Source organism: Ruegeria sp. K7 (assembly GCF_056531785.1).
Map to the genome: position 1 here is coordinate 1 of NZ_JBQFMJ010000012.1, position 115,343 is coordinate 115,343.

The 115,343-nt window shown below is 56.6% G+C and carries 83 protein-coding genes and 1 tRNA gene (1 of these 84 running past the window's edge); 38 read left to right on the plus strand and 46 right to left on the minus strand.

Annotation, left to right across the window (positions count from 1 at the left end; all coding sequences use genetic code 11):
* Positions 1–308 precede the first annotated feature (308 nt).
* From ACR0FE_RS17385 to ACR0FE_RS17450, 14 genes are all read right to left on the minus strand, one after another.
* A complete protein-coding gene (locus ACR0FE_RS17385; RefSeq protein WP_480914238.1) occupies positions 309–2,213 on the minus strand; it encodes a DUF3604 domain-containing protein in 1,905 nt (634 codons plus the stop codon).
* Between the two features lie 315 nt (positions 2,214–2,528).
* Entirely contained in the window at positions 2,529–2,828 is a 300-nt protein-coding gene (locus ACR0FE_RS17390; protein ID WP_480914241.1) for a hypothetical protein, read from the minus strand.
* Between the two features lie 148 nt (positions 2,829–2,976).
* A complete protein-coding gene (locus ACR0FE_RS17395; RefSeq protein ID WP_480914243.1) occupies positions 2,977–4,758 on the minus strand; it encodes a thiamine pyrophosphate-binding protein in 1,782 nt (593 codons plus the stop codon).
* Positions 4,758–6,167, minus strand: coding sequence for an aldehyde dehydrogenase family protein (locus ACR0FE_RS17400; RefSeq protein ID WP_480914246.1), 1,410 nt, complete (start codon positions 6,165–6,167; stop codon positions 4,758–4,760). Before ACR0FE_RS17400 ends, ACR0FE_RS17395 begins: the two co-directional genes overlap by 1 nt.
* Positions 6,148–7,062 (minus strand): sugar phosphate isomerase/epimerase family protein, encoded by a 915-nt coding sequence (locus ACR0FE_RS17405; RefSeq protein ID WP_170353936.1) that lies wholly within the window; start codon positions 7,060–7,062, stop codon positions 6,148–6,150. The genes ACR0FE_RS17400 and ACR0FE_RS17405 overlap by 20 nt, the downstream gene beginning before the upstream one ends.
* Before the next feature lie 154 nt (positions 7,063–7,216).
* Positions 7,217–8,407: a Gfo/Idh/MocA family protein gene (locus ACR0FE_RS17410; protein ID WP_170353333.1), complete on the minus strand. Its 1,191-nt coding sequence runs from the start codon at positions 8,405–8,407 to the stop codon at positions 7,217–7,219.
* The gene (locus ACR0FE_RS17415) at positions 8,400–9,074 is read right to left on the minus strand and encodes a hypothetical protein (RefSeq protein ID WP_170353334.1); all 675 of its coding nucleotides are present in this window, start codon (positions 9,072–9,074) and stop codon (positions 8,400–8,402) included. Before ACR0FE_RS17415 ends, ACR0FE_RS17410 begins: the two co-directional genes overlap by 8 nt.
* A complete protein-coding gene (locus tag ACR0FE_RS17420) occupies positions 9,064–10,254 on the minus strand; it encodes a Gfo/Idh/MocA family protein (protein ID WP_480914249.1) in 1,191 nt (396 codons plus the stop codon). Before ACR0FE_RS17420 ends, ACR0FE_RS17415 begins: the two co-directional genes overlap by 11 nt.
* A complete protein-coding gene (locus ACR0FE_RS17425; protein ID WP_480914252.1) occupies positions 10,241–11,068 on the minus strand; it encodes a citryl-CoA lyase in 828 nt (275 codons plus the stop codon). Before ACR0FE_RS17425 ends, ACR0FE_RS17420 begins: the two co-directional genes overlap by 14 nt.
* A complete protein-coding gene (locus ACR0FE_RS17430) occupies positions 11,065–12,957 on the minus strand; it encodes a bifunctional sugar phosphate isomerase/epimerase/4-hydroxyphenylpyruvate dioxygenase family protein (protein WP_480914254.1) in 1,893 nt (630 codons plus the stop codon). The genes ACR0FE_RS17425 and ACR0FE_RS17430 overlap by 4 nt, the downstream gene beginning before the upstream one ends.
* Positions 12,957–14,252: a TRAP transporter large permease gene (locus ACR0FE_RS17435; RefSeq protein ID WP_170328647.1), complete on the minus strand. Its 1,296-nt coding sequence runs from the start codon at positions 14,250–14,252 to the stop codon at positions 12,957–12,959. The genes ACR0FE_RS17430 and ACR0FE_RS17435 overlap by 1 nt, the downstream gene beginning before the upstream one ends.
* On the minus strand, positions 14,249–14,824 hold the full coding sequence (locus ACR0FE_RS17440; protein WP_480914257.1) for a TRAP transporter small permease: 576 nt from the start codon (positions 14,822–14,824) through the stop codon (positions 14,249–14,251). The genes ACR0FE_RS17435 and ACR0FE_RS17440 overlap by 4 nt, the downstream gene beginning before the upstream one ends.
* A gap of 30 nt (positions 14,825–14,854) precedes the next feature.
* Positions 14,855–15,865 carry a TRAP transporter substrate-binding protein DctP gene (gene dctP / locus ACR0FE_RS17445; RefSeq protein ID WP_170773895.1) on the minus strand — a complete coding sequence of 337 codons (1,011 nt, stop codon included), beginning with the start codon at positions 15,863–15,865 and terminating at the stop codon, positions 14,855–14,857.
* Positions 15,866–15,966: 101 nt separating this feature from the next.
* Positions 15,967–17,049, minus strand: coding sequence for a Gfo/Idh/MocA family protein (locus tag ACR0FE_RS17450; RefSeq protein ID WP_480563115.1), 1,083 nt, complete (start codon positions 17,047–17,049; stop codon positions 15,967–15,969).
* A gap of 208 nt (positions 17,050–17,257) precedes the next feature.
* Between ACR0FE_RS17450 and ACR0FE_RS17455 the strand changes: the two genes are divergently transcribed.
* The gene (locus ACR0FE_RS17455; protein ID WP_170353340.1) at positions 17,258–17,911 is read left to right on the plus strand and encodes a GntR family transcriptional regulator; all 654 of its coding nucleotides are present in this window, start codon (positions 17,258–17,260) and stop codon (positions 17,909–17,911) included.
* A 336-nt stretch (positions 17,912–18,247) separates the two neighbouring features.
* On the opposite strand, the gene ACR0FE_RS17460 is transcribed toward ACR0FE_RS17455, so the two are convergent.
* Positions 18,248–18,370: a hypothetical protein gene (locus tag ACR0FE_RS17460; protein ID WP_480914259.1), complete on the minus strand. Its 123-nt coding sequence runs from the start codon at positions 18,368–18,370 to the stop codon at positions 18,248–18,250.
* A 449-nt stretch (positions 18,371–18,819) separates the two neighbouring features.
* Here ACR0FE_RS17460 and ACR0FE_RS17465 point away from each other — a divergent pair, with 449 nt between their 5' ends.
* From ACR0FE_RS17465 to ACR0FE_RS17490, 6 genes are all read left to right on the plus strand, one after another.
* Positions 18,820–19,575 (plus strand): DeoR/GlpR family DNA-binding transcription regulator, encoded by a 756-nt coding sequence (locus ACR0FE_RS17465; protein WP_170612105.1) that lies wholly within the window; start codon positions 18,820–18,822, stop codon positions 19,573–19,575.
* A gap of 86 nt (positions 19,576–19,661) precedes the next feature.
* Entirely contained in the window at positions 19,662–22,124 is a 2,463-nt protein-coding gene (locus tag ACR0FE_RS17470) for a GcvT family protein (RefSeq protein ID WP_480914261.1), read from the plus strand.
* 267 nt (positions 22,125–22,391) lie between these two features.
* The gene (locus ACR0FE_RS17475; protein WP_480914263.1) at positions 22,392–23,231 is read left to right on the plus strand and encodes a hypothetical protein; all 840 of its coding nucleotides are present in this window, start codon (positions 22,392–22,394) and stop codon (positions 23,229–23,231) included.
* A gap of 399 nt (positions 23,232–23,630) precedes the next feature.
* A complete protein-coding gene (locus ACR0FE_RS17480) occupies positions 23,631–24,650 on the plus strand; it encodes a putative 2-aminoethylphosphonate ABC transporter substrate-binding protein (protein ID WP_170612111.1) in 1,020 nt (339 codons plus the stop codon).
* Between the two features lie 132 nt (positions 24,651–24,782).
* Positions 24,783–25,916: a putative 2-aminoethylphosphonate ABC transporter ATP-binding protein gene (locus tag ACR0FE_RS17485; RefSeq protein WP_480914266.1), complete on the plus strand. Its 1,134-nt coding sequence runs from the start codon at positions 24,783–24,785 to the stop codon at positions 25,914–25,916.
* Entirely contained in the window at positions 25,913–27,934 is a 2,022-nt protein-coding gene (locus ACR0FE_RS17490) for a putative 2-aminoethylphosphonate ABC transporter permease subunit (RefSeq protein WP_480914269.1), read from the plus strand. Before ACR0FE_RS17485 ends, ACR0FE_RS17490 begins: the two co-directional genes overlap by 4 nt.
* A gap of 28 nt (positions 27,935–27,962) precedes the next feature.
* On the opposite strand, the gene ACR0FE_RS17495 is transcribed toward ACR0FE_RS17490, so the two are convergent.
* Positions 27,963–28,847 carry a LysR substrate-binding domain-containing protein gene (locus tag ACR0FE_RS17495; protein ID WP_170612114.1) on the minus strand — a complete coding sequence of 295 codons (885 nt, stop codon included), beginning with the start codon at positions 28,845–28,847 and terminating at the stop codon, positions 27,963–27,965.
* Positions 28,848–28,967: 120 nt separating this feature from the next.
* Between ACR0FE_RS17495 and ACR0FE_RS17500 the strand changes: the two genes are divergently transcribed.
* The 5 genes from ACR0FE_RS17500 (at position 28,968) to ACR0FE_RS17520 (ending at position 36,221) form a co-directional block, all read left to right on the plus strand.
* Positions 28,968–30,155: a 2-aminoethylphosphonate--pyruvate transaminase gene (locus ACR0FE_RS17500; RefSeq protein ID WP_480903814.1), complete on the plus strand. Its 1,188-nt coding sequence runs from the start codon at positions 28,968–28,970 to the stop codon at positions 30,153–30,155.
* Between the two features lie 20 nt (positions 30,156–30,175).
* A complete protein-coding gene (gene phnA, locus ACR0FE_RS17505) occupies positions 30,176–31,420 on the plus strand; it encodes a phosphonoacetate hydrolase (protein WP_480812437.1) in 1,245 nt (414 codons plus the stop codon).
* A gap of 3 nt (positions 31,421–31,423) precedes the next feature.
* On the plus strand, positions 31,424–32,887 hold the full coding sequence (gene phnY, locus ACR0FE_RS17510) for a phosphonoacetaldehyde dehydrogenase (RefSeq protein WP_480914274.1): 1,464 nt from the start codon (positions 31,424–31,426) through the stop codon (positions 32,885–32,887).
* A 106-nt stretch (positions 32,888–32,993) separates the two neighbouring features.
* A complete protein-coding gene (pbfA, locus tag ACR0FE_RS17515) occupies positions 32,994–34,346 on the plus strand; it encodes a (R)-1-hydroxy-2-aminoethylphosphonate ammonia-lyase (protein ID WP_480914276.1) in 1,353 nt (450 codons plus the stop codon).
* A gap of 195 nt (positions 34,347–34,541) precedes the next feature.
* On the plus strand, positions 34,542–36,221 hold the full coding sequence (locus tag ACR0FE_RS17520; protein WP_480914279.1) for a Na/Pi cotransporter family protein: 1,680 nt from the start codon (positions 34,542–34,544) through the stop codon (positions 36,219–36,221).
* Positions 36,222–36,447: 226 nt separating this feature from the next.
* Here the strand turns inward: ACR0FE_RS17520 and ACR0FE_RS17525 are convergent, their stop codons facing one another.
* The 3 genes from ACR0FE_RS17525 to ACR0FE_RS17535 are packed head-to-tail and all read right to left on the minus strand — an operon-like array spanning position 36,448 to position 42,511.
* On the minus strand, positions 36,448–37,773 hold the full coding sequence (locus ACR0FE_RS17525; protein WP_480914281.1) for an aspartate aminotransferase family protein: 1,326 nt from the start codon (positions 37,771–37,773) through the stop codon (positions 36,448–36,450).
* Positions 37,770–40,148, minus strand: coding sequence for a GcvT family protein (locus ACR0FE_RS17530; protein WP_480914283.1), 2,379 nt, complete (start codon positions 40,146–40,148; stop codon positions 37,770–37,772). The genes ACR0FE_RS17525 and ACR0FE_RS17530 overlap by 4 nt, the downstream gene beginning before the upstream one ends.
* Positions 40,145–42,511 carry a GcvT family protein gene (locus tag ACR0FE_RS17535; protein WP_480914285.1) on the minus strand — a complete coding sequence of 789 codons (2,367 nt, stop codon included), beginning with the start codon at positions 42,509–42,511 and terminating at the stop codon, positions 40,145–40,147. The genes ACR0FE_RS17530 and ACR0FE_RS17535 overlap by 4 nt, the downstream gene beginning before the upstream one ends.
* A 47-nt stretch (positions 42,512–42,558) precedes the next feature.
* Here ACR0FE_RS17535 and ACR0FE_RS17540 point away from each other — a divergent pair, with 47 nt between their 5' ends.
* Entirely contained in the window at positions 42,559–43,305 is a 747-nt protein-coding gene (locus ACR0FE_RS17540) for a sulfotransferase-like domain-containing protein (protein WP_480914287.1), read from the plus strand.
* Here the strand turns inward: ACR0FE_RS17540 and ACR0FE_RS17545 are convergent.
* Entirely contained in the window at positions 43,296–44,825 is a 1,530-nt protein-coding gene (locus tag ACR0FE_RS17545; protein WP_480914288.1) for a trimethylamine methyltransferase family protein, read from the minus strand. The genes ACR0FE_RS17540 and ACR0FE_RS17545 overlap by 10 nt on opposite strands.
* An 80-nt stretch (positions 44,826–44,905) precedes the next feature.
* Between ACR0FE_RS17545 and ACR0FE_RS17550 the strand changes: the two genes are divergently transcribed.
* The 3 genes from ACR0FE_RS17550 to ACR0FE_RS17560 all read left to right on the plus strand — a co-directional run bounded on the left by ACR0FE_RS17550 (position 44,906) and on the right by ACR0FE_RS17560 (position 48,360).
* Positions 44,906–45,892, plus strand: coding sequence for a LysR family transcriptional regulator (locus ACR0FE_RS17550; protein ID WP_480440550.1), 987 nt, complete (start codon positions 44,906–44,908; stop codon positions 45,890–45,892).
* A gap of 338 nt (positions 45,893–46,230) precedes the next feature.
* Complete coding sequence (locus ACR0FE_RS17555; protein WP_480914289.1) at positions 46,231–47,901, plus strand: peroxidase family protein; 1,671 nt, start codon at positions 46,231–46,233, stop codon at positions 47,899–47,901.
* Between the two features lie 15 nt (positions 47,902–47,916).
* Positions 47,917–48,360 carry a hypothetical protein gene (locus ACR0FE_RS17560; protein ID WP_480914291.1) on the plus strand — a complete coding sequence of 148 codons (444 nt, stop codon included), beginning with the start codon at positions 47,917–47,919 and terminating at the stop codon, positions 48,358–48,360.
* On the opposite strand, the gene ACR0FE_RS17565 is transcribed toward ACR0FE_RS17560, so the two are convergent.
* Positions 48,354–50,855, minus strand: coding sequence for an adenylate/guanylate cyclase domain-containing protein (locus ACR0FE_RS17565; RefSeq protein ID WP_480914293.1), 2,502 nt, complete (start codon positions 50,853–50,855; stop codon positions 48,354–48,356). The genes ACR0FE_RS17560 and ACR0FE_RS17565 overlap by 7 nt on opposite strands.
* Before the next feature lie 38 nt (positions 50,856–50,893).
* Between ACR0FE_RS17565 and ACR0FE_RS17570 the strand changes: the two genes are divergently transcribed.
* The 3 genes from ACR0FE_RS17570 (at position 50,894) to ACR0FE_RS17580 (ending at position 56,538) form a co-directional block, all read left to right on the plus strand.
* Positions 50,894–52,081 carry a YcaO-like family protein gene (locus ACR0FE_RS17570; RefSeq protein ID WP_480914295.1) on the plus strand — a complete coding sequence of 396 codons (1,188 nt, stop codon included), beginning with the start codon at positions 50,894–50,896 and terminating at the stop codon, positions 52,079–52,081.
* Between the two features lie 195 nt (positions 52,082–52,276).
* Complete coding sequence (locus ACR0FE_RS17575) at positions 52,277–53,200, plus strand: SMP-30/gluconolactonase/LRE family protein (RefSeq protein WP_480914297.1); 924 nt, start codon at positions 52,277–52,279, stop codon at positions 53,198–53,200.
* Positions 53,201–53,352: 152 nt separating this feature from the next.
* Positions 53,353–56,538 (plus strand): ATP-binding protein, encoded by a 3,186-nt coding sequence (locus ACR0FE_RS17580; protein ID WP_480914298.1) that lies wholly within the window; start codon positions 53,353–53,355, stop codon positions 56,536–56,538.
* 6 nt (positions 56,539–56,544) lie between these two features.
* On the opposite strand, the gene ACR0FE_RS17585 is transcribed toward ACR0FE_RS17580, so the two are convergent.
* From ACR0FE_RS17585 to ACR0FE_RS17610, 6 genes are all read right to left on the minus strand, one after another.
* Positions 56,545–57,942 carry a Dyp-type peroxidase gene (locus ACR0FE_RS17585; protein ID WP_480914300.1) on the minus strand — a complete coding sequence of 466 codons (1,398 nt, stop codon included), beginning with the start codon at positions 57,940–57,942 and terminating at the stop codon, positions 56,545–56,547.
* Positions 57,939–58,655 (minus strand): hypothetical protein, encoded by a 717-nt coding sequence (locus ACR0FE_RS17590; RefSeq protein ID WP_170681703.1) that lies wholly within the window; start codon positions 58,653–58,655, stop codon positions 57,939–57,941. The genes ACR0FE_RS17585 and ACR0FE_RS17590 overlap by 4 nt, the downstream gene beginning before the upstream one ends.
* Positions 58,645–59,673: a catalase gene (locus ACR0FE_RS17595; RefSeq protein WP_480914302.1), complete on the minus strand. Its 1,029-nt coding sequence runs from the start codon at positions 59,671–59,673 to the stop codon at positions 58,645–58,647. Before ACR0FE_RS17595 ends, ACR0FE_RS17590 begins: the two co-directional genes overlap by 11 nt.
* Before the next feature lie 138 nt (positions 59,674–59,811).
* Entirely contained in the window at positions 59,812–60,861 is a 1,050-nt protein-coding gene (locus tag ACR0FE_RS17600) for a patatin-like phospholipase family protein (protein WP_480914304.1), read from the minus strand.
* Positions 60,862–61,023: 162 nt separating this feature from the next.
* Positions 61,024–63,243 (minus strand): CHASE2 domain-containing protein, encoded by a 2,220-nt coding sequence (locus ACR0FE_RS17605; RefSeq protein ID WP_480914305.1) that lies wholly within the window; start codon positions 63,241–63,243, stop codon positions 61,024–61,026.
* 69 nt (positions 63,244–63,312) lie between these two features.
* Positions 63,313–64,146 (minus strand): FecR family protein, encoded by an 834-nt coding sequence (locus ACR0FE_RS17610; protein ID WP_480914307.1) that lies wholly within the window; start codon positions 64,144–64,146, stop codon positions 63,313–63,315.
* Positions 64,147–64,611: 465 nt separating this feature from the next.
* Between ACR0FE_RS17610 and ACR0FE_RS17615 the strand changes: the two genes are divergently transcribed.
* The 4 genes from ACR0FE_RS17615 to ACR0FE_RS17630 all read left to right on the plus strand — a co-directional run bounded on the left by ACR0FE_RS17615 (position 64,612) and on the right by ACR0FE_RS17630 (position 73,609).
* A tRNA-Ser gene (locus ACR0FE_RS17615) sits at positions 64,612–64,701 on the plus strand.
* A 473-nt stretch (positions 64,702–65,174) separates the two neighbouring features.
* Positions 65,175–68,732: an NACHT domain-containing protein gene (locus tag ACR0FE_RS17620; protein WP_480914309.1), complete on the plus strand. Its 3,558-nt coding sequence runs from the start codon at positions 65,175–65,177 to the stop codon at positions 68,730–68,732.
* Complete coding sequence (locus tag ACR0FE_RS17625) at positions 68,719–73,098, plus strand: NACHT domain-containing protein (RefSeq protein ID WP_480914311.1); 4,380 nt, start codon at positions 68,719–68,721, stop codon at positions 73,096–73,098. Before ACR0FE_RS17620 ends, ACR0FE_RS17625 begins: the two co-directional genes overlap by 14 nt.
* 61 nt (positions 73,099–73,159) lie before the next feature.
* Positions 73,160–73,609: an alpha/beta family hydrolase gene (locus ACR0FE_RS17630; RefSeq protein ID WP_480914313.1), complete on the plus strand. Its 450-nt coding sequence runs from the start codon at positions 73,160–73,162 to the stop codon at positions 73,607–73,609.
* A 138-nt stretch (positions 73,610–73,747) separates the two neighbouring features.
* On the opposite strand, the gene ACR0FE_RS17635 is transcribed toward ACR0FE_RS17630, so the two are convergent.
* The 7 genes from ACR0FE_RS17635 to ACR0FE_RS17665 all read right to left on the minus strand — a co-directional run bounded on the left by ACR0FE_RS17635 (position 73,748) and on the right by ACR0FE_RS17665 (position 79,789).
* Complete coding sequence (locus ACR0FE_RS17635) at positions 73,748–75,466, minus strand: SulP family inorganic anion transporter (protein ID WP_480914315.1); 1,719 nt, start codon at positions 75,464–75,466, stop codon at positions 73,748–73,750.
* A 12-nt stretch (positions 75,467–75,478) separates the two neighbouring features.
* The gene (locus tag ACR0FE_RS17640) at positions 75,479–75,817 is read right to left on the minus strand and encodes a protein tyrosine phosphatase family protein (protein ID WP_480914317.1); all 339 of its coding nucleotides are present in this window, start codon (positions 75,815–75,817) and stop codon (positions 75,479–75,481) included.
* A 19-nt stretch (positions 75,818–75,836) separates the two neighbouring features.
* Positions 75,837–76,718, minus strand: coding sequence for an MBL fold metallo-hydrolase (locus ACR0FE_RS17645; protein ID WP_480914319.1), 882 nt, complete (start codon positions 76,716–76,718; stop codon positions 75,837–75,839).
* Between the two features lie 36 nt (positions 76,719–76,754).
* The gene (locus tag ACR0FE_RS17650) at positions 76,755–77,183 is read right to left on the minus strand and encodes a DUF6691 family protein (protein ID WP_480914321.1); all 429 of its coding nucleotides are present in this window, start codon (positions 77,181–77,183) and stop codon (positions 76,755–76,757) included.
* A gap of 4 nt (positions 77,184–77,187) precedes the next feature.
* Positions 77,188–77,619 (minus strand): YeeE/YedE family protein, encoded by a 432-nt coding sequence (locus ACR0FE_RS17655; RefSeq protein ID WP_170514316.1) that lies wholly within the window; start codon positions 77,617–77,619, stop codon positions 77,188–77,190.
* A gap of 84 nt (positions 77,620–77,703) precedes the next feature.
* Positions 77,704–78,375 (minus strand): Crp/Fnr family transcriptional regulator, encoded by a 672-nt coding sequence (locus tag ACR0FE_RS17660; RefSeq protein ID WP_170612194.1) that lies wholly within the window; start codon positions 78,373–78,375, stop codon positions 77,704–77,706.
* Between the two features lie 238 nt (positions 78,376–78,613).
* Positions 78,614–79,789, minus strand: coding sequence for a S41 family peptidase (locus ACR0FE_RS17665; RefSeq protein WP_480914323.1), 1,176 nt, complete (start codon positions 79,787–79,789; stop codon positions 78,614–78,616).
* Positions 79,790–80,177: 388 nt separating this feature from the next.
* Here ACR0FE_RS17665 and ACR0FE_RS17670 point away from each other — a divergent pair, with 388 nt between their 5' ends.
* From ACR0FE_RS17670 to urtE, 6 genes are all read left to right on the plus strand, one after another.
* Positions 80,178–80,618, plus strand: coding sequence for a hypothetical protein (locus ACR0FE_RS17670; RefSeq protein WP_170612196.1), 441 nt, complete (start codon positions 80,178–80,180; stop codon positions 80,616–80,618).
* Between the two features lie 288 nt (positions 80,619–80,906).
* Complete coding sequence (urtA, locus tag ACR0FE_RS17675) at positions 80,907–82,181, plus strand: urea ABC transporter substrate-binding protein (RefSeq protein ID WP_170612198.1); 1,275 nt, start codon at positions 80,907–80,909, stop codon at positions 82,179–82,181.
* Positions 82,182–82,248: 67 nt separating this feature from the next.
* Positions 82,249–84,204, plus strand: coding sequence for an urea ABC transporter permease subunit UrtB (gene urtB / locus ACR0FE_RS17680; protein ID WP_480914325.1), 1,956 nt, complete (start codon positions 82,249–82,251; stop codon positions 84,202–84,204).
* 10 nt (positions 84,205–84,214) lie between these two features.
* A complete protein-coding gene (gene urtC, locus ACR0FE_RS17685; RefSeq protein WP_480491775.1) occupies positions 84,215–85,468 on the plus strand; it encodes an urea ABC transporter permease subunit UrtC in 1,254 nt (417 codons plus the stop codon).
* A complete protein-coding gene (urtD, locus tag ACR0FE_RS17690; protein WP_170612202.1) occupies positions 85,465–86,205 on the plus strand; it encodes an urea ABC transporter ATP-binding protein UrtD in 741 nt (246 codons plus the stop codon). The genes urtC and urtD overlap by 4 nt, the downstream gene beginning before the upstream one ends.
* A complete protein-coding gene (gene urtE, locus ACR0FE_RS17695; protein WP_170612204.1) occupies positions 86,195–86,902 on the plus strand; it encodes an urea ABC transporter ATP-binding subunit UrtE in 708 nt (235 codons plus the stop codon). Before urtD ends, urtE begins: the two co-directional genes overlap by 11 nt.
* A gap of 807 nt (positions 86,903–87,709) precedes the next feature.
* Here urtE and ACR0FE_RS17700 read toward each other — a convergent pair.
* A complete protein-coding gene (locus ACR0FE_RS17700; RefSeq protein WP_170612206.1) occupies positions 87,710–88,603 on the minus strand; it encodes an NAD(P)-dependent oxidoreductase in 894 nt (297 codons plus the stop codon).
* A 950-nt stretch (positions 88,604–89,553) separates the two neighbouring features.
* Here ACR0FE_RS17700 and ACR0FE_RS17705 point away from each other — a divergent pair.
* From ACR0FE_RS17705 to ACR0FE_RS17720, 4 genes are all read left to right on the plus strand, one after another.
* A complete protein-coding gene (locus ACR0FE_RS17705; protein ID WP_321250731.1) occupies positions 89,554–89,823 on the plus strand; it encodes a potassium channel family protein in 270 nt (89 codons plus the stop codon).
* A gap of 167 nt (positions 89,824–89,990) precedes the next feature.
* Positions 89,991–91,070, plus strand: a complete 1,080-nt coding sequence (locus ACR0FE_RS17710) for an AI-2E family transporter (RefSeq protein ID WP_480914328.1) — start codon at positions 89,991–89,993, stop codon at positions 91,068–91,070.
* Positions 91,067–92,131 carry an HlyD family secretion protein gene (locus ACR0FE_RS17715; RefSeq protein ID WP_170612212.1) on the plus strand — a complete coding sequence of 355 codons (1,065 nt, stop codon included), beginning with the start codon at positions 91,067–91,069 and terminating at the stop codon, positions 92,129–92,131. The genes ACR0FE_RS17710 and ACR0FE_RS17715 overlap by 4 nt, the downstream gene beginning before the upstream one ends.
* Positions 92,121–93,143, plus strand: a complete 1,023-nt coding sequence (locus ACR0FE_RS17720) for a DUF2955 domain-containing protein (RefSeq protein WP_480914330.1) — start codon at positions 92,121–92,123, stop codon at positions 93,141–93,143. Before ACR0FE_RS17715 ends, ACR0FE_RS17720 begins: the two co-directional genes overlap by 11 nt.
* 272 nt (positions 93,144–93,415) lie before the next feature.
* Here ACR0FE_RS17720 and ACR0FE_RS17725 read toward each other — a convergent pair whose 3' ends face one another.
* Complete coding sequence (locus tag ACR0FE_RS17725) at positions 93,416–94,900, minus strand: BCCT family transporter (protein ID WP_480914332.1); 1,485 nt, start codon at positions 94,898–94,900, stop codon at positions 93,416–93,418.
* 304 nt (positions 94,901–95,204) lie between these two features.
* Here ACR0FE_RS17725 and ACR0FE_RS17730 point away from each other — a divergent pair, with 304 nt between their 5' ends.
* On the plus strand, positions 95,205–96,056 hold the full coding sequence (locus ACR0FE_RS17730) for a Hint domain-containing protein (RefSeq protein WP_480914334.1): 852 nt from the start codon (positions 95,205–95,207) through the stop codon (positions 96,054–96,056).
* A 184-nt stretch (positions 96,057–96,240) separates the two neighbouring features.
* On the opposite strand, the gene ACR0FE_RS17735 is transcribed toward ACR0FE_RS17730, so the two are convergent.
* The 7 genes from ACR0FE_RS17735 to ACR0FE_RS17765 all read right to left on the minus strand — a co-directional run bounded on the left by ACR0FE_RS17735 (position 96,241) and on the right by ACR0FE_RS17765 (position 106,728).
* Positions 96,241–97,230 (minus strand): HupE/UreJ family protein, encoded by a 990-nt coding sequence (locus tag ACR0FE_RS17735; protein WP_480914336.1) that lies wholly within the window; start codon positions 97,228–97,230, stop codon positions 96,241–96,243.
* Positions 97,227–98,057, minus strand: coding sequence for a peptidyl-prolyl cis-trans isomerase (locus ACR0FE_RS17740; RefSeq protein WP_480914338.1), 831 nt, complete (start codon positions 98,055–98,057; stop codon positions 97,227–97,229). Before ACR0FE_RS17740 ends, ACR0FE_RS17735 begins: the two co-directional genes overlap by 4 nt.
* Before the next feature lie 162 nt (positions 98,058–98,219).
* Positions 98,220–100,142 carry a DUF3604 domain-containing protein gene (locus tag ACR0FE_RS17745; RefSeq protein ID WP_480914340.1) on the minus strand — a complete coding sequence of 641 codons (1,923 nt, stop codon included), beginning with the start codon at positions 100,140–100,142 and terminating at the stop codon, positions 98,220–98,222.
* A gap of 228 nt (positions 100,143–100,370) precedes the next feature.
* The gene (locus ACR0FE_RS17750) at positions 100,371–102,779 is read right to left on the minus strand and encodes a GcvT family protein (RefSeq protein ID WP_480914342.1); all 2,409 of its coding nucleotides are present in this window, start codon (positions 102,777–102,779) and stop codon (positions 100,371–100,373) included.
* Positions 102,780–103,484, minus strand: coding sequence for a maleate cis-trans isomerase family protein (locus tag ACR0FE_RS17755; RefSeq protein WP_480490396.1), 705 nt, complete (start codon positions 103,482–103,484; stop codon positions 102,780–102,782). It abuts the gene before it with no gap.
* Positions 103,477–103,902, minus strand: coding sequence for an SRPBCC family protein (locus ACR0FE_RS17760; RefSeq protein WP_170815977.1), 426 nt, complete (start codon positions 103,900–103,902; stop codon positions 103,477–103,479). Before ACR0FE_RS17760 ends, ACR0FE_RS17755 begins: the two co-directional genes overlap by 8 nt.
* A gap of 357 nt (positions 103,903–104,259) precedes the next feature.
* On the minus strand, positions 104,260–106,728 hold the full coding sequence (locus tag ACR0FE_RS17765; RefSeq protein WP_480914344.1) for a CoA transferase: 2,469 nt from the start codon (positions 106,726–106,728) through the stop codon (positions 104,260–104,262).
* 117 nt (positions 106,729–106,845) lie between these two features.
* Between ACR0FE_RS17765 and ACR0FE_RS17770 the strand changes: the two genes are divergently transcribed.
* Positions 106,846–107,784 carry a GlxA family transcriptional regulator gene (locus ACR0FE_RS17770; protein ID WP_480490399.1) on the plus strand — a complete coding sequence of 313 codons (939 nt, stop codon included), beginning with the start codon at positions 106,846–106,848 and terminating at the stop codon, positions 107,782–107,784.
* A gap of 19 nt (positions 107,785–107,803) precedes the next feature.
* On the opposite strand, the gene ACR0FE_RS17775 is transcribed toward ACR0FE_RS17770, so the two are convergent.
* Both ACR0FE_RS17775 and ACR0FE_RS17780 read right to left on the minus strand, forming a co-directional pair.
* The gene (locus tag ACR0FE_RS17775; protein WP_480914346.1) at positions 107,804–109,279 is read right to left on the minus strand and encodes an aspartate aminotransferase family protein; all 1,476 of its coding nucleotides are present in this window, start codon (positions 109,277–109,279) and stop codon (positions 107,804–107,806) included.
* Positions 109,280–109,466: 187 nt separating this feature from the next.
* The gene (locus tag ACR0FE_RS17780) at positions 109,467–109,922 is read right to left on the minus strand and encodes an Lrp/AsnC family transcriptional regulator (RefSeq protein ID WP_170805871.1); all 456 of its coding nucleotides are present in this window, start codon (positions 109,920–109,922) and stop codon (positions 109,467–109,469) included.
* 116 nt (positions 109,923–110,038) lie between these two features.
* Here ACR0FE_RS17780 and ACR0FE_RS17785 point away from each other — a divergent pair, with 116 nt between their 5' ends.
* Complete coding sequence (locus tag ACR0FE_RS17785; RefSeq protein ID WP_480914348.1) at positions 110,039–111,238, plus strand: methionine gamma-lyase; 1,200 nt, start codon at positions 110,039–110,041, stop codon at positions 111,236–111,238.
* Between the two features lie 14 nt (positions 111,239–111,252).
* On the plus strand, positions 111,253–113,646 hold the full coding sequence (locus tag ACR0FE_RS17790; protein ID WP_480914349.1) for a 1-deoxy-D-xylulose-5-phosphate synthase N-terminal domain-containing protein: 2,394 nt from the start codon (positions 111,253–111,255) through the stop codon (positions 113,644–113,646).
* A gap of 240 nt (positions 113,647–113,886) precedes the next feature.
* Here ACR0FE_RS17790 and ACR0FE_RS17795 read toward each other — a convergent pair whose 3' ends face one another.
* Positions 113,887–114,792, minus strand: coding sequence for a LysR family transcriptional regulator (locus ACR0FE_RS17795; RefSeq protein ID WP_480914350.1), 906 nt, complete (start codon positions 114,790–114,792; stop codon positions 113,887–113,889).
* A 101-nt stretch (positions 114,793–114,893) separates the two neighbouring features.
* On the opposite strand from ACR0FE_RS17795, the gene ACR0FE_RS17800 reads away from it, so the two are divergent.
* Positions 114,894–115,343 carry the 5' portion of an NADH:flavin oxidoreductase/NADH oxidase family protein gene (locus tag ACR0FE_RS17800; protein ID WP_480914352.1) on the plus strand. Its footprint extends 741 nt past the window's final position, so only the first 450 of its 1,191 coding nucleotides appear in the window; it begins with the start codon at positions 114,894–114,896; its stop codon lies beyond the right edge, outside the window.

Sequence of the window (115,343 nt, forward strand, 5' to 3'; positions counted from 1 at the left end):
TCCTCACTAACATCTTTCGGACCAGAATATATGCCACCTATACCGCTGTTTGCGCCTTATCGCAGTCAACAAGCTTAGTCATTCAGATCCGAAATGCTGGCATAGGCAAGACGGTTGAAGGCGGTCATGCCGCGCCTAAGTGCCCAAAAAGTCCAGCCAAGTCTCTCTGTGAGGTTGTCCGTAGGCGTCGGCAGGGATTTCTAAATTTTGAGTTTTGATCTTGCTTAGCTTAACAAAGCGGACATTCACTCGGCTCACATCGAACTTCTGCTCCGCGGACGTAGCTGACATTGCTGCCAGCTTCCGAGTTAGTTTTCAGGCGTGTACCAGATGGGCGATGTATAGGCGCGCTCCTGATGGACCATCACGGCATCGTCCCGAAGGTCGAGGTTGCCGTAGAACGCCTCGTCATAGGCCAGCCACGTCGGCGTCGGGATTTCGAGCACGCGGATGTAGTAATAAGCCCTCTGCGCCGGGTCGAACTCCGGGTCCACCCAATGTGCGCCCAAACCCGCTGTCCCGATCGTGTTGGTATAATCGGCGCCGCTCACGGTGCTGCCGACCGGGGGTAGTTTTCCGTCCGCATCCGGCGTCCGATCGCCGGCCCATGCGGCATCGAAGACCTTGGTCTGCGGGTCGCCGTTTGCATCGACCCAACCCTTGACGATCTGAATTCGGTCAAGGTTCGCACCATCCGGATCGCGGAGCGCACGAACCATGAAGCTCGGCGCAGCGCCCTCGGGACCAGCGAAGAGATCAGCACCCATCGGCACGCCCCTTGCATAGCCCTCGGCGGCGAAGTCGGGGCGGTGCACTTCGTCGGGGTCAAAATCCCACCCGGCAAACACGCGGACCGTCATGCGCGGGCCGGTCGTGGCATAGACCTCCTTGCGCTTGAAGGCGTCCCAGATCGCCTCGCGGGTGTTCTCCCGCGCCCATGCGGCGGCGAGACCGGCGGCAAGGGTCTCGTAAGTGCGGATCGCGACGTCTTCACCCAAAAAATCAGGCTGAATGATGAACTCGTCGTAGCGGTGGTCGCCGCCGCCGGGTTCTGCGAGGCTCGCCTTGCCAAAGAAGTTGTCGTCTCGGGCAGTTGCCAGTGACGTATGGCTGTCGGTCGAGCCGATCATCCCGAACTTGTAGGGGTTCGCGCCGATCTCCCCTTCGTATTTCAGACCGCGTGCAAGCGCCTCGCGAGCGTATTCGCGCGGCAACATGTCCGGTGTCTTGAGCTCGCTGCCAAAATTCCCGCGATCCCATCGGTAATAGTCCGCAAACTCGTCATTCGGGGACAGCATAGGGTGGGTTTCCCCGTCGCCCTTAATCTGGGTGACCTCATAAAGCGGCTCCCACCGCATCCGCCGCTCAGCATAGGCCTGATCGATTGCCTCCCCGTTCTGCCGGACATCATCGAACATCGTGCCGTTCGACAGGTTGCCGTTATGGGCGAAAGCCATGACCTTGCCGCTGGTCCGGGTTTCATAAGCTTCCATCCAGTCCCAAAGGTCCTCCGGATCGGAGCTGTCGAAGTTCGAGAATGGTACGAGATCCTCGACACGGTCTGCGTTGTCCCGGAACATGACGATCCTGTGCAGGTTGTTCAGATCGCGGGCTGAGGTCCATTCAAACCCATGCAGAGTGGTGAAGACACCGGGCTCATAATTGCGCTCCGCGCTTTCTACAATCCGGTTCCAGAACGTGCGCGTCAGCTCATCGTCGTCAATAGGATCGGTGTTGATGGCCATGGCCTCGCCCCACTTGACGAACGCGCCAAGTGGGTCGCCGCCGCGCACGAGATCGTGGATCTCGCGCCCCCAGGAATTGGACAAGAGCTGTGGATTCGACTCTTCGATCATGGGCGCAAGGCCAAGGTTTTCGGCGTGGTCGGCGACGACCAGAAAATCGAGCGGACGCACAAGTTGCGCGAATTCGCCAAGCGACGCGCGCACCTTCTCTCCGCGCGCGAACCGGAAAGCCTCGTCGGGATCGAGCACATTGCCAATCATCCCGGCGTCAGTCGAGTAGGAGGTGTGCAGGTGGGTATCACCCCAGAACACCCGGTTCGGAAAGGACTGGTCGACAAAGGGCGAATAGCCGCGCTGACCAAGTCGGACATCTTCGGGGTTTATCGCGAGTTCGCCAGAGTAGTCTTGCGCCAATGCCGCGCCCGTCAATAACGCACTCAAACTCACGCCCATAAAAAATGGCTTCATGACCTTCCTCCCGTCAGTCAACAACGTGGGATGATAATAGCCCATGCTCGATACGCTGACTTGATCTGGATCAGCCCCCATTTTCTAGGCGAGGATGAACGTCCGTTTTGGGCTCGAAGCGGTCATTCGCTGCGGTATGCATGAACGTCCGCTTTCGGGACTGGGTAGCGTATGGGTGACACATACCTCTGTGGTTGAATGTGGCGGCGTGTGGTCCGATGTGGCGGCCTGCACACCTTAATCCTAACAAAGCCAAATAGTTAATGTGGTTGGCTGGGGCAGCTTGTGGCGTGGTGTGGGGCAAGCCGGACTGAATCATAATCCGCGTGTCGGGGGTTCAAGTCCCTCCTCCGCTACCACCAAACCCCCCAGCTTTTTGGAACGATTTGATACCAAGGCGCTAAGGCGGCCCTTCACCTCGACTGGCACGCCGTCTTTCTCGGTTGGAGACACAACGATCTCCGAAATCAAGCCGCGCACCGCGTCACGCGCTTTTGGGTTCGGATTGCCGTCATGTGCCTGCATGGAAGAGATCATTTCATCCAGTGCAGTGACATACCTGGATGCTGTCGCTGGATTGAATTCGAGCGCCTTCGATTGCTCAAGCTTCTGCACGAACGTATCTCACGCGACTCAGATCGAGAGCTGTTAGGGCTGTAAACCCAGTTAGATCTTCTTGAGCCACTGCACGCTCTCAGAAGGGTTGGTTGACTTGGGCCTATTGAAAGAAAAAAACTGGCGCGGCTTACCGCGCTCAGTATCGTCAGGTCGCGACGTGAGAAACATCCTTGTCCGGCGAATAAATGTCCAGGATGTTCCAATGACCGGTCGTTGGTGTCGGGTTGTTGATCATTGGCACATCCAGCACGGTTGGTTTGCCGCTGGCGATTGCCGCTTCCAATGCAGGCAACAACTCGTCAGCAGCGCTGAGTCTGTGCCCTTCCGCGCCGTAGGCTCGCGCTATGTCGGCATAGCCCGGTCCGTTTGCGGGTGCGGCGGCTGATCCGGGGAACGTGGTTCCATAGGTCAGACCGTAATGCGCCTTTTGCAGACCTGCTATTGTTCCGAAGGCATTGTTGTTCATGACCAGCCAGATAATGCCCAGATCGAGTTCGACGGCCGTTGCCAGCATCGACGGGTTTTGGCCGAAACCACCATCGCCAACAAGGCTGATCACCACACGATCAGGTGCCGCCAGTTTCGCGCCGATCGCGCCCGGAGGGCCGAATCCCATCGTCGCGAACCCGCCCGGGGTCAGGATTGAACCCGGCGTCAAAATGTCGAACTGTTGCCCGACACCGTTCTTGTTCCACCCAACGTCCGTGGTGATGATGGCATCCTCGGGCAGTGCCTTGCGGGTATCTGCCAGAATACGCTCGGGCATCATTGGAAAGGCCGATGAGGTCGCCATTTCCGCGTTGCGCGCTTTAAAGTCTGTCCGGAAGTCTGCGATCTTATGCTCCAGCGCGGGGCGCTTGAAGCCGTCCGGATACATCTCGCGGGCGACCCGGTTGAGGACGCGCAATGCGGCCTTGGCTTCAGCAACGACACCGATCTCGGTGGGATAGTTCCGACCGATCTCCTGCGGCTCAATGTCGATATGAATGACCTTCGATCCGGGAATGTTGAACGTGTAGCCAGGGTACCAACTTGAACAATCAGCCTCTTTGAACCGTGTTCCCACGGCAAAGATGTAGTCCGCATTCAAGCAGGACTGGTTGACCAATTCGGTGCCCCAAAACCCGGTCATTCCCAGCACAAGCGGGTGGTCGTCCCGCAACGCGCCTTTACCCATCAGGGAATGCGCGACTGGCAACCCCATATGTTCAACAAATTCTCGCAACTCCTCGCTGGCCTGTGCCAGAAGAATACCACCTCCGACATAAGCGACTGGGTTTTCGGCTTTAGCCAACGCTTCGACAATCTCTCGCGCTGTCTCGTCGTCAATCGACGGTTTCTTGAGCGCGCGCGTGTTGTCGCGAATACGGTCGAAACTGTCCGAGGGGATCACCTCTGAAAAGATGTCCATGGGGACATTGACCAGTACCGGCCCGGGCTGGCCGCTTTCAGCCAGATGGAACGCCTTTTCAAGAATCTCGGCCATTAAATCTGCGCGGTCGACCCGCCAGGCGCGTTTTACGAAAGGTCGATATATCTCCCATTGGGCTGCGTCCGCGTGCAGGTTCACCTCCTGATGCGGGTGTTTACCGTAGTAATGCGTGGGAATGTCACCCGCGATCACGACCATCGGGATACAGTCCAGTGCGGCGTTGGCGACCCCGGTGGCGCAATTGGTCAGCCCCGGGGAGAGATGGGACAGCACCACCGAGGCCTTGCCCGTCACGCGGGCATATGCATCCGCCGCGTGGCTGGCGATTTGTTCGTGTCTTACTGTGACGAAATCGATGGGACTTTCCGCCAGCGCAGCCAGAACCGCAATGTTCGTGTGCCCGCACAGGCCGAAAACGTGCTTGACCTCACGGCGTTCGAGAAAGTCAACGATATGTTCGGCAACGGTTTTGCCGTCCAGTTTCGCTCCGTCCATCACGCGACCTCCTGTCCGTAGAACTCACCGAACAGGTCCGGCTCCGAGGGGCGATCCTCAGGGATCGGACGACTGACCCAGGTGTAGTTCATCATGTGTTTCATGGTGACGTTTTCGTTGGTGATGTTGCCGCCCCAGATGCCGCAGCCCAGGCTGCTGGTCATAGGCATGCCATTTGTCCAGGCACCCGCATTGGCCTTGGATTGAGGCTGTCGCACCATCATACGGCTGACCGGAGCCAGACGCGCCAACCGGTCGATGTGATCGTCATTGTGGCTGTAGATGCCGCAGGAATGGCCCTTGCCCCCGGTGTTGTAGATCTGGCTGACCGTTTCCAGCGCATCATCGAACGTTTCGAAGTGATAAAGCGCCATCAGCGTGGTCAGTTTTTCCTTGGAGAACTTGTGCTGCGGCCCGATTTGCCCCTGATTTTCAACCATCAGAAACTTGCGATCTTCGGGGATGCTAAAACCGGCGACCTTGGCCGTTTGCTGCGGCGGACAGGCAATGGTCGGAAACGTACGGTTTCCCTTTTCATCCCACATGGCCGCTTCGAGCATGGCCTTCTCTTCATCCGAACACAGGTAGCCTCCCTCGGCTTGAAGCGCCTTGACCATATCGTCGTAAACTGAGCGCTGGATGATGATGTTGCCGTCGGCCGAGCAGCCCGACCCAAAGTCGGAGGTCTTTGAAATACGGGTATTCTGCGCAGCGACATCCAGATCGGCAGTCTCATCAATGACAATGGATGAATTGCCTGCGCCGACACCATAGGCTGGACGCCCTGAACTGTACGCCGCTTTGACCATGGGTTTGCCGCCCGTCGCCAAAGTCAAGTCGCAGATCTCCATCAGATGTTGCGTCAATGGGATCGAGGGTTTGCGAATGGATTGAAACAAGTCCTCGGGGGCACCGGCAGCACGACAAGCTGCACGCATAACCTCGACCATTTCGAAGGTCGTATGAGCGGTTCGCGGGTGCGGGCTGAAAATGACGGCATTCCGGGCGTTGGCGGCGGAAACGCCGGTCACCGGTGGTGTCATCGCTGGGTTAGTCATTGGGATCAGGGATGCGATGACGCCAGCAGGTTTGGCATATTTCACCAGACCTTTTTCCTCATCAACCTCGACGATGCCGGTCGAGGGTGTGCGCAAGACATCTCGCAGCACCATGTGAATCTTGAAGCGCTTCGCTGGGCGGCCTTCGCGATCTCCGATACCGCTCTCATCCACGCCTTGTTGAGCCAGACGCGTGAAGGTTTTCTCATTACCTGCATACCACGCGATGGCCTGAGACAGGCGGTCCAGCCTGTCCTGATCCCAATCCTCGATCTCGGCCATGGCAGCGCGGGCGCGTGCCAGCATATCTGCCGCCATGTTGCGGTCGTTTTCAGTGAGCTCTTTGCCCATGATGATCCTCTTGGTGTTTTGGAATTGTAGCATCGGGCATACGACGCTGTGACCGCGCCTCGCCAAATGTTCGCTTGGCGTGGCTGAGACAGCGACGCGCGTGTTCTTCATATCCCAACTCGGCAACGCGGCTTTGGTTGGGCAGTTCGATGGAATAGTCGACGGGCGGCATCCGTTCGATGATGCCGGTGAAATCGATCCATCCCTCACCGGGATATAGCCGCGCATCGCGGGCCAGTTGGATCATGCCCTCACGCGTATCGGCGATGCCGGGCAGGCAATCAGAGATATGCAGGAAGTGAAACAGGTCCGAGGGGACGTGTAGCAACTCTCCCAAATCCACGCGGCTGAGATGCAGATAAAGCGTATCAACCAGAATACCGCCATTCGGCTGATCGGAGGCGCGGACAATGTCAAGCGCCTCATCCAGAGTACGAAGGCGGGAAAAGCTTGGGAACTCCAGGTCCACTGTTAGCCCGTAGGGTGCCGCCAGTTCGCAGGTTTCCGAATAGACGTCGATCAGGAAGTCACGATCATCGCGGGTATTGGTCCACGCGCTCATGATCATGCGCTTGGCACCCAATTCCCCACCGATCTCAAGAGAAGGCTCAAAACTGCGCGGATCGACATCTTCTGTGATGCGCGCAAGTTCGACATCGAGGACTTTCAAGCCAGTGGTAGAGAGAGCAGTTTTGGTGGCATGCACCTGTGCCTTGTCGATTGGAGATTGAGTGAATTCCCCGGGCACATGCATCGGAATGAAGCGGGGGCTGACGGCATCGTAACCGGCCCGCGCTGCGATATAGACCAACTCGGGCGGCGTACAGCCAATCAGCGTCAGATGCGCCAAGGAATAGAGAGAGGGGCTTGCGCCAGCCTCTTCGGGTTTCACCATGAACGGCAGCTCCACGTGTCTGCGAATCTCAAATTCATCACACGTAATAAAAAATATCTGATATTTTTTAAAATATCAACTTTAAATACTGAGCAGGAAATGAAAGCGCCCGGGCAACTGCCCGGGCGTGTTTTTCATTCTTGTTGGCAGCGCCTTAGAGAGTGACCCAGTCACCTCCGGACTGGTGAGAGCGCACGGAGGCTTCAATAAACCGGACGCCATCTGCACCTTGTTCGACACTGGGATAAGTAAGCCAATCATCCGGAACGGTAACGCCATCCCGACGCGCGGCTACGGCCATGGCAAATTCCGTATAGAGGTTGGCCCAGGCTTCGATAATCCCTTCTGGGAAGCCGCGCGCGGTCCGGATTAGACGTTCTGCGCCGGGGCCGATGCCATGCCCGTGACCTCGGCTGATGATACGATCCGGCTCACCGAACCGATTGAACTTCAGCTGTTCCGAATTCTCCAGGTCCCACTCGAGACCTCCTTCGTTCCCGAATATGCGCAACCGCAACCCTCCCCGATTCCCGGGGGCAAGGCGTGTCGCCATCAGGGTTCCCGGAACCTCGTTTTGATAGCGGGTGAACATGAATGCTGTGTCTTCCAAAGGCTTTGGCGCGCCGCAGACATGAAACTCAGCCCGTAGGTCGGTCAAGGGCAGGCCCGAGACAAAACTGGCGAGATGCGCGGCATGGGTGCCGATATCGCCGACACAGCTGGTCGGACCAGAAATCTTTGGGTCCAGCCGCCATTTGACGTGGGGCGCATCAGCCACATCATCGGGCGTCATCCAGTCTTGCATGAACTCGACGTGGATTTGGTTGATTTTACCGATGCCGCCTTCCGCCACGATTTGTTTGGCCTGACGGATTACTGGAAAACATGACATCGCATAGCCGACAGCAAAGATGTGTCCCGTGCGCGCGGTAATCTCCTCAATCCCTTCGGCCTCCGCGACTTCGTTGGTCAGGGGCTTATCGCACAGCACGTCAATGCCCGCCTCCAGAAAGGCTTTGGCCGCTTCGAAATGAACGTGGTTCGGGGTGGTGATCATGACGGCATCTACGCCATCCGGGCGTGCCGCCTCGGCCTTTGCCATCTCGTCGAAGGACGCATAGCACCGGTCGGCCGGCAGGAACCACTCGGCCCCGCGCGCCTTGCTTCGCATGGCGTCAGAACTGAGCGCCCCTGCGACGACCTCCCACCGGTCGGTCATCCGCGCGGCCGTTGCCTGCGTGACAGAGATACGTCCGCCGCCAACAACACCCAGCCGCAAACGGCGAGACAATCGGGGGAAAGGTCCGTCAAAGTTCAGGTCTTCGGAAAAAAGTCTCTCAGCCATTCTGAATCTCCATTTCCGGGACCCGTACGCCTTCCGGCAGCATTTCCACCGCCATGAAAATGCTGGGGGTAATCGTCTCGTACTGATGCCAGGGATAGTTGCCTTCGGCGTCATACATCGGTTTGTGCGTCGTGCCGGGGGCCATGAATTCTTCGAGGTAAAGGGATTCAACATCCCGCTCACGGCATTGCTGCATTTTCCCAAAGCCTACGATTTGTGTATGCACTTCGCGAAACCCCGGTACCGGGCAGAACGGATGATCCTTGTGCAATCCGACATTCAGCGGCACCGAGCCGGAATGGTACATGGTCAGCCCAACGTTACCCACAAAGACCTTTGGCGACATGTAGTGGCTGACACCGCGTAAACGCTCCTCTTGGCGAACATCAAAAGCAGATGGCCATGTATCTTTCACCCATGCGAACAACTCGTTGTCATCGGCATGGGCGTCGAAATCGTGGACAATGACTGCACGTTCCACGCCGCTAAGCGTGCTGTCTTGCACGATCACAGAGGAAAGCGGTGCAATGGTCTGATCCTCGACAGAGAGATTTCGCCCCCCAAGGTTAAGGACGATGGCGCGACCCTCGATAGAAATTCTGCGCTCGTCAGTTATGTGCTGGACGCGAAAGAATGGCTGAGCAAAGTCGAGTGTCTCAATCGGCATGAACCAATTCCTTCCTCTCATCGTTAAGGAAATCGACCGGCAAAGGCTCCGGAGCCGCGCAACGGCTTTCTATCGTCTGATAGGCGCCAAATTTTGGTGCCCGTTCGATCGCGTCCATGACCTCGAAAACGTGGTAGGCGAGCGCTCCACTTGCACGGGGTTGGCGTCCTTCTTGCGCCGCCAGAGCCAGATCCAAAAGGCCGAGACCACGGCTGTCCTCATTGAACCCGTGTTTGTTGACGACCACCTGCCAGCCTTCGCGACCGGATGGGCGCGGCTGATGAGACCAGCGCGAGGTCTCCCGCGTTTTCAGCCAGACATCCCCCTGAAAGATGTTGGCACCATGTACCGGGTCAGGGTCTGGGATGCTGATGGTGCCTTTTTCACCGTAGATCTCGAACCGCGGCGTTTCGCTATCCCAGACGTCAAAGCTCATGGTCATCGACCCTATAGCCCCGGAAGAGAACTGCAGCAGGCTTAGGGAATGCGTGTCGACCTCGACATCCATCCATTCACCGTTGCGAGGGCCGTTTTCGATCATCCTTTTGTCGAACGTGCGCCGAGCCATTCCGGCGACCCGGTCAACCGGACCAAGGCAGCAAACCATGGCGGTCAGGTAATATGGCCCAAGGTCCAGCAAGGGCCCGCCACCGGCCTGGTAGTAGAAATCCGGGTTGGGATGGTGGCGTTCCGTCCCGTGGGTACCGACATGGGCAAAAACCCCTGTCGGTTTGCCAATGGCACCCTCATCGATCAAGCGCCCAACGGTTTGCCAACGACCGCCCAGAAATGTGTCGGGTGCGCAACCGACCAGTAGCCCCTTTTCAGAGGCCATGTGCAGAATCGTCTTACCATCCGTTCGATCCATAACCAGCGGCTTCTCGGAATAGACGTGCTTGCCCGCCTCCAACGCACGCAGGCTGATTTCGGCATGCGCCGCCGGAATTGTCAGATTCAGAACGCAGTCAATCGTCGGATCGTCAAACACCCCATCTGGCGCACAGGCCTTGGCGATACCGTATTGATCTGCCTTGGTGCGGCTTTCCGAAGGGTCAAGGCTTGCGCAAGCCACGACCTCAACGTTTGAGAATTTGGATAGTGTTTTTAGATAAATATCGCTGATACGACCACAGCCGATAAGGCCGACCCGGAAGGATTTCGATGTCTCACGTTTCATCATTCCTGTCTTCGTAGAGGGGTAAGTAATTAGGGGGAATCGGCCCTTTGTTGCGGCCACCCTGGTTCATCTGTTCCCAAGCGTGGGCGAGTATTCCGACCGAGCGGGACAGGCAGAACAGCCCTCGCGACAAGGGCGCAGGAAAGCCAAGTTCGCAGAAGATCACAGCTGTCGCGCCGTCAATATTCATGGCAATTGGCCGACCGCCTCGTTGACGACCGAGTTCGGCTTGAACCTCTTCTCCGATATCGGCAAACCGGCCAGAAACTGTGCCTTCTGCCGCCGCATCTCGAACAAGTTGCATCAATCGGGGTGCGCGTGGATCGACAGGTTTGTGAAACCTGTGACCAAAGCCCGAGACGATCTTGCCATAGGTCTCGCGCCAGCTGTCCAGACCGTCCTTCACTGCGTCATTCAACGATGCTCCGAAATCCATGCGAGCTGCGATATCATAGTACAGCTCTGCACACTGCTCTCCTGCCCCGCCGTGCACGTCGCCCAGCATGTTCACCGCAGTCGCCATCGCGTTATTGAGACCTACCCCGCAGGTGGCGGCCATACGCGCAGCCGCGATTGAGGGAGCCTGTGGGCCGTGATCCACGCCTGCGACCAAAGCGGCTTCGAACAGGCGCGCTTGCGCGTCGCTGGGTAGATCGCCCCGCACCATAAGCCAGATCATCTGCGGGAAAGATACGTTTCCGATCAGGTCCTCTATGGCGTTGCCACGAAAAGAGATCTGTCCAGGTTTCATGTCGATGATGGAGGTACGCCACCATTGGCGAACGGCGCGCTCATCGTCTGTCGTCTGCGCGGTCATTGCGTCTGCACCTCTTTCACCGGCTGGGTTTTGCTTTGCGCGGCGAGGCGAATGGGTGCATTGCGCGCGCCATAACCGGCATAGCCCATATGGCGTTCAACAATTTCGAAGAAGAAGCCGTTAAAGATGGGGCGGCTGTATATCTGAAAATACTCAGCACCCGCCGCCCGATCGTAGAGAATACTCCCCCTGCGCAATTGGGCGACCAAATCATCATCCAATCCGAATGTCGCTTGCAGATCAGCGTAGTAGTTCTCCGGGATGGACAGGCTGGGAAAGCCAGACTTGAGCAACTGGGCTGAAGTTTCAAAAATATCATCCGACTGGAAGGCAATGTGCTGAACACCAGCCCCAAAGCCATCTTCAAGGAATGACGCCGCCAGTGTTCGACGCCCAACTGCCCCATTCAGGTTTAAGCGCACTTCGCCTTCGGGACTTTCGATAGCCTGGCTTTGCACGACACCAGACGGGTCGGCGACGTTCACGATAGGGGATTTTGCCATCTCGAAAGTCGAAATGTAGTAGAGTAGCCAGCTTTGCATCTCATCGTGACGCATCGTCTGGGCCAGATGGTCGATACGACGCAGACCGGCAGGTTGGGTGGCTTTGGTTTTCGCAACCGGCTCGAACTCAATGTCCCATACCCGATGGAGATCGGATTTCTCATCGATGAAATGAACGACGTTGCCACCAACGCCCCGAATGGCCGGGATATCCAGTTCCCCTGTTCCCACCGGTTGTGAGAAATTCGGCGCGCCCAACGCGGTCGCCCGCTGAACCGTCTGATCCGCATCTTTGACACGCAACCCCATGTCACAAACGGAGGGGCCGTGACCCAGGAACGCCGAATGGGCAAATCCTTCCTTTTCGGTATTCACAACGATGTTTATCGCGCCCTGCCGCCACAGCTCGACGGACTTGGATACGTGTTTTCGCTCCATTCGAAAACACATTGCTGACAACATATCTGCCAGCTGCGCGCCGCTTGTTTCGTCGGCTGTAAATTCGACAAATTCGAAGCCTGACGCATAGACGCGTTCCGGCAGGTCCGGGATGCCGAAATCGGTTCCCGGCTCGGTCCGGGATACCTCATCCAGGAGGTTCACCAGCGACCTGTAGCTGTCTCGGGCCAGTGTTCGGCCACCGGGTTGAGGAGCTGCTTCGTTGACGCGTGCAACCGACCAAGGCCCTTTGTATCCGGCGCGAGACAACACGCGAACGAAGCCCGCAAGGTTCAGCGACCCAAGCCCCGGCAGAAGCCCAAAGTGCCGCTTGAGCCGACGTATATCCATCTCAAGCCGGGGTGCATCGGACAGTTGCACATGGAACAGCCGCTCTCCGGGAATGTCCCGAAGGCGGGCTGGTTTGGATCCGTCGGCAAGCGAGAAGAAGGAATTCAAAGCCAACCCCAGATTAGGGCTGTCGACAGCATCAACGACGCCTAACGCCTGTTCATCCGAGTGAATAAGATCCGACCATGGCAAGCCCATATAGGCCAGACGCATCCCCATTTCTTTAGCGATTTGGGCCGCCTCGCCAAGATCTGCGATTACCTGTTCTTCGGTCGCAGCGACATCGACCTCGAAGGCAGACCCGATAAGCAGCAATTCCGTTCCCAGCTCGCTCATCAGGTCGAGTTTGCGCTTCAGTCGATCAAAGGCGCGCTCACGTCCGGCTTCGGGCTGGCCTTCAAGATTATGGAAGGGTTGTAACAGGCATATCTTCAGGCAGAGGTCCGATGCAATCTTGCGGACTTGCGATGGCGGTCCGTCAAAAGCGGTCAAATCCGGTTCGTGTAATTCGACACCCCCGAATCCCGCGTCAGCGATAGCACTCAGCTTTTCAGCCAGATCACCGGGGATCGACGTTGTCGAAACCGACAGGCACATTATCCCTGATATCCAAACATACGCGGCAACCACAGGACCAGATCCGGCATCAGCATCATTATCACCAAGGCGAAGATGAGAACCGCGAGGAAGGCCCAGATTTCGGAGATGATTTCGCGCAGCGGAATGTCCGTCACGGCGTTGATCACAAAGAGTAGAATGCCATAGGGCGGCGTGATCAAACCGATCATTGAGTTCACGACGACCAGCACTCCGAAATGCACCAGATCAATCCCGAGCGCTTCGCAGGTTGGAATGAACAGGGGCACGATCACCAGGATGATCGTTGTTGCGTCTAACACGCATCCCAGCGCGAGGATCAGCAGGTTTACGAGGATCAGGAATACAATCGGGCTAACATCCGAACCCTCCAGCAGTGCCGAGATCGACTGTGGAATCTGTTCCTGAATGACGATGAAGTTCAGAATGAACGCGCCACCAATGACCACCCCGACGGCGGCGGAGGAGCGCGCGCTGTCGACGAACACTTGATAAAGGCCACGGAAGGTCAGCGCGCGGTAGAACAACGCTGCCAGTAGCAGAGCGTAGAATGCAGCAACTGCGGCGGCTTCGGTCGGAGTGGTGACGCCGCCATATATACCGTACAGCAGGATTGCAGGCATCAGCAGTGCCGGAAACGCGTTGGCGGTTTTAGCCGGCAATTCGCGCAGAGGAACAGGTTCTTCCAATGCAAAGTTCCGCTTTCCGGCCAGGTAATAGTTCATTGCCATGAGGACGACGCCCATGATCAGGCCCGGCAGAATACCGGCTAAGAACAGAGATCCGATGGAGGCCTTGGAAACGAGCGCGTACAAAACCATTGGGATCGAGGGCGGAATGATCGGGCCAATCGTCGCCGACGCCGCGGTAATAGCAGCAGCATAACCTCGGCTGTAGCGGCCATCCTTGGTCATCATCTCAATGATGATTTTGCCGATCCCCGCGGCATCCGCGACAGCCGAGCCGGACATACCGGAAAAGATCAGGGACGCTACCACGTTGACGTGCCCGAGGCCGCCCTTGAAACGACCGACAGCGGCTACGCAGAAGTTCAGCAAGCGGTCGGTGATCGACCCCGCGTTCATGATATTGGCGGCGACGATGAACAAAGGCACGGCAAGCAGGATCGTGCTTTTGTAGAAGCCTTGCAGGATTTTCTCGCCCGCGAGTGCGACGTCCAATCCGGCCGTGCCCAGATAAACCAATGAGGCCAAAAGGATGGAATAGCCGATAGGTGTCCCGATGCCTGCCAGAAGAAAGAGCGCGAGCAGGCAGGAAAGAAGTTCAAAGCTCATTTGCCTGCTTCCTCGTCGTCTTCACCGTCGACACGGGGATGATCGTCAACCACGTTGTACCCAACGACCAGTTCCAGCTCGGTTTTTGGTGGGCCATTTCGCAGGATGTCAAAGAACAACCACCCATACCGCGCAGCTACGACCAGCATGAACACCGCATAGATTGAGAACACGGTGCGCAGTGGTATCTTCTCACCCGAGAACGGATTGCGCACAGTCGAGGTTTTGCGGATTTTCATCCAGTCGATGTAGTCCCACGTCGGCAGGAAACTGTAGAGCATCCCGACCACAATCGCCGCGGCCGCCAGCATCGCAAAGACCTGACGAACGCGCATCGGCACCGAAAGGTAGATGATGTCGAACTTCACGTGATCTCTCTCGCGCACGATGAACGAGCAGCTAAAAAAGATCACCCAGACCCAGAGGATGCCGATCAGTTCAAGCGTCCAACCGGCGGGGGTAAAGAAATACCGCAAGAGAATTTGCAGAAGGAAGATTAGGAAGATTGCCGCCAGCATCCCGCCGGCAATCGCTTCGGTCAGTCGGGAGAACCCCTTTGTGAAGCCTTTCATTGTGGTTCTCCCTCCCTTGTGTAGATGGGCTTAGTTGCCCAGAGCGTTGATCTGCTCGAGAACACCGTCCGGCCATGATCCGGCAAATTCGCTTTCGAGATACATCGACTGCACCTGATCACGGAACGCCGCGAGGTCGGGCTCGTAGACCTCCATGCCCTGCTCCTTGAGGAAGCTGACAAGGTCCTCTTCTTTCTGAAGCTGCTTCTGGCGACCGGATTCAGCCGCTGCATCCGCAGCTTCCTGAACCTTGGCTTGCTGTTCCGGTGTCAGCCCGTCCCAAACCTCTTTGCCGATGGCGATATAGTTCAGGTCGACCAGATGCGATGTCAGGATGATCTGATTGGTCACTTCGTAGAATTTGGCATCAACCACAGTCGGCAATGGGTTATCCTGACCGTCAACGGCACCGGTCGACAGCGCGGTATAGACTTCGGAGAAGGCCATTGGTGTCGGGGCGGCACCCAGCGCTTTGCCAAGGAACTGCCACGCATCCGTGCCCGGCATCCGCAGGTTCACACCTTCCAAATCTGCTGGCGTCGTGACCGTCAATTCATCCTTGGGCTGGCGCAGGTTCACCTGGCGACGGCCCAGATACATGACCGACAGCAGTTTGACGCCCAGCTCCTCTTCGGCCTTTTGTTTGAACGCGTCCATCAAGGGATCGTTGAAGACGGCAACCTGATGCGCGGCGTCCTGATGGACATAGCCGGCGGTAAAGATCGAAAACTCGGGGAAGAACTGTGCCAGTTCCTGCGCCGAGGTGATCGACATTTCCAGGTTGCCCCGGCTGATGGCGTCCAGCTCGGTGCCTTGGGCGAAGATCGTGCCATTATAGCTGGGCTCATAGCTTGCGAAATCAGCGACCATAGGCGCGAAAACCTCGGCCATAGCGACCGAGCGCTGGTCGGTCTCCGATCCTGATGTTGCGAGGCGAAGTTGCACTTTGTCTTCCGCCAGCACACCACTTGTTGCGCTAAACAGAACACCGGTTGCAACCAGGGCTGATACAGCAGCCCGGCGGGTAAGTTTGGTAATCACTTTGCTCCTCCCTGAGACATCATGATGCTTCTTTTTTGCGATTCAGAGTTTTGACCTATTTTTGACGTTTTGCAAGATTTTTTATAAAATATCTGATATTTTTATGCAGCCGTCATATCTACCTTTGGTGTTTTTTGTAGGTTTTTGATCCTGACCGTCTCACCTGTTCTGCAGGAATTCTGAATAGCTTCAATAACTTGAAGCGTTCTGAAACCTTCCCATCCAGACACAATCGGCTCTGCTTTGTGCAAAGCTACTTCAACAAAATGCCTAAGCTGATTGACCAGAGGATCAGACGCACCCTTCTTCAGCGCGGTTGATGAGATAGGCGTCCACCAGTCCCTTTGCTCACTCTGGTAACTCCACAATCGAAGATCAGGAACGGACAACGAACCATGAGATCCACCTATCATGTAGCTACTCTCAGTGGTTGAAGGATAGATTGGATATTCCTGAGACGTCATCTCCCAGCTCCATGGAGCTACGATGCTGTCGGACACACTTATCGTCCCTATCGCCCCGCTTTCGAACGTCAACAGAGCACCGGCAACATCTTCGTTGTCGTATCCCCGCTGCGATGCAGCCGACTGAGCCTGTACGGTCATGACTTCTCCGGCCAGGTACCGCAGCAGATCCACATCGTGGACAAGATTGACCGAGATGGGCCCTGCACCGGGTTTCTTTCTCCAGGGCGCAGCATCAAAATACTCGTCAGGCTTATAGAACCAGCAATTCGCATGGACAGCGCGCACATCTCCAATCTTCCCATCGACAATGGCTTCCTTAGCCGACCGGATCAGAGGATTGTGCCGACGATGATGTCCGACCATCAGAGGCACATTGGCCTTCTCCGCTGCTTGAACAAGCTCAAGTGCAGCGGTGGCTTCTACGGCGATCGGTTTTTCGACAAGAACGGGACAGCCATGTCGAACACAGGTTAGGCCTTGATCAACATGAAGCGTAGTGGGCGTCGCAAGCACAGCTCCGTCCGGCGTCTGGTTTGCAAACATTTCCTCCAACGTCTCGTAACACGCGACCCCGTGCTCAACGGCGTAGGCACGACCTCCGTCACTGGGGTCGACCACCGCTACAAGATCAACATGGCGCAACGCTCGGATAGCGTCCGCATGGCGGCGCCCAACAAGACCAATGCCGACAATGGCAATGCGAAAGTTCTTAGACACTTTGCTTCCTTCCGGAGGGTCCGGAAAATCCCGAAACCGATGATAGCGATCGAGCTGCTTTGCCCAACTTGGCCACGACCGTATTGGGGTTTTCGCGATTCCGCAATAATGTATGATATTTTTATTTTTACCATATATCAGTTTGGATTGTTGATGTCTCCGAAAAATGCTAAGTGAACGAGGAAACTGATAATATCGGGTGAAACGCATGGCGAAACAGCCGTCTACGATAGGTGCAAGCACCTATCAGCGCATCAAGCGGGATATCATCTTCGGGGAGCTGCAACCCGGCTCCAAACTGAAGCTGGACGCCTTGAAGGAACGCTACTCGGCAAGCCTTTCGACACTTCGTGAAACGCTGAACAGGCTCGCCAGCGACGGATTTGTCGAAGCTCCCGAGCAACGGGGTTTCCTGGTCACACCAGTTTCACGAGAAGACCTGACCGAGATTTCAGAGCTACGGGTCCTGTTGGAATGCCACGCGTTGGAATTGTCCATTGCGAATGGCGACACGGATTGGGAAGGCAACCTCGTTGCCGCACACCACAAACTGCACCTGATGGAACAGCAGCTTCTCAAGGGCGACGAGTCGGAGAAAGAAACCTGGAAACGATATGATTGGGAGTTTCACCAAGCGATGATCGCGGCCTGCAACTCCAAAAACCTTCTGTCTCTGCACTCCATCATCTACGACAAGTACTTGCGGTATCAGATGCTTGTGCTGACTTATCGCGGCGAAGAGGCGGTCAAGGAGCACAAGGGCATGTTCGATGCCGCGCTGGCCAGAGACGCCGACACGGCGAAGAGGCTGTTGGAAGATCACATTCGAAATGGCCTCCAGCATACCTTGGAGGCTATGTAAGACGTTCCCCTTGCCGCAATAGCGACAGCCTTCAACGCAGAGCACCCCGGTGAAGGCCAATTTCTTTTGATCGAATTCGCCAGTCAGGGCACCGCTACGACAATTGACCATTCGGCTTACCCCTTGAAGGTCACGGCACCCATATTTTACAGAGTGTTAATGTGTGGGGTTTGTGTCCAAGACGGACCTCCGCTACCATTAAAATCAATCACTTGAATCAAGGTTGAGCCAGCCCGTCGCTCCGGACCATGATTCCAGGGGGCAAATTGCGTCACAAAACTACGCCGGAATCGGTCAACTCGGGCGCACGGCCGTGCCGCGCGCGCCACCTAGAAATCAAGCTTCTGACACCCGCGCGGTATCCGATCTGAACGACCAAAACTCACTGCTGAGCGAAAACACGCCGCGCTTGTAGCAGCATTCCGCCACGTCAATCACGGCCCTCTTTTTGAAACTCATGAGATGCTTTAAGTCGAGCGGGGCATTTGGGCAGGGCAGAAAAATGAAACTCAGCGCATTAGAAGTTTTTTGTATTGTACTCGCAAGCGTCGTGGCCGGCGCTGGATTTGTTGGAGCAGCGAGCGCATTGATTTCGGGTATTTGAAACACCTGAACAGCACGCTTTCCCTGAATTGAGGAAAGTCAGACCGCCCAATTGCGCACGAAACGTATTGGCGGGGACCGTCCGCTCTTGCGGCCGCGCGGCTGGCTGGGCACTGCTTTGACAGCGAAAGAACGTTTGGCTTATCGCGACACGTTTCGATGAACAGCAGAGAGCTATCCGGGATCCACGAACGCCGCGCCCCGAAGCCCTTTAACAAATCGCGCAGTCGCTTTTGCAACTCCCGGCTGGATTTTTTTGCGAAATTTGGCATTCTGTAGCCCCATGCGATCATTGAGGGTCTCTCGTGCTGCCATCCGAACGTCATGCAATCATTCTCGAAGAAGTTTCGCGCCAGCCTGCGGTTTCTATTCGTTCTCTGACTGAACGGCTTGGCGTATCACGGGAAACCGTGCGCAAGGATATCGAGCAGTTGGCCCAGGAAAACAAGCTCAACCAGGTGCGTGGCGGGGCAACCAGAGTGCACAGGCATGAACCTCCTATGACTGACCGCACCCAAACCAACCGTGCGGGCAAGGAGCGTATTGGTGCCTATGTCGCCAGCGCGATCCCGGACGGGGCCAGCGTGATCATTGACAATGGGTCGACGACGCTTGCCGCAGCTCAGGCTTTAGCGGCCACCCGCCGTGAATTAACGATATACACAAATGACTTAACAATTGCCTCGGTTCTGACACCTGCAGCGGCGGAGATCACATTGCTGGGCGGACGGCTGGATTTTTCCGAGAATGCAACAATGAGTCTGGATACGCTGGAACACCTTTCCAGATATAACGCGGAATACGCACTGGTCGGGGTTGGCGGGATCAGCGCGCGGGCCTTGCTCACCTATTTCTCGCTGGAAGGCGCCAACTTGCGCCACATGATGATGGAACGGGCACAGCACCCTTTCCTTTTGGCGGACAGCAGCAAGTTCGGGGTGGTTGGGCAGATCGCCATGAAAGCTTTGCCCTTTGACGTGACCCTTGTTGTTGACGGTGAACTGCCCAAGGACATTTCCGAAGCGCTGGAAACCCACCCAATGGATATTGTGCGGGTATAACGCAAATAAAAGAAAATATTTGCAAAGTTTTGCAAAACATCGATAAGGTGAGTGCTGACCCGATTCCTTCTGCACGGAGCAAGGCAATGGCCAGCACCCAACTTCCGCACAGCGCGCAAACTGTCATTGTGGGAGGTGGTATTGTTGGCTGCTCGGTCGCGTATCACCTGACGAAGATGGGGCATCGTGATGTGGTGCTGTTGGAACAGGGACAGCTGAGCTGCGGCACCACCTGGCACGCGGCGGGTCTGGTCGGTCAGTTGCGCAGCCAGCCTGCCATGACCAATTTGATCCGCTATTCGACCGAGCTGTATTCTCAACTTGAGGCCGAGACCGGGCTGGCCACGGGTTGGATGGAATGCGGTTCCGTTACCGTGGCACGCACGGAGGACCGCATGACAATGCTGCTGCGCACGGCGGCCGCAGCCCGCGCGCAGGGGGTCGAGGTACAGGTCATCACCCCGCAGGAGGCGCAGGATAAATGGCCTGTGATGCAGGTGGATGACGTCAAGGGTGGGCTGTGGATGCCCGGCGACGGCAAGGCCAACCCGACCGATCTGACACAGTCGCTGGCCAAGGGCGCGCGCGTGGGCGGCGCCAAAGTCATAGAAGGCATCAAGGTGACCGATTTTCTGACCAAAGACGGAGCAGTCAGTGGTGTCGTGACCGACCATGGTACCATCGAAGCCGAGATTGTGGTGAACTGCGGCGGTCAGTGGGCGCGCCAACTGGGCAAAATGTGCGGCGTCAACGTACCGCTGCATTCGGCCGAGCATATGTACATCGTGACCGAACAGATCGAAGGCGTGAAGCCTGGCCTGCCGGTGCTGCGCGACCCGGACGGCTATATCTATTTCAAAGAGGAAACCGGCGGTCTGGTGATGGGCGGGTTCGAACCCGAAGCCAAGCCATGGGCAATGGACGGCATCCCCGACAAGTTCTTCTTCCAGCTTCTGCCCGATGACTGGGACCAGTTTGAAATCCTGCTGGAAAACGCGCTGATCCGGGTTCCGCAGATGGCAGACGCCGGCGTGCGCAAATTCTATAACGGGCCTGAAAGCTTCACCCCCGACAACAACTACCTTCTGGGCGAGGCACCCGAACTGAAGAACTTCTTTGTGGGGGCCGGGTTCAACTCGATGGGAATTGCCAGCGCCGGTGGGGCGGGGCATGCTTTGGCTGAATGGATTATTGAGGGGGCTCCGACTTCGGACTTGTTTGCTGTCGATATCCGGCGGTTCGCAAACTTCAACAACAACCAGACGTGGCTGCACGATCGGGTCAAGGAAACGCTGGGGCTTCACTATGCCATGCCCTGGCCCAATCGCGAGCTGGACACCGCGCGTCCGTTCCGCCGCTCGGCCCTTTACGACCGCCTAGCGGCTAAAAATGCTGTATTCGGATCAAAGATGGGCTGGGAGCGGGTGAATTTCATTGCTCCAGCAGGCGAAGCACCCGAGATTCAATACAGTTTTGGTCGCCAGAACTGGCATGACGCAGTTGCGGCCGAGCACAAGAACACCCGCGAGGGCGTGTCGATCTTCGATCAAAGCTCGTTCGCGAAGCTGTTGGTTCAGGGCCGGGATGCCTGTGCACAGTTGAACCGCATTTGCGCGGCAAATGTCGACGTCCCGGTGGGATGCACGGTCTACACAGGTCTGCTGAACGAACGCGGCGGGTACGAATCCGACCTGACAGTGCTGCGCCTGAAAGAGCAGGAGTTCCTTCTGATCACCGGCTCGGCCCAGGCGGTGCATGATGCGGACTGGATTCGCAAGAATTTCGACGCGGATGCCCACGTGTTCCTGACCGATGTCACGGCCGCCTGGTCGGTTCTGGCGGTCATGGGGCCGAAAGCCCGCGCGGTTCTGAAGAAACTGACCAAGGCCGACCTGTCCAACGCGGCCTTCCCGTTTGCCACCCATCAGGAAATCGATCTGGGCTATGCCACGGTTCTGGCCAACCGCATGACCTATGTGGGTGAACTGGGCTGGGAACTGGTGGTGCCGGTCGAATTCACCGTTGGCGTATACGAGGATCTGATGCGCGCCGGGGCCGAGTTTGGCGTCCGCGATGCGGGATACTACGCGCTGGAAGGGCTGCGCCTGGAAAAGGGTTTCCGCGCCTGGAGCCGAGAGTTGACGCCCGATATCACACCGTTGCAGGCAGGGTTGAGTTTTGCGGTCGATTTCGAAAAGCCCGGCGGCTTTATCGGGAAAGACGCTCTGCTGGCGGCAAAAGAGGACCCCGATCACCTGAAAACACGCATCGTGCAACTGGTGCTTGATGATGGCTCGGCACAACTGTGGGGTGGTGAGGCCGTGTTGTATGACGGCGTCGAAATCGGCGAGGTCCGCTCGGCCGCTTATGGCCATACGCTGTGCGCGTCCGTTGCACTTTGCCAGCTGGACGCGCCCCGGCCGGTAACGGCCGATTTCATCCGCGACGGGACCTTTGAAATCGACCTTGCCGGAACCCGGTTGTCGGCAACAGCCTATATGCGAGCCCCGTACGATACCAAAAGCGAGCGGCCGAAGGTGGACGGCTAATCTTGGATGACAACCTGCTGAAATGGACCTGGATGAAACACCGTTCGGTTATCGGGTCCGAAGCGAACCAAACCTCCAAATTCGGTTTTCTGCGTTGCGATAGTTTGCCATTGGACCAGCTTGTCCTTGACGAACAGACCTCCGGTTCGGTTCTGTCGGTCGCGTGCCACGCACTTGCGCCGGCAAACCAAACGCGCGCGCGTATCAGCGCATTGAGGTCGGAGTTCTGATGCACGCCAACAAACCAAACCATTCCTTCGGCTCGCAATGACAACCTCGGCGCTTCTTATCGTTTTGACCGCTGCCTTTTTGCATGCGCTCTGGAATGCGGTTGTCAAAGGGGCGCCCGACAAAGCAATCGTTTTGGGGCTGGTATCACTCGGCCACGCAATCCCTGCGCTGTTTGCGTTGCCGTTCTTCGGGTTACCAGTTTGGGCAGCTTTTCCCTTTATCGTTGGCTCGACCCTAATCCACTGGGGGTATTACTGGTTTCTGAACACCGCATATAGACATGGCGACCTGTCGATGGTTTACCCCATCTCTCGCGGGATCACGCCTGTTCTGGTCGCGATGGGCGCAATTTTGTTTGCCGGAGAGCTTCTTTCGACGGTCGCATGGATCGGCATACTCTGCATCTCGGCAGGTATCGGGTGCCTGTCACTTGCTGGGTTGGGCAGACAAACGAACTGGATCGCCATAGCGGCAGCACTTGGCACGGGCCTGATGATTGCGTCCTATTCGATTGTGGATGGTATCGGCATTCGGCTGTCCGAGAACGCATTGGGATACATCGCGGCCTTGTTCGTCGCCGAAATTATTGTTGCTGGGTTCATCTTCACGACCCGATGGCAGCGCCTTGTGGCACTGCCCAGACGCTTTGTCTGGGCAAGTCTGGCGGGCGGCGTCATTTCCGGACTGGCCTACGGACTGGTGCTGTATGCCAAGACGATTGCGCCTTTGGGTGTGGTGTCAGCACTCAGAGAAAGTTCCGTGATCTTTGCGTCGATTATTGGCGTCATGTGGTTTGGCGAAGGGCCCAAATCCAACAGGCTTCTTGCGGCGACAATCGTGGCGCTTGGCATCTTGGTTTTGGCAATGGCGAGATAACGAAATCTGAGGGCAGATTTCGGACGCAGAACCCGGAAACACGCATGAAAGAAGTACTGATCTTCATCATAGATCCGGCTGGATGTCGGACCGCCGCAGGAACAATACCGATCCCGCCTGTGTTCAGGCTCTGGCCCGCGACGGGGGCGACAATACTGGACGGCACCAAAAGTATGCAAAATAAGCGGCTTCAAACGGTTAGGCCCTGCCGCTCCGTTGCCGGAATTGATCGCAACCGTCGGCAATCCACAGCTGCTTTTCCATAGGGTGCACTTATGATGTTGAAGATATAATCGATTTTTCTTGAAGTTTTTATCTGTCAAACTGTTGATACAAATCTGAATAGAACGCCGCGCAAGAATGGCGAACCCGTCAAGAAATCACCAACAGAGGATAACAATGAAACACACGACATCATTTCTTGCCGCTCTGGCCGTCAGCGCAATGACCGCGACGGTTGCGGCATCGGAAACAGAATTGACAGTGTACACCGCCGTCGAGGCGGAAGATCTGGCCCGCTATGCCGAGACGTTCAACCAAAGCAATCCTGACATCAAGATCAACTGGGTTCGCGACTCGACCGGGATCATCACCGCCAAACTGCTGGCAGAGCGGGACAACCCCCAGGCAGACGTCGTATGGGGGCTGGCGGCTACGTCGCTGCTACTTCTCAAATCGGAAGGCATGCTGGAACCCTACGCGCCCGCCGGCGTCGAGAACCTGGATCCCAAGTTTGTCGATGGCGACAATCCACCCGCATGGGTTGGCATGGATGCCTGGGTTGCATCCGTCTGCTACAACACGGTCGAGGCCGAAAAGGCCGGGCTGAAGCCACCCACCTCGTGGAAAGACCTCACTGACCCGATGTACAAGGATCAGGTTATCATGCCGAACCCGAACTCGTCAGGCACCGGGTTCCTTGACGTTTCAAGCTGGCTGCAAATGTTCGGTGAAGAAGGCGGCTGGGAGTACATGGACGCGCTGCACGAAAATATTGCGCGCTATACGCATTCAGGGTCCAAACCCTGCAAGCTGGCGGCAGCGGGCGAAATCCCGATCGGTATCTCGTTTGCCTTCCGCGGTGCCAAGTCCAAGGCGGATGGCGCACCGCTTGAGATTATCGTCCCGTCCGAAGGCGTAGGCTGGGACATGGAAGCCACCGCAATTGTCGCCGGAACGGCAAATCTGGAAGCCGCTCAGAAACTGGTTGATTTCACAGTCACCAAGGAAGCCAACGAAATGTACAACACCGGCTATGCGGTTGTGGCCTACCCCGGCATCGCAAAACCGGTTGAGCACTTCCCAGAGGGTCTTCTGGATGCCATGATTGACAATGATTTTGAGTTTGCCGCGAATAATCGTGCGGCAATCCTGAAGGAATGGCAGTCTCGCTATGACGGAAAGTCGGAAGCGAAATAAAAACGATAGCAGGAGAGGTGCTTTTGCCTCTCCTGCGCGCCCTTCTCTTTTTCCCAAAAACGTGACCTGCGCACCTGGCAATGCCCAGCCCGGATCAGCCATGCCCGAGGTGCAGATGTGAGGACCTCTCCCGTGCTTCAGAAAACACCTCCCGGTGAACTGTATCTCAGCATCCAGAACTTGTGGAAGGCGTTCGGCAGCTTTCTCGCTCTCAAGGATATTTCGCTGGAAATCAACGATGGCGAATTCGTTTGTTTTCTGGGCCCGTCGGGTTGCGGGAAAACGACCCTGCTCCGCGCTATCGCCGGTCTGGATTTGCAGACCAAGGGGACAGTCATGCAGGACGGCAAGGACGTGTCCAACCTGCCCCCGTCCGAGCGTGATTTCGGGATCGTGTTTCAGTCCTATGCGCTGTTTCCGAACCTCACCATTGAAAAGAACATTGCGTTCGGCCTGGAAAACTCAGGCCACAGCAAATCTGAAATCGCTGTACGTGTGAATGAGTTGCTTAATCTCGTCGGCCTGCCGGATCAGGGCAAAAAATATCCGGCACAGTTGTCGGGTGGGCAGCAGCAAAGGATTGCCCTGGCCCGCGCCATCGCAACCAAGCCCGGCCTGCTGCTTCTGGACGAACCCCTTTCGGCGCTTGATGCAAAAGTACGCGTCCATTTGCGTCATGAAATCAAAGAGTTGCAACGCAAGCTGGGCGTGACCACCGTGATGGTGACGCATGACCAGGAAGAGGCGCTGGCCATGGCGGACCGGATCGTGGTCATGAACCATGGGGTGATTGAACAGGTGGGATCGCCCACCGAGATATACCGCCATCCAAGGAACTTGTTTGTCGCCGATTTCATTGGCGAGATGAACCAGCTGTCGGCAGTTGCCGGTGACCCTCAGACGATAGAACTGGGCGGGTCCGTGCTGAAATGCACGCGGCATTCGCATCAGAAAGGAAGCCGCGTCATAGCTGCTGTCCGACCCGATGATGTCATTCCGCATGGCGAGGGCGCGCGGTCTCCCGGTGCGCCGGATACAATTACCACCCCGGAAAACGCCTTCGAAGTACAGATCACCGAGATGGAGTTCCTTGGTTCGTTCTGGCGGTGCCGCCTGAGCAATGAGCGGTTCGGCAAATCCGAGCTGATCGCGGATTTCTCGATCAATGCCGTACGTCGCCTTGAGCTGGAAGAAGGGCGGACGATGATGATCGAGCTTCCCGAAGACCGCCTGATGGCCTTTGACGTACCGGAGGCCGGGGCATGAGTACCGCTTCTACCAACAGTAACACTTTGCCCCCCGGCCCAATCATCAAACCCAAGCTCAGCCGCGACGACATCCTGATGCGCGGAAGCATGATGGTCATCGTGCTGTATCTGATCGTGACGCTGGCGCTTCCGCTATACACGATGCTCTCAAAGTCGTTTTCCACCTATCGGGTGGAACTGTCCCAATACGAGTTTCAGGTCAGCGATGACGCAGGGAGTTTTGATGGAACGATCCTGTCGGGCGATGCGCTGAACCGCAAAACCGGAGCATTTGCCGACACCGATCTTGTGACGGGTTCGGACGGGCGCTTGCCTGTTACAGGTTTCTTCCCGGATTTCAGTTTCCGCAGTCCGGTGATGTATCAGATCCGGAACACGACGGATACCGGGCGGTTCCTGGTCGGATCGACGCTGCAGGAAGGAACCGATTGGGTCGAGCTGGATTCCAATACCTTTCGGCGGGTTCAACTTCGGCCCGTCCAGTCCAGGGGATTGGATAACTTTGTAAACTACTTCTCGACGCCCGCGCTGTTCAATTCGATCAAGAATTCACTTTGGATTTCCGTTGTCAGCACGATCGTCACCGTGACGCTGGCCTTCTGGTTTGCCTACGCGCTCAACCGCAGCTGCATGCGGTTCAAAGGTGTCTTTCGCCTGATCGCAATGGCGCCAATTCTCGTTCCCTCGCTGCTGCCGGGTATCGCCTTGGTATACCTGTTTGGTAATCAGGGCATGATCAAAGAACTTCTGTTCGGCGCCAGCATCTATGGTCCGATCGGCATTGTGATAGGCTCGGTCTTCTTCACCTTTCCGCATGCCTTCCTGATCATCTCAACGGCGCTGGCGATTTCGGATGCGCGGCTGTACGAAGCTGCGGCAAGCCTGCGGTCAACCCCATGGCGCACGTTCTGGACGGTGACCGTTCCGGGTGCCCGCTACGGCCTGATCTCTGCAGCCTTTGTTGTGTTCAATCTGGTAATCACCGATTTTGGCCTGCCCAAAGTCATCGGCGGGCAGTTCAACGTGCTTGCGGTGGACATCTACAAGCAGGTGATCGGCCAGCAGAACTTTGAGATGGGCGCGGTTGTGTCCGTGGTTCTGGTGATACCGGCGATCCTGGCTTTTGCGATCGACCGCATGGTTCAGTCCAAACAGGTGGCGTTGCTGTCGGCCCGGTCGGTGCCGTATCAGCCAACCCCGAACCCGAAAGCTGATCGCCTGTTTCTGGCCTATTGCAGCGCGGTCGGCCTGTTCATCGTTGGCCTTCTGGCAGTGTGCCAGTTCGCTGCCCTGATCAAGTTCTGGCCCTATGATCTGAGCCTGAGCCTGAGGAACTATCAGTTCGACAAGATGGATGGCGGCGGCTGGGGGTCTTATTTCAATTCGATCCGGCTGGCCCTGCTGACTGCAATCATTGGCACGGCGGTTGTGTTCTTCGGGGCCTACCTGGTTGAGAAATCACAAGGGTTCCGCACCGGCAGATCGATCTTTCAGATGTTCGCGATGTTGCCGATGGCCATTCCGGGCATGGTACTGGGGCTGTCCTACATCTTTTTCTTCAATAACCCGTCAAACCCGCTGAATGGCATCTACGGCACAATGGCGATTTTGGTGATCTGTACGGTGACGCACTTCTACACCGTATCGCACCTGACGGCGGTGACGGCCCTGAAGCAAATGGACCGCGAGTTCGAGTCCGTGTCAGCGTCGCTCAAGCAACCGACGATGAAGCTGTTTGCACGGGTGACGGTTCCGGTCTGCCTGCCAGCGGTTCTGGACATATCCATCTATCTGTTCGTCAACGCGATGACGACCGTGTCGGCTGTGGTGTTTCTGTACTCACCCAAGACCACGCTCGCCTCAATCGCTGTCCTGAATATGGATGATGCCGGAGACATCGCACCGGCGGCGGCAATGGGGATGATGATCTTCTATACAAATGCCGCGGCCCGGATCATTCATCAGATAGCGTCCAAGGGCATTCTGAAACGCACTCAAGCCTGGCGAAGTCGCTAGCGGCCATTTTGAATCCCTGCCCCGCCAATCAGCTATTGGCGGGGTTTTCTTTCAAAGTCCGCTGCACGAACTCCATGAAGGCGCGGATGATCTTCACCTCGCGGCGTTGCGAAAGCGAAATGATGCTCTCGCCCATTTGCAGGTTGATCCCTTGCAACTTGATCTGCCGCAGCCGGTCATCATGCCCGTATTCCGCCTGCGAGACAAAACCGATGCCGGCGCCGGAGGCCACAAGTTCCCGAATTGCTTCACGCCCTTCGGCAACGATCGCCGGTTTAAGCATGATCCCGTGCTTTTTGGCCTCATCTTCCAGTTTCTGGCGCGTTTTTGACCCGGTCTCGCGAAAGATAAGCGGCAGCTTTGACAACTCTTCCAGGGACAGGGTCGGTTTGGACGCCAAAAGCAAACCCTGGGCCGCAAAGGCGACGATCTCTGTGGATCCAAGGCTCAGGATTTCCATGTCCTTGCCCGGAGACAGGCTGCCGACAACGCCAATCTCCGCATTATAGGACCGGAGTTCCTCCAGGATTTCCTCGGTATTGCCCGAGCGCACGGTGATAGTGACGTTCGGATTCTTCTTCTGAAAGGCCCCCAGAAAGGCTGTCAGGTGGTGCGCTGAGTCGGCGATGATGCGCAACTCTCCATCAACCACGGCCTTGGTCTCGGAAAGGTAGTCCTCGATCTGATCTTCGATCTCGAAGTATTGTTTGGTGTATCTGTAAAGCTGCTCTCCTTCATGGGTCAAGGTCACACGTTTCCGTTCGCGCTGGAACAACAACAAATCGTGATCCTGTTCCAGCTTTCGCACCTGCTCGGAAATGGCCGGCTGTGTCAGATACAAGGCTTCTGCTGCACGCGAAAAACCACCGTGTTTAGCCACGAAATGAAAGGCTTTGAGCTGACTGTGCCGCATCGCGTATCCCCGTTTCCCAATACATAGGCTGAGCTTATAATTAGATCGATAATTGCAATTTCACATATAACAACCGTTGCTGCAATTGTGTTCTTGAAAACGCTTTTCTGGAGCATGGATATGACGCCTTCCAACGCAAAAATCGAACCTCCTCGCCTCGGTGAACCATATCTTCTGACACCCGGTCCTTTGACAACGTCCTATGCTGTAAAAGAAGCCATGTTGAAGGATTGGGGCAGTTGGGATGACGACTTTCGTGCCATGACGCGCGAAGTGCGGTCCAGCCTTCTGGCGTTGCTTGGCGAAGGGGCTGACGACTACGATTGCGTCCCCATGCAGGGCAGTGGTTCGTTCTCGGTCGAGGCGATGCTTGCGTCGTTTATTCCCGCCAATGGCAAGGCACTTGTTCTTGCAAATGGCGCCTACGGGCAACGATCTGCGCAGACCCTGGAATATCTGGGCCGCGATCATGTCGTTCTGGACAAAGGGGATTACCTGCCGCCCAGAGGCGAGGAAGTTGCCCGCATTCTTGCCGAGGATCCAGACATCACCCATGTGGTCGCCATTCACTGCGAGACCAGCTCGGGAATTCTGAATCCGGTCGAGGAGATATCCGAAGTCACCTATGCCGCCGGGCGCAAACTTCTGATCGACTCGATGTCGGCGTTTGGCGCGGTGGAACTCAAACCCACCGAAATCCGCTACGAGGCGATGGTGTCGTCGGCCAACAAATGTATCGAAGGCGTGCCCGGTTTCGGCTTCATCGTCGCCCGTAAATCCGAGCTTGAAGCCGCGAAGGGCAACAGCCATTCGTTGTCTCTGGATGTGCACGCGCAGTGGGCGCACATGAACAAGACCGGCCAGTGGCGGTTCACACCGCCAACACATGTGGTGGCCGCCTTTATCGAGGCACTCAGGGCACACGCCGCCGAAGGGGGCGTACCCGGCCGTGGCGGGCGTTACACCCGTAATCGCGATGTCATGGTCGCCGGAATGCGAGAGCTGGGCTTTGAAACGTTGCTGGACAATCGCTGGCTCAGCCCAATTATCGTCACCTTTTTCTGTCCCGCGGACGAAAACTTCGTGTTTGATCAGTTCTATAACCTGATGAAATCCAAGGGCTTCATCATCTACCCGGGCAAACTGACGGTGGTCGACAGCTTCCGCGTCGGATGCATCGGCCAAATGGACGAACACGTCATGCGAATGGTCGTGACCGCCGCAAAGGAATCATTGGAGGAGATGGGCGTGACCAACGCGGCACCTCCCCTCCGGGCACTGCAAGAACGCGCCAAACTGGCTGCCTAACTATCAAGGAACATGACAAGATGACCATCCAAACCCCCGTTGTAGCAAACGAACGCGTCTATCCGACGCCCAAGGTCCCCGCAGTCGCCATCTGCCTGGATGGGTGCGAGCCTGAATATCTGGAGGTTGCGATTGCCAAGGGCTTGATGCCCAACCTAAAGCGGATGCGCGAAGAGGGCACCGACCGGCTGGCCCATTCCGTCATCCCGTCCTTCACCAACCCCAATAACCTGTCGATCGCCACCGGACGCCCGCCCATTGTGCATGGCATCTGTGGCAACTACTTGATTGACCCGGACAGCGGCGAAGAAGTCATGATGAATGACGTGCGTTTCCTGCGCGCGCCGACCATCTTCTCGCAATTCTACGATGCCGGGTTCCGCGTCGCCATGGTCACCGCCAAGGACAAACTGCGTGCGCTTCTTGGTGCGGGGCTGAAGTTCGACGAAGGCCGTGCAGTCGCCTTTTCCTCGGAACGTTCGGGCGAGACGACCATGGCTGAGCACGGCATCGACAATGCCAGCAAATGGTTGGGCATGGACGTCCCCGAGGTTTACTCGGCCGAACTGTCCGAGTTTGTCTTTGCTGCTGGCGTCAAGCTGTTGAAAGAGTTCAAGCCCGACGTAATGTATCTGTCGACCACTGACTATATTCAGCATAAGTTTGCACCCGAACAGCAAGGCGCGCTGGATTTCTACGCGATGTTCGATCGCTATCTGGGCGAACTGGACGCGTTGGGTGCCGCCATCGTGGTGACCGCCGACCACGGCATGAAGCCAAAGCACTTGCCTGATGGCTCGCCCGCCGTTGTCTATGCGCAGGATCTGATGGACGAGTGGCTGGGCAAGGACGCCGCGCGGGTCATCCTGCCGATTACCGATCCTTATGTCGTGCATCACGGCGCATTGGGGTCTTTCGCGACCGCCTATCTGCCCGAAGGCGCGGATCAGGATGACATCATAGCAAAACTCAAAGCGACCGAGGGTATAACCCACGTGCTGACCAAGGCCGAAGCCATCGAGCAGTTCGAGTTGCCGGGCGACCGGATTGGCGACATCGTGATGGTCTCGGGCGAGAACATCTGCATTGGCACGTCCGAGCACCGTCACGATCTGGCGGCCCTGAAGGAACCCCTGCGCAGCCATGGCGGTTTGACCGAGCAAGAAGTTCCGTTCATCGTGAACCGCGTCATCGACCTGCCCAACCAACCGGTTTTGCGTAATTTCGACGCCTTCTTTTACGCAACCACAGCAGCGGCACAGTAAGTCATGAAAGATCAGACCATGTCGAACATCGAAATACGAAACGAAGGAATGCGGATCGGCGGTGAAATTGTCTTCACTGAAGAAACCGTTCCGGTGCACTACCCCTATACCAACGAAGTTGTGGGGTACGTTCCGGCCGGAACCGCCGAACATGCGCGCAAGGCTTTCGAGATTGCGGCAAACTACAAACCAAAGCTCACCCGATATGAACGCAGCCAGATCCTGCAGCGCGCGGGTGAGCTGATCGGAGAAAAGCGCGAATATCTGGCCAAGTGGCTGACGCTTGAACTGGGCATCTGCCACCAGCACGCGATCTACGAAACCAAGCGCGCGCAGGATGTCTATCAGTTCGCTGCCGCCGAGGCATTGAAGGATGATGGCGAGATTTTCTCGTGCGATCTGACCCATAACGGCAAGGCCCGCAAAATCTTCACCATGCGCGAGCCGGTAAAGGCGATCAGCGCGATCACACCGTTCAACCACCCGCTTAACATGGTCAGCCACAAGATCGCGCCGTCGATTGCCACCAACAACTGCATGGTCTGCAAACCGACGGAATTGACCCCGCTGACCGCATTGACCCTGGCGGATATTCTGTACGAGGCGGGCTTGCCGCCCGAGATGTTCCAGGTTGTCACCGGCTGGCCCGCTGACATCGGTGACGAGATGATCACCAACGAGCATATCGACATCATCACCTTCACCGGCGGCGTGCCTGTGGGCAAGATGATTGCCGAAAAGGGCGTCTACAAACGTCAGGCTCTGGAACTTGGCGGCAATGATCCTCTAATCGTCCTCAACGACCTCAGCGATGCTGATCTGGACAAGGCTGCCACGATTGCTGTTGCAGGTGCCACCGGCAATTCCGGCCAGCGCTGTACGGCGGTCAAGCGCATTCTTGTACAAGAGAGCGTCGCGGATAAGTTTGTGCCGCTGGTTCTGGAGAAGGCCAAAAAGATCAAATTCGGCGATCCGCAGGATCCTGAAACCGAATTGGGCTGCGTGATCCACGACAAGGCGGCGGAAGTCTTTGAGAACCGCGTTCATCAGGCCGAAAAAGAGGGCGCGGAAATCCTTTATCATCCGGGCCGTCAGGGCGCGCTTCTGCCGCCGATCGTGGTCGACAAGGTGCCCCATGACAGCGAACTGGTGATGGAGGAAACCTTTGGCCCGATCGTCCCCATTGTTCGTGTGCCCGACAACGATGAAGAGGTGATGGCCATCTCGAACTCGACCGAGTTCGGCCTGTCCTCAGGCGTATGCACCAACGATCTGAACCGCGCCATAGCCTATATAAACGGGCTGAACGTGGGCACATGCAACATCTGGGAACAGCCGGGTTACCGGATCGAAATGTCGCCCTTCGGCGGAATCAAGGACAGCGGAAACGGCGTGAAGGAAGGCGTTATCGAAGCGATGAAGTTCTTTACCAACGTGAAGACCTATTCGCTGCCCTGGCCTGGCTGACGTCCCTGCCCCTTCTGCAAACAGGAGGGGTCCAGGAAATTTCTCCCCGGAACTGGCGGACCCTTCGGGGCCCGCCCCTTTTCCAAAACGACAGTGAGAAACGGATATGCCACAGATTGTCCATACAGAAGGGGAATCGAATACCTCGGAAGCCCGCAAAGCCTGGCTGAAGAAGTCCATCGGGCCCAAATCATCGCCGCTGCTGAAACGCGACTCGGATGTGTTCCTGCATCAGTCCCTGTCCAGCCCCTGCGTCAGCACGATTGCCAAAGCCGAAGGTATCTGGATCGAGGATCTCGACGGCCGCCGCTACATGGATTTCCATGGCAATTCGGTACATCACATTGGCTATGGCCATCCCCGTCTGGTGCAGGCGATCAAGGATCAGCTGGACGACCTGCCCTTTGCCCCACGCCGTTTCACCAATGACCCGGCGGTGGAACTGGCCGAAAAGCTGGTGACCATCATCCCGGGCGATCTGGGCAAGGTACTGTTCACCACCGGCGGTTCGGACGCCAATGAAGTCGCGCTCAAGATCGCCCGCGCCGCGACGGGCCGTTTCAAGACTCTGAGCTTCTGGGACGCCTTCCACGGAGCGGGCTTTGGCGCGGCAAGCGTTGGTGGCGAGGCCACTTTCCGCAGCCACATCGCCGGGCCGCTTTTGCCGGGAACCGAGCATGTGGCACCCTTCCACCCCACCCGATGCCCCTATGGACACGCAACGCTTGAAGCCAGCGCCGAAGCCTGCGCCAACATGATCGACTATGTGCTGGAACGCGAAGGCGACATCTGCGCCGTCGTGGCCGAGGCGATGCGTGCCGTACCCATCGTGCCGCCGCCAGGTTTCTGGAAGCGGGTGCGCGAAATTTGCGACCGGCACGGCGCATTGCTGATCCTGGATGAAATTCCGACCGGGCTGGGCAAGACCGGGCAGATGTTCTCGTTCCAGCATGATGAAATCATCCCCGACATTGTCACCATCGGCAAATCGCTGGGCGGGGGTATCCTGCCAATCGCCGCCTGCATCGCCCGGAAAAAACTGGATGTTTGCGGGGACTTTGCCATTGGGCATTACACGCACGAAAAGAACCCCGTAACCTCTCGGGCCGCTTTGACGACACTTCAAATCATAGAAGACGAGGGCTTGGTCCAGCGCGCGGCTGAGTTGGGCGAATACGCGATGGGGCGCCTGGTCGACGCCCTTCAGAATGTTCCCATCGTCGGTGACATCCGGGGCCGCGGCCTTATGTTCGGTATCGAGATTGTCGAGGACCGTTCCAGCAAGACGCCCGGAAATGCGCGCGCGGAACAGATCTACTATGCCTGTCTAGAAGCGGGGTTGAGCTATAAGATCAGCCAGGGTTGCGTTCTGACCCTGTCGCCGCCGCTGACGATTTCGCAAACTGAACTGGATCGTGCCATCGACATCGTTGTTGCCGCAATCACAGAGGCAAACTGAGCCGACGGGCCATGGCGGCGGGCAAGATCGCCCAATTGGCTCGGTAACGGGCACACTTGGCGCAACCCAATAAGATGCTGCAAAATAGACCGGATTTCCCGTCCTTGTTTGCCGTCGCCTACGACTCAAAAGCCATCTGCAGCGGATCGCACACAAACTGCGGTGCAAATACCTGTTTTGAAGCCGGAGTGAAGCATGGCAATTGTCACCTTCCTGATCAGTTTGGCCGGGGCAACCATGCTTCTGCTTTACGCAGTACGCATGGTGCGCACTGGAATCGAACGCAGTTACGGCGCGTCGTTCCAACGGGTGATGACGCAACAGCGCAGCTACCTGCATGCCTCGGTGGTTGGGCTGATGATGGCGGTCGTGTTGCAAAGCTCGGCCGCCGTGGCTTTGCTGACGTCCGGGTTTGCCGCCAGTGGGAGGCTGAGCTTTCCAGCCGGTCTGGCGATTGTACTGGGTGGCGATCTGGGCTCGGCGTTGATCATTCAGATCCTGTCCTTTCGGTTGGACTGGCTTGTGCCGCTGTTACTGGCAATTGGCGGCTATCTGTTCGTCAAGACCGAAGCCAAGAAAGCACGGCAGCTTGGGCGCATTCTGATGGGCGTGGCATTTATCCTGATCTCGCTGAGGTTCCTGCGCGAGGCGATGGACCCCATCCGGGACAGTGCATTTCTGCCCGCCGTCGCCGATTATCTGGCGCGCGATTTCATCACGGCCTTCCTTGTCGGGGGTGCCCTGGCTTTTGTCATGCACTCGTCGGTCGCGGCCATCCTTATGTGCGTGACGCTTGTACAGATCGGCGCAATCCCTTTTGCCGCCGGTATGTCATTGGTTCTTGGCGCGAATTTTGGCTCGGCCTTCATTCCGGTCTGGCTGACCCGGGGAATGCCTGTGACGGCACGACGCATCCCCTACGCAAACCTGGCGCTGCGGGGCAGTTGGGCTTTGGTGACCCTGTCTGTGGCGAACCTGGCCCTGCGAACCGGGCTCATGGGAGAACCGCAGGGGGGACAGATGCTCGTCAATGTGCATCTTGCATTCAACCTGTCACTGCTGGTTCTGGCGCTTCCGTTTTGCGGGCGCTTGCAGGCACTGTTCGAAACGCTTTTGCCAGACCCCCAAAAAGAACAGAAGCCGCAACCCGCAAGGCCGGTCAGTGCGTTGGACATCAGATGCGTTTCGAACCCAAACCAAGCGCTGCCGAGCCTGAAGCGGGAACTTCTGCGGATGAGCGATCTTCTCGAGACCATGTTCCGCCCGGTGCTGGAACTGTACCGACACGGTGATAAGGAACAGATCCGGTCTGTTCAGGCGATTGACGAGGAAGTGAACCAGTGCCTCTCGGGTATTCGAACCTTTGTTGCAGCGATACCGGCTGAATTATACGAAAAACAGGATGCCAAAACCGCGCGCGATCTGATGGAGTTCGCTATTCGGCTTGAAACGGCCGGGGATGTTGTTGCCAAACGCCTGACTGTTTTGGCGGGCGAAATGCGCGCCAAGGGTTCAAGTTTCTCGCAAGAGGGCTGGTCGGAACTCGTCCACATGCACGAGAGCATTCTGTCGAATATGAAACTGGCTTCGAATGTTCTTATTTCCGACGATCTGGAAAGCGCGCGGCTGCTGAGCCTTGAAAAAACCGAAATAAAACGGGTGGAACGTGACAGCCGCAAGCGGCACCTGCGCCGATTGCAACATGGGACAACGGAAAGCTTCGAGACCAGCGATATGCATCTGGAGACTTTGCGTGCGTTTCGAGAGTTCAACAGTCACATCGCCTCGGTCGCCTACCCGGTCCTGTACCGCTATGGGCAATTGTTGGAGACGCGATTGATCAAGGAAATTGCCGACGAGCCAAGCGGTCCGTGAGATCGTCTCAACTCGTTTGCCTTTTTGATAGCGGTGTTCGCAAAGTCTGACGGTGGCCTTGCGCTGGTTCCGACCCCGGATACAGATGCGCACCCTTGTCGGTCAGAGCTTGCCTGAACCAATCAACATCCTAGGCTCGAACTCCACCTAGCCAATCGACATTGGCGGGTCCCTCAAAAGGGCCCTTGTCGCGCCACCGCTTTCAGCAGTTTCACAGGGCTATCCTTTATCCATGGGCAGTACCTTCAGCCATTTCGAGCGCCTGGTCGAGGCTGTTTGCCACCTGGTCCACATCTTCCAAGGACAAACAAAGTGGCGGCACCATCCGTAGGCATTGCTGGAAAGGACCGGACTTTGACAGGATGATCCCCTGCGCGCGGCAGGCTTCGAAGACCTCTGCTGTCATCTCCTTGTCAGGCGCTTTGCTGTCCCGGTCTTTCACGAATTCCAGCGCCAGCATAAGTCCCTTGCCGCGAACATCACCGATGGCCTTGTACTTGTCTTTCAAGTCATTAAGCCTTTCCAACAGCGCCGCGCCCACAATACGGGCGTTTTCCTGAAGCCCTTCGTCTCGCATAACGGCCAGAACGGCACGGGCTGCGGCGGCCGAGGTCGGGTTGGCGCCGTAGGTGTGGAACATGAACCGTTCGGCCATCGGCGCCGCAACTTGTTTTTTGGCCACAACCGCTCCGATCGGAAAGCCGTTTCCAAGGCCCTTGGCCATGACAATGATGTCGGGGACAACGCCGTCTGCCTCGAACCCCCAGAAGTGTTCGCCGGTGCGGCCAAAGCCTGACTGAACCTCATCGGCAATGTAAAGACCCCCTGCCGCGCGCACGCGATCTGCTGCGCCGGACATATAGCCCGGCGGCATTTCGATGATGCCGCCATAGCCCTGCACGCTTTCCACAAAGATGCCCGCCACCTGACCGGATGTCGCTGTGGCGATGGTGCGGTCGATCTCTTCCAGATACGGCTGGGTACCTGGCCCGAAGATGCCGCGATACTGGTTGGGTTCGGGAACGAAGGCGACGTTGCCGGGCATACCCGGGTGGCGCCACCCGGCAATACCTGTGATCGACTGCGCTGCGGCAGTGGGGCCGTGATAAGCGGTGCGCAACGCCAGCAGGTCCAGATTGCCGGTATAGGTGCGCGCCATGGTCATCGCCAAGTCAATCGCCTCGGACCCGGAATTGGTTAGGTGAACCACCCAGTCATGGCCCTTGGGCATGGTCGCGGCCAGTTCCTCGGCCAGATGGGCAGGGGTCGGGTGGTAAAACATTGTGGTGCAGTGGGTGAGTTCCTGCGCCTGTGCCGTTGCTGCGGCCACGACGCGCGGATGCGAGTGCCCGACAGAGATGCAGACATTCATTCCAAGCAGGTCGGTATATTTCCGTCCGTCCGTGTCCCACAGGTATTGGCCTTGGCCTTTTTTGAACACAATGGGCTCGCGGAAGGGCGTAAACCGCGTCAGCGAAGCGGCATAGTACCGGTCCCGTCGCGCGGCGGTATTCGAGAAGTCCCAGTCGGTGTGAAGGGGGTGGTCAGTCATTTGGAACCTCCGGTTTTCAGTCGATGGTTATTGGGGTCAAAGGGGGCTTCCGGCAGGATGGTCGCGGCACGGTGCTGACCCAGGATCGAGATGGTCAGTCCCTCGCGCGCGGTCGGGTCACGCAGGTAGGCCAAGGCAAGAACCTTGCCGGTGCGATGACCATAGGCCCCCGAGGTGGCGATCCCCACCGGCACCCCGTCCTTCCATATCGCGTGCGCGTAGAACGGATCGAACTGACCGGCTTCGACATCCAGCAGCACCATGTCCCACGCGTCGTCGCGGGCCAGCTTGGTGCGCAGGTCGTTGCGGACAAACGGGGTCAGCCCAGCCTCAAGAGGGCTGCGCTCGGTCGTCAGGTCACTGCCCCAGCCACGATAACCTTTTTCGAGACGCATGGAGTTTGCGGCATAGGCCCCATAAAACCCAAGGTCATGAGGTTTCGCGGTCTCCTCAAGCATTACGAAGAGCCTTGCCGCATGCTTATTGGCGACATGCAACTCCCAACCGCATTCGCCCAGATAGGACACACGCAGGGCGCGCAGGGGGATGCCCGCCACGTGGGTCTCGCGCGCGGTCAGCCAGGGCATATCGAGCAATTCGGGTAGAGCGTCAGTAGACTTGGGTCCCATGACGCCGATGACCGCCAGATCCTCGGAGACGTTTCGAACCATGACGTCAAAACCTTCGGCGACATGTGTCAACAGATCATAATCGATATGCTCCGCTGCAGCGGCACTGGTGAGGTAGGCATGGTCTTCGGTCAGGCGCGTGACGGTGAACTCCGACAGTACACCACCCGTCGGCGTCACCGCGTGGGTCAGGCCAATGCGCCCCGGCGCGGGTGCGCGGTTTGCGCCCAGCGCCTCCAGAAACGGGACAACATCCGGGCCGGTGACGTCGAATTTCGAGAAAACCGACAAATCTGCCATCGCAACGCGGTTATGCGCGGCGTCGACCTCTCGCGCCACATGTTCGAACCAATTGGCGCGGCGGAAGGTTTCGTCGGCCACAGCCCCGGGCATGTCCGAAAACCAGTTCGGACGCTCCCACCCATAGGCCGCCCCCATTACCGCGCCGCGCTGGACCATCAGGTCGTGCAGCGGAGACAGGCGCAAGCCGCGCCCGGCGGGACGTTCCTCGTGCGGGTAGTGCACACCGAATTGCAGACCGAAACATTCGATGGCCTTGGCCACGCGATAGTCACGATCCGCCCAGACGCCAAAGCGTCGGCTGTCCACTGCCAGCGCATCCATTGGCGGCGCGCCATGGGTCATCCAGTGGGCGAGGAACCAGCCTGCGCCGCCGCCCTCCATCACGCCCATGGACGAGCCGGTCAGCAGCCAGGCGTTCTCCAAGCCATGCGCAGGCCCGATCAGGGGGTTGGCGTCCGGTGTGAATGTAATAGGGCCGTTGATCACCGATTTCACGCCACCCGTTTCCAGCGCCGGAATACGGTCCATCGCGGCCATGATGATGTGTTCGACACTGTCCAGATCCGGCGGCATCAGGTCCGCGCCGAAATCCGGCGGTACACCATCGACTGACCAGACCTTGGCGTCCTCTTCATACGGCCCAAGGATCAACCCGTCGCGTTCCTGTCTGACGTACCAGCTTTCCTCGGGGTCTCGAATGATCGGCAACTCGGGCAAGCCCTCCTTTATCCGGGACGACACGGCGTCGACCGTGTCTGTCACCAGATATTGGTGCAGCACAGGAACCGAGGGGATGTTGAGCCCCATCATGCGGCCAACCTCCCAGCCCCAAGTGCCTGCGGCGTTGACCACGTGGACAGTCTCGATCGTCTCTTTCTCGGTTTCGATCCACCAATGATCCTGCTGGCGCTCAATCGCGGTGACCGCGCAATTGCGCAGGATCCGGGCGCCGCCACGCCGGGCGACTTCGGCCATCGCGTGGGTTGCAAGCGTTGGGTCCACGTGGCCGTCATCGGGTTCGTAAATTCCACCGATCAACCCATCCAGTTTTGCCAGCGGGAACAGTTCGGCGATCCGTTCCGGTGTCAGCACCTCCAGCGGATAGCCGGTGAACTCGGACAGGCCGGCCACGTGGCGAAACTCGTCCATCCGGCCGGGGTTGCGCGTGATCCGCATCGCACCCGAGCGATGAAACCCACAATCGCGCCCGGTTTCCTGAGGTAAAATATCCCGGTAAAGCCGGACAGAAGTTGCACGCAGTTCCTGAATCGTGGGATTGTGCGCGAAATGGGTGCAGAGCCCGGCCGCATGCCAGGTCGACCCATGGGTCAGGTCGTTCTTCTCGACCAGCAAAACGTCGGACCAACCCGCCTTGACCAGATGATACATCAGCGAGACGCCCATGGCCCCACCGCCGATGATCGTTACCTGCGCCTTGATCATGCGCGCATCCTTTCGCCTGAGGGATCAAAGGGCGGGCGGCGCAGGGGCTGCGCGGGATAGTCCTGCCCGGCGACCCGAATTGTGAAAATTCGGCCGCATGTCTCGTCCAATGTCTCGCCCGGCCGGACCGATACCATGGCAAAACACAGGTTCAGCCCCGTTCGCGGCCCGCGTCCACCCGAAGTTGTCAGCCCGACATAGGTGCCGTCCTCGAACACCGGTTCGTCATGCAGCAGCAGGGCCGCACCCTGAACCTGCACCAGGATCAGACGTCGATGCAGCCCCTTGTGTTTTTGCTGTTCCAACACCGCTTTACCCACAAACTCCTTGGACCAATCGATGGTGAATCCCAGACCGGCTTCAAGCGGAGTGATCTCGGGGCCAAGCTCATGCCCCCAATGTTTGAAACCCTTTTCCAATCGGCATGCATCCACCGCGTAATGACCCAATGGGGTTGCGCCTGCGTTTCGCAACGCATCGAACAGCTTGGGGGCCTGCGCATTGGACACTGTCAGTTCCCAGCCCAGCTCTCCGACAAAACTGACGCGGGTCGCACGGCATGAGGTGCCTGCCAATTCGACGGTGGCGGCATGGGCAAAGGGCATCTCGGGAAGGTCTCCCAGGCTTTGCAGAACAGACCGGCTGCCTGCCCCCATCACACCGACGGTGCAGAACGCCTCGGTCAAGTCCTGAACCATGACGTCACCCTTCAGGTGGCGGCGCAGAAACGTCAGGTCGCGTGTGCGTGTGACCGCGCCCGAGGTCAGGTGAAACGCATCCTCGCGCCGCCGCGTGATGGTCACGTCCATCTCGATGCCCCCGCGCGCGTTGAGTATCTGGGTGTAGACAGCCCGACCGAAAGGCACCTCCATCTGCGCGGTGGTGAGGCGATTCAGCGCCGCCAGAGCCTCCGGGCCGGTGATGTCCAGTTTGGTAAACGGGCTCAACTCGATCAGGGCGGTGCCATGACCCATGACAGCCGCTTCCGCCTCGGCCAGAGGCCACCACCCCTGATCGGCTATGGAATAATCCTGCGCCGGGCCGTAATAGAGCCCACGCTCCCAACCTGCTGTCAGCCCGAAATGTGCCCCGGCCCCGGCCCAGCGGTCGTGCAAGGGTGTGTTCCGCAAACCCCGCCCAGCTTGGGGCTGCTTATACGGCCAGTGCAAGGCAAAGAGATCCGCAACAGCCTCTTCCATGCGTTGTGCCATGTGCCCGGCAGTCGCCGTAGCGGGGTCGACCCTGGCCACATCGACCTCCCACATATCCATGGAGGGGTGGCCGTCGATCACCCAATCCGCCAGGGCCCGTCCAATTCCTGCGGAAGACATCACTCCGACCGAATTCATGCCAGCGGCCACAAACAGGCCATCAACCGAGGTCTCACCTACAAGTGGCCGGGTGTCCGCCGTAAAGCTTTCGGGGCCATTCATGAAATGCTGGATGCCCACGGTTTCAAGGCTGGGGCACAGCTCCAACGCGGCCTCCATGAAGGGGGTGAACTGGTCCCAATCTTCGGTCATCTCAAGGAATGGGCGGTCGCCTTCAGGGCCATAGGCGTCCCAGCATTTGGCGTTGGGTTCAAAGCCGCCGATCACCAGCTTGCCCGCGTCGCCCTTAATGTAGATGCCCCGGTCCAGATCCCTGATCACCGGAAATGGGTTTGGCAGGCCGGCCATGGGTTCAGTGACCACATACATGTGTTCGACCGCCTGTAACGGCAGCGCCACGCCCACGCTGGCCGCCAACTCGCGTGACCAGGCACCGGTGGCGATGACCACCTGATCTGCGTCCAGTTCGGTTCCATCGGTCAGGGTTACGCCAATGATTCGAGTGCCCGACTTGCGGAGGGCCTGAACACCGGTGTGCTCATGGATCTTTACACCACTGTCGCGCGCACCTTTGGCATAAGCCATGCACAAATCGACCGGGTTCACATTGGCATCTTCAGGCACAAACAGGGCGCCGACGTGACTGCTCAGATCAAGCTGCGTCAGGGGTACGTCCGAGGCCGAGACCATGCGCGGGCTCAATCCCAGCGTCTGACCCAGATCCGCAATCCGGTGCAACTCGTCCAGACGAGCGGGATCGCGTGCCAGCCAGTAACCTGAGGTCTGGCGGTAGCCGGTCGACATTCCGGTTTCGGCCTCAAGAGCTGGAAAAACCTCGAGTGCGGCCATCGCCAACCGCGTCATGTTTGGAGTTGCCCGCAAGGGACCAACGATCCCGGCCGCGTGCCACGACGTGCCCGAGGTCAGTTGGTTTCGCTCCAAGACGGTGACATCTTCAGCACCGCGCTTGGCCAGATGGTAGGCCAGGCTGAGACCAATCGCGCCGCCCCCGATGATCAGGATACGGGTCATGCTGCCCTCCATTGACGCGACAAAGGCACCGAACTTAGGGTCGGCGCATGACGATACATGCGTTGTGGTGCCATCCCCGCTCGGTTTCGACCGCTTTTGAACGTGTCATGCGCGAGCGCGGTGATCTGACCGTTCTGCACGAGCCGTTCATGTACCATCACTATCTGACCACCAAAGACCGGCTGTTTCCGGGTTTCACGCCCGAACCCGGGCACCCTGCGACATACGACGATATTCGGGCCATGATCCGCGCAAAGGCCGCAACCAACCCCTTGTTCTTCAAGGATATGGCTTACTATGTCACCGAAGCCTTGCCGCTGGATCCCGAATTTACTCATCAGATGAGCCACGCATTTTTGCTGCGCGACCCGGCCGAAGCGGCGCTGTCTTATGCTAAACGGGATCCCGAATTCACCCGATTGGAACTGGGATATGAAGCCCAGTACCGACTGTACACCGCGCTGAAAGAGCTGGGACATGACCCTTTGGTCATCACCGCTGATCAACTGCGCCGCGATCCGCAAGCGACGCTGCGCCGATATTGGGCGCATGTCGGGCTGCCCTATCTCGCGCATGCGTTTTCCTGGGACAGCAGTGTACCGGATGGCTGGCAATCGGTGCAAAGCTGGCATAGCGAAGTACTGCAAAGCGGCGCGATCCAGGCGCCCGTGGTCACGGACGTGCGGGCGGAACTGGATGCGCTTGGCGAGCCATATGCCGACCACGTGGCGCATCACCTGCCGTACTACACTCAGATGCGTGAAATCGCCGAAACCCAAGCTCATCAGAAATAGTCCCGATCGGGTTTCTCGGCCTTTCGCCGTGCGATATAGTCCTGCAATTCCATGTCAATGTCTGGATCCAGACCAGGATCTTCATATGCGTCAAGCTGCTCTTTCCAAATTGCATTGGCGCGGGTTGCGGCATCCTTCTCTCCCGCCGCGTGCCATTGTTCGAACGAATTGTCATCCGGGGTCCAGGGCCGGAACAGAGCGGACATGAAATTGGCCTGCGTGTGTTCGGACCCGAGGAAATGCCGACCCGGGCCTGTCGCCGCGATCGCCTCCATAGCCTGGGCATTCTCGCTCATGTCAATGCCTTCGAAGAAACGCCCGATCTTGCCGCACAGATCGTGATCCAGGATCGTTTTTTCGAACGAGGTCACCAACCCGCCCTCCAGCCAACCGGTGGCGTGGTTGATCAGGTTCGCGCCCGCGAACATCGACATCATCAGACCCCAGGTAGCCTCTTGCTGGCTCTGGGCGTCCGGGACTTTTGATGCGCTGAGCGTACCAACCGTGTGCAAGGGTACATTCAGCCTGCGGGCAAGCTGTCCGGCCGCCAATACCATCAGCCCGGCCTCGGGCGTGCCAAAAGTTGGCGCGCCGGACTTCATCGACATGGTCGAGGCAAAGCTGCCCATCATGCAGGGCGCGCCGGGGTTCACCAATTGGGTCAACGTCATTGCAGCCATGGTTTCGGCCAGCACCTGCGCCAGCGTTCCGGCAACGGTCGAAGGCGACATGGCCCCCGTCAGAACCCAAGGCGTGCAGGCAACTGGCTGCCCGGCGCGCGCATAGGTTTTCAATGCACCCGACATGTGGCTGTCCATCACAAGGGGCGCGTTGGTGTTTGACACGCAATAGAGGACGGCGTTTTCGGCCACAAAACCCTCACCGAAAACGATCCGCGCCATGTCGATCGCGTGGCCTGCCCGCTCGGCCCCGATAAAGGCCCCCATGAAGGCCCGATCAGAATAGCGAATGTGTCCATATAGCATATCGAGGTGGCGTTTGTTGGCAGGCAGGTCCACCGGCTCGCACACCACACCACCCGAGTGGTGAAGCCACGGCAGGCTATGATGCAGCTTGATCAGATCGATGAAATCCTGATGCGAGGCATAGCGACGACCGCGATCCAGATCGTGCACAAAAGGCGGCCCCCAAGCCGGACAAAGCACACTGGCTTCTCCGCCAAGCTGAACGCTGTTGGCCGGATTGCGGGCATGTTGCGTGAACTGCGCGGGCGCGGTTGCAGTGATCATTTTTCGACAAAAGCCGGGTGCGAACCGCACGCGCGTTCCGTTTACGTCACAGCCTGCATCTGCAAAGATCTTCAGAATCTCCGGGTCATCCTGAAACTCCATCCCGGTTTCGGCTAGGATGGTGTCCGCATTGGCCTCGATCTGCTCCAGCCCCGTCTCGCTGAGCACATTGAAGGTCGAGAGCTTTCGCAGAATAAACGGCGCACGCATCTCGGCAGAGGTGCGAATTTCCGTCGCCCTGCGACGGCGGGATGGGCGCAAACGTCTCATGGCAAAACTGTTGACCCGGCGCTTGACGGAAACCAAGAAAATCTCAACAGTATAATCATTATTTATACTAAGGATGAGCTATGCTGGATCGTCGCAAGCTGTCGCCAAGCCTGATGCGCTCACTCGAAATCTTCGTCGCCGTTGCGGAAACAGGTCAAATGCGGGCGGGCGCGAAGCTGCTCAATCTCTCGCAGCCGGCGGCATCCCAGCACATCACCGCGTTGGAAAAGGCCTTTGGCACCTTGCTTCTGGATCGCAGCACACGTCCGGCCCGGCTGACCTACGCGGGCGTGCGCCTGCACAGCAAAGCGCAGAAGATTCTGGATGCGTTTTCCGACATGGAAACTGAATTGCGCCACGTCGGCCAGAAATCCCTGACCCTGCTTCGGGTCGGTATTCAAGCCTCTATCGCCACGACCCTGACGCCTTCATTGATTGACCTGGCCCAACGTGTGTTCAACGTCGAAGATATCACCTTGCATGCCGGGCAAAGCGGCAACCACGAGCATTTGCTGAGGACCAAGCAAGCGGATCTGGCGATCACCTCAAATCCTTTTCTGGACATGGATGGCCTTGAGCGGCACCACGTTCTGACCGAAAGATACCTTCTGGTTCTGCCCGAAACATATGATGGCCCGACAGATAGCCTTGAGGCGATCCAGACGCGGCTGCCCTTGGTTCGGTTCGGAGATACAACAAACGCCGGCCGCCAAATTGCACAACACCTGCGCCGTTTGCGTTTTGAACCCGACAAGGTCATTCAGGCGGACCGTTCAAGCATGGTTACGTCCTGTGTTTCTGCCGGACAGGGGTTCAGCCTTTTGACACCAACGTTGCTGATTGATGGATTGGTGGAGAACATGAGCTTGCGATTGAAAGAGCTTCCGGTCTCCGGCCTCTCGCGCACCCTGACAGTTGTCGCCAGAAAAGAAGAGCTTCAGAGTTTTCCAAAAGCGCTTGCTGAGATGTCCAAACAGAAGCTGACACAGCAAATTGCCAAGCATATGGGAGATGTCGGAACAACAAACGTGGAATATGACTTGGCCGAAAACTTGGTAAATAACTGAACGAGGCCGGGCTTCCGTCGGCGAACTATTGACGGCTCCAAACGATTTCAGCGGACATTCTGGGCAGCGATCTTGTGCAGGAAGACAGAAAGCTTCTTGTTTGAGCACTTATCTTAAGCGCGGTCATAGCGGTTCACTTCGAGGACGGGCACGCCCAAGATGGTATGGAGGAGATCGGACCACGAAAACTTCAGACCGCCTTTCCTTGGGTAAAATGCGCGTTGAAACGAACCGAACGCGATACCCCAAACAAATGACCAATAATGGGAATCTAGAATCTCCTTTGTAAAAGCCGCTATATGTGCAAGCATAATGCCGTAGGTTAATTGGATTGTACCATGGTTGAAACACACGGCGGTGGGTTTCATTATGTGCCCGATCAAAAACAACCGCCGCAAAAAATAGAAAACACGTCCTGGCGTTTCTTCGAAAGTCTCGAGGATGGAAGCAACAAGCTCGCGCTTGTTCCTGACAAAGACGGACACCCGGCGCCCAGATTAACGACGTTCGACAAGCTTCAAAAGTTCCTGGAACAATGCAAATGCAACCACCCAGACTTGCTCAGCGCGCAAAATCTCGCAGAAACATTCAGCCAGGCCGACTCGGAAAAGATTAACTATTACAGCCGACTCGTACCTGGCGACACCAGTGACAGAGAGCAGCCGGATGAGGAAACGCTCAAGGCACTGGCGGAGGCGATGCTGGATGACAGTGACCCAGCCTCCGAATTACCTGCCGCCTACACCTACTTCGGCCAGTTTCTGGCTCACGATCTGACACATATGAAGAAGCAGGAAAACGGCGATAACGAGACTGTTTGGGTTAATGCAAGCAATCACGCGCTGACCTTCGAGTCACTTTTTGGAACGCAACATGCCGAAGGTCAGAGTTCAGCCAATTGGATAAATGAGGCTGGCGCTTGTTTGGGACAAAACCAAAATATACCGACACAAATCGAACCCACATTTGACCTGCCCCGAGATATTCATAACGGTCAACCTAGGTGTGTGGACCCCCGTGCTGACAGCAATCTCGCATTGGCCCAAATGCATGTGCTGCTGGTTCGTTTTCATCAAAAACTTGCAAAGATTTCAGAGTCGACTGAGCAGGACGCAAAGTTGGAAACCAAGCGCCACATTCAGGCCGTCGTACTGACTGATTACTTGCCCAGACTAATTCCCAGCGACATCTATGATTCCGTCTTGGCAGAGGGTCGCCGCGTTGTCGCCCCGGACGACGCGGCCGAATTTCTGGTCCCGCTTGAGTTTGCAGCCGCGGTTTTCCGTTTTGGGCACAGCATGGTTCGTAAAGTTTATAGTCCGTGGGGCTTGTCCTGGCCAATAGGCGCATCTGATCAATACCCCGAGGAATCTGCAACCCTTGGTACATTGCTAAATTACACATCTGGTGGCCTAATAAATAAGAACCATTTGCAGTTTCATTGGGGACAATTTTGGCGTCATTGGGTGGACATGAAGCTGGTGGGGAAAGAAAATAGCCATATTTTCGCGGCTCCAATTTCGACCAGGATAAATTCCGACCTCGGCAAGATACCTAAAACCAACTTCCCGCACATAAAAACCGACGGCGAAACATTCAATTTACCCCTGCAAACCTTATTGCGCGGATCGAAGTTTTCTCTCCCGAGCGGTCAAGAAGTGGCAGAGCTTCTTGGAGCAAAACAAACTCTGGACGTGAAAGCCTTTTTGGATAAAGACCCCCGGTTCGCTGAGGTGGCCAGCTCTTCAATTCTTCACGAACATACCCCTTTGTGGTTCTATACCCTTGCCGAGGCAGAAGGTTCACCAGAAGGAAAACTGGGACCCGTTGCGGCAAGGGTCGTTATGGAAACATTCCATGCGGCGCTGGATGCCGATCATGAAGGTATTCTAAGATTCATGGATAACAATGCCAATCTCGACTTCAAAATCCGCATTCCAACTCAATCAGAAACTAATTCGGATATAACCCTAACCGACATTGTTAAATTTGCTTACGAACCACAATAGTAAGGGAGAAATGGTATGACACACATATTGGTCAAAGATAATAATAACGATGTTAAAAACGGAATGATTGACGCCGGTGACTACATCAATGAGTGGATGAAAGATCATGGTGGTGCTGGCAATGATGTCAACGATTTTTTTGAGAATGTATTTGACGAAATGGAGGGCAAAGGCAACATAGTTGCTATTAAAGACGGCATTGACAAGAAATTAACAAAACAAGATGGGGTACATTACACATTTTCCGACGGCGAGCTTACAGTAAACCTGGAAGACGATAGGAAGATCGGAAACCAGTGCAAAAAGACAATTCCCATCCCCGAAAAAAATCCGAATATGTTTGATGGTTATATGGGGACGATTGCAGATCATGTTGTCCAGTTGTCGGGCGGAGATTCAGCTTCTGATGAAGCCAAAAAATACCTACTTGCCGTGGTTTTCCTGAACCGCTGTCAATAAGCCGCCAATCGTGCCGCCTGAATTGCATCGCCAAGCTTTTGCTGGTCGGATAGCTCTTTGATCGGGAAGGCCTGGGCGAACCACGTGGCGACCCGTTCTGGCGTCGCCTCATCTTGTGCTGTCCAATGCTCCGAAACCTTTTGCCAAAAGGCGTGGAATGCGCTTCCAGCCTTATCCATGTCACCCCTTCTGGCATGGACAGCAGCCAGCCAGCCTTGCGTGTCCGGGATACTGTCGCCCCCCAACTCGGCGGCCCGCAGGGCGTCTTCCAGCCTGTCGAGGAAGAAATACGTTGAGGCGTGGTAGGCCCAACACCAGGACGGCAATAATTCGGACAAGGCTTCGCATTGCGTCAGGGTCGACTTGGCTTTGTCATAGTCGCCGAACCAGGCGAAGCCCATGGCACAACTGGCCAACGTGGCTGGGCTTGAAGGGTTGAGTTTGGCAGCCAGTTCCAGGTGCATCGATGCCCGTGTAAAAGCGCCGTTCATTGCGGCCGTCCAGGCGACCGTTCGCTGAACCCTGGCATCGAGCGGGTCGATGGCAACGGCACGTGCGGCAAAACTGTCCGCCTCTTCTATTTCACTTTGATCGCGTACCCGGCCGGGCCAGATCACATGCTGAATGTTCGAAATCGAGGCAATACGATACAAAGACGGTGCGTGGTCAGGGTGGTTTCTTAATATTTCACGAAAAATCGCATCTGCGTTTTCCGCCCCGGTTGCGGTCCACTCCATCAGCGCACGATCGGCGCGCAGCCACATGTCCGTGACGTCTTTGCCTCCGGCAGACGTACCGAGTGTCGAAGAAATTCGGTCGAGTGAAATGTAACTTCTTACTTTGGCAGCAATTGATCGGAGAACTTCGTGCTGTACATCGTGCCAGTTCTCTGAGGACAAGCAAAACTCCTCGGACCATATCACCCTGCTGTTTTCGGCCTCTTTCAGGATAAGAGCCATCATGGGCTGGTCTCCGGACATGTGGCGCCGTCCCTCGACATCGTAAATCATGTTTCCCGACGCTCTCGTTGAGTCCGATGAACTTGCCGACCCATCCAAAACCGACCAGTCGCGGAAACGGGAGAGGTTGGCAATTAGCTCGTCTCGAAATGAAGAGACTTCCCAAGCAGTTGAATCCACGCATTCGTCTTGGAATGTGTGTACGACTATCTTAAGTCCGATATTTGACGGAATGTCGCTTGTGCGTGGCTGTTCCGGTGCCGGTGCTTTCCCTCGTATCGCCTGTATCAACTGCCGAATGCGCTTACCCGGCGAGATCCCGTAATGCTCGAACAGGAACTTTTTGAGCCTTTTGAATTCCTCGAGCGCTCCACCCCGGTCTTCGTGTTCCAGTCGGCATTCGATCTTCGCAAGTGACGCGCTTTCGTGCCCAGGCTCCTGTAACAGGATGATCTGGGCAACTTTCTCTCGCTGCTCGTTTCCGGGATCGGTGCGCTCAAGAAAACGCTCCATTTCACTCAGCAGCAACCATTTCCAGCGCTCGCGTGTAATCCTGAGCCAGCTGTCGAGGAGTGGGGTAATATCGTCCAGACCTGCAAGGATTTCCTGCGGCCAGTTGGCCTCCAGGATCAATCTTTCCGGAACCTTGTTTTGCCTTAGATCGCCAAGCATTCCCCCAAGGTCCGTGCGATCCAGTTCCACATCAAGATGGATCAACGCGCTATCGGGAAAAACCTGAACATCAAGACCAGTTTCGCTTTCCGCCAGCTCAGTGAGCGCGGCACTGACGACTTCCTTACCGCCAAACAGCGTTTCGATGCGTTCGATCGTCTCGTAGCCGCCCGAATTCAACGCAAGATATGCCAGAATACCGCGCGCCCTGGTCCCTAGCGGTTTCGATGTCGCGGCGGGGTCGGCACCGTCCGTTCCGATGAGATTGAGGCCGGTGAACCGGTGCAAATCAGTCAAACGATTGCGTTGCAACGGGTCCAGAACACGATACGCCGGGATGCGGGCTGTGATGTTCTTGAGCTTCGGAACGCCAATGGATTCAAACTGAAGGCTGCTCTTGTCCGATAGTGTGGAAAAAACGTCCTTCGATATTATGCATTCGCCGGGTTCTGCGATACTTTGAAGACGGGACGCAATATTGACGGTCTGCCCGAAGACGTCCCCATTTTTGAACCTTACTTCCCCAATATGAATTCCGACACGGAACAAGAACGGTTCAGCTTCCTCAACCTGCTGTTTGTCAACTATCCGGTGAAGTTCCAGCCCAAAATCAACAGCACATTCCACGTCTGAGAAGTACAGCAACGCGCCATCGCCCATTGTCTTGACCAACTCACCGCGAAATCGGCGCGCTAGAATACGGATCGCATCGAAGCAGTTTGACATGAAGTCCAGTGTCTTGGCTTCGTTTTCAGCGACGCGACGGCTGTAGGACACCATGTCCAGGAAAAGTATGGACACATCCGCAGAGGCGCTGTTCGACGGGGTCAAAACAACAGGCGTTATGCGTTCAATCTGTTCCATTATGGCAGAAACACTACGGATTCTTTACAATTAGCCTCATGAGTATAGATGAACTTTCAAAGTATTTCGATGAAGTTCGCGTTTCGCCGGATGGCTGGCCGGCCTATTGCAATCTGGTCCACCCCAACGAAACATCACTGAACGCTTTTCCGCTTTGGCCTGAATCCGCGTTACTGGGTGCCGGGCGCGTGGGCTCTGGCAGGGGATTGACGCACGGACTTTCGATAGAAAGCGGGGTCGGGTCGGCAATCGAACTGGCAAGCGCATGCCGGTGGCCTGATCTGGTAACTGCGCATGCCAGGGAAGATCAGCTTTCCGGCGAGGTTTGGAATCCCCGCATGCTTTGCGGGTTTTCTGAAACTCAGTTGTCGCGCCCTGACAAATTCAACGCGAACTATTCCGGTGTCGATGAAATCCTTGATGCCCAATCCGAGGAAATTGATTGGATACAGGGCGTGGGATTGCAAGGCCAACCAATCTGGCTTCCGGCAGACTCGGTTTTCATCAATGACGAGTCCACACAGGTGTTTTCCAGAACAGACACAAACGGTTGTGCGGCAGGACAAACCGACAACCAAGCAAGAAGTGCTGCCTTGTTCGAATTGATAGAACGCGATGCGACCGGGCGATGGTGGTACGGTTGCCGGTCGCGGCCCACAATAGAAGCGCGCCTGCTGGGAAGTGAAGTTGAAGCATTTATCGAGCGCTGTAAAAGCCACGACATGGTTCCGACGCTTGTGAACATAACCACCGACTTGGAAGTTCCCAGCGTGGCCGCGACGGGTGTCAGCGCCCGGGGGCATATCGCATTTGGTTTTGCTTCGGCACCAACGTATCGACATGCTGCGCTCAGCGCGCTGTGCGAGATGGCGCAAATGTTTCTGGTGATAAAGAACGGCGCACAGGAAGCGCACAGACGACCGGGATTGGCGCGCTGGTTATCCGAGGTTTCTATCGACACGCCCCCTATATCATCTGCATCGCCGGCCCCGTCGCCCTTGCCTAAAGAACCACGAAGCATTGGAAACAGGCTGTCTGCCGCGGGGATCCGCGTTGCGTTTGTCGACCTGACCAGGCCGGAATTCAACCTGCCTGTCTGGCGAGCCATTTCGCCCGACTTGTGCCACTGGAAACCCCGCTTTGGAATTCCGCGCCTGATGCAAGCCGACGCATTGGACCTCTCCCCGATCGCCAAGACCCCGAACAAGGTCGTCCTGCGGTTGTGAGCGGTACAGGCCTGTCTTGCGAGAATGTCCTACCCATCTGGCACGGCTACCTTACGTCACGGACCCGTCAGGAAGGACCATCCTTGTGTACGGTTTGTCTTGACGTGCTGGGCTCGTAGATTGAAAAGTAACGATATTTCATCGTCATACAATTTATGACAGTCGACAGAACTGGCGCGAACAGGGGGTTTGAGAATGTCATTGAAACTGGAAGAAGTATGCAGCGGACTGGGGTTTCCGGAAGGTCCCGTGGCAATGAACGACGGATCGATTCTGTTCGTCGACATCAAGGAACAGACGTTGGTTCGACTGGGCACGGATGGCAAAGTTGCCAAGGTTGCCGAAATTCCAGGCGGACCAAACGGCGTTGCGATCGGACCTGATGGGGCCGCATATGTCTGCAACAACGGAGGCGTATACAGTTTCGTTCCATTTGGTCCTGACCAGATCACGGTTCCCGCTCCCATTCGTCCGCACTATCAGGGCGGGTCGGTTCACCGCGTTGATCTGGAAACCGGTGCCGTCACGCAATTGTTCGATTCCTACGAAGGAAAGCGGCTGATCGCCCCGGACGACATCGTCTTTGATGAATCTGGCGGCTTCTGGTTCACCGATACCGGGATCGAGGATGAAGAGTCGACGCGTTATGGCGGACTGTACTATGCCTCAATCGACGGAAAAACCCTGATCAAAGCGGCGACAATCCCAATGCCAAACGGGGTCGGACTGTCGCCAGACGGCAAGACGGTCTATGTCTCGGACACCGTATTCGGCAGGCTTTGGGCGATGGAAATCACTGGACCGGGGCAAGTCAAAGCGGGACCGATTCCCGGCATGCCCGGCAATGTCGTGCAAACCTTGCCCGGATATCAGTGGCTGGACAGTCTGAGGGTGGAAGAAGACGGGCGCGTTTGCGTCGGCACGATTTTCAATGGTGGCATTACGGTGTTCAACCTTGACGGGACAACCGAGCATGTCCCGGTGCCGGATCTGTTTACAACCAACATGTGCTTTGGCGGGTCGGATATGCGTGATCTGTGGATCACGGCGTCCAGCACCGGCAAGATCTACAAAACCAGATGGCCGCGCCCAGGGCTGAAACTGGCCTTCACTGCCTGAAGGTTTCGCACGAAATCTGACCTACGCGCGCCGGACACAACCCACGGTAGCATTTCCCGTGACATTTTGGCTGTCAGCCACGCTTGCCTTAACGGCAAGGTGATGCCTAGTGCTGGCGAGAGATGCCAAGGTGTTGTAAACATTCTGTCAAAATGGGGGATGTCAGCAACATAAGAACGCGTCGACCGGTTGATCTGGGGGAACGGCGCCAGGTCTGCGTACTGTTCGCGGACATGGTCGGCTATACCCAAATCGTTGCTGAACTGGGCGAAGAAAAAGCGCTGGAGTTCGTTCGGCTGGTTTACGACATGCTGGTGAAAGGCGTCGAAGAGCATGGCGGCACAGCGCGCGAATTCGCCGGCGACAGCATCATGGCCTTGTTCGGAATCCCTGACGCGCTGGAAGACCCCGCGCTGCGGGCCTGTCGGGCGGCCAAAACGATCCATGCCTCGTTTCATGCCGAGGCTGACAGTATCGAGGCCCGGTTCGGCGTTCGCCCCCACATGCGCGTTGGTATCAGTTCCGGCAACGTCCTGATGGCGGCCGTTCAGGGCGACGATGGCCCAACGACCGCGGTGGGCAGTACGGTAAATCTGGCGGCACGGTTGGAAAACCTCGCCCCGCCCGGCGGCACCTTGCTGTGCGATACAACGCGGGGGCTGGTCGAATGGGTGACAGAGCTAAGCTTTTTCGGCGAACAAGAGGTCAAGGGGTTCTCGGCTCCGCAAAAGCTCTGGGAACTGCAGGGCATTCACGATGATGCCACCCGGTTCGACGCCTCAATGGCCAAGGGTCTCAGTAGCTATGTCGGTCGCACCAACGAGTTGAATGTGATGTCAGCGGCGCTGGCGCGGACGGAAGGCAGGCTTCAGGCGATCGATCTGGTTGCCGAGCCGGGGCTTGGCAAAACCCGCCTTGTGTTCGAGTTCCTGCAACGGATCGGCAGCGAGGGTGCGACGGTTCTGACGGGATACTGCTTTGCCGACGGCCAACATGTTCCGTTTCTGCCAATTCTGGAAATTGTCCGAAAGGCTTTCCTGATCAGCGACGGCGATGATCCCGTCAAAGTTGCCAACAAGTTGGAAGCGGGTCTCAGGATCTGGGATCAGTATAGCGATGAAAACCTGGGACTTCTTCTGAACCTGTTGGGCCTCACGCCGCCTGCCGGATCGCTGGATGGACTGGACGGCGTTCTGATCGGATTGCGCACGCGAGAACTGCTTCCATTGTTGTTGAAGGCACGCTGCGAAAAAGAGCAGGTGATACTTCTGATCGAAGACACCCATTGGATGGACAGCGCGACCGAGGATCTTCTGCGTGCTCTGATCCTTCGGGACGACCTGAAGAATCTACTGCTCATCCAGACCCGCAGGCCGGAATACACGCCGCCATGGCTGGACGAAGTGTCCGTTACGACGGTTGCCCTGAAACCTCTGGATACCGAAGATTTCGCTCAACTGGCGCGACACCGGCTAGGTGTCGATGTTCTGCCGGACGGCTTTGCCGCGCAACTGGTGGAACGGGCCGGAGGAAACCCGTTGTTTGGCGAAGAGATCCTGGGCTTTCTGCTGGATCAGGGTTCGTTGCGTGTCGAGGGGCGCAAAGCCAGTTTTGATGCTGACATCAGCAAAAGCGGATTGCCCGTCACAATGCGCAGCCTTTTGACCGCCAGAATGGAACGGGTGTTGGCTGAGGACCGACCGGTATTGCAGGCCGCAGCCGTCATTGGACGGCGGTTTGATCCGGGGCTGTTGTCGCAACTCGTCGAGAACTCGGAAGAAACGGGGGCGGCACTGAAGCGTTTGCAGGCACAGGATGTGCTGTATCGCGAACCCAATTCGTCGGACTACATTTTCAAACATGTGATGTTGCGGGATTCGGTTTACCAGAGCCTTGTCTCTTCGCGCCGGTCTGAACTGCATCTTGCGATTGCCGATAATCTGGCGTTACGAAACGCGAACAGGTTGCAGGAAGCGGCGGACACGCTGGCCTTTCACTACGGGCAGACCGATCGGACAGATCAGGCCTTCCGCTATAACGTGATGGCGGGTGACAAGAGCCTTGGCGTTTATTCACTGGACGAAGCCAACCGGTATTTCGATTCCGCGCTGGAGCTGTATCAGCGCGACCCCGATATAGCCTCGAAAGAGCATTTTGCCCGCTTTCTGTCCAGTTTCGCGCTTTGTTCGAACATCTCCTTGCGGGTCAAGACGATTATCGAACTGGCCGGGACAGTGCGGCCCATTCTTGCGCAGGTTGGTGACAACCCTCATCACGCGCTGTTCCTGCACCACTATGTGTCCTGCCTGGTGTGCAACGGCAAATACCGCGAAGCGCATTGGGTTCAGCAGGAACTGACCGCCATGGCGAAACGACTGGGGGACCCGGCCTCGCAGGCATATGCCATGGTGAACGAGCTTTCGGTTTCCATATATTTTGCCCCCATTGAAAACACGGAATTCGACGCCCGCTCGCGCGAGGTGGAGGACATTCTCAGCAAGATCGATGACGCGTATATCCAGAACTTCTTTCTGGCAACGATGGGCTGGAACGAACTGACCCGGGGCCGTGTTGCGCGTGCGCATGCGGCATCGGACCGGATGATTGCGATCGGGACATCCAAGAATGACCCACGTTCGCTGGGTTACGGAACCGCGATGAAGGCGCTGATTGCGATGGTCACGGACGACCACGAACTGGCGCTTCGAATGGCCGAAGAGGCGCGCAAGGCTTCACAGGTGGAATTTGAACTCGCCATTGCCGAGGCGGCCCGGGTCGCAGCCATGGTGCCGCTGCAAAAGCCCGGGGCCATCGAGATTGTTCAGAAACACATAGACAACTGCGCCGAAAAGGGATGGACCCTGTTCACGATGGGCCCGGCGACGATGCTGGGTGTGGCTTACGCGCTGAACGGCCAGGTGGCTGCCGGGCTGCAACAAGTCGAGAATGCGATCCGGAAGCGCACGGATGAAGGAACGCAGGTGTCTGCCGACTGGGCCCGGCTGTTCTTATGCGAATTGTATCTGGCCATACTCACCGGCGAAGGCGAAAGCTCGCTTGGCGTGTTCTTGAAGAACTTCCGCTCGGTTGTCTGGGTCATGATTTTTGGCGAGAAGAAGCTGATCCAGATGATCGCGGAAATTCGCAAAAACCCGCAGTTTGACGACAAGGGCCACTACATCGCCCGTTGCGACATGATCATGGGGCTTCTGTACAAGGCTCGAAAAAAGCGTCAACTGGCCTTCGAACACCTGACCAAAGCCCGCGTCATTGTTGAAACGGCCGGGCAGACGCCAATGCTGGCCCGAATAGACGCGGCGTTGGCGGATCTTGGTTAAGACGGTTCAGGTGTTCAACTCGGACAGGTACTTGATCGCCGCAAGGCTTGGCAGGAACGTGTAGGCACCGCCCCGTGCAAAAATCAGGCGCGGAAAACCGCGCAGGCGGATCGTTTCACCATCCGGCAGGGTCATATCGAACCAACTGGTTTCGGGCGTATTCGCACCCAGCAGCGGATCGTTTGCGCCGGTAATGTTCGGGTCCTGCAGACCGAGATTGATCCAGTCGCACATGACGGCCTCGAATTGCGCGCCAATATTGGCACCAATGAAACTGCCCAACAGACCGCGTTCTGCGGTATCGGGATTTTGGGGGTCAAAGTCCGGGCCATAAGACGTGCCGCGTCGGACCAGTCGCCGCGTGTAGTTCGCAATGCGCTGAACGATCGGCCCGCCCCGCGGGTTGCCGCGCCGCAAATGCGATCCGGCCGGGCAGCGTGAGCCGTGCGAATAGTCGAAATTGGTTAGCGAGACTTCTTCCTCGGGAAATTGGGCGTTTGGCGACAATTCGTATGGGGTCCCGTTGCGCCAGCGCCCGCACATCTGCGCCGCGACCACTTCGCGAAGGGCGCCATGCATATCCGGGTCTTTGACGATGAGATGCAGTTTCTTCGGGTCCGCCAAAAGGGCCCTTTTGGGATGGCTCATCAGTTCCGTAGCGGCCTTGTCCAGATAGGCCTCGAATCCGGCGGCGTCCTGTTGCAGCACCCGGAAGGCATTGAAAGACCCGTTGAATCCCAGCTCGTGCGGGGACGGAACGCGGAACAGCACGCCTTCTTGTTTGGTGGGATATCCCAGCAGCGCCGTGCCGAGCGGGTCCATGGGTTCATCCACACCCACCTGATCTGGATCGGTGACATGCCTGAAGCGCGGCTGCGAGATGCCGTCGACATACCCGAAGAACACTTTCCCTTCGGGCAGATTCCGCCCATTGCGCACACCGAGAATGGTGAAGGCCTTGGCAACTTGCGCCTCGACCTGATCAAGATGGTCTTCGGTGTCGGAATGAACCGATGCAATCAGGTGTATCCGCTCGGGCTTGTCAAACGGAGCAGGCCAGTTTTCGGGCGCGCTTTTGCCGAAGTCCCCGATCTTGATCGCCCGTTTGGTCATCCCTTGAACGAATTCCGTCGGGAAGGTCTTAAGATGCTCAGCCGGCGTACCCAGAGCGCGCAGCCCTTCAAAGGTAACTCCGATGTTGAAGCAGAACGGCGGCCTGACGGTCCAGGTAACATCGCGGGTAATCGCCGGAACGTCGCCGTGGCTGTCATCCACTGTTGCCGCCAGAAACTGCCGGGCCGCTGCGCGGTCGCTGACCTCAAGAACCAGATGACGTACAAGATTGCGGCGATATCCACGCAGGATATTGCCCTGAATGTCTGCGAGGTTGAATTTTGTGTTCACCAGCCCTGTCCAAATTTCTGGCGCACCTGCGCGGCGGAAACTCCGGGATAGGCGCGATAGCCTCCTCCCAACGAAAGATTGCGGTTCGCGTGCAATTGCAGAACGAACTCACGCGGCAACGTCGCCAGTTTGTGCGGCGGCTGGTTCGGCGGCAGCCCTTTTGCGGCGTCCTGCAGCCCGAACAGATCAGTCGGGAAATCGGCGGCCTGGAACAGGTCATGTTCCTGCACCCAGTCGATGAACTCCTCGACGTTGTGTTCCGTCGGGATCAGGTGTTCGGCACCGTCCACCAGCGAAATAACATCGTTGAAAACACTGCCGATGGTGGTGATGAAATCGCGGATGTAGTTGCTGAAATCACCGTCATAGACCGAGATCATGCAAATCTTGTCTTCGATCAGCAGGAAACGCGCGAAATGAACGGTTCCGACATTGTCCAGGCCGGCAAAGATCTCGTCCACATTCTGTGCAATCGCCAGCGTCGCATGCGCTCGTCCGGCTGGCGAAGGATCCTTGAGCGGCATGATCAGGTTCATCATGCGCTGGACGTTTTCACTGGGCTGTGGCGAAGGTCTGGGCCCGCCCGGAAGCTTGGGCTTGGGTTCTTTCCAGATCCAGAACGGCACCACGACGTAGCGCGACAGGAACTTGAACCATCCCCGCTCGGGCAGGCTGTTGACGTAGCGATTGAACCAGCTGTCCTTACGTGTCATCGGATGGCCTCTTGGGGAATGGGCAGGGGGTTGCGTCCCGCAGCTGGCTGGAGAATTCGTAGGATTCGATGCGGATCTTGAGAACCGGATCCTCTGAAACCTCGATCCCGGGCGTCAATAGGCCCGGATTGAAGCTGAGCTTTTCCGCATTCTCGATCTGATCCTCGGGCACCGCGTCCAGCGTCAGTGTGCCCATCATGATGCGTTTGCGGTGCGGCGGCCATGGCCGGGCCGAATTTTCGAAATCGTCGCCCACCTCACCAATGGCCATCATCAGTGAAAACCGTGCGGGTTCGACTGCCAGCCGGTCTTTCAGCTCCTGCCGCAAATAGTCATCGTCCGGGGTTTCCGCGGGATCGGTTTTGAGAACACCGGCGATCGGTTGCCATGAAAAACGGACCCAGCGCTTTACGTCATCCTCGCCGGTGACAATAAATGTATGAACCGCATGATAAGCCGCGCGAACATAGCTGACGGGCGCGCCGATGGCTGCCGCCTGCAGAACGCCCAATTGTGCCTCGGCATTCTCGTCCGCGAACTTGATGGCACCGTCATCCGGGCTGATGGTTTCGTTCGGGTAGGGATCCCGTTTTGGCAGGATCAATTGCAGCAGGTTGATGATCTTCCGCCACGGCGACTCGCCATAGTACATTTTTGGTTTCGCCGCCTCGGCGAAATCCAGAAAGTTCTCGGGCGTCGACGAAAAGAACTCGGGCAGCGTCATGGCGATCAAGTCGGTGTCGGTGCCATCCGAAAGGTGAAACCGGACAGCCATACCGCGCACGTCGGACCAGCCGTCATGTACGGCGGCACATCCCGAGCCGTTCGAGAACCGAACGATGACATCCGTCTTGTCGGAACGGAAATGGTCGGCGGCGCAGAAGTTCCGGGCAATCAGAGAGGGCTTGAAGAAACCTGTCGCGCTGATGCCTATTGTATGAACCGGTCGCAGCTTGGGATCGCCATCCGGTCGATGCAATACATGAACCAGCTGCTCGGCAATGACGGGAGCGCTCATATTTTCCCCCCTGAGCGTTAATTAATCACTAATACCTGTGTGTTAACCTTAACGGCTGCGGCCCCAAAGGCAATAAAAACGTCACATGTACACGCGCTTGGGTCGCGGTTCCCTGACGACAGGAACGTGATGCAACCCTTACCAGCGGCGCGCCATCTCGACGGCCTTGGCCCAGTCCCTGCCTTGCTTGCTGGCTTCGAATGCCTGGTCCATCAGGGTGTAAGACGACGGCTTGTGGGTCGCCAATCCGACCATTTTCGGCAGAGGCGGGTTTATGCGGACCAGACGGTCTTTCAAAACGAGGTGGGCCATCCAGTACAGGTTCTCGGCCGATGTCGTAAGCAGCAATTCGATCAAAGCACCCTTGGGCGCGTTGGAAGTGACGCCAAACCACTTGAGCAGACCCCAGTCGTCGGGATCCCGGATCATCTGTTCCGAGATGTCGGTGGGCTGTTGCCCGGTGCCGATCGACAGGGCCTCGATCTGGTCCAGCCCCGGCGCCCGGCCCGCAGCGATGGCAACGTTAATTCCGTTCATCACCGGGTTGTTGGCAAAAGCGCCGCCATCGGCAAAGTAGCCGTAATCAACCCCCTCTGCCCTGATCAGGTGCGGCGGAAAATAGGACGGCGCCGCTGAACTGGCCATGGCCACGTCCAGCAGTTTGACCGCACTCATATCCAGCCAGGCGTCGCGCTCGACGTCATGGTTTGTGATGGTGAACGGCGCCCAGCCTACCTTGTCACTGCGATGGAGGCACACAGTGTTGACCGCCAGAACCAGATCGCGTGATAGCGAAGATATGGTCCGGTCGCCGACAAGCGACAGCCCGATTTCCGCCAAACCCGAGGCATTGTACTGCGCCGCCGCAATGCCCGGTCCGCCGCCCAGCTTGAATTTCTGCAGCACCCTGTCCGCCACCTTGTCCAGCAGGCTGCGTTCGTTTTCGCGGAAAATCGTGGCGGCGTCGTCCCGGTAGTGTGCGGCCAGTTCTCCAATCAGCGTGGCCATATCCTTGCCCTGGGTCCGTCCGTCGGCCAATGCCACCGCGATCAGTCCACCGGTCGATGTGCCCGCAAAACCGTCCGCCTTGTCCAGAAGCTGAGTTTCCTCGTGCAAACTCTGCAGAATACGGCACGTCAGATATCCACGAATTCCGCCACCGTCGCAGGAAACCAGTTTGAATGGCATCCGATTTACCCCGTTATTGTTTTCAGAGAAGGGTTGCGGACCGGGTCGAAGTATCACCCCTCCGCGAGCCTGTCTGACTGCTTCGGTTTCGTTCTTTCCCATATCATCAGAAAATTGTCACCGGGGTACAAGCACCTGGCAGACAATGGGCGCGTCTGGTAATCAGGCGCGGTCTTTGTGCGAGAACAGGATCTTGTCGGTAGGGAAATCAAGCCGGAAGTCTGCTGCACGCCTTGGAAGCGCGCGGTAGAAACTCAGCAATCCTGGCTCAACGGGTTTCGCAAGCGTCGCGCATTTATCGCACATTTCCATGATCCTGAGATGCGGCTGCCGGTTGCGAATGGCTTCCAGCAGGCTCGAATGCTCTGCGCTGAGTTTCTGAAATTGTTCGCTTTCAAGCAGTTCCTGATCGCCCACCAGCGCAAACACGGGTTCCGGGTGGGATTTGCCTTTCAGATCGACAAACCCGGCCCGCAGAGTGGCAAGGGTCGTTTCTGTCGCTTCCTGTACCGAGTTCGAGACCAGAATATCATAGTCGACATTGCGACAGCTCTGTTCGATGCGCGCCGCAACGTTCACCACATCGCCAATGACAGTGTAATTGAACCGGCTGCGCGACCCGATATTGCCGACACAAGCCCAACCCGTCGCACATCCGGTTGCCAGGGCAAGCGGAGGACGATCCTTCATGATGTCAGATCTGTTGAATTCAGCCAGTGCTTTGCGCATGTTCAATGTCGCCAACGCGGCGCGATGCGGGTGATCCTTGACCGGCAGGGGCGCATTCCAGAATGCCATGACGGCGTCACCGATGAATTTGTCGATCGTCCCACGCTCGAGAAGGATCTGGTCCCCGATTTCAGAGAACAGCTCATTCAGAAGGGCGACAAGGTCGGTGGCGGTCACCCCTTCGGACAGCGGCGTGAACCCGCGGATATCCGAGAACATAACGGTTATTTCCTGAATTTCACCGCCCAGATGCAACTGATGACCGGTTGCTTCCATCTCATCGAGAATTTCGGGCGCGACGTAGTGCGAGAACACCTTTCGAATGGCGCGTTTTTCGCGTTCTGTCGAAATGAACATGTAGCCCGCCAACAACCCGAAATTGGCCATTCCGCCAATCATCGGGAACGTCACATCAAAAAGGATCTGCTGGTTCTGGAAGACCAGCCAGCCAACCGCCATCACAACCGCTGCCGCAATGCCGCCGGCAACAAAAGACGCAACGGCTCCAAAGCTCGACATGACTGCCGTGACTACCAGCCCAAGAATGACAAAGGCGATCAATTCCAGCGCCGCGATGACATCTGACCGGTTCAACATATCGCCTGTCAGGATCTGTTCCAGAATCTGCGCATGAATGGACACCCCGGGCACCGATTCCCCAAGGGACGTCTGGTGAATGTCGAACAGACCAGCTGCCGAGGTGCCGACAAGAATGATGCGGCCTTCGATTTTTTTCTGCAGATCCGGATCGTCGGCCGAACGCATGACGCGGTCTGCCGACAGATAAAGATCTGGATTGTCGCGCCGGTATTTCACCCAGATCTCACCGTGTTCCGTTGTAGGCACCGCGTAACTTCCAACATCGATGCCCAGCATTATTCCGGGTTCGTCCTGAGACCCCTCTGCCAGAATGATGGGTTCATCCAGTGCAATCCTCAGCGCCTCGATTCCCAGCCCCGGCATCACTCCATCAGGTCCGCGCCACAGTGCCGGAACGCGCCGGACCACCCCGGTTCCGCCCAATGGCGAGACATTGACCCCTCCGATGCCAGCCGCGGCGCGATCCAGCGGCTCGGCGGGGGGCGCCCAGTGTGGAACCGAGATCAAACCGGTCGTGGGCGAGTCGCCAATTTCGACAATGCCCGTTTTGGGTGGCACCTCGCGGTCGCCACCTGTCAGGCGCGCCGCGACGCCCAGCACGACTGGCCAATGGGCCATTTCGAACCCGAACAAGACATCGTTATCCAGTGCCTTTGCACCTGGTTCGATATCAACCAACCCTTCAAGCGCCGGGTCATTGAGAAGACGGGAAGGCGAAAACCGATCCGGCTCGACAAAAAGCATGTCGAAGGCGATGACCGCCGCGCCATATTCACCCAGGTTTTTCACCATTTGCGCCAATAACGTGCGTGGCCAGGGCCATTGCCCCCAATTGGCCAGGGAAGTTTCATCGATATCGACCACGCGCACCGGCAAGTCGGGATTGTATTCGCGTGGAGACAGTCTTTGCAGGATGTCGAAGTAGATCAGACGGGACATCTGAACCGGATAGGGGTCCATCGAACGAACCAGGCAACCGAACAGGATCAAAACAATTCCGAATAGACGGAATGCCCATTTTCGGCTGTTTTTATCCCTTGTTCTTGCTGTCACCTCTGCCTCCGGGCGCAAGGGGGTCACGTTGTTTCGACAATACGGTCCGAGTCGTTTTCCCGGGAGACCCTATTCGACTTCAGGATCACGGTCGGGTTCTGTTTCAGGCTCAGGATCGTACTCAGGTTCAGGATCGTACTCAGGTTCAGGATCGTACTCGGGTTCAGGCTCCGGCTCGGGTTCAGGCTCCGGGTCACGGTCCGGTTGGGATGGCGGATCCGGGCGGTTGTCTGGCGGGGCGGGATCTGACACAGCACGCGCCTCATTGGTACTCGTTTCACCGGGCGGCGCAGGGCGGGGTTCAGACCGACCGGGTGATGCAAAGAAGCGAACCGGCCTGGCGTTTTCGGAACAGCCGCCGAATTCGACCTGAAGCGGCGGAAGCAACCCTTCCTGCGACCGCGCGAACGGGAAACCGCTTTCCAGCGCCTTCCTGTATTGCTCGCGATCCACCGGCCGTCCGACGCCGCCACCCTTACTGTTCGCAAAAAGGCTGCATTGTCTCCCTGTGGATCGGCACGACCCGTTCAGGCTGCACATTCGAACAGTGCCTTCCAGAACCAGCATCGCGCTTTGGTCGCCGGAAGCAATCCAGAGATCGAAAGTCGTTCCGCGCACCGCCATGGTCGCTGATGGCGTCGAAATGGAGTAAGCCCGCTTTCTGCTTTTTCCGGAAATGAACCGGAAGCTGCCACCCAGTGCCTGTACCGCAAAGGACTTGGCCTTGCGGTTGTTCCGCAGCATTTTGACATCAATGACCATACGCGCATTGGGGCCGATGGCTATTTTCGTGTCATCGACAAACACAAGCTGAACCACGCCTGATCCGTCAGTCGCGATCGCATCACCCGAGTCGACCTCCATCCCCGTCCGCAACGCTTGTGTTTCTCCGGCACGCGTCACCTGAGCGCCTTGCTTGGCACTAACGACTTTTCCGATATTTGCGACGACCTGCGACGGCAGAATCACAATAAGGCAAACTGCCAAACACACTTTTAACCAAGCCAATCCAAGCCCCTTTCCCCCAAAGGTTCCTGCCGGGTACACACCACCCCAAGCCCGATTGATGCCTCACAACAAACAGAATAAATCTGCAGACTAAATATAGGCAAATATGCAGTAATGCTTATGTTTTTGGCAAGTTTAATATCACCGCCCCAAAAAACGACTGTGGTCAGGTGACGGCCGCCTCGTGTTGAACCGTCGTTTTTGTCCGGCACTCCCTGCCAAGAAAACAGCTGTTATTCGACGAAGACTGTCACATGTACGGCCCCCCGGAATTCCGATTTGCAGCCGTTTACAGAATTTTGCCATTTAGCAGGAAAATCGCCTTGTATCTTGGTGACAGGCACGGATATACCCGTCGGCGGAGACGTGGCCGAGTGGTCGAAGGCGCTCCCCTGCTAAGGGAGTAGGCGGGAAACCGTCTCGAGGGTTCGAATCCCTTCGTCTCCGCCATAAAAATTAACAAAAATCAAGATGTTAGACTCATCTCTCTTTTGGCGCGATTTGCTGCAAAATCGCTTGCATTAGGTGTTGGGGTGCGATCTGGGGTGGATTTTTTGTGATATTTTTGCCACCTACTGGCTAGGTGCGATTCTGACGGCAAATCCGCCAAGATACGAGGATCGTTCAGTGGCAGCAGCGCGTCATTCGTAATGATGGAGTCGGGGGTTCGAGTCCCCTCAGCGGCACCAGTTCTCCAATAATTTTCGATATTTATCTGCTGTCGGCCCTTAGCTGCTGTTGACGGACGACCAACTATGCTGCAGCGCGGCCCGTCATTCTGGCCGTTCGCTGCAACGGCAAAGTTTCAACGGTGCCAATCGCACTGGCTGCGAACAAAGAAGACCTGCTTCTGGCTTTGATTGGAGCTATCGCCTTCTCATATCTGTCGTGGTTAAGCTAAGGCATATACTAGTATCACCAAATTGGAATTTGCATTGCCTGAGGCTGGAGGAACATCAACCCAATCAGGGATTTACTACCAGAATAGCGTAGCTGCGCTTGCGTTGTCTGATCTGATTAGTTTCGATCAATATGTCCGACGTGAACAAGTAATCGAAGTTCGGGTTGAAGCGCCCGAAAGTATCGATGATTTGGTTATCCGATATGCTGACGGTCACCGAGATTTTCGTAGCATTAAGCTCTCCCTGAGAAAGGGAAGTATCGCTTGGACAAACTTGTGGAAAGGCTTTGGTGCTCAGTATTCTTGTTCCGAACTGGGCCTAGGTGACAAGTTCAGCATTGTGGTCGAGACGGAGACGGTCGCAAGCCGTCTGGTCGCTGACATTTGTGCGGTCGCCGAGTCGTCGCCAGATAGTACGGAGTTTCGTTCTCGGATTACTGAGGCTCAACAAAGCACAGTCACCAGTATCGTCAATGTTTTGGGGTCAGAAGAAACTGCGTTCAACATTTTCAGACGAACAATGGTCATCGTCTTGCCTAGCATACAAATCGAAAGAGAGTTTGCTAATAAAAGGGCGACGGGAGAACACCCCGCGCCGGAAAACCTCATCACTGTTCTGAGAGATATCGTCGGTGGAGAGGGAAGAAGAAGAGGCCTCTTTCTATCCGCCACTCTTCGGCGCCGCCTTTACTCCGAACATGGCATTCGCTTAGCTGAACCGATTGAATGGGGCCTCGATGCATATCGCGCCTACTTGAAGCGTCGTTCCCGGATAGAAATTCCTGGAACAGGGATCACTCGTCCAGCAGATGATCTTTTTGTTTGGCCCCGAGTGAGGCTATTTGACCGCGCACGTGTTACTTCATTTGAAGACGAGAACATTCACTTCAACTATGAAGATCACGAACGCGGCGTTGATCTTTCCCTGTTCCCCAATACGGAAGCAGAGAAGGTCATCATTGTCGCTGGCCCAGGCCACGGAAAAACTGCACTAATTGCAACCGTTTCAGGACGGATCGCCGACAGTGTATACATTCCCGTCAACGTGTCGCTTGCGTCATTCTCTGAAGCTGATGACAGCCTTCTTTCATACATACAAAGTCGCATAGGTCATGAACTGAGTGTCAATGCGGATTGGCGTAGGTTGTCAGAACAAGGGCTGTTGGTTCTGCTCCTAGATGGGTTGGATGAGGTGCCATCGGTCAAACGATCGCTGGTTTTAGAACGGATCGAGACTTTTTCATCCTTGTTTCCCAAAGTTTCGTGGATGTTGACTGTTCGTGACCCTTCAGTGGTCATTGGGCTCGAAGAGGCAACGGTCCTTGAACTTCTGCCACTGAACGACGACGACATTGTTCGTTTTGCGGACGCCATGAAGGATCATATTCAAGGAGGTGATGGCTGGGACGTTCTCAATAGATTGAAGCTTTACCCCGACATCTATCGCCTCGCTCGCATCCCTTTGTTCCTATCTATGCTTTTGTCGGTCACAGACCTTTCAGTTCACAAGGCCCTTACGCGATCTGACCTTATAGAAGCATATCTAAAAACTGTCTTCTTACCCGCAGCCCATAAATCAGAAGCTCCGCGAGAAGACGATAGTGCGGTGCTACGAGCTATAACTCAACAGTTGGCTTTTGAACGAATTGAGCAGCAAGAAATTGGTGCAACTGAAAGGGAAGTTCGTAGGATAGTCGGTTTCTTCTCCAACGATCCCAACGAGAGCGCTCGCTTTTTCGATAGGCTAAAAATCAACGGAATTTTGAGACCCCAAGGCTCTGTTCGGCTCCAGTTTCCCTATCCGATCGTTCAAGAATATTTGGCAGCTTGCCATTTGAGCGAGCAAGAAAACTCAAACCTAGAACAACGCATCAGCGATGCGGTCCATCGACCTTGGGCGCAGGTGTTACAGTTTGCTTTGGAAATGCATAGCAACCCCGAAACCATCATGCGTGCTATGCTCGAGAGGCAAGATGATGCTTTCTGCACCGGCCTCCGCCTTGTTGGACGTTGCATTGTAAACGGGGCCACAGTTTCTCAAGCTTTCTCTGACTGGGTTGGTGGCAAGCTCGTTGACTTCTGGGTTCACGCACCTTCGCGCGCGCGAGAGCAAGTTGGTCGCCTTTTGGCGGATGGATTCTCTGATCCAGTCTCTTCGAAACTAAGAGACGCACTACATCACAGATGGCTAGTCAGCGATGGGGCCGGAGAAATCATTTCGAGGGCGGACGACCCTGAACTTACTCTCAGCGTCGTGCGCTCCCTGATTGCTAAGGACCGCAGTTCAATAATGATCTACCATACTTTGAAGCGAGCACTTCGTTCGGTTGGTGATGAGGTTCTTGAATTGCTCAAAGAGGAAATGACTGCAGAAGGATTGGATGATCGTGAAATCCAGGAAATCTCCAGTTTCATGTCCAACCTTTCGACAAGTGCAGTGTCCCGTGATCTCGCGCTTTCGCTTGCGCGAAATGCCAGCTTTCCTATGCAGGCGCGATTCCGGGCGTTCGAGCTCGCCGGTTCGCCGCTACCCGAAGACGGCATCAAGCTGGCCGTCGCAGCATTTCGCTCAGAGAACTGGGACGCAAACTATGAAGCCAGGGATCTGACCAGACTTCATCCGGATCCCGAAAGCTTCTTGCTTGAGCTTTTAATGGATGACCTGATTCCAGTAGAACGAAAGCACGATGCGGTTTTCGACGCTCTGAGATGGATGCAACCACTGGAAGAGTGGCGAGCCTTTGGAGCCAGAGTGGTTGCAAACCAAGACATCGAACAAGACGTTCGGTTGGCTTGCACTTTAATTGAAGCAAGGCACGGAAATCGTAAGGCGATTGAGCGGCTCATTGATCGCATTCCAGACTTACCCATGCAATTTGCTACAAGCACCATTAGCCTCCTTGGACATTTTCCACTTCGACATTTGGCCGAGCGTGCTGCTGAACTTATTCAGAGACGTGATTTGACGGAAGACGACATTGCCCAGATATCCAGTGCGTCTCACACAGGAATGCTCCACATCTTTGAGATGGATTTTATGTTCGGAGGCACACTTAGATCGACGGCACCGCATCCCGGAATTGCCATTTGGGCCACTCTACTAGAGGACTGGGCGATACAAAATGATCTCTCCCCACAAAATCGTATCAGTGTACTAACAGCAGCTACCGCATTGGGCTCTGAATGGGCAGGTGAAAAGCTTGAAAGGGAACTCAGTCAAATTGATGACATGGATGCTCCCGAGTGGTTCGAAGGCGATGAAGACGGCCACACCTTAGGTCACGCTCTGCATTACCTATTGAAGCGGAAGCCCCTGTTAAACCCTTCAATTATCGAAGTTGTCCTTTCTTCCAAGCGCTACAATATAAAAAGGGATGGCTTGATTGCTCTAGCCAATCATGGTGACGAGAAAGCCCTTGATAAACTGATCTTACTCCATGCCAAGGAGGACGATTGGCATTTGGCCGATACAATCGAAAATTCGATCGAGTTGCTGGCCGCCCGATTGGCTGTCTTTGTTCGCGAGATTGACGGTAAATTCGAGATTCAAGCCAACCGAGCTGAAAATGGCAAAGAATAACAACAGAGATGACTTTTCGCAGGCGACCAAGAACCGTCTTGAGAAACAAGCTCGGCATCACTGCTGCAACCCCAGTTGCAGGAAATTGACAGATGCGCCTACCACAGACGGCGCAAAAGAAGTCAGAATTGGAGTAGCCGCACATATCTGTGCCGCAGCACCCGGTCGTGGCGCCCGCCGGTATCGCGCCGATATGACGCCGGAGCAGCGGAAATCGGAGGCAAACGGAATTTGGCTTTGTCAAGACTGTGCAAAGGCAATCGACTCTGACGACCCCATTTTCACCGAGGCATTATTGCATGGCTGGAAGAAGAAGCACTCAGAAGACATGTGGCGTAGCGTTGTCGATAAAGTTGCTTTTGGCCCATCCATGCCGCCTACCGGCGGGGAAATCGGCATTCGCTTGCGAGAGGCTGCCATTGACGATCTCTGTGTCTTCCGCCGTATGCCTAAGTGGCCCGGAACAACCGTTTCGCTCACTTTGACGCTAAAGGTTAAGCACCTGGAAGAGGCGCTGAGCACGCGCTCGCTTGCCAACGCCGTCACTACGTTGGACGACCTGATTCTTGTCGCGGCACCCGGGATGGGAAAGACTACAACCCTCTTTCAGGTCGCCGAACGATTATTGGAAATCGGCAGCGGCACGCCGCTCATCGTGTCGCTTGGAGACTGGGCCACTGAAGGCGAAGCGCTGCTCGTTTCTATCCTCAAGCGCCCTGCGTTCAACGGGATTTCGGAGCAGGATTTCCGCACCGTCGCGACAAAGCCTGGTGTCGTGCTGCTTCTTGACGGTTGGAACGAACTGGATGCCGCCGCACGCGAACGCGCTCGCGTGCAAATCACTGCGCTCAAGGCTGAATTGCCCGAGCTCGGTCTTGTCATTTCCACACGCAAGCAGGCGCTCGACATTCCGTTCAGCGGGACGAGGGTCGACTTATTGCCGCTTGATGACGATCAGCAAATGGAGATCGCACACGGCTTGCGGGGCGACGCCGGCGCACAACTCGTTGATCAGACTAGGCGGACAGCGGGTGTCCGGGATCTTGTGACCATCCCACTCTATCTCACGGCACTTCTTTCGCTGCCCGAGGGCACGCCTTTTCCGACAACAAAAGAAGAAGTCCTACGGCGCTTCATTGCCGCACACGAACAGGAGGCCCGCAGTGCAGCTGCGCTTCATGCCGTGGCCCTCGGCTTCCAGCAAGACTATTTGGAAAACCTCGCCGTATTTGCAACGACAACGGCCAACACGGCGATCACGGACAGCAACGCGCGCAAATCGGTAGCTTACACCGCGCGGTTTCTGCTGGACGACGGACAAATCGCCATCTCCACGCAGCCCGACACGTTGCTCGACAAGCTTGTCAGCTATCACGTTCTGACGCGCTCCGGCGACACGCCGGGCTACTCGTTTCAGCACCAGCAAATTCAGGAATGGTACGCCTCACACTATGTCGAGCGACTGATCCTGCGGGCCGTCAGCGATCCGGCAGCACGCGAAAAACTTAAGGTCGACGTGCTCGATCAGCGGCCTTGGGAAGAAGCAGTTCTGTTCGCAATCGAACGGTGCGCACGCGGGGACGCCATATATAGGGCCGCATGCAGCGCTGCCATCTGCGCAGCTTTTGAAGTCGATCCTGTCTTCGCGGGCGAAATGATTTTCCGCGCCACCGACGAAGTATGGGCACCAATTGGCAAGGAAATGCGGAGCCTCGCCGAACAGTGGCACGCGCCCGGCAAGGTGGATCGTGCGGTGCGTTTCATGATTGCGTCCGGCAGGCCGGAATTCAGCGATCTTGTTTGGCCTCTTGTCACGCACGCGGACGATCAGGTGCACCTGCACGCGCTCCGGGCGGCGAAGCAGTTTCGTCCCTCCGTACTAGGGAGTGACACGCCTACGCGGATTGCTTCATTGCCATCGGAAGTCCGCAAACATGTACTAAGTGAGATCGCATCGAATAGCGGAACTGACGGCCTCGATCTTGCGACCGCAATAGCGAAGAGTGACAGCGAGCCAGAAGTGAAAGCGACGGTTGTCGATGCGCTGTCATTTCGACGGGCGGACCGTCACGTCGCCGACTTACTAGTGGACGCGGGTGACGCGACCTACGACATCCTCGCCCGAAAAGGCCTTCTCGACGACATTGCAGTCGAAGCTGTCCAGCAAGAACTCGAGCGAGCGCGCGAAAGACGGACTGCTGACGGAATATCGCACATTGAGCGCCTGCGCACGCTCATCTACTCACCACGCGGAGGTGAATGCGATGCCGACATTGCTGAGTTTGTTGCGGAAATGGAGATCGACCGCAAGCGCGATATCGATAGGCATCTATTGTACGAAGTACGAGAACGCTATCCGCAGGCTCTCGCTAATGGGTTGCTGCGTCGCCTGCGCGAACGCCGCGAGCTCTTTTACGGCGCGGATAATGTTCTTGCCGCCGCCGGCTTTGCCCTTGAGGACGACGAACTGCTCGAAATTGCCCTCGAAGAGACAAACCACCATGACGACCACGCTAAAGCTGCCTCCTCAGTGCTTGGACCTACCGCTGTTGGTCGGCTGATCGACGCGTATCTTGCTGCTGGAAAGGTCCTGCGCGATGCCAGCGGAAAATACAATCAGGCTGCAGGTGATCGCTATCACGGTTTGCGCGACCGTATCGGCCACACACCGGGCGCAAGTCTGGTGACCGCCGTTCAGGCGCGTGCGGCAGATGCCGAAAATGAGGAAATCGTCCAACTGGCCGCACTGTTTTCCCGCCAGAACAACGGCGACGACGAACGGGCGCGACCCTTTAGTGAAGAAGCCTTGGCTGTAATTGGTGCGCTGGCGCGCAAATGGGCCGAGCGCATGCTCGCCACTGAGGATGAAGAGCGCTGGCGAGTGGCTACAATCGCAACGATGATGAGCCACGCTCCATCTGTGGAGCATCTTCCCCTCTTGGAAAGGATGCTTGACAACAACTTACGTCGTTATCGGGCTTTCCGGGAAATGGCGACCGCCAGTGGCTGGAAGGATCGCGACGCTGTACACGAAGCTCAGCATCCGCACATGCATGAATACCAACGTGCGTTCGTAGCAATCAACGCGCCAGAGACCGCTGCATTGATGCGTCAATACCTGATGGATGAGCATTTTGGCGAACTGGCCGCCCGTGTACTTGCTGCTCAGTGGTTTGAGGCGAATGAACCCAAAGACGACAAAAAATTCCGGGTCGGCGTAGACTTTTCGCGCGTGGAAGCGCGCCGGGAGGCACGCGCTTCCGATCCAGCCGCGACCTCGATCGAGGCGGAGGCTATCTTCGGCGCAATCGAAACCTTGATTGCCGATGGCTCGTCGGATGCACAGGTGAAACTGGCGGTTGCGCTCGGCATTGTAGGAGCACGACTACCCCACGGGCAACGTGACGCGACGATCCGAAAGCTAATTTCCGTCGCGCCTCGGCAGGCGCGCGCAGCCTTATTGTTGTCGCTGGTCCTTTCTGGCGAGGACATCGATAATAAGCTCGTTGCCGATGGCATAGCTGAGACTTTCAAGGCGGCCGAGAAGGAGACTTGGATCCTCACGCAGAGCGACGCTTATCAGTTACGCGATTGGTTGCGCCTTTTGCCGTTCGCTACCCCGGTCACCGACTTGCCCGCCATCGTGCGCAGTATGCCGGAGGCACATCGTAATCCACTAATGCTCGAAGAGATGGTCCATGGACTCCGCAGTTCGTCTTTGGACAAAACTGAAGACGTGACTTTCATTCTCGCCGAAGAAGACCCACGTTTTTATGGAAACCATGCGTGGCGCGAGACCGTGTTGCGGTTTGGCACCTTGTCCGCTGCTTGCCGTCTTATCGACCTGACCGTCAGCGGTGCGTTCGATGGCAGTTCATACGAAGGATGGCATCTGAGACGCGAATTGAGTGGCCTGATCTCGGAGTTTTCCGAGGTCCGCGCTTATGTCCAGGATCTCCTGAAAGATGGGCCGACAACGAAGCAGCTTGCCTCGCTAGCTTCCGCAATTGCCGAAGACCCTGGCACCGATGATGTGCTGATGCTGATCGAATTCGAGATGAAAACAGGTAAAGCATTCATGACCTGGCAGTCGATCCAAAACGCCGTCACAGAGCACGTCCCGGTGGAAAACTGGGAGAATGCTTACGATATCGTGCCTGTCCCTGCGGTTGAACTGCGTGGCAAGCTACTGGCCATGACAAGCAATGGTGGCAAGGATGACCCGGCAGCCCGCTGTCTTAACCTAATTGACAACCTCCGGGATGAGCACGGTGCCCCAGAGACGGAGCCACGACATCCTGATTTGGCCTCCGGGAAGCCTTGGCCGATCCTAGCGCCTCGTCTATCTTCTCAGGATGCGAGTTGAAAAACTGCTATGAGCTAGTGAAGTCAAAACCGAAGGCTCGGACTTACACTGCCTAACGTCGATGTTTTCAAACGCATCAAAAGTCCGCTTTGACAATTCTGTCCGGTCGCTTTGCACCTGCGGCGAACTTCTGCTTTCCGCCCTTCATAGGTTTGTGCGAGGCGAAAAACTAAGCGCGCAAGAAATTCGCCGAGAATTGCATCACTTGAGGTGCGCAAGAAATCTCGAACGGAGGCGTCAAAATAAGAATCGTTCATGCGCCAAAGACCGGGCAGCTGTTCATTCGCGACCTCGACGGGAACCCCCGCCGCGCGCTGAAAAACTGAACTCGGAGTACTTGGCCGTAATCGAAGCGCTGCAAGCTAAGGGTCCGTTGATCATAGGCGGAAAGTCCATGGGCGGTCGTGTTGCCAGCATGATTGCGGATGAGCTGTTTAACGCAGAGCACATCGCTGGTTTGCTCTGTGTAGGCTATCTACGAGGTGCGGTGTCATGTCTTCTCTATTACTGAAAACAATTTAGCCTCAATCTGAACGTCACGCTATGACTGCGAAGGGCTCGGTGCGGTCGTTCGTCGAATTGTGGTGAGTAACCGCACTGCGGACAAAGCGCTCGTTCATATCACGTTAACAAACCAAGCTGATCTTGGTCACTCGCTCGCTTCTGCAATGAGCGTTGTCCACGCATCGTGCTGGGACAAGAAAACCCTGCCGTTCAGACCGTCGACAATATGAGACCGCTTGAGTCTGTCCATAACAGGACCCTTAACTTCGGACAGATGTAGGCCGACGCCAAGCTCCTTAAGGCGGTGATTGATCGCCTCGAGAGTTTCCAGCGCTGAGTAGTCCACTTCGTTAACGGCAGAGAACATCAAAACAACATGTTTGACCTTCGTCCGCTCGGCAAGGCGACTGAAGATCAGTTCTTCCAGAAAGCCGGCGTTTACAAAGTAAAGGCTCTCGTCGATGCGCAACGTCAACACCGTAGGTGCGGTTTCGACATCGTGGCGCAGGACATTTCGAAAGTGCTCTGTCCCGGGCACGCGGCCCACTTCCGCAACATGCGGTCGAGACGTCTTGTACAAATGCAAAAGTATTGAAATAGCCACTCCAGACGCGACGCCGACTTCAACACCCAGACTGAGCGTCAGCAAAACCGTTGCAGATACTGCGATGAAGTCCGCACGGGAAAAGTCCCATGTTCTGCGCAATATTGAAAAATCCACAAGGCTCAGAACCGCCACAATGATTGTGGCGGCCAACGTAGCGTTTGGCAGGAAGTACACCAATGGTGTCAACGCCAAGGCGGCGATCGCGAGGCCAAGCGCAGTATAGGCGCCAGCAGCAGGAGTTTCAGCGCCGGCATCGAAATTGACGACTGATCGCGCAAATCCCCCCGTGACCGGGTAGCCTCCTGTGAACGCTGCGCCGATATTGGCTGCGCCCAGTCCAATGAGTTCCTGGTCCGGATCGATCCGTTGACGTTTCTTGGCAGCCAAAGTTTGCGCGACTGAGACGGATTCGACAAAGCCAATCACTGAAATCAGAATCGCCGGAACCAACAGCGCTGCAAGCAAATCGGGCGCAAATCCTGGCAAAGTAAGCGGCGGCAGGCTTTGCGGGACTTCCCCAACGATTTCCACACCCATTTCGACAAGATCTAATGCCCAAACCGCAACCGTAGTAGCAACTACGGCGGCAACAGGTCCCGCCTTCGTCAGAATATCGGCAAGCGCCGCCGGGGCGCCTAGCCTCAATAGTCCAGGTTTTAACCAACGGCGGGCCCCAAAAAGGAAGGCCGTCGCACTGAGACCGATAACAAGCGTAACCCAATTCACCTCGTGCAAATGCGCAGCAATCGATGCGAGTATCTCGAACACTGTATGTCCGTGAGCATTGACACCCAAAATGTGCTTGAGTTGGCTGGCGGCGATCAAGATCCCGGATGCTGTGATAAAACCCGCAATCACCGGGTGGCTCAAAAAATTAGCCAGGAAGCCTAGCCGCAAGAACCCCAAAAGCAACAGGAAACCGCCAGAAAGAAATGCGAGGGTTAGTGCCGCAACCGCGTAGCCTGCCGTGCCTTGTTCAGCAACCTGACCGACCGCTGACGCTGTTAACAGTGAGACAACGGCAACCGGGCCAACGGCTAAGGCGCGACTGGTTCCAAATACTGCGTAAAGCAGAATTGGCGCGATGGATGCGTACAGCCCCGCTTCAGGTGGCAACCCAGCCAAGAGCGCGTAGGCCAAGGATTGGGGTATCAGCATGATGGTGACGATCACCGCCGCAATCAGATCGTTAGAGAGCTCCGCCCGTCCATAGCTGCGAGCCCAACTCAGAACCGGCAGATATTGATTCGCCCGCATCGTTACCTCCCGCTACGCCGCAGTGCCTCGTAGTGCGCGCCACAGCGCTGCAGCGCGCTGACCGCTTCGGCAGTAGCCAAGGACAGGCTCAGGCAGCTCTGCCAACGCCGTAGAAAATTCAATGTGGTTCGCTTCTGTTGCGCCGGAGTGTTTGACCGGCACATAGCGAGCTTGAAGACCTTGAGCCTTGGCGCAGTCTTGGATCTCGCCAAAGGTAGGCTGACCCTTTTCTTCGCCGTCAGGACGGACACAGATTAACGACCGAAATCCAAGCGTTTTGACTTCCGCAAAGTCATCGGCCTCTAATTGGCCGCAAGTACTGAAGTCGTCGGAAATTTGGGTGATTTCCATCGCTCTCATCCTTTCAAAATCAGAGTTTGTTGACCGGAATCTTGAGCATGGGGTTGCCGTCCACGTCCGTTGGCACCTCACCCGCACGCATATTTACCTGAAGTGATGGGATGATCAGCTTCGGCATTGCCAGCTGAGCATCTCGTTCTGTGCGGAACTTGACGAACTCTCCTTTTGATTTGCCACCGCCAACGTGGATGTTGTGGGCTTTCTCATCGCCGACAGTTGTTTCCCAGGCAATGTCCCGCCCGTTTGGTCCGTAGTCATGACACATGAAAAGTCGTGTTTCGTCCGGCAAGCTCAGGACTTTTTGAATGCTATCGTAAAGCGTTGCTGCATCGCCGCCTGGAAAATCTGCGCGCGCCGATCCCCCATCCGGCATGAACAAAGTATCGCCCACAAAAGCCGCATCCCCTGCAACATGTACCATGCAAGCCGGCGTATGGCCGGGGGTGTACATTGTGAACACCTGCATATTGCCAACCATGTACGCATCGCCGTCTTCGAAAAGCTGATCGAACTGGCTGCCATCACGCTGGAACTCGGTACCTTCGTTGAAGACCTTTCCAAACGTGTCCTGCACGATCATGATTTTTGAACCAATGCCGATTTTTCCCCCAAGCTTTTCTTGGATATACGGCGCCGCACTCAAATGATCGGCGTGAACATGGGTCTCAATGATCCATTCCAAATTCAGATCTTGGCTTACGATCTGGCGGATGAGTTCGTCTGCGTGATCGTAAGTGATGCGCCCGGCAGCGTAATCAATGTCCATTACGCTGTCGACAATGGCACATGAGTTCGAGGTTGGATCCTTTACAATATAGCTGATGGTGTTCGTTGCCTCATCGAAGAAGGCCTGAACGTCCGGCTTGATGTTTATGTTCGAGTGATACGTCATCTAACTTTACTCCTGAGAGTTTGAGGCAATGGGTGATTACGCCGCCGACTTAACAGGTCGCGCGAAAAGGAGCCTGCGCAGTACAAACCCGGCAAGAACGGCAACCAGAAAGAGAGCGACTTCCCAACGCCCGGTGCCAAGTGCCGGAATAGCAGCGCCGGGGCAGAAGCCTGCAATTCCCCAACCGACGCCAAAGAGAGCCGAACCACCAACCAGTCGCTTGTCTACGGCCCTCGCGCTTGGAATCTGAAAACGCCCGCCAAAGAGCGGCGTTGTTTGCCGCCAGGCAAGTCTGTAGCCGAAGAAAGTGACCAGGAGCGCACCACCCATAACAAAGGCGAGGCTAGGATCCCACGTCCCGGCAATATCGAAGAAATTCAGAACTTTGGCCGGGTCCATCATGCCCGACACAGCGATGCCAATGCCAAAGATCAGGCCAGTAAACAAAGCAAAAACAAGCTTCATTGCATTAAACTCCAAAGACATGACGGATCAGGAAGACTGTGATTGCAGCTGTGACCATGAAGGTCGGCACTGCCACCAAGGAGCGAAAAGACAGCCGAGATAGTCCGCAAACACCATGCCCTGAAGTGCAGCCAGACCCGAGACTGGCGCCCAGGCCTACGATCACGCCGCCGATCACGATCATAGTTGGGCTGACAGGTACCGTAAGTTCAGGCATCGCACCGGTTGCAGCATAGATCAGGCCCGGTGCGAGGATCATTCCCACAACCAAAGCTGTTCGCCAGGCGAATTCCTCACGGTTTTCTGGGAATGCCAAGCCGGACAAAATGCCCGTCGCACCCATGATGCGTCCAAGTCCGAGCATCAAAAGCACGGATCCAAGTCCAATTGCTAGCCCACCTCCAAATGAGGCGATCGGCGTAAACGCGGTTTCCATCAGGCGTCTCCGGTTGTTCGTGTTGCAACCTGATTACCGACCGGTGCCTTGCTCTTCAGTGACAATGTCACCCAACGCAAAAATTCATGCGCTGTCCGCCAAACGCTCTAATTGAGGTTTGTTCTGGAGGGTAATCCGCCCTCTCGTCTGAAGGATAAGTCCGCGCTTTTGAAAATCGTTCAGTATGCGTGAAACGACCTCACGCGCTGTCCCTAATTCGTTGGCCAAAGCCTGATGCGTCGCCTGGATTTCAGAATGACCTTCTCCCAGCGCCAAAAGGCGCTCTGCCAGTCGAACGTCCATTCTGCCAAAGGCGACATCGTCGACCACGCGCAGAAGATCAATCAACCGACGAGAATAGGCCGAGAAAACGAAGCCGCGAAAACTGTCTTCTTCAGCAGCCAGTCTATCAAAAGAGGTTTTTGGCAATGTGATTGCCGTAACGTCGGTCTCGGCAATACCCTCAGCATTATAAGCTTCCTCGGACAGCATGCAGGCGGTGGTCAGCACACAGCTCTCTCCAGCTTCAACACGATACAGCACGATTTCTCGCCCGGCATCAGAGCTTTGGGAAACGCGTATACGGCCGGCATGCAAAAACATCAGACTGTCCGGGATGTTGTCGGGTCCAAAAACTTGCTGGCCCTGCTTGTATGAAACCACGCGTGCTTCATGTAGAAGTTTATCCCTGACCCGCCGAGGTAGATTTCTCGTGCCAAGAAAGCTTTCGGTCCAATCTCCGACAGTTGTCTTCAATTTTTGTCCTATGCCCTGTGCGTTCGGTTCACTGGTTCCATACAAAGATGCGGTGGCACGCAATCTGGATCAATGGCTCTCTTCGCTTTTCAGACGAGCTAGATCCGAGCATCGCCCAACATTGGCCAGCCCGACTGGCTATTAATGCGCGGCTCAGCTCTTTGGCCGCTTCGGGCTCGGAGCGGACATTTCGTGAAATCTGCTCAACATCTGCTTTGCGGACGAAGCGGCCGTTCGTCTAATCGCTCATGGTTTTAAGAACTCGTTGATAGAACGAGCCAGGTGTATCCTTACCACTAGGTCTTTCGACCCACACCCGATCCAAGTTCAGTGCTCCTACAGGTACGATTTGCCGCGCGATCTCAGGCGGTGTGGTTTCGTCAGACGTTCCATTCTTCCAGTCGTGAAAAGCTGATGAGTATCGAACGACCGCTCCGCTAGTCGGCAAATCGAGCAACCTGCCCTCGGCAAAGAACACCAACCCGTCGCCCATTTCTTCCCCGATGAGTTTCAGCCTGTTTCCCAAACGATGTTTTAGGATGGCCACAAACACGATCGCTGCGGAAAACGTGAATTTGTCGACAAGCACGACAACCTGCTTACTTGCGCTTTGCGAGATGGCGTCGATCAAGGGCATGGTTAAAAGAAAATCACCGCCAGTGTTTCCGCGAACGTCAATCAAGAGTGTTTTGTTCGAGCAGGCGCGCACGCATTCCACTGCCGCTGAGATAGCTTTGGGGAGCGCAGTTTCGCTCGGGTCAAAGAAACTTGGCAACGCTATTGATAGTCCAAGATCTTGCCAGTCCTTAATCTCCACAAAGGTTTCGGGTTCCCAGGCCGGATCAGCCTTGCCGTGCTCGTTTCTCGGGTAGAGCGTCGATGCAGGGACAGTATTTCCATTTGCCACTTTCAGATTGGTTATCTGCCCATTTTCGTCCTTCACGCGATACTCGGCCGAACCGTCGTTTGACGAAAAACCTAAACGTGTCAAAGCGTACGGCCAAGCCAGAAGAATTGGTCCGATGACCCGTTTCCTTTGGCACGTTCCCGCTAGAAAATTCTGCGCAGTGGCTTCGATTTGGCTCACAGCCGCACCGTTGACTGCTATCAACTCTCCTTGCGGTGCAATTACCCCTGGTGCCGCCCCAATGACTTGCACCGAACGCCCCACGCTCACGAACCTCAGCGGTAGCACTGAGATTGCATCATTCGGGATCAGCCGTGAGTGCCCATTGTCGGGAAGTGCCAATAGACGCATCGCGGACAACAGAAATGCTTCAATGAAGCCCTCCAAAGCGTATCGTCGGCAGTCATTAACGCTGTTGTCTATGACGGCCTTCTCGACCCGCCGAAAGCTGGGATCGGTTGGCAGGGCGGTTTCCAGAATTTGCTTCAGGTCTTCCGTCAGCGACATGGTTCACAGTGGGCATAGCCGCTCGTCAATGTCCAGATTGGGCTCAGAGCAGCCGTTCGCTGCATCTGATGCCAACGGCCGCTCAGCGGACAAAGCCGTTGTTTGCTACACTGCAGCACGTTTGGTTTGAGTGAACGACTGCTTGAGCGGCCTCAATCTTGGTCTTGGGTAGCGGATCGAGAGTTTCAAGCGGGTCTCAGTTCAGACATTGAAACTTCCAACTAATGCGACGCTTTAGCTATTTGAAGCCGATAGTGAGCGTCAGTTCGGCCTCTTCAGAAGTTTGGTGCGAGCTTGGCCTTATTTTGCGGAACCGGTGTGATAAATCAAATCTGAGCTCGAAAAAGGCGGGGTATTTTATTTCAAGTAAGCCCTAAACTGAACACAGTTGATTTCAGAGTGCTGCCTTGACGGGCGCACTTCCATTGACGATGGTAATTTTATGAGCACTTTGAGAACATTTTTGCTTTCAAATCTGTGCATCCTGGCGTCTTCTGGATTGCTCTATGCAGAAAGTGGGATCGTAAAGTCCTTTGCAGGTTGTGCAGGGCGCTTCTCGGCTGAAATGGAACATGCGTGGCTTTTGAACGATGCCAAAGCTCAGGACTATGAACTGCGGCGCGGCGGGTTTGTGTCTCTGCTGGAAGCGACGACCACAGCAGAAAATGCCGAATTTGTCCTAAGCCACAGGGTGAATTCCAAACACGCGCATGCACGTCTGCTGCAAACCGCGACCTTTGGTTCAGACGAAACGAAGGCAAATGTGGCGCGCCGTACCGCCAAGCAGTATTTGGATCAGTGTAACTTGTTGATCCTTGGCGGTGTCTAAGAGCCGCTTCGCTGCGCTGCCGCATTATTAAGCGGGGCATGCTGCGCTGCCGCAAGATTAGGCAATACCCTCAATCTGTCCAGGAACTCGGGTCATGAGACTCTGAGTGCTGCGGAGAACTGTCCTAGCACTATGGAGTGCCGCAAGACGGCTTGGAACATGTGCGAAGGTGCCCGGCCCAGGAAACCTGAAGACGCCCTCGCACACCGCAATTATGCGTGGGGGGGTATATGGGACGTTTCGGCGCCCCGAACAACCCTGCTGCGCGTCGCATAAAAGGAAATGCTGATGCACACCAAACTTCTCACCACAACCGCCGCAGTCCTGTTGGCCAGTTCATTGCCTGCACTGGCCGATTGCCCGATCAAGGTTGGCGTCCTTCATTCGTTGTCCGGCACCATGGCCATTTCGGAAACCACGCTGAAAGACACGATGGAAATGCTGGTCGAACAGCAAAACGAAGCCGGTGGTCTTCTGGGGTGCGAGCTTGAAGCTGTCGTTGTAGATCCGGCCTCGGACTGGCCGCTTTTTGCCGAAAAGGCGCGTGAGTTGCTGACAGTGCACGAAGTTGACGTGATCTTTGGCAACTGGACATCGGTTTCCCGCAAATCCGTCCTGCCGGTGATCGAAGAACTGAACGGCCTGCTGTTCTATCCGGTTCAGTACGAGGGCGAAGAGAGCTCGAAAAACGTATTCTACACAGGCGCTGCGCCGAACCAGCAGGCGATCCCAGCCACGGATTACTTCCTGGATGAGCTGGGAGTTGAGAAATTTGCGCTGCTGGGAACCGACTACGTCTATCCGCGGACCACGAACAATATCCTTGAAAGCTACCTGAAGCAGAAGGGCATCGCGGAAGAGGACATTTTCGTCAACTACACGCCGTTCGGACATTCGGACTGGTCCAAGATCGTGGCCGACGTGGTCGCGCTTGGTGCGGATGGCAAGAAAGTCGGCGTGATTTCGACCATCAATGGCGACGCGAACGTTGGCTTCTATAAGGAACTTGCGGCCGCGGGCATCTCGGCTGATGACATTCCGGTTGTCGCCTTCTCGGTCGGTGAGGAAGAGTTGGCCGGTCTGGATACCACCAACCTCGTCGGTCACCTGGCGGCCTGGAACTATTTCCAGTCGGCCGAAAGCGATGCGAACGAAGCATGGGTCGAAGCTTGGAAAGCCCGAATGGGTGAGGACCGTGTGACCAATGACCCGATGGAGGCCCACTATATCGGCTTCAACATGTGGGTGAACGCGGCGACGGCTGCCGACACCACCGATGTGGACGCTGTTCGGACCGCCATGTACGGTCAGGAATTCCCGAACCTGACAGGCGGCACCGCTGTGATGCTGCCCAACCACCATCTGGCCAAGCCGGTCCTGATCGGTGAAATCCAGGAAGACGGTCAGTTCGACATCATCAGCCAGACCGAAGAAGTTCCGGGCGATGCCTGGACCGACTATCTGCCTGAGTCCGCTGTTCTCGTGTCGGATTGGAAAGAGCTGGGTTGCGGGATGTACAACACCGAAACCGAGAGCTGCGTACAGATCAAGTCCAACTACTAAGGTCTTAACCTGAATTCCTCGGGGCGCGCGAGTTGTGCCCCGAGGCTCAATACAAAGGTCTTCCTAAATGACGCTTCCGTTCAGGCGGGCAGTGCTTGCCCTGCTGGTCCTTGTGGCCCCTACCCTTTTGCAAGCGCAATCCGCAGACGCCCCGGTGCAGCAGATATTGCAGTCCCACGCGGAGGTGATTCAGAAATCCTCTCGCAAGACGATTGGCCCTGCGATCGACGCGCTGGCGCAAAGTGGGCTGCCGGAAGCGCAGACCGTTCTGGAGCGTTGGCAGGCCAAGGACATGTGGTTCAACAAAGAAACCGGTCTTTTTGTCTTTGCCTCAAAGGCTGACGGTGGGTTGCAGATCTTCGATGTATCTGACGGGGCCGAGATCGGGGTTGTCGAGAAAAAGAAATACAAACAACTCAAGCCCAATTCTGGCATTCGCGGGTTGATCGCGTCTGCTCTGGTGCAGTTTCAGCTGAACGACCCCAATCCAAGGACACGCGTCGCTGCTTTGACAGCGATTGAGCGAGACGCCGAAGCGTCGCACCTGTCTGCCCTGCGGGGTTCCATCGAGGCTGAACAAGACGCAGACCTCAAGGCGCGCAAAGACCGGTTGGAACGCTTGCTCACCATTCGCTTTGATGAGGATGAGGCCGCGAGGCTTGCTGCAATCGACAGCTTTGCCGGCGATCTGGGTGTTGATGTCAGGGCAACGCTCAATCCTTTGGTTTCATCCGAAATCAAGGCCGCAGATGAAATCCCGGACGGTGCGGTTGGCATTGAGGTCGGATCAGACGAGTTGACGCAGGACCAAGCCTATAACCTTCTTGTCGCAAACGGGTTGGCCCCGGAACCGGTGGATGCCGCAGCGGTAAAGCAAACCCTGATCGCCAACATAAACGGCGATACCGTTGCGGGTGTGCAAGTGGCGAGCCTTGACGAGGACGCCGCCCGAGAGGCCGCGTATCAGGTGTTGGCCCAGCAAGGTTTGGCGGCCCCTCTGGTGACACAGGAAGATATTGCCGAAGCCGTTCAAAAGCATAAGTTTTTCAAGGTGTACGTGTCGGCCCCCCTTCCCATCGCCCTTGCTGCGCAGGCGGCTTTGGACAACATCGAAACGCAGGTTGCATTGAACCAGACAGCGGATCTGGTGTTGGACGCGCTGTCTCTGGCCTCGATCTATTTCCTCGCTGCAATCGGTCTTGCGATCACCTTCGGGGTCATGGGCGTGATTAATATGGCGCATGGTGAATTCATTATGATGGGCGCCTACACCGGCTATGTGGTGCAGTTGTTCATTCCTGACCTGACGCTTTCGATCCTTGTGGCTATTCCATGCGCGTTTCTCGTGACCTTCGGGGCCGGAGTTCTGCTGGAGCGGCTCGTCATTCGGTGGTTGTACCACCGCCCGCTAGAGACGTTGCTGGCAACCTTCGGTGTTTCCATTGCCTTGCAGCAACTGGCCAAAAATATATTTGGCACGCAGGCGCGTCCTCTTACTGCGCCGGCATGGTTGGATGGGTCGATGGTTCTGAACGACATCGTGTCGATCAGCTACATTCGCATTGCGATCTTCGTTCTGGCGCTGCTGTTTCTGGCGCTGTTCCTTATTGTCATGAACCGAACCCGGCTGGGGCTTGAGGTGCGGGCTGTGACCCAGAACCCGCGCATGGCGTCCTCGATGGGCATCAACCCGGACCGGATCAACATGCTGACGTTCGGTCTGGGTTCGGGCATTGCTGGCATCGCCGGCGTGGCCATCGGGCTTTACGCCAAAGTCACGTCCGAGATGGGCTCTGACTACATTGTACAGAGCTTTATGACGGTGGTCGTCGGCGGCGTTGGCAACATCTGGGGCACGTTGCTGGGCGCGACGATGGTCGGAACGCTGCAAAAGGGGATTGAGTGGTTCAACCCCTCCAATACGCTGGCTGCGCAGACCTACATGATCCTTTTCATCATCCTGTTCATTCAATTCCGACCGCGTGGCATCATCGCGCTCAAAGGTCGGGCGGCGGAAGCGTGATATGGTTGACATGACTTCTACAGCCGAGCCGATACGCAAGCCGCTGGTGCTGCGTTATCCCTCTGTCGCGATCTTTCTGATCATCCTGTCCCTGTTTACGGCGATCATCACCGTTTTGGGCGAAGGGTTTGGCATCGGGCTGATTTCCACCAGCTTTATAAAAGCCTTGGGCAAGACGCTGTGCCTGTGTCTTGCTGCGCTGGCAATGGATCTGGTGTGGGGATACACAGGTATCCTGTCGCTGGGGCACATGGCGTTCTTTGGCATTGGCGGCTATGCCATCGGCATGTGGCTGATGTACGCCCGTACCGAGATAATCGTGGTCGACAGCCTCGCGGCCTCTGCCTTGCCGCCGACGGTTCAGGAAATCTCGGATGGCATTGCCACTCAGATTTTCGGCGTTGTCGGCGCATCCGAGTTCCCCCCAATCTGGGCTTTCGCACATTCCCTACCGCTGCAACTGGCTGCCGTCGTGTTGGTGCCCGGTCTGCTGGCCCTTATCTTTGGGTGGCTGGCGTTTCGCAGTCGGGTGACCGGGGTTTACCTGTCTATCCTGACGCAGGCGATGACGCTGGCGCTGTCCCTGTACCTATTCCAGAACGACAGCGGGTTGCGCGGGAACAATGGTTTGTCCGGGCTGCAGAACCTGCCGGGGCTGGACTCGGTGCCGCAATCAACAGTTTCGATCCTGTTCTTCTGGGCGTCCGCCTTGGCGCTTGGCCTTGGCTACCTTGTCTGCGCATCGGTGGTGTCCGGCAAATTTGGATCGGTCATTCGCGCCATCCGAGACGACGAAAGCCGCGTTCGGTTCCTTGGATACTCGGTCGAGGCCTACAAGCTTTTCATCTTTACCTTCACCGCCGTGATTTGTGGTATCGCGGGCGCTTTGTACTATCCACAGGCGGGCATCATTAACCCGGCCGAGATTGCGCCCATTGCGTCAATTTATCTGGCCGTTTGGGTGGCAATCGGCGGGCGCGGACGGCTGTACGGAGCGGTGATCGGTGCGGCCTTTGTCTCGTTGCTGTCGACATGGTTCACGGGCGGGCAAGCCCCTGATATCTCGCTTAGGTTCTACACGATCCAATGGGTCGACTGGTGGACCATCCTGCTTGGGTTCTCATTTGTTGCGGTCACGCTGTTCGCGCCGCGCGGCATAGGGGGACTGATCGACAAGCTTACAGAGCGCCGCGCGCCGGATCGACATGGGGCCGACCTAGGACCAGACCTTGGATCGCTGCGCGAAAAGGAGGCGAATGAATGAGCACGCTTCTCGAAGTCTCTGGCGTTTCCGTGTCCTTTGACGGCTTCAAGGCGATCAACAACCTGACATTCCAAATCGGCCCGGCCGAAATGCGCGCCGTCATCGGCCCGAACGGGGCGGGCAAGACGACGTTCATGGACATCATCACGGGCAAGACCAAGCCGGATGATGGTCATGTTCTTTGGGGTGAAAAATCGGTTTCACTACTTTCGATGAGCGAAAGTCAGATCGCGCAGGCCGGAGTGGGGCGAAAGTTCCAGCGACCGACTGTGTTCGAAGACCAAAGCGTCCGAGAAAACCTGATGCTTGCTTTGAAAAACAAACGCGGGCCGTTGGCTGTACTGCGGTTCCGGGCGCGTCAGGAAGATCATGAGAGAGTCGCAACGCTGGCCGAGGAAATCGGACTGCAGAGCGCCTTGGACCGCAAGGCAAGTGAACTTAGCCACGGGCAAAAGCAATGGCTCGAGATCGGGATGCTGCTGGCTCAGGACCCGCAATTGCTGCTGGTCGATGAGCCTGCGGCGGGGATGACCCCGGCAGAGCGCAAGCATACGACCGACATTCTTGTCGAAGCGGCCAAAACCCGGGCCGTCGTCGTTGTCGAACACGATATGGAGTTTGTCCGTCGCTTGAACTGCAAAGTCACCGTGCTGCACGATGGATCGGTTCTGGCCGAAGGATCGTTGGACCATGTCACCCGGAACGAAAAAGTAATCGAGGTTTATCTTGGCCGCTGACCTTCTGAACATCTCCGATCTGACCCTGCACTATGGCGGCAGCCTGATCTTGCACGCCGTCGACATTACCGCGCGTCAGGGTCAGGTGACCTGCGTGATGGGGACAAATGGCGTTGGAAAAACAAGTCTTTTGAAAGCGATATCCGGCACGCATCCCCGCAGCGGTGGCGACTATGTGCTGAACGGCAAAAAAATCGGCAATGTCACTTCCTTTGAGCTTGCCAGAAAAGGAGTGGCTTACGTTCCGCAAGGGCGCGAGATCTTTCCGTTTTTAACGGTTCGCGAAAACCTCGAAATCGGCTTCGCCTGCCTGCCCCGCAGCGATCACGCGATCCCCAGCTATATCTTCGAGCTTTTTCCGGTCTTAAAAGAGTTCCTTTCTCGGCGCGGGGGCGACTTATCTGGTGGTCAACAGCAACAGCTTGCAATTGCGCGCGCGTTGATCACGAAGCCAAAGATACTGCTTTTGGACGAACCGACCGAAGGTATTCAACCAAACATTATCAAACAGATCGGGGAAGTCGTCGGCCTGCTACGCGATCAAGGGGAAATGGCTATAGTCTTGGTCGAGCAGTTTTTTGAGTTTGCTTATTCGTTAGGCGATGAATTCTTGGTTCTCGAGCGAGGCACCCCTCATCTACGCGGCTCCAAATGCCAAATTGGCAAAGAACAACTAAGGTCCGCGGTGTCTGTTTAACGGCACTGTAGTGGTTCCCTTCTGCTCTGCCATACCTGACGCACCGCATTTAACACTTCGGACTTATGCATATACCTTCTCGTAGCTCACTTAGCTGCATAGAATGCCGATTACTTGCAGTTTTTTGTATTCCGATGTTCGTGGATCAGGGGCATTTTGGGCTCAACTTGGTCATCTGACCATTTTTCTCAGATGACAGCTTATGAGAGGAAAGAAGACACATAAGGCTGTGGCAGTGCGGGTTAGGGCCTGCCTCTGCCGTCCCAATACTCTTTATCAGGCTCTTGATATCCAGCTCCTTCATGGCAGCACACCCTCACGACAATGATTATGAAGAGTGCCATCAGGATTGCTCTGGCACTTGGGGTTTGGAGCAAGTATTTCATTATTCTTTTTTATTGTTGAGTGAGTGACTTGGCAAAGAAGTCCCGCGCCTTTTCATTCAGCGCCAGTTGAGCTCAACTAACCGGCAGCAGGCCGCATTGTGAAGCGGTTCGGAGGAGGTCAATTGATTGGTTTTTGCTCTGAGCGCCAACAGTTCGTGAGCATCCGTGAAATGAGTTATCCGGATTTCAACGTAACACACGACAACCACTCTGTAAATTTAACGACGTCAGAGGTAGTAGCGCGGTTTTACGAAGGATTTGATGTTAAGAAGGAAATGACGCAGGATGAAACTTTCTATTCAAACGCCAAGGAAAAAACTTCTCAGTTCTAATCCTCATCATGATTGGCGGTATTACCTGAAATCCTTGTGCCCGTATCTTAAAGAGTTCGCATTTAACTGCTTGTGCAATGCGACCAGAATTACGCCTTGGATACGCCGTTTCTCGCAGCTACGAAATCCACAAGGTGAGGAACGTAGTCGTTCGGCCCGTCACCTCCAGCGGCGAGCGCCATTGCAAAACTGTTTTTTGCGGCGTTTCCGATTGGATTGGACAGCCCCACTTCATCTGCCATGGCTTCGAGGTAACGCAAATCTTTCAGAGCATTGGATAAAGTGAATTTGTGGGAGTCTCGATTGCCTTCAACGGCGTACCCCATGAAGGTTTGATAAAACCCGCAATCCATCCTGCTGCCACGAATGACCGAGTCGAATTCCTTGGTGGATATTCCGACTTTTTCGGACAGTGCCAACGCTTCCGAATAGAGCGCCGCGTATCCCAGTGAAAGAAAGTTATTCAGAAGCTTCATTTTATGCCCTGCAGCACATGGGCCGATGTGAACGATGGTCTTTGCCCAAGCTGCGATAACAGGCTTCAACCGCTCAAAAACAACTGGGTCGGCGCCGACCATGGTCGCCAGCTCTCCGTTCTGTGCCTGCACGGGTGTCCCGCCCAACGGCGCGTCCGCCATATGGTGACCGGCCTGCGCTAACTTATTCGCGAGTGCCAAAGTGGAATTCGGGTCTGACGTGGAGCAGTCTACAATGACGCTACCGGCCTGCATGGACGGCATCATGGCTGCCACGATTGCCTCGACCTGAGGAGAACCGGGCGCACAAACATGGATAACTGATGACACTGCTGCAAGCTCCGCGAGGTTTTCCGCCTCCGTCGCACCCTGAGCGACCAACTCATCGACAGGTCCGCGGTTTCGATGAGCAATCACATTAACTGTGAAACCGGCCATTAGCAGATTTGAGGCCATACCTTGACCCATCAAGCCAACACCAACAAATCCGATCGTTTCTTTGCTCATGGGGGTCTCCCTTTACCATTTACGGAGAGTCAGTGTGGACTAGTACAGAATGAAAAAGCAATGGCGGCTTAACTTTGCTTCGTGAACCAAGGCGCAGGACGCAGCGAATGAACGTTTCTAGTCCTTTTCGACAGATGCTGCGCTTGAACCAAATGTCTGTATTGGGCTCAAAGCAGTCGTTTGCTGCAATCTGTGTGAGTGTCTGCTAATTTTGTTTTACCAACATTCTGTCATATGACACCTTGCGCTGTGCCTCGCTTGAAATCGATCGTTGTGTGGTATCTATCGTGGTAACTATTAAATTTAGCTAAATTTATTATATACTTAACATAGGACTACAGAATTAGTTATACTGACTTCGTCCCCGCCATACAGCATTGAAACCAGATGATGTTTCGGGGTTTAGTCGACCGAACCCGCGACAATGGACGCTAGTGATCGAAGTTCGACGCGCCGGATGATTCAGCTAACCTTAGCCGTTTACGGCTACCCACCTTAGGCTTCGGATCGCACTGTCGGATTCCTTCGGTTGGGAATCTTCCCTCGCTCGAGCTTCTTTTGTGCCAACCCCCAACCGGAGCGGTAACAAGACGAACGCTTCTCGGTTTGCGTCCGACTTGAAGTTTGAAGCAAGCGACCTGACTGCGTGTCGGCAATAGAGACGCGCGGCAGAAACTTCTGGAGCGAGCAACAGCAGCGCTGGCTCCGCCACCGGACAGGTCGGCCAAAACCCGACGAACACCGATCCGATCCCAATGCGAAGGTTTCCTGCGCGGCGTGTTCGCGAAGAACCTGAACGCAAGTTTTGAGCCGTCGCAGGATCGGTCTCATCAAAATTTTGTATTTCATTCCAATACTGTTATGTATGAATTTATTTTGCGGGCGGGGGCGTAATGAACTCACTAACCAGAATAACACGCGGGATAGGCGTCGCCTTGAAGGACGGCAGGGTGAAGAGTCTTTTGGCCTTCACCATAGGCATGATCCTTTGGGCATCTGTTTTTTATCACTATGTAGAAGGCTGGAGTTGGCTGGATTCCATCTACTTTTCCGTAGTGACGATTTCGACCGTCGGATTCGGTGACTTCTCGCCCGAGACCGCGTTAGGTAAGATTTTTACCATGGTCTATATCATTGTCGGACTGGGTGTCTTTGTGACTGCGGCAACCACGATTGCGGACACGATCCTGTCTCAGGATGACAAAAAAGCAGACGAGTAAAACGACCCTAGCCCTGACGTTGCGCTCAAAAAACAACTGCAGTGCTGAAGCCGCAGTTCGTTTTTTCGACGCTTCATCAAACCCATACCAAGCGACGATGTTTGAAAAAATGTACATATCACGTTTTTTGAGTGTAAGGTTTGGAAAACGAGTAATGGAGGGACGGTATGGAAAAGACACAAGACGCAAGAATTGTGGATCTGGCAATTCGCTTGCTTTTTCTTGGGTTATTCCTTTACAGCGCATTGGTCATGATCGCACCGCTGGCAAGCGTGGTGATCTGGGCGACGATACTCTGCGTCGCGCTTTATCCGGTTTTTGATTGGCTTCAGGCCAAGTTGGGCGGACGCAAGTCGCTGGCCGCAACCATTCTGGTTTTGCTGGGTCTGGTTCTGACCTTGGGGCCCGTCGCAACTGCAGTATCGGGCGCAGCGGAGCTTGGAGGCGAGTTTGCGGAACAGGCGGACAGCGGTGAATTGAAAGTCCCACCGGCGCCTGAAGGTCTCAAGGAGCTGCCCCTGGTCGGGAACAAGATCGCCGAAGTCTGGGGGATGTTCGAAAGGAACCTGGACGGTGCGCTGGCCAAATATGGTACACAAATCCTGGAAGTGACCAAATCCCTCTTTGGTAAGGTTCTGGGTATCGGGATCGGGCTTTTGGGACTGGCCCTTTCGGTTTTGATCATGGGAGCTCTGTTCAGCCCCGGCCCGAACCTGGTTCAGGGCCTGCAACGATTTGCCAACCGCGTGTTTGCGCCACGCGGGGGTGAGTTCGTGACTCTGGCGGGTGCAACAATCCGAAATGTCACAAAGGGTGTCATCGGCGTGGCGGCAATTCAAGCTGTCGTCGTGTGGTTGCTGTTGGTGCTGTTTGGGATTGGTTCAGCTGCGACGCTGGCGTTTATCTGCCTGATTCTGTCCATCATCCAGATCGGGCCCGGTCTGGTGCTATTGCCCGTAGTAATTTACGCGTGGAGCTCAATGTCCGGTGGTGCGGCTTTGGTGTTCACCATATTGGCCATCCCTGTCGCCATCATGGACAGCTTCCTGCGTCCGGTCTTCATCTCAAAAGGTCTTGAGACACCAATGCTGGTGATCCTGATTGGGGTTCTCGGTGGCATGATGGCCTACGGCTTGATCGGCATTTTCATGGGACCGGTTCTGTTCGCTGTCTTCTACGAGCTGTTCAAGGTCTGGATCGACGCCTCACCCGAAACGGAAGACGCTGCTGAAGGAGCAGCAAAATGAGAAAAACAATATGGACGACACTTGCCGTCATTCTTGTTTTTCTTGTGTGGTATCTGGTTGCCGACCGGAAAACTCCGTTTACGGGAAATGCCAGAGTCAAGGCCGTGGCAACGCAGATCGTGCCGCAGGTCACTGGCACGGTGACCGAAGTTCTGGTCGAAAACGGTCAGGTCGTCTCAGCTGGTGACGTGCTGGTTCGGATTGACGCCAGACCATATGAAATCGATCGCGCAAAGGCAGAAGCGGATCTGGAAGCTGCAACACAGGAAGTGGGCGCTTCCTCGGCCGAGGTAAGTGCGGCGCAGGCCAAACTGGCTAGGGCGCAAAGTGACCTCGACACGATGCGCATACAGACAGAGCGGGTTTTTGCACTTGAAAAGAAAGGACTGATCGCGGTTTCAAAGGCGGATGACGCGCGGGGGCAACTGGCAGAGTCAGAGGCGAATTTCGAGAACGCCAAAGCGGATCTGGAGAAAGCCAAGCAGAGGCTAGGCAGCGAGGGAGTGGAAAACCCCAAAATTCAGCGCGCACTGGCAGCACTGGCGGATGCAGAGCTTAATCTTGAATGGACCGAGCTGCGCGCGCCGGCAACAGGTGTGATTTCCAACTTACTGATCGCGCCCGGAACATATGCGCGCTCCGGGCAGGACCTGCTGACCTTTCTGGATGCGACCGACGTCTGGATCGAAGCGTATTTTACCGAAAACAACCTTGGCAGAGCATCTGTAGGCTCGCCCGTCGACGTGGTGCTGGACATGCATCCCGGCAAGATTGTCCCGGGTGTAATCGAAAGCTTCAGCGCAGCTGTTTCCCTGAGCGGTGGAGATGAGCCCGGCCAATTGGCAAGCCCGCCAAGCACCAAGGGTTTTCTGCGCGAGCCGGAACGGTTCCCGGTTCGGATCGTGTTGCCCGGGTATGAGGCTGGAAGCGCCGAGGACGACCTGCGTTTTCAACTCAACGGGCAGGCGGACGTGATCATGTATCTCAGCGAAAACTCGCTACTGAACGTGGTTGGCCGCACCTACATTCGTTTGGTTTCGATCCTGTCTTATGCGTACTGAGGACAGAAACTCGGTCATCCGGCTTGCATTGGGGGTAACAGGCGTCTTCTCGTTGGGCCTGTTCCTGGGTTGGCCCCTTGCGGTTGTTGGTGCCGTGTTCACGGCCTTGTTTCTTCAAGCGCCGGCCGCGTTGCCTTTGGCGGCGTTTGCAAAGCTGTTTGTCTTCTCGATCGGGTTGATGTTTCTTTCGTTTCTGCTGTCATCGGTATTCGCACCATATCCCGTCGTATTTCTGATTCTGGTTGCGATCGGAATAATCCTGTCGTTCATATGGTCGGTGTCAGGCGCAGGAGTATTGCCCGGGGTCATTGCCCTAATGGGGGCATTGATGATCCCGAACCTTGTGCTGCAATCGCAGGATTTGGCCTTGGTGCTGGTGTTCTGGATCCCACTGAACCTTCTGTTTGCGGGGTTCGTATCCACACTGATGTTTGTTCTGATCCCCGCTGAACCCCCAACGCCTGCTGAAAAAAAAGCAGCGTCATCGCCTGAATTTGACCCGCATCGTCGGATCGTCAGGATGTCGCTTGTCACGGTTCCGTTTGCTTTGGCGTTTTTCGTGTCCGGCGCGTCGGCGTTGTTGGTGTTGTTCTTTGTGGCGCTTCTCAGTCAGCAACTGGCTGCGATGCCCGCAGCGGGGAAGACCGTTGCCAAGGCTATGCTGACAGCAAACCTGCTTGGAGCGGCGGTGTCGATCATCTGCTATGAAATCAACGTGATCGCCCCGGTCATTCTGACGCCTATACTGCTCTGTCTGTTCTTTTGTCTGACGCTTGGGGCGCTCGGCAAATCTCAGGTTCCACTGGCTGCCGCTGCCGGGTCTGCAATAACAACAGCATTGATTGTGTATGGCGGGTCGATTGCGCCGTTTTCCGACGAGGCCGACGTCAAAAGCATCACGCGTGTTCTGCAAGTCGCCGGCGCCGCGTTCTTTGTGATCATAGCCTACGTCGTGGTCGACGAATTCTGGCCGGAAAAGCAACGCCAGACCAGTCAGAACAACGCGGCCTGACGGGAACAGACGTCGCGGCCAATAACAGGCCAGCGCATGGTCACATATGTGGTCTGCCCAAAACTCTGGATGTCGGTAATGCCCGCAAAACACCCAGATAGCAATTCAGCGGATACCGAAACTCGGCCTATGTCGAACGCACCCCAATCCGCTTAACCGACACTGTTTTCTTACCTCCGCACCGCGCTAAACGCGGTACAGGGCAAGCCAAATCAAAAAACCGATATAGGCGAAAACTGTTACATTCAGCACCGTATCGACGATTGATCCCGTCATTTCGTGACCTCCTTCATCAGCGACTTGAGAAGGCAAATAACAAGGACAGGCACAATAAAGACAAACGCGATGGCTGACAGTGCGATAATGGATCGAACGAGCGCCACGTCGTTCACAAAAATCATCGCCAGCCCCAGGCCGCCCAGTACCACGCCCCAGATGGTACGCACACCAGGGGAAGGGTTTTCATCTCCGCCCGTTCCAATCATTGCTAGCGTGAATCCGGCGCTGACAACACTGGTGACCACAAACAGGAACGCGGCCGCGATTGTTGCGATCTGTGTCACGTATTGCAGAGGAAACTCTTGCAACAAAGCAAATGTCGTCGCATCAAGGCTTTCGGCGTTCACCTCCAGAAGATGGCCGCTTCCATCCAGAACGTCAAAGATACCAATCCCGCCGAAAACGCCAAACCAGAAGATCGAGAACAAAGTCGGCGCGATGATGACGCCGGTCAGAAACTCGCGGATCGTGCGGCCGCGCGAAATTCTTGCAATGAAAATCCCGACGAACGGGGACCATGCAAGCCACCAGATCATGTAGTTCAGCGTCCAGTCCTGAAACCATGTGGAAACGGTTTCGTCGAAAAACTCGGTTGTCGAAAACCCGGCGGGTATGACGTGGAAAACGTACCGGCCAAAACCGGAAACGATGGAATTCATCGCGAAGGACGTGGGACCAACAAGCAGCAAATAAACCAGCAGGGCAATTGCGATACTCATGGCCAGATTGGACAGCCTGGACATCCCCTCACCCAGATCGCGCCGAAGTGGGATAAGAAATGCAATGCACATGACGACAAAGATAATCGCGGTCAGCGAATACGAGTTTGGTATTCCCAGGACCCCTGCCAATCCCGTTTGAATCTGGAACACCCCCATCGCCAATGAGCCTGCCAGCCCGACGGCGATGGCAACAACCGACAAGAAATCGAAAACCCACGCCAACGCTCGGGTCCAGGCTTTATCTCCGTAAACGTCCAGCAGCGGTGCGCTCAACAGCAATGAGCGCTCTCTCCGAAATGCAAAATACGCAATAATCAGCCCGACGACGCCATAGATCGCCCAGGCATGAAAGCCCCAGTTCAAATAGGAGACAAATATGGCCAGGCTGGCCGCTTCCGGGTCGGCGCTGAAGTTGCGAATAACCGAAAAGTGCGTGAGAGGCTCTGACGCGCCAAAGAACAGCAGTCCAACGCCCATACCCGCCGCAAACAGCATTGCTATCCAGGCGACAGTGGAAAACTCGGGCTCTGATCCTTCGGGACCAATTCGTATCGAACCGAACCTGGACAGCGCGAGATAGATCGACAGCAACAAAAGTGCACTGGCTTCCAGCATAATGAACCAGCCCCGGCTTTCGAATTGAATCGAAACAACTGTTGAAGAAACGGATCCCAGGCCCTGTGGGTCGACAATGCCCCAAATGGCAATGCCGCTGCTGACCAGTAGTGCCGATACCAATAGCGCGTTAACTTTCATCGCTCGCCAATCTGAAGAAGTGCGTCTGCCTTGGCACCGTAGTCACAAAATACCGTCACACAAAGTCGCAAACGTGGATTGCCACGAGAAGCCGATGCTTATCCTGCCCTCGCAGTGGCCGTTTTCGTCCGCCCCCTGCCGCATCGTGGCTAATCACGGCTTGGTCCGCACAGAAAACGATCAAAGAACCGATGGACGGACGTGTCGAACCCGAATTGTGCAAACAATACTTTTCAAAAAATCACTATAAGTGAATATAATGCCCTAATATAGCATTGAACGGCGTGAACGGGGGAAGTCGGCGGTGTTTGATATATTGGCGCATACTGTCAATGAGACAGGCCAAGGTGATCTGATTGTTCAAAACACCACTATGCCTGCGATAATCAGCGGCTCGACCATTTCTTTCGACGGTGGGCAGACGTTCCAAGCCTACACGTATCTCGGTCAGGGCAACTATCGCGGCACCGGTGAGTCCGGCGAATTCATCAGAGTTGGCGGACAGGTCTATGCCTATAACACCACGAATCCCACCGGCCCGATGCAGACGGGCAACTGGAAAATTACAGAAGGCGACCTCGATCCCAGCAATCCTCCCTGCTTTGTTGGCGGAACATTGATCCAGACACCGCAAGGCGAGGTTCTGGTCGAACAGCTTCAAGCAGGAGACTTGGTTACCACGGCATCAGGCGGACACATGCCAATTCTTTGGATAGGCGGCCGACAGGTCATGCCCTCCATGCTGCTTCGCAATCCGTCATTGCAACCGTTGAGAATAGACACAGGCGTCCTTGGGAACGACCGGCCCCTGGTAATTTCCCAGCAACACAGATTGTTGGTTTCGGGCTACAAAGCGGAACTTCTTTTTGGTGAGCGAGAGGTCCTGATGCCCGCCAAGGCGCTTGTTGGATTTCCGGGTGTCACATTGGATTACTCCCGTACAACGTTCACCTACTACCACCTGTTGCTGGAAACACACGAGGTGGTCTTCGCAAATGGAGTTCCATCGGAAAGTCTGTTTCTTGGTGACCAGCTTGGGCGCACTGAAACCGATGAAATCAAACTCCTGTTTCCGGATTTGTTCTGCGAGTTAAGAACTGTCAGAGCAGCAAAGCCTATGGTTTCTCGTCGCGAAGCAATGGTGATGTTTGCCTGATCCGTTTTGCGCTAGCAGGAAAGACTGGCTTTGCTCTACCCTTGGACCTGCTGACTTCGTATTGCTGGCGAAGCAGTTTTCGCTGCGACTGAATGAAGGACTACGATGAGCCCAAATCAGGCTTCTTTTCCAAAGGTGGATGCAACGGGCGTGATAGCCTGCCCACACACCGCAGCCAACATATTCAGAAGCCACTTACGCGTTCTATTAGCCAATACATCGACACTGAGCCGATGCCATAAGCGGTAACAGTTGTCGCCGTTTGACCAATCGGAACCGTTATGAATCGCCCCGCCGCTATTAGAAGAGCCAAAGCGCCAATGAAACTGAGCTGGCCTGCCTCGACGCCGACATTGAAGGCAAGCAACGCCGCCGGAATATCGCTTGAGGGCAATCCGATCTCGGCCAACGCTCCCGCAAAGCCAAGGCCGTGCAAAAGCCCAAATCCGAAACATACGATCCAGGGTTTCTGTTTTGACAGCCGGAACCGACCTTCGCCGCCCTTCACAATCTCCATGGCGAGGAAAACGATGGAAAGCGCGATTACAGCCTCGACCGGCGGACCGGGAACATTCAGGACACCGAAAGTCGCAAGCGCCAGAGTTATGGAGTGCGCAACTGTAAAAGCCGTTACAGCGCCAACCAGCCTCCATGGCTCACGAACCAGAATGAACAGCGCGAAGACAAACAGCAGGTGATCCCAACCTTCCAGTATGTGTTCAAACCCCAACAGGAAATATGCGGAAAAGACTGACCACGTCGTCTGTTCGGTAGGTATTTTCTGAATGGCGGCATCTGGCGTGAAACGAAGGGTCGTCGGCTCGGCTTGCAGAGGGTGCAAACGCACCAAGACGTCGTTCTTTTGAGTCTCTAGCCCCTCAATCGCAATGGGTTGGCCAGCTATACCTGCCCCGCACTCGACAACCCATGAAGATACCCAGGCTCTGCCGTCTGAAACCGGGTCCGGGCCCCGCGCCGGGGCGCAGCCATTCGGTAGGACCGCATCAATCGCCATCGGTCGACCGTTCACATCCGGCTTTCGCCAATGAACGCTCCACGTGTCTGAAGCGATTTGGCGAATTTCCAGATAACCCGGATCAAGCGCATGTGCGGTAGCCTTACCTGCCGACAAGGTAAGCAGCAAAGCAAAAACAAGACAAACAACTGCTCTCATTTGGCCGGGCCTGAAAGGTCGGGAGCTACGATTTCGTAGTTACGGGCAAGAGCCTTATATTGCGCCTGCGCCAGATCTTCGCTCGCAGCGCGACGCCAATCCCGCAGTACCGCACCGTGAATTTCTGCCAACGGCGGCAGTTGGCTGGGTTCGATGGCGACAACCTTGACCAGATGCACCCCATATCCCGACCGGATCGGTCCGGTCCATTCACCCACATCCAGCGTTGTCAGACCTTCGGAAAACCCATTTCCAAACACCGAGTCGATGACTCTTGTCGCGGTCATGGGCATTGAAGCGGGCAGCAATGTCGAGCCTCCAAGGCCATCAGGCTCCCGCTCGGCCCGCAGCGCGGTCAGAGCCTGCTCGATTTCTGCGTCGCCAGGCTTTTCACCCAGAAAAACCTGAGTGAAGGCCACTTTGGCAGATGTTGCGTAGCGTTCAGAGTTCTCCTGCAGAAAAGCCTCCAATTCTTCGTCATCCGGAACAACTGATGTGGCGATCGCTTCAGACAGAAAATCCATCTTTTGGCTCAGCCGGGACCTGATGACGGTATCGCCGCGATCAAGGCCAAGCTTTCTCGCTTCTCTGACCAGCACCTCTTCGCGAATGGATGCATCGACCAAGGCTTGCAACTCAGCGTCGCTTGGTCTGCGTTTCCACCTAGCTTCAAACTGATCTGACAGCAGCGCAACATCGTTTTCGTCGATTGCTATCATATCAATGTCTTCAACAGCCTCGGCTTCCGGCGCAACCAAATGGAACCAAACGAAAATCGCCGCTCCAATCAAGAAGAAATGGAACAGAGGTTCTTTCAACAATCGCATGAAGGCTCCTGCAAGAAAAACACGATCCGGTTCTATGTATCGATGCTGGCATCACCCGGTTGGGTTTTGCAAGAAACGAACACCCTGTGTGTTTCAGAAAGTTGGTGACAGCACCGGGGCAGAGGTACCTTCCCCGGCTTCCAATTCCGTCCCCAGATTGGATCACTCTTCCGGCGTGTACCAGATCGGAGAGGAATACGCGCGCTCCTGATGCGTCAGAACCGCGTCTTCCGGCAATTCGGCACCGAACCTCAGCTTGTCGTACAGCACCCAGCGTGGTGTGGGGATTTCGATGGCGCGCACGTAGTAAAAGGCCCGCGCATTCTGATCGAAATCAGGATCAGACCAAACCGTAACCAGTTCGGCGGTTCCGATTGTGTTGGTCCAGCTTGCGGTGTCTACATCCACGGTGTTTCCAACCGCGGGAACCTTGCCGTTTTCATCAGCAACACGATCACCCGACCACGCCACATCGTAGACCTTTTCCTGCAAAGCTCCGTCGGAATCGAGCCATCCCTTTACCACTTGCACGCGGTCCAGATTGGCACCAACCGGGTCGCGCAGAGCAGCGATCAGGAATGCGGGCGCACCATCACCTTCGCGGGGGCGCAGGTCCGAACCCATCGGGACCCCTTTGGTATAGCCGACATCTGCAAGGAAACGGGTTTCAACGTCCGCGTCATTGAAATCCCATCCGCCAAAGAACCGCAGGCCGATCCGGGGGCCGGTTGTTGCATAAGTCTCGCGCCGCTTGAACGCATCAAAGATCGCAGCGCGTGTGTTTTCGGTCGCCCAAACGGCCGTGTAGCCGGAAGCGACCAGAAGGTCGCCGGGAATTTCACCCAGATCATTGGCAATGAAAGGATGTTTGATCCGCGTGGCCGAAGGTTCAACACTGACAGATTTTCCAAAGAAGTTGTCCTCTTCGGCAGTGGCCAGAGATGTATGGCTGTCCGTCGCACCGCCCATACCGAACTTATAGGGGTTAACGCCGAACTTTTCTTCCAGCAACAGACCGCGCTTCAGTGCTTCTCGGGCGTATTCACCGGCCAGCATGTCATCGGTCTTCAGCTCGGTGATATCCAGATTGCCTACATCCCAGTTTTCGTAGTCTGCAAATTCGTCATCCGGGCTCAGGAATGGATGCGCTTCGCCGTCACCCTTGATCTGCGTGACTTCGTAATGGGGCTCCCATTTCGCACGGGCCGCCACGTATTCCTCGTCGACCTTGCCGCCGTGATACGTATCTTCGGTCGGGAACATCCACCCGTTTGACAGGTTGCCGTTATGGGCAAAGGCAACTGCACGCCCCCCGGTTTTTTCCTGATATTCTTCAAGCCACGCGTAAAGCGCCTTTGGATCCGTATCGCCGTAAGGCGGTTGCGTCACCGGGGGCACCATCTGAAGCGCTCTGATCGGCCCGTCGCGCAGCATGACGTTTCGATGCAAGTTGAAACCCTTCGGTACCGAGGTCCACTCGAACCCGATGAAAGCGGTAAAGTCGCCGGGGTCGTTATGCCGCTCGGCCGCCAAGACAATGTTCTCCCAGGTGAAGGCGAAAGCGTCGGCACCGGGGCTGTAGGACTCGAGAAGAACTTCCGGCAACGTCATTTGCGAGAAGTTGGTAATAATGTCGAACGCGGTTTTCCCGGCCTCTTCACCGCCGGCTTTGTAACCCTCGTACCATTCCAGACCTTTTGGATCGGCAAGAACACCGGGCTTGCCAGCTTGCAGATCCGGGGCAAATCCCATCAGGTCCGTGTGATCCGTCAGAACCATCCAATCCAACGGCCGGGCCAGCCGGACAGGTTGACCGGTGGACGAAATGACCTGCTCACCCTTTGCGAAACGCCATGCGTCGTCCGGCAGCAGGGTGTTCCCGAAGGCGCCCGCATCCAAGGAAAGCCCCGTGTGAAGGTGCGTGTCCCCCCAAAGCGGGCGTTCGGGAAAAGTCCGGTTGGCATATGGAGAAAACGGTCGGTCCGAGAACAAGTCTTCGGCCGCTTCTTTGCTTGGCACGGCGTCAGAAAGAGCAATTGTCGGCGCAAACACCAATGAGAAAAAACACGCGGATATCCGAAACATAGTGACCTCCCAAATCAACTATACCAACAGAATGGAGGAACTTTTCGCAGCCCCTTAATATTCGATTTTGTTTATATCACAGTGCGTCGATTTCCGTGAGGAATTTTCCGGACCACGGTTTTCGTGGTGCTGGAAAGGCAACCGATCCGTTTCCAATTCGAAGTTTCCACCTGCGAACGTTTTACGATTTCGCCCATGCTCGTGACCAGGAACCAGTGCTTGCGGAACTCAGGCGCGCAACCGCTTGTTCTCTGGGTCATAGACGTGGTGGTTGTGACGAACGGCAGATCGAAGTGCGCCAAAGGCTTGAACGTGGCAGCTTTGGCCAATGTCCAGAGTTCCCGTTTCCACATAACCCAGCGCGATAAGACGACCGCTTCGGAACCCCATCGACACGGATGTTAGGTAACCGATTGCTCGATCGCCCAGGATAATGGGATCAGACGGCAACGGATCTGGGCCAGGGTCCGTAATTTCAAGTCCGATGAATTGCCAGGCTGGCACCTCGCGCTTTTGCTGCATGACAGCTTCGCGCCCTGTGAACTGCCCCTTTCTCAGGTTGGCAAAGCTCGCCAGCCCCGCGTCAAAGAGTGTGTATTCCGTGCCAAAATCAGCAGCCCAGCCGTGATATCCCTTTTCAACCCGCATTGCGTTCAGCGCGTAGGAGCCGAAATTTCGAATACCGTGGTTTTGCCCGGCCTCCCAAATGGCCTGGTAAAGCTTTGTCAGGTGCTCGGAAGAGACATGAAGCTCCCAACCCAATTCACCCACGTAACTCACCCTGAGGGCGGTGACTGGTACGTCGGCGATCGTCGTCTCGGTAACGCTCATCCAAGGCCGGGTCAGGTCGCCGTTTGTCAAAGGCTCAAGAAGCGCACGGGATTTCGGCCCCATGACCAGAAGTGCGCCATCTCGTTCGTGCTGCCGGGTGAGCGTGGCATCGGCGTCGCCTATCTGTCCCGCGATCCAGTCGTAGTCACGGTCCACGGCAAGTGTCGGACCGCAGAGCAGAAAGCGGCCATCGGCCAGCCGGGCGGTCGTTGCCTCGGACCAGATCTTTCCGTTTGGTGTCAGCATGTAAGACAGGCGCACCCGTCCAACGTCCGGCAGGGAACTACAGAAGACCCTGTTCAAAACCGCGGCCGCATCCGGACCTTCGAGCGTGAATTTGGTAAAGCCGCCATGATCCATGATACCGACCGCATCCCGAACGGCCTCGCATTCCTTGCGGACCGGCTCATTCCATGCTTCTTCGCCAAAGCTTAGATCATGAGCCTCTGAACCAGGTGACGGATCAAACCAGAAGGCACGTTCCCAACCGCCGATCTGCCCCATGACCGCGCCCTGTGAAACCAGATGGTCGTAAAGCGGAGACTGCCTGACGGGTCGCCCGGAGGTCAGAATGCGGTGGGGGTAAGGGATCGCATATTGCAGATCGTAATGCTCCGACGCCCGGCGCGCCGCATAATCCCCGCATGCCCAGTCGCCAAAGCGTCGCGGATCCCAAGCGCTCAGATCCCATTCGGTTTCGCCTGCGGTCAACCATTCGGCCATTGCCTTGCCAATCGCGGCTGAATGCGTGATTCCGATCTGAACACCGGTCGCGTGGAAGAAATTTCGTACGCCACTAGCCGGACCGACAAGCGGCAGAGCATCCGGCGCATAAGGAATGGGGCCATTCACGAAACGTTGTGCCCCGGCTTGTTCCAGCAGCGGAACATGGCTGCATGCAGCCTCGAACACCGCCATCATCCCGTCGACATCGTCGGCAAAAAGCTGATGGTCAAAATCCCCGGGAACACCATCCATCCAGACAGGTCGACCTTCATGCGCGTAAGACCCCAGCAGGAACGCGTTCCGTTCCCGGCGCAGGTAGAACCTTAGATCCGGGTCCCGGATCAGCGGGAAGAGATCACTGTCCGCGTCCAGCTCAGGCAAGGCGCTTGTAACCATGTATTGGTGTTCCAGGGTCACGACAGGCAGGTTCATTCCGGCAAGCGCGGCGATCTGCGCGCCGCTAGATCCCGCCGCATTGATTACGGTTTCCGCAATCAGGCTGCCAGCCGATGTTTCGACCTCCCAGTCTCCGCTGCTGCGCTGTCTGAGGCCGGTGACTTTGGTATAGCGGCGCACCTCGGCCCCCATGTCCCGCGCGTGTTTGGCCAAGGCCTGCGTCAACTGGCTGGGATCAATATCACCTTCATAGGGGTCCAGAATGCCGCCCAGAACGTCATTCCCCGCCTTCCAGTAAGGGTGCATCTTCTCAATGTCCGACGGTTCCAGCATCGAAAGCTCGAACCCCGCGGATCGCGACACGCCACACAAATGCTGAAACAGCTGCATCCGCTCTGGCGTGTGTGCGGGCCAGATTGCCTTGGTGTGGCGGTAGGTAATCGGTGCATCCGGGTGGGTGGCAAGTTCCTTGTAAAGACGCCAGGCGTAGTTGCCCGCGCGCATCCCCAGCCACGAGTTGGCGTAAGTGGGAATGTTGCCTGCCGCATGCCAGGTCGAGCCAGCCGTCAGCTCATTTTTCTCGAGCAGCAGCGCATCGGCAATGCCCGCCTTGGCAAGATGGTAAAGGATAGCCGCCCCTACGGCGCCGCCACCGATGACGGCGACCTGCACGTGGTCCTGCATTCAGTGTTTCTCCAGCAATGTGCCGTAGCCCGGGATCGCATCCTTGATGCCGATGGCGCGAAGCGCTTGCCAATACACGGCCGCATTGCATGCAACGATTGGTTTTTTATAGCGCGCTTCCAATTCGGCGATCAGTGAGACCACGGGCAACGCGGTACCGACCTGAAGGATGACATCGCAGTCCGATGCAGCCACCTGAGAGAAGACGGCGCGAATATCGTCAAGCGGTGTTTCGCAAATCTCGGGGAGTGTCGGCGCCGCCGTTCCTTTGATCGCGGCAACCTCAAATCCGGCGGCCTCGGTATTGGCTTCTACAACCGCATCCACTTCTGCGCTGAACGGGGTGACAACTCCGACCCGCACCGCCCCAAGTGCGCGAAGCGCCGCGTAGTTGGCCTGCGAAGCGCCCAGCAAACGCACGCCCACCTGGTCAGAGACTTCCGAGCACCGGGCCGCCAGCTTGTCCGGCCCGCCCGCCCCTGCATCCGTTGTCAGCCCCACGGCAATTACCCCGGGGTTACAATCCATCAGCTTGGCCGCTTCGTCAGGCAGATCATCCGACACAGTGTCCCCACCAAGGCGAAAGCGCTGCATCTGGTTGGTCACACCGTTCGGTCGCAAAAGCTCCAGCTCCGGCTGCACGACGGTATTCATCGCCGGTGTCATCACGCCGACAATGGCGCGGGGCGCGAGCGTGTCAGTCATGCTGGTTCTCCCTGAGATATCGGTTCAAACCTTCCATGCCACCAATGTAGATTGCGTCACCCACGATACTGTCCATCTCGTTTGCGACATCAGGCGCACAGTTAAATCGGCTTTCCCAAATGCCCAGGGTCTGATCTGTATGTGATATCGGGATAAATCGATGCGTCGAAACGTATCCTTCGACGGGAAGCGGACTTTCGAGAATGTCGTAGGTATAGAAGTGGTCGATGTCGGAATGCGCAAGCAGGGTCTCGCGAAACACCGTCCCGTCGCGAATCTGCAGGCTGCGAATTGACCCGGTCGCGGTCGGCGCTCCATTTTCCAATGTGGCCTTATCCACTCCGGGGTTCCAGGCTGCTAACCCGTCAAAGTTTCGGACGGCCCGCCAGACCCGGTCGATATTTGCATCTATGATCATACTGCGAAAAACGTGCATCTTTTCCCTTTCAGTGACCCAAGCGAGTGGTAAATCGCGTGAATATCCTTTGTGTCGTTCAACGGGGATGTGAGAGCGCGATCCCATATTGATTGTGCACCAACTTCGCGCCAATCGTCCACGCTCGGGCGGTCCGCGAGTCAACGATAACAGTCGTGGAACTGGACACTCATGGGCCTTACGGTTTCGCGCGAGGATCGTGTGACACTTTCCATGGTCGACAGATTGCTAGTCCGAAAGCGCTGCGTCGAGCGCGCATCGGACCGATGTCCAACCGATGGGTCTAACAGCCCACTCCGCTTGCCCGAGATCAGCCCGAGCACTCGGGACCCACTGCCCTTATTCGGGAAGGTATTTGTCGGACCGCTGCATTGCCGCTGCCCCGGTCTTGATCATGTGATCAATTGCATCTTCGGCCAACCCGATCCGCGCCAGGATTTCGCGCGTGTGGGCCCCATATTTTGGCATGTGCGAAGGCACTGTGATACGGCCCTTTTTCGGGCGCACGGCATTTGGCGCCACCAGATCAGTCCAGCGGCCCATCGGATGCCGGTCATGGCGGATCGCGCGGAATGTCGCCTGTGACAGATCAACCGCTCCACCGCTTTCCGGTTGCAGGGCGGCATCGCGGGTTTCGTGCAGCGACCCTAATGGAACAACGGCGCTGGACGAAGCGGCGAATGCTGCTTTCCAAAAGGCCACGGGACGTTCGCGGAAGCGCGATGCCAGGTCGGCCTGCACTTCAAACTCCGATAGATTGGCAAGTTCGGCAAGTTCGGGGATATTCGCCAAAGCCTTCTCTCGCTCGGTTGGGGCGGCGAAGAATATCCAGCCGTCCGCCGCTTTATAGCAATGATAGAACGGCCCCCAGCCCAGCGCCTGACGCCCCGAAGGTTCGTCAAACGACGCCCGCCCGTCATAATCATACATGAACTGGGCCTGAATCAGGTTGCCCGCAGCCGCCAGCGAGGCGCGCGCAATACCGCCCTCTCCTGTCTGGTCCAGCCGCATCAGCGCCCCACCAAGCGCCACGCAGGCACAGTACCCGGTCAAAACGTCGATCGTGCCAAAATGCGCGTGCTCTTCCGGCGTTTCCATGCCGCCGCCAAAACGCACCATGACACCGGTGGCCGCCTGGGCCAGATCGTCATAGCCAAGGTGGTTGGACTTCGGCCCGATCTTCGGCCCGCCAAATGCGTCTAGCTGAACCAGGATCAGCTTCGGATTGATGCTTTTTAACCGGTCCGGCGACAACCCCAGCGCATCGCGCTGCGCATCGGTGCCGTTCATGGTGATGACGTCGGATTCAGCGATCAGGCGCGCCAGTGCCTCTTGCCCTTCGTTGCTGCGCAGGTTCAAAAGGATGCTCTTCTTGCCGCGATGCGCGTGCATGCCAAAGACAACGGCATTCCAAGGGTCTACCGAAGGGTCGACCGGTTGTACCAAAGTGACTTCGGCTCCGAACCGTGCAAGGGTCGAGCTGATGGTGGGGCCGGCGATGACATTCGTCAGGTCCAGAACCTTCAGCCCGTCCAGCCAACCCTGTCCGGCGGTATCAAAGACCGCCGAGACCCGGGGCGCTTCGGCCAGAAGCGCGGCAAGATCGGCGGGCTTGGCCGCATGCTTGACCGGAGCCTCGGCATCTTCTGCCAGCCACGCGACATTGCCCATCTGGCGCATCCTGCCGTGCACGGGATGTTCGACCTCCAACACAAGACCCGAAGCCAGCGCGTGCGGATCATTCAGCCATTCCTGTGAGGATCGCTGGGCCGTTGCCGGTGCTTTCGATGCCCCGAACAGCGCCTCCCACTCGTGGGCCGGGCGGGTCAGAAAGGCCTCTTTCATCGCGGTGGATACGCGGGCGCGGTCCGAAACGCCGACCGGATAGTTGCGTATAGACCATTCCGCGGGCCAGTCTTTCTGATCCAGATAGGCGTCAAAATCTGGCAGGCTTTCAACCATATCGCCAAGCCCAAGCGTTCGAAGCGCGCGTTCAGGATGACCCTTGATGCTGCATGCCACAACATAAAAACCCCGGCCATCTGCGCAGGGGTAGGTCCGGTAGAACGGGTCGAGGAATTCAGACAATTCCGAAAACTCCAGATTCAGCGGCAGACCTTCTGCCGCGCGCCGTTCCAGTTCAACTTCTCGCGGGGATTTGTAGCGGTCCGGATAGTCCTCGATTTGCTGACAATTGTAGACCAGCCCCTCCAGGAGGGCCGAGGCCAGCGGAACCTCAATATGATCCCCGCCATTTCTGCCCCGCGCGCGAAGTGCAAACAGCACCGACATGGCGCCAAACGTTGCCCCGTAGGCCGAAGCCAGCCCCAGCGGAGTGAAGGATGGGTTGATCCCCATAAGCCGGCGGTTCAGGCCCATATCCGTGAACTGCCCTGTGCGCGCAGCGATCACTGCCTCCCACGCTGCAATATCGGCCAGTTCCGGATCGGTCGAGGCAAAGCCGGGCATCGATAGTGAAACAATGGCGGGATTTGCCTGCCGCAAGGCGTCCGGTCCCAGACCAAGACGTTTCATCACACCCGGCCGGAAATTGTCGATGACAACATCGGCGCGCTGAACAAGTTGCAGGGCTGTCTGAAGACCGCCTGGCGATTTAAGGTCCAATTCCAGGTTGGATTTTCCACGTGACAGCATATCCGATGCGGGTGACTTCAGGCGCGGTCCGCCCGGAGGATTGATGCGGATCACATCCGCCCCCATATCGGCCAACATCATCCCGACCAGCGGCCCGGCCAGATATTGGCCGAAATCAAGAACCCGAATGTTCGAAAGCGGTCGGTTGCGCATGGTGGTCAGGCCCTTTTGCCGGTGTGGTTGGTTCGACTGCAAATTGGGTAAAGCGTAGTCTTGAATTTTCTGCGGGCGTTGTCCTAATTTGCCAAAAAACATCCCAAATCGGACGAGATGCTGGCGCTCAAAATCAACGTCCTGCTGTTTGACAAATTTTCCAACATGCTGCTGGCCTGCCTGTTGGAGCCGCTGCGCGTTGTTCGGGATCAGACCGGCGCCGACATCCACTGGTCTATTGTGACGCCTGACGACGATGCAGTTCGCAGCTCCAGTGGTCTGCGTCTTTCGCCGGACGTCACCCTGGTTGACGCGGGCGCCTGCGATCTGTTGATGGTGGTCGGCGGAGACGAGTTTAGGCAGAACGCCTCGAAACCGGCCAGCAGAAAATGCGTCGCGCTGACCAGACAGGCGGAGACGGTCATCGGGGCGGATACCGGGGCGTGGTTTCTTGCTTCCTGGGGATTGCTGGACGGGCGTCGGGCAACCCTGCACTGGCAAACACTGACTGAGTTTTCGGAGGCGTTTCCAAATGTCGAGACCCTGCCGGACAGATTTGTCCGCGACGGTCCGATCTGGACCTGCGGCGGCGCGTCGACGGCCATGGATTTGATGATCGCCCTGATTTCGGAACGATACGGTGACGCGCTGGCGCATGATGCGGCCAGCATGTTCCTGCATGACGGTGCGCGGTTCGATGGGCTTGGACACAGCGCCATGCAACCCAAAGGGTCGGAAAAACTGCGGCGCTGCATTTCCATAATGGCAGAAAATGTCGAGGCTCCGATGCAAATCGTGGACCTCGCGCGGCGGGCCAACCTTTCGGTTCGGTCCATCTCGCGCATCTTTGTCAAAGAGCTTGGGATGCCGCCCCAACGCTATTACCAGTTGATGCGCCTGTCGCGCGCCCGCGACCTGGTTGCACACACGAACCTTGTTCTGGAAGAGGTTGCGATGCGCTGTGGCTATTCCTCCGCACAGTCTTTGTCCAAGGCGTTTTCGCGGCAGTTCGGCGTCAGCATCGGATCGACGCGCAAGCACAAGCAAATGTGGTGATCTGCCCGGTACGGTGACGCTACTGCGTCTCGTTGAGAACCGGCTTGATCTCTTCCAGTGCGCGGTCGAACGCATTCAGGGTGTCCGTGACATCATCGTCACTATGCGCAGCCGATGTTACGGCGCTCATCGCGGACATCAGGTCAACGCCGTTGCGGTTCAGAGCATCCTGTAGCCCCGCGACCAGCTTGGGTGCGGGTCCGCGAATGGTCGCGGCGGGTATCCCGTCCATCGACCCTTCGTGCGGCCCGAACCAGAGGTGGAACGTCGAGCTTTCGCCATAGCACAACCCTTCGATTCCGTGTTTGGAGAACAGCGCGTTCACGCCACTCCGAATATCCGCCGCGATCCTGTCCGCATGGGCCTGGGCCGAACCATCCGCCAAAAGGTCCATCATCACCGATCCGGTTGCGGCAACGATGGGCGCCCCGTTGAAGGTTCCCTGGTGCAGCACAGCCGGGGTATGTCCCCGGGTCGTGACGGACGGGTCGAGCATCGCCATGACCTCGGCTGTGCCGCCGACGGCACCGCCCGGCATACCGCCGGTGACGATCTTGGCCATGGTCGTCAGGTCGGGCGTGGTACCGGCCAGGGCCTGACGCCCACCTGGGGACCAGCGGAAACCAGTGATGATCTCATCCAGGATCAGCAGGCCGCCATTTCGATGCGCGGCGGATTGGGCGGCTCCCAGAACCGCCTGCGCCATCGGCACTGCGCCGTAATTGGCGCCCGAGGCTTCGACAATCACCGCAGCATAGTCCTTGGTGGCGAGCATCCTGTTCAACATGTCCGCATCAGGCGGGCAGATGTCGGTCAGCGCTGCGACGGCTGCGGGAACGCCCAGTGATGGTGGCACATCCGATCCCGGTTTTGCCCCCTTCAGAACGTGATCATGCCAGCCATGGTAGTGCCCGTCCACGCGAAGGACCTTGTCACGGCCGGTGAAGGCGCGGGCGATGCGCAGGGCCAGCATCGTAGCTTCGGTTCCGGACGCTGTGAAGCGGACCCGCTCTACCGACGGAATCAGATTGCAGATCTTGCGTGACCAGTCGACCTCGCTCGGGTTGCAGTCAGCCGCAAAGATCGCTTGCGCCGCTTGCGCCTGCAGGGCTTTGACAATTTCGGGGTGGCAATGGCCCATCATCTGGCTGGCCGCACCCATCTTAAAATCGATATATCGATTGCCATCAGCGTCCCACTTATGCGCGCCCAGCGCACGGGTGATATAGATCGGGTTCGGCAAGCGCCAGCGATAGCGGTGTGAGATGCCCCCGGGCATCGATTGTCGGGCTTGCTGAAACAGGTCGCTGGATTTGGTCATCTGTCCTTCTTGCCCTTCACCAAATTTGCCCGCCGCGGGCCGAGTGGCCCCGGCTGTCAGCACGTTTCTTTCCAGCAGCGTCGGCCCGCGCGGCGTCAGCCAGATGCCGCGATGTCGAACAATCGACTGCGCCCGCACCAAAGATCGCATCGCATATGTGACCAGCCACGCCACCCTCCTGCTTTTCAGCCACTCTGGCGACAAGGAAACAATCGGGCAAGACGACTTTTCGGTAACGGATTCTCCGGACTTCCGGTGCTGCAGAACGGACCAGGCAGGCTTGGCTTACAAAGCTCTTGGCCACAGCCAGATGTGAGGCGCGCGCATCTACGTGGGCGCGAAACGGACAGAGCGTTGCCGATCAGGTGGATGGGAAAACGGCTGTTTTCTTTACCGTTCCATAGACAAAGCTGGTATCGATGGAGGCGATACCGCCAATCGGGTGTATGCGATTGCGGATAAAGTCTTCGTAAGCCTCGAGATCCGAAACAAGAACGCGCAACTGATAGTCCATGGCACCGGTCAGCACATGGCATTCGAGAACTTCCTCGATCATCCGAATCCGCCCTTCAAAATTCTGGACATCCGTTTCGTTGTGCCGCTCCAGCCGGATACGCACAAAGACGGTAATAGCCATCCCGTATGCGGCGGCGTCCACATCGGCGCTGTATCCCTTGATGATCCCACTGGCCTCAAGGTTCTTGACCCGGCGCAGGCAGGGCGAGGGAGAGAGGCTGACCGCATCCGCAAGATCCTGATTGGTCATGCGCCCATCCCGTTGGAGGGCACGGATGATCTGTCTGTCCTTGGCGTCCATTTTCTTCCCTGCAGTTGGCAGATCCTGCCAATATTTTCCTGAATGTTGGTATATTTCGCAACCCTTCACCCAAAGTAAAGGCGCAAACTGGCTTCAACTGGAATCAGGAGTTTGTCATGACCCGCTCAACCGGCTTTGCTACCCGCGCCATCCACCATGCTTACAACCCGTTGGAAAATGACGGCGCGCTGACCCCGCCGCTGCATTTGACCTCGACCTTTTCCTTCGAAACGGCCGAGGCCGGCGGCGAGATGTTCGCAGGTGAACGCCAAGGCCATATCTACAGCCGTATTTCGAACCCCACATGCGATCTTCTGGAACGCCGGATTGCGGTGCTCGAAGGGGCAGAGGCCGGACTGGCCCTTTCCAGCGGCATGGGCGCGATTACCGCAGTGCTTTGGACCCTGCTGTCGCCGGGCGACGAAGTTATCGTCGACAAGACACTCTATGGCTGCACCTTTGCGTTCATGCGCCACGGGTTGGCGAAATGGGGCGTCACGATCACGCATGTCGATATGACGGACCCTGAAAACCTGCGTGCCGCTGTGTCGGACAAAACGCGTGTGGTCTATTTCGAAACGCCGGCAAACCCGAATATGCGGCTTGTGGACATTGCCGCCCATTCAAAGATCGCACACACGGTCGGCGCAAAGGTCGTGGTCGACAACACTTATGCCAGCCCATATCTGACCCGACCGATTGAACACGGTGCCGACATCGTTCTGCATTCCGCCACCAAATACCTTGGCGGGCACGGAGACGTGGTTGCTGGCCTGGTCGTGGGCTCGGCGGAACAGATTGCCGAGATCCGCCTGGTCGGGATGAAGGACATGACCGGCGCGGTGATGGCGCCCTTCAACGCGATGCTGATCCTGCGAGGGCTGAAGACCCTGAATTTGCGGATGGACCGCCACTGCGCATCGGCTGAAGTTGTCGCTGAATATCTCGAGGCCCACCCCGCTGTCGGTGACGTATCTTTCCCTAGTCTCAAGAGTTTTGCCCAACATGATGTTGCGCAGCGCCAGATGTCGCAGCCCGGAGCCATGATTGCGTTTGAAATCAAATCCGGCCTGTCCGGCGGGATCGAATTCATGAACCGACTGACCATGATCCAGCGCGCAGTCTCGCTGGGCGATGCGGAAACCCTGATCCAGCACCCGGCCTCGATGACCCATTCGACATACACCCCGGAAGAGCGGGCCGAGCATGGAATCAGCGATGGCCTGATCCGCCTGTCAGTCGGGCTTGAAGACGTCGAAGACATCCTTGCAGACCTGAAGCAGGCTTTGCCCTACCCTGCCCGCAGCGCCGCTTGAACCCGGAGACCGCCATGCACATTGATCCCACCCAGTTGAAAATCGTTGAACAACGCCTGCTGTGGTTGTCGCATTGGATGATCCACCATGCCAATTATGTCCGGCCCAAGGTGGATGGGATCAAGATCGGTGGTCATCAGGCTTCGTCCGCCTCGATGGTATCGATCATGACGGCGCTCTATTTCTCGGCCCTGCGGCCGGAGGACAGGGTCGCCGTCAAACCCCACGCGTCGCCGGTCTTTCACGCGATGCAGTACCTCATGGGCAACCAGACCCGCGAGAAAATGGAAAACTTCCGCGGATTTGGCGGTGTTCAGAGCTACCCCAGCCGAACCAAGGATATCGATGACGTAGACTTCTCGACCGGGTCAGTGGGCCTGGGAGTCGCAATCACCTCGTTTGCCTCGATCATTCAGGATTACATCAAGGCCAAAAGTTGGGGCGCCGACGCCCCGTTGGGTCGCATGGTTGCACTGGTCGGCGATGCCGAGCTGGACGAAGGCAATATCTACGAGGCGTTGCAGGAAGGGTGGAAGAACGACCTGCGCAACACTTGGTGGATCATCGACTACAACCGCCAGTCACTGGATGGGATCGTACGCGAAGGGCTGTTCGAGCGGATCGAGAAGATCTTTGATGCTTTTGGCTGGGATGTCGTACGCGTGAAATACGGCGTCCTGCAACGCGCTGCATTCGAAGAGCCCGGAGGGGACCGGTTGCGGAACTGGATCGACGCCTGCCCCAATCAGGACTATTCGGCCCTGACGTTCATGGGAGGTGCGGTGTGGCGCCAGCGCCTGATGGACGATCTGGGCGATCAGGGAGACGTCACGGCGCTGATCGAACGGCGCACGGACGCGGAACTGGCGGCCTTGATGGAAAACCTCGGTGGCAACTGCGTCGAGACCATGTCCCGGACATTTGCCGCGATCGACCATGATCGCCCGACATGCTTTCTAGCCTATACGGTAAAGGGCTGGGGCACGCCCATTGCCGGTCACAAGGACAACCACGGCGGGTTGATGAACAACAGTCAGTTTGCCGCGTGGCAGGCCCATATGGGCGTGCTTGAGGGTGAGGAATGGAATCCGCTCGCTGCAGTTGAGGATCCTGAAGCCCTGAAAGACTTCTTGTCCCAAGCGCCATTCTTTGCCAAAGGTCCTCGGCGCTATCTTGATGACAAGCTGGATGTGCCGCCAATAGGGATCGACACCAGCCGTGAGATTTCAACCCAGATGGCTTTCGGCAAGATTCTGGACGCCTTGTCCAAGGGCGACAGCCAACTGGCCGAACGCATTGTGACAACGTCGCCTGACGTAACCGGCACCACCAATCTTGGGCCATGGGTGAACCGTCGCAAGCTTTTCGCGCGTTCCGAACAGACCGACGCCTTTGTCGAACATCGTATCCCCTCGACGGCCAAATGGGAGTTCACGCCGGAAGGGCAGCATATCGAGCTCGGGATCGCTGAAATGAATCTGATGCTGTTGCTGGGCGCGGCGGGTCTTTCGCATTCCCTGTTTGGAAAGCGGCTGATCCCGATTGGAACGGTTTATGACCCCTTTGTCTGCCGCGGACTCGATGCATTGAACTATGCCTGCTACCAGGACGCGCGCTTCATACTGGTGGGCACGCCGTCGGGGGTTACACTGGCTCCGGAAGGTGGGGCGCACCAGTCCGTCGGCACCCCCCTGATCGGGATGAGCCAGGATGGGTTGGCCGCATTTGAACCCGCCTTTGCCGACGAGTTGGCGGTGATCATGGAATGGGCCTTCGACTACATCCAGCGCGACGGCGAGGGACAACCGGACGAGCGCACCTGGCTGCGTGATGAAACCGGAGGGTCGATCTACCTGCGCCTGACGACCAACCCGATCGAACAGCCCGGCAAACGCGTGGACGACGAATTCCGTCAGGGTGCGATCGATGGGGCCTATTGGCTACGCAAACCTGGGCCCAATTGCGAGGTCGTAATCGCCTATCAAGGGGCAATTGCACCAGAGGCGATCAAAGCCGCAGGAGCAATTGGTGAAGGCCGTCGGGACATCGGTGTTCTGGCCGTCACGTCCGCCGATCGGTTGAATGCCGGATGGACCGCCGCCCAACGGGCACGGTCACGCGGAAACAAGGCGGCGCTGTCCCACATCGAAGCCCTGATGTCTGACCTTCCGCGTCACTGCAAACTGATCACGGTGATCGACGGGCATCCTGCGACCCTGTCCTGGATGGGGTCAGTGCATGGACATCCGACGATTCCAATGGGTGTCGAGCACTTCGGTCAGACCGGCACGATCGGCGACCTCTATCGTCACCACTGCATTGACGCCGATGCCATCATCGAAAAGGTGAGCGGATTGACAGATGGGAAACCAATGCACCAACCGAGCATCGGCCTTGTTAGGGACTGACACCCTCTGATCGCAGCGTTTTGCAGGGTGAGGCCCCTTGGTCAAAGACGTCTCACCTCGGCGTGAAATTGCGACCCAAGTATTGCCGGTTTGATTTCGACCAGCTTGCGCCGATCCTTGCAATTCGGACCGGAACTATGGGTCTTCTTCTTGATCCCGGATTCCATCTCCAATCCGACGGCAACCGGGCTGTGGCTGTTCGGAAATCAATTTGAAAAGGCCAGCCAAATTTTCAGCCTGCTATCCGTGACCGAATTCCTTGTCCGCGAAACCATCCACGAGGAAGTCAATCAGGGCCCGAACGCGCCGTGGCAGGAAGGGCATTTCCGGTCGCAGTACGAAGACCCCACCGCCGGCGCTAGGCTCCGCGTGATCCGACAGAACCGGACACAGGCGACCTGTGCGCAAGTCGTCGGATATCAGAAACTCCGGCAACCACGCTATGCCGCGTCCCGCACAGCACGCCGAACGGAGCGCTTCCAGACTATTGCAGGAAAACCCCGACCCGAGCCGCGACATGCCGCCACCCGTTCGTTTGAAGCCCCAATCCGACAGATATTTTTCCGGCCCGAGGCGCAGGCATCTGTGCGCAGTCAGGTCCTCGGGTTCCAGTGGAACTCCGCTCCGCTCAAGATAACCGGGCGCGGCACATGGGATCCGCTGATTGTCCATCAGTTTCCGTGACACGAGGGACGAGTCCGGCAAGATGCCGCTGCGGATTGCGAGATCGAAGCCGTCGCCCACCAGATCAATGATCTTGTCCGTCAGCAACAGCTCGATTTCGACCTCGGGATTAAGCTCCATGAATTCGATCACCAGAGGGACGACATGTAATTGGCCAAGAGCCGCCGAGCTTGTCACACGGATCACACCGCGCAGGTTGCCGGCATCATCGGCAATGTCCTCTTCCAGGGCTGTCAGGCGGGCAAGAAGATCCCTCGCTTCCTCTACATATCGTTGTCCGGCCTCCGTCAATGCCATGCGCCGGGTCGAGCGGACAAGAAGCGGCACCCGCAACCTCTGCTCCAAGAGGTGCACCCGTTTGCCCACCGCAGACGGGGTGTACCCCAACACGCGGGCCGCGGCCGAAAAACTGCCGTGGTCAACCACGGCCAGAAGGATTTCCAGTTCCGTTTTTTGCGACATTTATTCCAAAAACTATTAAAAGCTGATCCAAGATACCGGATTATCGGCGCAAACTTTCCAAATTATCTATGGTGGAGGCCAATAAACCAAGGAGAAATACCTTGCCCATCGCTTCGAAAACCTCCCTTTTTAGCCCGTTCACCCTGCCGAACGGGCGTGTTTTGAAGAACCGGATCGTCAAATCGGCCATGTCGGATTCGCTGGCGGATGGCCGGGGCAACCCGACCGCCGCCCAGATGCGTCTCTATGAACGCTGGGCCGAGGGTGGTTTGGCGGCGTCGATCATCGGTGAAGTGCAGGGGGATCCGCGTTACCCCGAAAAACCGGGTAATCTCGTGCTCGACGAGGCGGCCGATATGGCGGCTTTCCGGGATCTGGCCCGCCGTGGCTCGGTCAACGGGGCGCAGCTTTGGCTGCAACTTGGCCACGCCGGGGCGCTCGCGCATCGACCGATCGGTCATCCCAAAGGCCCAAGCGCTATCGATTTCCCTGATTTCAGCAGTGAAGCCATGTCGCTTGCCGAGATCAGGACCATTCCAGAAAAATTTGCC

Bases quoted from the DNA above. Each gene is read 5' to 3' on its own strand.
- ACR0FE_RS17385 (WP_480914238.1), bottom strand. From the start codon at position 2,213: ATGAAGCCATTTTTTATGGGCGTGAGTTTGAGTGCGTTATTGACGGGC.
- ACR0FE_RS17395 (WP_480914243.1), bottom strand. From the start codon at position 4,758: ATGGACGGAGCGAAACTGGACGGCAAAACCGTTGCCGAACATATCGTT.
- ACR0FE_RS17400 (WP_480914246.1), bottom strand. From the start codon at position 6,167: ATGGGCAAAGAGCTCACTGAAAACGACCGCAACATGGCGGCAGATATG.
- ACR0FE_RS17405 (WP_170353936.1), bottom strand. From the start codon at position 7,062: ATGGTGAAACCCGAAGAGGCTGGCGCAAGCCCCTCTCTCTATTCCTTG.
- ACR0FE_RS17410 (WP_170353333.1), bottom strand. From the start codon at position 8,407: ATGGCTGAGAGACTTTTTTCCGAAGACCTGAACTTTGACGGACCTTTC.
- ACR0FE_RS17415 (WP_170353334.1), bottom strand. From the start codon at position 9,074: ATGCCGATTGAGACACTCGACTTTGCTCAGCCATTCTTTCGCGTCCAG.
- ACR0FE_RS17420 (WP_480914249.1), bottom strand. From the start codon at position 10,254: ATGATGAAACGTGAGACATCGAAATCCTTCCGGGTCGGCCTTATCGGC.
- ACR0FE_RS17425 (WP_480914252.1), bottom strand. From the start codon at position 11,068: ATGACCGCGCAGACGACAGACGATGAGCGCGCCGTTCGCCAATGGTGG.
- ACR0FE_RS17430 (WP_480914254.1), bottom strand. From the start codon at position 12,957: ATGTGCCTGTCGGTTTCGACAACGTCGATCCCCGGTGATCTGGCTGAA.
- ACR0FE_RS17435 (WP_170328647.1), bottom strand. From the start codon at position 14,252: ATGAGCTTTGAACTTCTTTCCTGCCTGCTCGCGCTCTTTCTTCTGGCA.
- ACR0FE_RS17440 (WP_480914257.1), bottom strand. From the start codon at position 14,824: ATGAAAGGCTTCACAAAGGGGTTCTCCCGACTGACCGAAGCGATTGCC.
- ACR0FE_RS17455 (WP_170353340.1), top strand. From the start codon at position 17,258: ATGGCGAAACAGCCGTCTACGATAGGTGCAAGCACCTATCAGCGCATC.
- ACR0FE_RS17460 (WP_480914259.1), bottom strand. From the start codon at position 18,370: ATGAGTTTCAAAAAGAGGGCCGTGATTGACGTGGCGGAATGCTGCTAC.
- ACR0FE_RS17470 (WP_480914261.1), top strand. From the start codon at position 19,662: ATGGCCAGCACCCAACTTCCGCACAGCGCGCAAACTGTCATTGTGGGA.
- ACR0FE_RS17475 (WP_480914263.1), top strand. From the start codon at position 22,392: ATGACAACCTCGGCGCTTCTTATCGTTTTGACCGCTGCCTTTTTGCAT.
- ACR0FE_RS17480 (WP_170612111.1), top strand. From the start codon at position 23,631: ATGAAACACACGACATCATTTCTTGCCGCTCTGGCCGTCAGCGCAATG.
- ACR0FE_RS17490 (WP_480914269.1), top strand. From the start codon at position 25,913: ATGAGTACCGCTTCTACCAACAGTAACACTTTGCCCCCCGGCCCAATC.
- ACR0FE_RS17495 (WP_170612114.1), bottom strand. From the start codon at position 28,847: ATGCGGCACAGTCAGCTCAAAGCCTTTCATTTCGTGGCTAAACACGGT.
- ACR0FE_RS17500 (WP_480903814.1), top strand. From the start codon at position 28,968: ATGACGCCTTCCAACGCAAAAATCGAACCTCCTCGCCTCGGTGAACCA.
- phnA (WP_480812437.1), top strand. From the start codon at position 30,176: ATGACCATCCAAACCCCCGTTGTAGCAAACGAACGCGTCTATCCGACG.
- phnY (WP_480914274.1), top strand. From the start codon at position 31,424: ATGAAAGATCAGACCATGTCGAACATCGAAATACGAAACGAAGGAATG.
- pbfA (WP_480914276.1), top strand. From the start codon at position 32,994: ATGCCACAGATTGTCCATACAGAAGGGGAATCGAATACCTCGGAAGCC.
- ACR0FE_RS17520 (WP_480914279.1), top strand. From the start codon at position 34,542: ATGGCAATTGTCACCTTCCTGATCAGTTTGGCCGGGGCAACCATGCTT.
- ACR0FE_RS17525 (WP_480914281.1), bottom strand. From the start codon at position 37,773: ATGACTGACCACCCCCTTCACACCGACTGGGACTTCTCGAATACCGCC.
- ACR0FE_RS17530 (WP_480914283.1), bottom strand. From the start codon at position 40,148: ATGATCAAGGCGCAGGTAACGATCATCGGCGGTGGGGCCATGGGCGTC.
- ACR0FE_RS17535 (WP_480914285.1), bottom strand. From the start codon at position 42,511: ATGACCCGTATCCTGATCATCGGGGGCGGCGCGATTGGTCTCAGCCTG.
- ACR0FE_RS17540 (WP_480914287.1), top strand. From the start codon at position 42,559: ATGACGATACATGCGTTGTGGTGCCATCCCCGCTCGGTTTCGACCGCT.
- ACR0FE_RS17545 (WP_480914288.1), bottom strand. From the start codon at position 44,825: ATGAGACGTTTGCGCCCATCCCGCCGTCGCAGGGCGACGGAAATTCGC.
- ACR0FE_RS17550 (WP_480440550.1), top strand. From the start codon at position 44,906: ATGCTGGATCGTCGCAAGCTGTCGCCAAGCCTGATGCGCTCACTCGAA.
- ACR0FE_RS17555 (WP_480914289.1), top strand. From the start codon at position 46,231: ATGGTTGAAACACACGGCGGTGGGTTTCATTATGTGCCCGATCAAAAA.
- ACR0FE_RS17560 (WP_480914291.1), top strand. From the start codon at position 47,917: ATGACACACATATTGGTCAAAGATAATAATAACGATGTTAAAAACGGA.
- ACR0FE_RS17565 (WP_480914293.1), bottom strand. From the start codon at position 50,855: ATGGAACAGATTGAACGCATAACGCCTGTTGTTTTGACCCCGTCGAAC.
- ACR0FE_RS17570 (WP_480914295.1), top strand. From the start codon at position 50,894: ATGAGTATAGATGAACTTTCAAAGTATTTCGATGAAGTTCGCGTTTCG.
- ACR0FE_RS17575 (WP_480914297.1), top strand. From the start codon at position 52,277: ATGTCATTGAAACTGGAAGAAGTATGCAGCGGACTGGGGTTTCCGGAA.
- ACR0FE_RS17580 (WP_480914298.1), top strand. From the start codon at position 53,353: ATGGGGGATGTCAGCAACATAAGAACGCGTCGACCGGTTGATCTGGGG.
- ACR0FE_RS17590 (WP_170681703.1), bottom strand. From the start codon at position 58,655: ATGACACGTAAGGACAGCTGGTTCAATCGCTACGTCAACAGCCTGCCC.
- ACR0FE_RS17595 (WP_480914302.1), bottom strand. From the start codon at position 59,673: ATGAGCGCTCCCGTCATTGCCGAGCAGCTGGTTCATGTATTGCATCGA.
- ACR0FE_RS17600 (WP_480914304.1), bottom strand. From the start codon at position 60,861: ATGCCATTCAAACTGGTTTCCTGCGACGGTGGCGGAATTCGTGGATAT.
- ACR0FE_RS17625 (WP_480914311.1), top strand. From the start codon at position 68,719: ATGGCAAAGAATAACAACAGAGATGACTTTTCGCAGGCGACCAAGAAC.
- ACR0FE_RS17630 (WP_480914313.1), top strand. From the start codon at position 73,160: ATGTTTTCAAACGCATCAAAAGTCCGCTTTGACAATTCTGTCCGGTCG.
- ACR0FE_RS17635 (WP_480914315.1), bottom strand. From the start codon at position 75,466: ATGCGGGCGAATCAATATCTGCCGGTTCTGAGTTGGGCTCGCAGCTAT.
- ACR0FE_RS17640 (WP_480914317.1), bottom strand. From the start codon at position 75,817: ATGGAAATCACCCAAATTTCCGACGACTTCAGTACTTGCGGCCAATTA.
- ACR0FE_RS17645 (WP_480914319.1), bottom strand. From the start codon at position 76,718: ATGACGTATCACTCGAACATAAACATCAAGCCGGACGTTCAGGCCTTC.
- ACR0FE_RS17650 (WP_480914321.1), bottom strand. From the start codon at position 77,183: ATGAAGCTTGTTTTTGCTTTGTTTACTGGCCTGATCTTTGGCATTGGC.
- ACR0FE_RS17655 (WP_170514316.1), bottom strand. From the start codon at position 77,619: ATGGAAACCGCGTTTACGCCGATCGCCTCATTTGGAGGTGGGCTAGCA.
- ACR0FE_RS17665 (WP_480914323.1), bottom strand. From the start codon at position 79,789: ATGTCGCTGACGGAAGACCTGAAGCAAATTCTGGAAACCGCCCTGCCA.
- urtA (WP_170612198.1), top strand. From the start codon at position 80,907: ATGCACACCAAACTTCTCACCACAACCGCCGCAGTCCTGTTGGCCAGT.
- urtB (WP_480914325.1), top strand. From the start codon at position 82,249: ATGACGCTTCCGTTCAGGCGGGCAGTGCTTGCCCTGCTGGTCCTTGTG.
- urtC (WP_480491775.1), top strand. From the start codon at position 84,215: ATGACTTCTACAGCCGAGCCGATACGCAAGCCGCTGGTGCTGCGTTAT.
- urtD (WP_170612202.1), top strand. From the start codon at position 85,465: ATGAGCACGCTTCTCGAAGTCTCTGGCGTTTCCGTGTCCTTTGACGGC.
- ACR0FE_RS17700 (WP_170612206.1), bottom strand. From the start codon at position 88,603: ATGAGCAAAGAAACGATCGGATTTGTTGGTGTTGGCTTGATGGGTCAA.
- ACR0FE_RS17710 (WP_480914328.1), top strand. From the start codon at position 89,991: ATGGAAAAGACACAAGACGCAAGAATTGTGGATCTGGCAATTCGCTTG.
- ACR0FE_RS17715 (WP_170612212.1), top strand. From the start codon at position 91,067: ATGAGAAAAACAATATGGACGACACTTGCCGTCATTCTTGTTTTTCTT.
- ACR0FE_RS17720 (WP_480914330.1), top strand. From the start codon at position 92,121: ATGCGTACTGAGGACAGAAACTCGGTCATCCGGCTTGCATTGGGGGTA.
- ACR0FE_RS17725 (WP_480914332.1), bottom strand. From the start codon at position 94,900: ATGAAAGTTAACGCGCTATTGGTATCGGCACTACTGGTCAGCAGCGGC.
- ACR0FE_RS17735 (WP_480914336.1), bottom strand. From the start codon at position 97,230: ATGAGAGCAGTTGTTTGTCTTGTTTTTGCTTTGCTGCTTACCTTGTCG.
- ACR0FE_RS17740 (WP_480914338.1), bottom strand. From the start codon at position 98,057: ATGCGATTGTTGAAAGAACCTCTGTTCCATTTCTTCTTGATTGGAGCG.
- ACR0FE_RS17745 (WP_480914340.1), bottom strand. From the start codon at position 100,142: ATGTTTCGGATATCCGCGTGTTTTTTCTCATTGGTGTTTGCGCCGACA.
- ACR0FE_RS17750 (WP_480914342.1), bottom strand. From the start codon at position 102,779: ATGCAGGACCACGTGCAGGTCGCCGTCATCGGTGGCGGCGCCGTAGGG.
- ACR0FE_RS17755 (WP_480490396.1), bottom strand. From the start codon at position 103,484: ATGACTGACACGCTCGCGCCCCGCGCCATTGTCGGCGTGATGACACCG.
- ACR0FE_RS17760 (WP_170815977.1), bottom strand. From the start codon at position 103,902: ATGATCATAGATGCAAATATCGACCGGGTCTGGCGGGCCGTCCGAAAC.
- ACR0FE_RS17765 (WP_480914344.1), bottom strand. From the start codon at position 106,728: ATGCGCAACCGACCGCTTTCGAACATTCGGGTTCTTGATTTCGGCCAA.
- ACR0FE_RS17770 (WP_480490399.1), top strand. From the start codon at position 106,846: ATGCTGGCGCTCAAAATCAACGTCCTGCTGTTTGACAAATTTTCCAAC.
- ACR0FE_RS17780 (WP_170805871.1), bottom strand. From the start codon at position 109,922: ATGGACGCCAAGGACAGACAGATCATCCGTGCCCTCCAACGGGATGGG.
- ACR0FE_RS17785 (WP_480914348.1), top strand. From the start codon at position 110,039: ATGACCCGCTCAACCGGCTTTGCTACCCGCGCCATCCACCATGCTTAC.
- ACR0FE_RS17790 (WP_480914349.1), top strand. From the start codon at position 111,253: ATGCACATTGATCCCACCCAGTTGAAAATCGTTGAACAACGCCTGCTG.
- ACR0FE_RS17795 (WP_480914350.1), bottom strand. From the start codon at position 114,792: ATGTCGCAAAAAACGGAACTGGAAATCCTTCTGGCCGTGGTTGACCAC.